Here is an 80,978-nt window from a genome sequence, read left to right on the forward strand (position 1 = left end):
CCGCAGAAGCCGCAGTTCGGCACCGAGAAGGGTGTCATGGGCAAAATCAAGGACGTCGTCGACCCGGACCCGTCCGGCTAGACCGACAGCATGTGCAGTGCACGCTGCCCGGCGGTGGACCCGATGTCGGGGACGCCTCCGGGCACGCGTGCGCCCACCCGACAACCGGAGTTCTCATGAGCGCACTACCCGACCTCATCACGACCCCGTTCCGCTGGCTGGCCGCCCTCAGACACGCCCGGGTGTTCCACCCCGACGGTCTGCTGTGTGGTGGCACGGCCGCGCTGTCGGCCGACCACCCACTGCCCTTTCACAGCGGCCCGGTGTCGGTGCGGGTCTCCAAGGGCATCGGCACACCCGGCGGCCTACCGGACATCGTCGGCCTGGCCATCCGCTTCCCGTCGACCGACCCCGGCACCGTCGGCGGCGGCGGGGTGTCGCCGTCGACCAACGCCACCGGCGCTTGGGATCTCCTGCTCGCCGGCCCGGCGCCGCTCGACGGCCGACTACCCGTCCCGCTGCCGACGACGCACTGGGCCACCGCGGTGTCGAGCCTGACGCCGTACCGGTACGACGGTGACCTGTACTGGATTCGGGCGCGCATCCTCGAACCGGCGGACTCGTCGGGCCTGTCGATCGAGGACCTGGCCGCCCGTCTCCGCCGCAACCAACCGATCGTCATCGTCCTGGAGGCCGGCGCCGGACGGTTCGTGCCGGTCGTCCGGATCGAACTCGACCACGTCCTCACCGGACTCGACGTGGATTTCGACCCCATCCTGCACCGGCCCGAGGGCGTCGAGTTCGCCCCGTCGTGGCTCGGGGATCTACGACGCCGCGCCTACCGCGACAGCCGGGCGGGGCGTCACTCCGTCGTGTCCTGATCCGCCGAGGACGGTTCCGTCGTCGACGTCCCCCGAGGCGGCAGCCCCAGCCGGACGGCCTCGTGCGCCTGCGTGAGCTCGCTGCGCAACCGCTCGACGTCGCGGGCCCACGCCTGGGCGATCCGCCCGGAGGTCAGCTGCACACCGATTCCCTTGCGCCGGCGCGGTACACCGTGCAGCTCGCCCAACGCGGATGCACTCTCCCAGTCCTCGGGGGTGTGGCTGTGATTGGGCGGGAAGATCTTCGCGATGTCGGCCAGCGGCGTCGTGACGGCTCCCTGGCGGAGCGTGGTCTCGGTGAGCTCGACGCTGACATGCCGACGGGCTGCGGACACCTGCACGAGCGAGAACCCCAGCAGCAGCACGAAGAAGATCGCCAGCACCGGCCAGTGCACCTGACCGGGCCCGGCGATCTCCATCGCGAGGACCGCGCCCACCAGGACCGGACCGATCAGCACCACCCACCAGCTGCCGCCGGACTCGGCGAACAGCACCTCACCCGCCGGCTCGACGGGGTCGGAGTCGTGACCTTCCGGATCGTCGTCGGTCATGTGCCCTACTTGCGCGACCGCGGCGTCTTGGGTTCCGGCTCCTTGCCGGTGTACCAGGTCTCGGCGGGCGGACGGTAGGCCAGCAGGGACCCGAACAGACCGACGAGTCCCGCGAGCAACGGGAACGCGAAGAAGTTCATCCCCAGGCTCAGGAACAGCAGCATGGCCACGACGACCAGGGTCAGCGCCGCCAGCGACGACCGCCACCGCGCATCGCCGGTGTAGGCCTTGCTGCCCAGCAGGATGTACCCGACACCCACGACGGCGACCATGGCGCCGAGCACCCCGGACGTGACGGTCCCGGTGTCGCTGGCCGCCGACACGACAATGACCAGTGCACCGAGCGCGATCAGCAGTGCGCCGGAGGTCAGCCAGCACCGGTGGGCCCAGACGACGAGTTTCGGACGCAGAGCCGGATCAGGACTTGTCACTGGTTCTTCGGTCCTTCGTTCTGGTTGTCGGTGCCCCGGTTCTCCGGATGCGGCTTGTCGAGGTGAACGGGCTCGGATCGGGCGTCGTCGGAGTACGGGCCGGGCGCGCCGCGATGATCGCTGTCACCATACGGCCTGTTCTGGCCGTACGGGTTCTGGCCGTACGGGTTCTGGCCGTACGGGTTCTGGCCGTACGGGTTCCGGCCGTACGGGCTCTGGCGGTATGGGTACGGGGGTGACGGCGGGTGGACCGGCTGCGGCTTCCGCGCCGCGGCCATCTCCCGGCAGTACCGTTCGGAGTCGCCGCGCATGAGGAGCACGGTCGCACCGAGCGCCGCGACGCCGCTGATCACCTGCGGGACCATCGCCCACGCCGGCGACGTGTCGCCACCGAACAGCGAGAAGAGCAGGCTGACCACGACGTAGACACCCATCGCCGACAGCACGATCCGCGCCCAGTTGTAGCCCTTACGGGTGAACCAGACGACCAAGGCCGTGATCGCGGTGAGGAACAGCGACGTCACGACCAGCACACCGACCACGAACCCCGACGAGGTCATGAAGTCGATCTGCTCGGGCGGGACCCCTTCCTGCGGAGCAGAACTCACCTGATCGCGGATCATGTCGACGAAGGTGCCGGTCTGCGCGAACATCGCCACGATCTGCCCGACGATCACCACCACCCACAGCTCGACGGCGATGGAGACGGAGTCGGGGACCTTCGGTCGCGACGGCGCGCCGGGGTCGGACGCGGGGTCGTACGGTGCGGACATGGGACCAGCCTAGTGAACGGGCAGCACGACGAGCCCTACACGCTCAGGTCAGGACAGGCGCTGCGCCACCTCGGCCGCCCAGTAGGTCAGGACGATCGACGCACCGGCCCGTCGGATGGCGGTCAGCGACTCGAGGATCGCGGCATCGCGGTCGATCCAGCCGCGTTCGGCGGCGGCGGAGATCATCGAGTACTCACCGCTGATCTGGTAGGCCGCGACCGGCACGTCACTCATGTCGGCGACGTCGCGCACGATGTCGAGGTAACTCATCGCCGGCTTCACCATCACGATGTCGGCGCCCTCCTCGAGGTCGAGCCGGACCTCGCGCAGCGCCTCGACCCGGTTGGCCGCGTCCTGCTGGTACGTGCGCCGGTCGCCCTGCAGCGACGAGCCGACCGCCTCGCGGAACGGGCCGTAGAACGCCGAGGCGTACTTCGCGGCGTAGGCCAGGATCCCGGTGTCGGTGAAGCCCTCGGCGTCGAGGGCGGCCCGGATCGAGGCGACCTGGCCGTCCATCATCCCGCTCGGCCCGAGGAGATGCGCACCCGCCCGCGCCTGCGCCAGGGACATCGACACGTAGCGCTCGAGGGTCTCGTCGTTGTCGACGCGACCCCGACCGTCGACGACGCCACAGTGCCCGTGATCGGTGAACTCGTCGAGGCACGTGTCGGCCATCAGGACCGTGGCATCCCCGAGATCGTCACCGAGGGTGCGCAGAGCCCGGTTGAGGATTCCGTCGTCGGCATCCGCGCCCGACCCGGTGGCGTCCTTGTCCTCGGCGCGCGGCACCCCGAACAGCATGAGTCCGCCGACACCGGCGTCGACGGCCTCGGCCGCGGCGGTCCGCAGCGAATCCATCGTGTGCTGCACGACGCCCGGCATCGACGAGATCGGTACCGGGTCGTCGATGCCGTCGGCGACGAACATCGGCAGCACCAGATGTCGCGGCTCCAGCGAGGTCTCGGCGACCAGCCGGCGCATGGCCGGGGTGGTGCGCAGGCGCCGGGGCCGGATCACGGGTGGCATGGGTCTCCTTCGTCTCACGGGCCCTTCGAGGCTCGTCGACCTCGACGCGCTCCTTCGTCGCTTGCTCGGCCCGGCGGCTATCGCTCCTCGCACCCTTCGAGGCTCGTCGCTATCGCTCCTCGCACCTCAGGGCGGCGCCTCAGGGAGCAGGAGCAGCTCAGGAACGCGAGCGGCGAGACTTCTTGCGCGGGGGCGGAAGTGCGCCCTCGGCCCGAAGTCGGGCGGCGTGCTCGGCGAGCGCGTCGACGAGTTCGAGCACCGATGCGTTCTCCGGCTGCACATCCACCCGGAGGCCGAATTCCGTTGCGGTCTCGGCGGTCTTGGGCCCGATGCACGCGACGATGGTGCGCGCGTGCGGCTTTCCGGCGATGCCCACGAGATTGCGCACGGTCGAGCTGGAGGTGAAGCAGACCGCGTCGAAACCACCGGTCTTGATCATCTCGCGGGTCTCGGCGGGCGGCGGTGCGGCGCGCACGGTGCGGTAAGCGGTGACGTCGTCGATCTCCCAGCCGCGGTCGCGCAGTCCCTCGGACAGTGTCTCGGTCGCGATGTCGGCGCGCGGCAACAGGACTCGGTTCACCGGGTCGAAGACGTCGTCGTAGGGCGGGAAGTCCTCGAGGAGACCGAGCGAGCTCTGCTCACCCGACGGCACGAGTTCGGGGTTGATGCCGAAGGAGCGCACCTTCTCGGCGGTGGCCTCACCGACGCAGGCGATCTTGACGCCGGAGAACGCCCGGGCGTCCAGCCCGAACTCGGCGAACTTCTCCCACACCGCGCGCACCGCGTTGGTGGAGGTGAACACCACCCACTGGTACCGCCCGTCGACGAGACCCTTGACGGCGCGCTCCATCTGCGCGGGACTCCGCGGCGGCTCGACCGCGATGGTCGGCACCTCCTTGGGCATCGCACCGTGGCTGACGAGCCGTTCGCTCATGTCGCCGGCCTGGTCCTTCGTCCGCGGCACCAGGACGGTCCAGCCGTACAGGGCGCGCGACTCCCACCACGACAGCTTGCCGCGCGCGCCCACGACCTTGCCGACCGTGACGATCAGCGGACCGGTGAGCGCGTTGCCCTGCTCGTTGAGCGTCGCGAGCGTGGCCTCGATGGTGCGCTGCGCACAGGTGGTGCCGTTGATGGTGATGGCGGCCGGGGTCTGGGGGGCCATGCCGTGCTCGGTGAGCGCGCTGGCGGTCTCGGCCAGGTGGCCCGATGTCGCGTGCAGCACCAGCGGGCCGGGGGCGGCGGCCAGCGCGGCCCAGTCGACCTCGCCGCGCACGTCGGCCTCGGTGTGGGTGGAACCGAGCGGCATGCCGGCGTAGCTCGGGACCACGGATGCGGCGGGCAGGCCCGGCAGCACCTCGAAGGTGACCGTCGTACGGGCGACGGCGTTGACCTCGGCGAGGACCGAATCGGTGGTCAGCGGGTCGCCGGCGACGACGCGCACGACGTCGTCGCCGTTGCGGGCCGCGGCCACGAGGGTCTTGGCGACCTCGGCCGGATCGCCGAGCGCCGGCCGGACCACCGATTCCTCGTCGGTCTGCCCGGCATCGGTCGCGCCGGCCTCGTCACCGGCGGCCTGCGAATCGTCGGCCGGTGCGGCGGGCGTCGACGCGGCGTCGTCAGCGGGCTTCTCGGCCTTCTTGGTGGATCGGCGAGTGTCGGCGGCGGGTTCGTCGCGATGCGCACTGCCGATCAGCGACACCACCGGCGCGGGTACATCGGGATCGATGTAGGCGGTGGTCGCGTTGGTGATCACGGTGCGTGCCCGCACGGTGAGCAGGTCTGGGTCCCCTGGACCCGACCCCACGAACAGGATCCGTCCGGGATTTGCCTTCTTCGTACGGCTCATGGGTTCGCACTCTCCTGCCCTCTCGGCGAGGGCTGCAGTTCGTTCTCTGCTAGGGAGAGTTGACGAGGTCGCCCGCTCCCAGCTCCAGCAGTTCGGCGGCGAGGTCCTTGCCCAGCTGAACGGCACGATCGACCGGACCCACCACCGAAGCGCGGATCACGTCCGACCCGTCCTCGGCCGCCACCGCCGCACGCAACGACAGTTCGGCGAAGATGCGCCCGTCCTCGTCGATCGACTCGACCACCTCGGCGATCGCACCGACCGGTGCGGTACATCCGGCTTCGAGAGCCGCGAGTACCGCCCGTTCGGCCTCGATGGCCGCGCGGGTGGACTGGTCGTCCAACTCGGCGAGAATTCTCACCAGTTCGGCATCGTCTGAGCGGCACTCCACAGCGAGTGCACCCTGCGCCGGCGCCGGCAGCATGACCACCGGTTCGAGCGCCTCGGAGACCACGTCGGTCCGTCCGATCCGCACGAGTCCGGCGCGGGCGACCACGACTGCGTCGAGTTCGCCGCTGGCGACTTTGCCCAACCGAGAGTCTAGGTTGCCTCGTAGGGGGCGGATTTCCAAACCGAGACCCAGTGCTCTAAGCTGCGCGGCCCGCCGGGGGGCCGAGGTACCGATCACCGAGCCGGGCGGCAGTTCGCCGAGCACCATTCCGTCGCGTGCGACCAGCGCATCCCGGGGATCGACCCGCGGCGGGACGGCCGCGATCGTGAGGTCACTTTCGGGGGCGGTCGGGAGGTCCTTGTACGAGTGCACCGCGACGTCGACCTCGTTGTTCCGCAGCGCGACGCGGATCGCCGTGGTGAACACCCCGACGCCGATCTCGGCGACGGGGGCCGCCGAGGCGTCACCGGCGGTCTTGATGATGACCAGTTCGGCGGGATGTCCGGCGGCGGTCAGGGCGTCGGCGATGGTCTGCGACTGGGTCCGGGCCAGCAGCGAGCCCCGCGTACCGATCCGGATCGGCGCGGTGGAGGGTTCGCTCATCGGTCACCCAGATCGCCGGCCGCGTCGCCCGAAGGCAGGCCACCGAGATGGTCGGGAGCCGAAACCGCCTCGGCAGCACCGGGTTTGAGTTCGAACAGCTCGCGCAGCGCCTCGGCGTAGTGATCCCCGTTGGGGGTCGAGGCGAGCTGCTTGACGCGCACGGTCGGTGCGTGCAGCAGCTTGTCGACGACGCGGCGGACGGTCTTGGCGACCTCGTCGCGCTGCGCGCCCTCGAGGTCGGGCAGGCGGGTCTCGAGGCGCAGGATCTCGGCCTCGACGACGTCGGCCGCGCGCTGGCGCAGGGCCGCGACGGTCGGGGTGACCTCCGCCTGACGCTGGTGCGTGAGGTAGTCGGCGAGCTCGGCGGCGACGATCGATCTGGCGGCGAGGGTGTCGTTCTCGGCGGCCTGGGTCTCGGAGTCGCCGCGCAGTCCCTCGATGTCGACGATGTGCACGCCGGGCAGGCGGGCCGCGGCGGGGTCGACGTTACGCGGGAGCCCGAGGTCGCAGATGACGAGCGGAGCTGCGTCCCCGGTACGGGCCGCGAGTGCCGAGTGCACCGACCCGACGCCGACGACCGCGCCGATCGCGCCCGTGCACGTGACGACGACGTCGGCGGTGGCCATCGCGGCCGGCAGGTCGTCGAGCCCGACGCCGCGGACGCTGATGCCGTGGTTGGCGGCGATGTTGCCCGCGAGGTGGTCGGCCTTGTCGACGGTCCGGTTGACGACGACCATCTCGGTCACGCCCTCACGGGCCAGCTGAGCGGTCGCCAGACCGCCCATGGCGCCGGCACCGACGACCACCGCGCGGCGCAGGCGGTGCGCGCCCGTCGCGGGATCGGTGAGCAGCGACTTGGCACGGTGCAGCGCGACGGAGACCACGGAGGCACCCGCGCGGTCGATCCCGGTCTCGGTGTGCACGCGCTTGCCGACCCGCAGCGCCTGCTGCGCCAGCTCGTGCAGCACTCGTCCGGCGGAGTCGTTGGCGTCGGCGCTGAGGTAGGCGTTGCGGATCTGACCGAGGATCTGCTGCTCGCCGACGACGAGCGAGTCGAGGCCCGCCGCGACGGTGAACAGATGCTCGACGGCGGCCTCGGAGTAACGAACGTAGGCGTGGCGGGTCATCTCGTTGACGGTCATGCCGGAGTGGTCGCCGAGGACCGAGCCGACGGCCTCGAGTGCCGGGTGGAAGGCGTCGACGACGGCATAGATCTCCACGCGGTTGCACGTGGACACGAGCATGGCTTCGGAGATCGCCCGCGAGGAGAGCAGTTCGTCGATCAGTTTGGGGCGGTCGTGGTCGGAGACCGCCAACCGCTCGAGCACCTCGACGGGAGCACTGCGGTGCGATACCCCGAACAACAGAACACTCACGCTGTCACCGTTTCTTCACCCATCACATTTCCCTGGTGTCCGGCACTTCCCCGGTGCCCCCGCGTCGGCTTCGCCTCGCGCGCCTCCTTGACGTCGTCGCGCGGCCCGCGAGAGGCCTGGAAAGCCAACACCTGTAGTTCCAAGGCTAGATCAACTTGTCTGACGACAACATCCGACTCCGCCGGAAGCGACACGGGCGTGACGTTGAGCACCTGCCGGACACCCGCGGCCACGAATGCATCGAAGACGCGTCGGGCGTCGTCGTCGGCGGTGGCGATCACCGCGATCTCGACGGCCGGGACCACCTGTGCGCAGACGGCGGCGATGTCGGTCAGCGGGGCGACCCGCGGGCCGCCCGGCTCGAGAACCGCGCCGGTCAGGGCCGGATCGGCGTCGAACATCGCGGCGACCCGGAAGCCGCGTCCGAAGCCGGCGTGCGACAGCAGCGCACGGCCGAGCGAGCCGGCGCCCGCGAGCGCGACGGTGTGGATGCTGTCGGTGTGCAGCGTCATCGAGATCCGGGCGGTCAGCCTGCCGACGTCGTATCCGACGCCGCGCACGCCGTTGGCGCCGACGTAGGAGAGGTCCTTGCGCAGGATGGCCGGGTTGACCCCGGCTGCCGTCGCGAGCTCGCCGCTCGACGCCAGCAGGATGCCCCGACGACTGAACGAGCGCAGTACGTGCAGGTAGGTGGCCAACCGGGCGACCGTGGGACCGGGGATGTCGGTGGCGGGGTCGTCGACCGGAGGGACGGCGGACGCAGGAGGGTCGGCGTCGGCCGACTTCGCACTCTCCGCGCCCACTCGCACTCCCACACATCTGCCGGCGTCACCAGACACCGGGACCCGACTCTTCCCGACCAAGGGAGGATATAGCTTCCCTGTGAATCTGTTCACACGGCCCCTCGGGATCGGCCGTGCTGTGTTAGGCGTCTCGTCGAACGTGGGCGCCGATCACCGCCGCGCCGCGAGATCCGCCCGCAGACGCGGTTCGTCGACCTCCCAGTAGCTGTGCTCGTCACCGTCGAGGAGGACCACCGGGAGCCGGTCGCCGAACTCGGCGCGCACGTCCGGCCGACCCCCTTCGGCCGCCTCGTCGACGTCGACCTCGGTGAACCCCACGCCCATGTCGGCGCAGATACGGGTCAGTTCGGAGCGGGCCGCCGCGCACGCCGCGCACCCCGCACGGGTCAACAGTTCCACCGTCATGCCGACCATCCTCCCAGCGCAGCGCCCGCGGGATCAGCCGGGTGACCCTCCCCCGCCGACGGTGTGCGGTCCGTCACCGGGCGGGGGATCGAACGCCGGAGACCAGTCGCCCGGTTCCCAGGCGCACCACTAGGCTGTACCCGGCAAGCAGTGCTGGCGCTACGCGTGGGAGGTGGGCAGTGGGCGAGACCCCGGGCCCGGAAGACCGGCAGGACGACGAGACGCCCGACGACGCCGCACTTCTCCCGCCGAATCCGATGCAGGGCGACGGCCCGACGGGCGACGACTGGGAGGCCCACGCCGCGAGCGTGGAGTTCACCGACGACTTCGACGAGGACGCCGAACTCCACGAACTCGTCGACGACGAGTCCAACCGGGTCACCACCTGGATCTCCCAGCGGGCGACCGCCGCGACCGGCCGCTTCCGGCAGACGGCTCACGAACTCCGCCAGACCCTGGCCGGTGAGGCGAGCGCGAAGGCCGCCGTCGACTCGCTGCGTTCGCGCCCGACGGCCGAGATCCCGGGCGAACCGCGGCGCGATCTCACCGCGGCCGCCTTCTTCGACGTCGACAACACCCTGGTCCAGGGCGCGTCGATCGTGCACTTCGCTCGCGGTCTCGCCGCGCGGAAGTACTTCACCTACGGCGACATCATGGATTTCGCGTGGACGCAGGCGAAGTTCCGGATCACCGGCAAGGAGAATGCGCGCGACGTCGCGGAGGGCCGGGAGAAGGCGTTGTCGTTCATCGCGGGCAAGCCGACCTCCGAACTCGTCGAGCTCGGCGAGGAGATCTTCGACGACTACATCGCGGACAAGATCTGGCCGGGTACGCGGGCGTTGGCACAGCGTCACCTCGATGCCGGACAGCAGGTCTGGCTGGTGACCGCGACACCCGTCGAACTCGCGCAGACCATCGCCGACCGGCTGGGCCTCACCGGTGCGCTGGGCACCGTCGCCGAGAGCGTCGACGGGGTCTTCACCGGGCGGCTCGTCGGCGACATCCTGCACGGCCCCGGTAAGGCCCATGCGGTGCGCGCGCTCGCGATCCGCGAGGGGCTCAACCTCAAACGCTGTACGGCGTACTCGGATTCGCACAACGACGTACCGATGCTGTCGCTTGTCGGTCGCGCGGTCGCCATCAACCCCGACACCGACCTGCGGGACGTCGCGAAGGTCCGCGGGTGGGAGATGTACGACTTCCGGACCGCCCGGAAGGCCGCCAAGTACGGGGCCGGGACCGCGATCGTGCTCGGGGCCGCGGGGGGCGGGGCCGCAGCCGCCGCCCGGTTCCTGCGGCAGCGCTGATCGTTCGACGCCGACGGCCCTGGCTCCCCGGATCAGAAGGGTTCTCACCCGGTGTCGTCCCGCCTCGGGCGGGGTCGGCATGGCCGTACTCGGTGACGTGGTCCAGATCGCTCGCGAATGTTGAACGGGTGCAGCCTGGTTCGAGTGGTATCCGTCCCGTACATAACGAATAGGCGCACGACGCGGTGGGCCGGTTCCCGTTGCCGGGGTGGTTGCGGGATGGACCACCGCTACCGATGAGTCATACCGCAGACGACATCGTCGTAGACGAAAGAGACTCTGGGAGTTGCGGTATGGCGCCGGCCGGGTTCGCGATGGCTGAGATCGTCGGGTCACCAGGTGGTTTCGACACGGCGCCTCGCTCCGCTCGGGGCCGGCTCAACCAGCGGAGGGGCCGCACAGTCGACGGGATCCGGCGCACGATCGACGAACCCTCCCCCTACAGCGAGTCCACCTCACTCATCGGGTCGATGAGGACCTTGGCGTGGTGTTCGGCGCCGCCGAGGGCATCGAATGCCGCTCCCACGCCGTCGAGACCGACCGTCGCGGTGATCAGCGGTGCGACGTCGACCTTGCCGTCGGCCATCATGTGCAGCGTGTCGTGGAACTCGGCGGGGTCGTAGGCGAACACGAACCGCAACTCGTGTTCCTTGTTGAGTGCCATCGCCGGGCGGAAGGTGTCGGGTTCCATGCACACCCCGACCACGACGATCCGCGACCGGAACGGCGCCTCGGACACGACGTGCTCGATCATCCCGGGCGTCCCCACACATTCGAAGACGACAGGGCCCTTCGGCGTGGCACCCAGCCGGTCGGCCATGCGGAAGACCGAGGACCATGGCGCCAGCGGAATCCGCCGCAGGGTCCGCATGGCATCGAACGCCGCGCCCAGCAGATCCTGGGCGCGAGTGATGTACTTGCCGACCTCGGCACATCGCTCGAACGGCGACGACACCGTCGGGTCGACGACGATGTCGGCCCCCACGCGATGAGCCAGCACCCGGCGGCCGGGTGACGGGTCGCTCGCGATGACCGTGCGAACTCCGTCGGCCTTCAGCATCGTGATGACGGCCAGCCCGATCGGGCCGCAACCCACGACGACCGCGACATCCCGGCGTCCCACCTCCCCGCGTCGGACCGCGTGATGGGCGACGGCCATCGGCTCGGTCAGCGCAGCATGCTCGGCGGGCAGGTTCTCCGGGATCTCGAAGGTCATGTCCTCCGACACCAGGACGAACTGGGCGTACCCGCCCGGCGCGGACTCCGACAGTCCGGTCAGGTGGGCGTCGGCGCCGTGCCGGATCATCGGGACCGACACCACCGGGGTCCCGGGAGACCAGCGTTTACGGCAACCGGGCCCGTAGGAGACCACCTCGCCGGCGAACTCGTGTCCCATGACCACCGACTGCCCGGATCGCATGAATGCGTCGTAGCCGACCTCGGCGGACACCTGCGCCGTGGCATCGGCATGGACCCGGGCGTGCAGGTCCGAACCACAGATGCCCGCGCGGAGAACGCGGAGCAGTACCTGACCCTTGCCGGGCTCCGGGGTGGGGATCTCCTCGACCGTCAGCTCGCCCTGCCGGCACACGACTGCACGCATGCTCCATGAGTATCAGCTGACGGACCGGAACGGGCGTCGAACGCGCGCCACGCCCCCGCGCGACACCGAGCTCAGCCGAAGTAGACGCTTCCGCGCCGGCTCAGCATCCGGAAGAGGGTCTGCTGGATCTCTTCGCGCACGTGGTCGGTGAGATCGAAGACCACCATCGGGTCGTCGGCGGACGCCTCGTCGTAGGAGCCGGTCTCGATGGGCCGGCCGAAGTGGATGTGCCACTTCGACGGCAACGGCACCATGCCCAGCGGCCCGAGCCACGGGAACAGCGGGGTCACCGGGAAGTACGGCAGGCCGAGGATCTTGGCGAGCGGCTTGAGGTCGGCGAGCATCGGGTAGATCTCCTCGGAGCCGACGATCGACACCGGGATGATCGGCGCGGCGTTGCGCAGCGCGGTCGTCACGAACCCGCCGCGGCCGAACCGCTGGAGCTTGTAGCGGTCCTTGTACAGCTTGCCGATGCCCTTGTACCCCTCGGGCCAGACCGCGGTCAGCTCACCCGCGCGCAGCAGACGGTCGGCGTCGGAGTTGCACGCCAGCGTCGCACCGATCCGCCGCGCGACCTCACTGACGCCCGGCGTGTCGAAGGCCATGTCGGCGGCCAGGACCCGCAGGTACCGGCCCTCCGGGTGGTTGTCGCGCACGGCCAGCGAGGTGATCACGGCGTCGACCGGGATCGTGCCCGCGTGGTTGGCGACCAGGAGCGCCCCACCCTCGCGCGGCAGGTTCTCCACACCGGTGACCTCGACGCGGAACCACTTCTCGTAGACCTGCCGGATCGCCGGGAACCACACCGATTCGGTGAAGTGGGGATCGAATCCGAACTCGTCGACCTCGTACTCCCCCGCCATCCGTTCCCGGATGAACCCGGCGGTCGAGGTGAGGGTGTCGGCGACCGCGCCGCGCAGACCGCCCAGGCTGAACAGCGGACTCGATTTCGACGGACCGCGATGTTCGACGCCCAGCGCCTCGTCGGGAAGGGTGATCTCGTCGCTGATCGGGGTCACCTGCGCGGGCGCGCGGCCGAACCCATCGGTGTTGGGGTGTCCGAGCGTCGACGATCCCCGTTGCGCCGCTGCGCTTTTCGATCGTTCACGACCGACCTGCTGACTCGGATGGCGTCGGCGACCCGATTCCCGGACACCCCGGGCATCGGGACCCGTCGGCGATGTGTAGAGCTGAATGACTTTCGCGGTACGTGCATCTGTCGCTCCGCCACCTGCCAAAGTGCTCACCCCTAGCTGAGTCCTGGGTTCGAAATCCGGGCCGGGTCTGGGCTCGGGTTGCTGCCGGCACTCGGACCGCCGGGGCGAACGAGTCGCGGCGTAGGAGCGCTGGGCGCGATGTGGGTCTGGCGTCCAAGTCTAGAGGTTGCACCCACGTTGCGCATGCTCACGGCGACTTCGCCGCCATCATGACCCTGAATTTCACTGCAACTGGTGGGCGGCCGACACGACCCGTCGCTCGAACGATCTCCACGAATCGGACCCGATCACCGGCGTCACCCCGCTGCGTTCGATGAAGTCGTCCAACGTCTCCAGCGTCGTGTACCGCGGGACGAAGCCGAGTTCGGTCCGCATGCGGGTCGTGTCGAGCACCCGGCCGTAGGTGAGGAACTCCGTCTGCGACGACCGCAGCTTCGCCGACCGCAGGTCCTGGAACACCCCCGCGATCGGCGCCAGCAGACTGCTCGGAACAGGCAGTTCGATGTGCCCGACGCGTCGGATCGCCTGCGTGAGCGTCACCACGCCCTCGCCCGAGATGTTGTAGGTGCCGACCTTCCCGGCGAGGGTGACGTGCTCCATCGCCGCAAGCGCATCCTCCTCGTGCAGGAACTGCAGGCGCGGCTGGAATCCGATCACCGTCGGCACGACCGGCAGGGAGAGGTACGAACTCATCCGGGTGGTGATGCGCGGACCCAACATGGCCTGCGGGCGGACGATGGTGATGTCGATGTCCTGACGCCGCCGACCGAGGCCGCGGACGTAACCCTCGACGTCGAGTAGATCTCGACCGTATCCCCGCTTCGGCTCCCGGGGAGCGCGCGTCTCCTCGGCGAAGTGCGACGGGTCGCGGCTGCCCGCGCCGTACACCATGGCGGTGGAACGCAGCACGAGACGCTTCACCGATGGTGTGCGCTGGCAGGCCGCGCACACCTGCATCGCCCCGACGAGGTTGAACTCCTTGATCGCAGGGGAGTGCGGGGCGGTGTCGGCGATCGACGTCGCGGCGTGGACGACCGTGTCCACGTCATAGGCGGCGAGCGCCTTCGCGATCGTGGGACGCCGGATGTCCACCCGGAGGAACTCCGCTCGCCCCATCCGGCGGAGGAGATCCTTGCGCGGCACCCGCGAGTCCACGGCGAGCACCTTCTCGATGTCCGGATTGGCCGCGAGACGGGCCACCAGGTAGCCGCCGAGGAAGGTCGACGCCCCGGTGACCAGGACCACCCTGGGGGGTGCGGAGGTGGATTCGGCCATGCCCCGAGGCTATCGCCAGTCGGGCGTTCCGGCGCACCGAGGAGGCCCGGGACGACAAAAGGACCCGCCGTAGCGGGTCCTGATGCCGAAGAAAAGCCTATTTACCGAGTTTGCGACGCTGCACCCGGGTCCGACGCAGCAACTTGCGGTGCTTCTTCTTCGACATGCGCTTGCGGCGCTTCTTGATCACTGAACCCATCGGGGCGCTTCCTCACGATTGACACTGATGTACTTGTTCGGCCCTGGTCTGCACTTCAGCCGGGTACGGCGCCGGGAGCGAAGCGACGAGCGGCGGTGTGTCACGTAGGGCTCACCGGCGCATCCAGGTACGCGACCACCGAGCCTACCGGGCGGCACGCCGGATCGGGAAATCGCGATGGCCAACGAGCGGCGGCCGGGGACGCCCACACGCAAAAGGCCCCGTGACCGGCGTGGGCCGGTCACGGAGACCTTTCGAAGAAACTGCTGTTCAGGCGTGGTGCGAAAGCCGGATCAGCCGGCGTCGAAGTACGACGTCTCCAGGTAGTCGTGGACCGCTTTCGCGTGCACACGGAACGAGCGTCCGACCCGAACCGCGGGCAGTTCGCCGTTGTGGACGAGACGGTAGACGGTCATCTTCGAAACGCGCATCAACGATGCAACCTCGGCGACGGTGAGAAACTGCGACGCCGAAGCCGCGTTGCTCACTGCGCCTGTCCTGTCACCAGGAGTGTCTGCAGGTGCCATGAATCACTCATACCTCCGGTGCACGCGTCGCGGCCGCAGGCTTCCCCTCCTGCGGACATCAGACACGCACGTGCTTAAAGAAGCTTAGCGTGGCAGATGTGAAAAAAGCGACGTGAGAGACCGGTATTTCTGAGATTCCTGTGACTCGACCCCAACATGCTGGGGTTTGTCGGCCGTTCGACCACAATTCATGGGGTGTCGGTGACGGCGTGTCCCTGCGCCAAACCCTCGACTTCCACTCGACGTCCGCCGCGGGCGCTGGCGGCCGCGCAGGCACGAGTCGCCTGGTACACCGCGTGCCGCAGACCGTTGGCCTCGAACTCCCGGATCGCCTCGGCGGTGGTTCCGCCGGGCGAGGTGACGGCCGCACGCAGGTCGACCGCGGACAGCCCCGAGTCGCTCAGCAGGATGCCCGCGCCGCGAATGGTCTGCACCGCCATCTCCGAGGCCTGGGCACGGGTGAGCCCCAAGCCGACGCCGGCGTCGATCATCGCCTCGGCGAGCAGGAAAACGTAGGCCGGACCGGAACCGGACACCGCGGTGACCGCGTCCATCTGCTTCTCCGGCACAACCGTCACCCGGCCGACCGTCTGCAGAATCTTGACCACCGCCTGCAGCTGTTCGTCGCCGACGTACCGGCCGGCCGAGACCGCCGACATCGCCTCGTTGACGAGCATCGGGGTGTTGGGCATGACCCGGATGACGGGCGACCCGGCCTGCAGCGCGCTCTCGTAGCGCGACAGGGGCAGGCCGGCCACCAGGGTCACGGTCACTCGCTCGGATTCCGCGTTGTCCTCCGCCGAGGCGAGGATGCGCAGGATCGAGTCGACGTCGTCGGGCTTGATCGCCAGGAACACATACTGCGCCGACTCGGCCGCGCTCTTGACGTCGGTGACCAGCACGCCGTACTCCTCGGCGATCTCGGCGGCGCGGCTCTCCACCCGCTCGGCGACGACGAGGTCCTTGGTGGGGGTGCCTGCACCGATCAGACCGGCGAGCAGTGCCTCACCGATCTTGCCTCCGCCGATGATGGCGATGCGTTCGGACACGGATGTCTACCTTCCTGCGGGGATGAGGGCGAGCTGACGGGACTGTGCGACGACGGTCCCGGTCGAGTCCACCACGAGGTGGTCCTCCTCGAACATTCCGGGGCCGACCTCGGAACTCGTCGCGGCGAAACGCAGCCAGCCGGGCGCGGGATGGCGCCGGACGTAGGTGGTCAGCTGCACCGTGGGCGCCCATCCGAACAGCGCCAGGTTCATGACGACCGGGGGCGAGATGTCACCGACCAGGACCGTGAAGTACTCGTCGGGTTCGACGCCCTTCGGCCGGATCCACCCGCGGACGAGCGGCTCGCCGGTCTCGCCGCGGACGACGGGGAACGTCTCCGAGTCGAGGACCAGGTCGATGGCGGCGCCGAGGTGGTTGACCTCGGCGATGGGCGAACCGTCGAGCGGGATGCCGGTCGACGACGGTTCCACGGGCACGGAGTCGAGGACCGTGGGGCCGGAGTGGTGCGGCCGGCCGCTGTCGGGACGGGCCATCGTCACCGACGAGGACACCACGGTCCGACCGAGTTGCACGGCGTCGACCGACAGGACCGTGACGGTGCGCCCGCGCTTGCGCACACTGATCACCAGGTCGACGTCCGCGGCATCGGGAGCGGTGAGGTAGTCGCTGGAGATCGCCACCGGGATCATCGCGGCCGCCGACTCGGCGAGCCGGTCGCCGTCCGGCGTGAGCGCGGTCAGCGCGGTCCGGGCCGCCTTCGCGACCACCATCTGCAGCGTGCCGCCGTGCACCTTGGGGCCGATCGTGAACGTCTCGTCGATGTGCGCCCGCAGGGTGATCGAGTCCGGACCGCCACGGTCGACCTCGGTCAGCTCCTGCACCTGGGTGATCTTGCTGGTCATCGTCCCGCCTTCGTCGAGGAGACCCGTCCCCCGACGAATCAGCTGCTCAACTGGCCGGTGGGCTCGGGGTGCAGCTCCCGTTTGAGATGCCGCCGCGCAAAATCTAGCGAACGGGCCAGCAGCGCGCTGCGCTCGGGTTTGGTGCGCGCGCTCCCCGTGGTGACCTCGAGCACAACCGCCCCGGCGAAGTCGCTCGCCGCGATGCGCCGGCACACCTCGGCGCAGGGCTGCGCCCCGTCACCGGGGATCAGGTGCTCGTCGGTGGCGGCACCGTTGCCGTCGGCGAGATGCAGGTGGTTGAGGCGCGAGCCCATCCGGTCGAGAAGAGCGAGGGCGTCGACGCCGGCGGTCGCGGTGTGCGAGAGATCGAGCGTGTAGTGCGCGTAGCCGTCATCGGTCGGATCGATCGACTTGCCGAACGCCGATGCCGCCAGACCGGGACCACCGCCGCGCTTGCTGAGTCGCCGGACCGAGGGCTCCCCTGCGCCGAACAGCCGGTCGGCGCGCATGGGGAACATGTTCTCCACGGCGACCGCGACCCCGCTGTCCGCCTCGAGTTCGTCGACGAGATCGTCGAAGGCGGCGACGTAGCCACGCTGCCACCGGAACGGCGGATGCACGACGACGGTCGACGCACCGAGATCCTCGGCCGCCTCCACCGCACGGGCCAGCTTCACGACCGGGTCGCGTCCCCACACCCGCTGGGTGATGAGCAGACACGGGGCGTGGATCGACAGCACCGGAACCTGGTAGTGGTCCGACAGGTACTCGACCCGCCGGATGTCCTGGCTCAGAGCGTCACCCCACACCATCAACTCGACGCCGTCGAAGCCCAGTTCGGCGGCGTAGGCGAAGGCCGCCTCGGTGTTCTGGGGATAGACCGACGCCGTCGACAGACCGATCGGGATCTCGGCGGACGGACGCAGGAGGTCGGGTCTCATCCGGTCCGCCCGCTTCGCTCCGCTCCCGACGGGTTCATCGGTTCACACCGGCTCACGCGGCCAACAACACCAGCGGCCCGATGGTGACCAGCAGACCCACGCCGAGCGCGAGCAGCGTCGTCGGCAGGTCTTTGGTGCGCCGGACCACATGCGACAGCGTCACGATGCCGAAGATCACCAGGACCGCGAGCACCAGCGCGAAGTACGGATTCCATCGCCACAGTTCGGTGAAACCCCAGAACAGGCCGACGCCGACCGCGAGGCCGACGATCGCCTGTCCGAACAACACCAGCCAGGCCTTCACCGGCGACTCCTCGGCGTCGTCGGTCGCCCGACCGTCCGGTGCCGGTGCCGGCGTCTCGACGGTGCCGGTCCGCTCGGCGGACTCCGCGTCCGCGGCCGAAGGCACGACGTCCTGTCCGGCGTGTTCCGCCGTGGCGGCTGCCGAGTCGGGATCGGCGTCGTCATCGGAGGTCTCGTCGATGTCCGTGGTGTCGTGCAGAGCATCGAACTCCGCCGGGCCCTCGGGCTCGGCGGGACCCTCCGGCTCGCGCTCCTTCACCAGGTCGACCCGGCCCTCGTCGTCCTCGGACGCGGACTCGATCGGTTCGATGGCCTCGGTCGGGTGGTCGTCGGTGGGGCGGTCGGCGGTCTGGAGACTCTCGGTCTCGTCCGAGCCGGTCCACCGACCGTCGGCCTCATGGGTCTCGGGGTGCGCCGCGGCGATCGCCGCCGTCGTGCCACCCGCAGTCGCGGCGGCGGCCGCGGTGGCTGCCCAGTCGTGCGTCGACTCGTTGCCGTCGGTGTGTGCGTCCGGGTGGTCGTCGGTGTGGCGATCGGGATCGTTCCGGTCCCGGTTCTTGCCGCCGAAGAGCTTGCGCGCGAACCCGACGACACCCGACGGACCGGTCTTCTTCGACGCCCCGATCTTGCGGGCCGGGCCCCCGGACCGGCCCTTGCCCCCCGGCCCGTCGTTCCCGCTCTCCACATCTGCGAAGTTGCGATAGGCGTCGAAGTCCATGACCTCGGAGAACCCGCCGTCGCCGCGCTCGCGGGGGCCGTCGGTGCCCGCATCGACCTCGGTCAGGTCGTAGGTGACCACGTCGTCGGAGTCGACGACCGACAGATCCGACCCGTTCTCACCCACCACCGGGATGATGCCGGTGACGGCGTTCGCCGACTCCTGGTCGACGGGAGCGGAATCTCGCGGCGGCGTCTGCCCGAGGCGACGTGCCACCGCCTCGGAGCTGAAGTCACGCGTCGACATCGGCGGGACGGCTTCCTGGCCGTAACCGGGCATCCCGCTGGCGGTGCGGTTACCCGGCCGTGCCTGGTGTTGCTGGTCGGCGCGCGGCCGGTCGACGACGGGCTGATCGTCGGCCGGGCGGCGCGGGACCGGGTTCGTCGAACGCGGGAACGGCGCGGCGGCCGCGGCCGGACGGTTCCGCGGGGTCGTGTCCCGCTCCGGGGCACCGTTCTCCGGAGCCGTCTTCTCTGGAGCAGTCTTCTCCGGAGCTGCCTTCTCCGGGGCCGCCGTCTCCGCAGGCGCGGTGCTCGCTGGTGGGGCAGCCGGCTCGGGCCGGGTTGCGGGTTCGGGCCGGGTTGCCGGCTCGGGCCGGGTTGCCGGCTCGGGCCGGGCCGCGGGCGCCGCGGAACCCTCTCCCGCGTCGGCGACCTTCGGGATCTCGCCGGTCAGCTCGGACACCGAGAACGATCCGTCCCGGCCGGCGCGTCGGCGGCCGCGGCCGTCACGGGTACGTGCCGGCGAGTCCCCCTGGGACCCCTGCGAGCGGGCGAGAAGTTCCGACACCGAGATGGGTCGGGATTCGGGCTCCGAATCCTTCGGCATGTAGTGGCTCTCCGTCCTCGTTCTCGAACGTTTGGGTCCGGGTCTACCAGGGTGTCAGCCGACGCCCTCGCGAACGCCCTGCACCGGTGTCGGCTCCAGCGCGTCGGCCTGCTCCGCGTCGAGTCGGCGCAGGATCACACCTTCCCGGAGTGCCCACGGACAGATTTCCAGTGTATCGACTTGCAACGCGCGCATCGCCGCCTCGGCGACCAGCGCCCCGGCGACCAGCTGGCCCGCCCGATCCGAGCTGACGCCCTCGAGTTCGGCGCGATCGGCCTTGGTCATGCGGGAGATGAAGGAGATGAGCTGACGAAGCCCGCTCGTCGTCAGTTCGCGGCGCACCCGCGGTCCGGCACTCGACGGCGCCGCGCCGGTCAGCCGGGCCAGGCTCCGGAAGGTCTTCGACGTGCCGACGCACAGATCCGGCGCACCGGGTGCGAGCAGTTGGGCCGCCGGTGCGCGGAGTTCGGCGTCGAGCCAGTCGCGCAGCACGCCGACCCGCCGCCGGTCCGGCGGATCGTCGGGCAGCCACTCGCGGGTGAGTCGTCCGGCCCCCAGCGGCAGTGACAGTGCGACGTCGGGTTCCTCGTCGACGCCGTTCGACATCTCCAGGGAGCCGCCGCCGATGTCGAGAGCGAGGATGCGGCCGGCGCTCCAGCCACGCCAGCGGCGCACCGCCAACGACGTCAACCGGGCCTCGTCGCGCCCCGACAGGACGAGCACGCGCACCCCGGTCCGCTGCTCGATCTCGTCGAGCAGGTCGTCGGAGTTCGTCGCATCGCGCACGGCCGACGTCGCGAACGCCATCATCTGCTCGCAACCGGACGTCCGGGCGATGTGGGTGAACTCGTCGATCGACTCGATGAGCTTGGCGACGGCGCGATCGCTCATCCGGCCGTCGGCGTCTATCTGTTCGGCCAGGCGCAGGACCGCCTTGGTCGAACTCATCGGGGTGGGGTGACCGCCACGATGGGCGTCGACCACCAGGAGGTGGACTGTGTTGCTGCCCACGTCGAGGACTCCTAAGCGCACGGGTCAACGGTAGTGCAGCCGCATGCACCGCCCGATCCCGGCTACCGTGTAAAGGTGACCGCCATTTCGCCGTCCGCGCCTCGCATCGATCCCGCGCCGGAGGTCGAACTCGACTTTCCGCGCGAATGGTACGAATTCGCCGATCCCGCCGACCCCGAGCACGTCATCCGGGCCGATCTCACCTGGCTGCTCTCGCACTGGACATGCGTGTTCGGCACACCCGCATGTCAGGGCATCCTCCCGGGCCGGGAGACCGACGGCTGCTGCAGTCACGGCGCATACCTGTCCGACAAGGACGATCGCAAAACCCTCGCCCGCGGCGTCGCGATGCTGACGCCCGAGGACTGGCAGTTCTACAAAAAGGGCTCCGGCAAGGACCCGGTCGGCCCGAAGGGGTACCTCGAGGAGAGCGACCTCGACGACGAGCCCGCCCTGAAGACGCGACTCCACAAGGGCGCGTGCATCTTTCTGAACCGACCCGGGTTCGCCGGCGGCGTCGGCTGCGCGTTGCACTCGATGGCCCTGCGCAAGGGACTCGAACCGCTCACGGTCAAACCCGACGTGTGCTGGCAGCTGCCCATCCGTCGTGAGCAGGACTGGATCGAACGCCCCGACGGCACCCAGGTGCTCCAGACGACGATCACCGAATTCGACCGGCGCGGCTGGGGCGAGGGCGGCCACGATCTGAAGTGGTACTGCTCGGGTTCCCCCGACGTCCACATCGGGGCCAAGCAGGTGTGGGAGTCGTACGCACCCGAGCTCACCGCGCTGCTCGGCGAGGCCGCCTATGCGGCGCTGGCAGCCGCCTGCCGACGCCGGAACGGGCTGGGGCTCATCGCGATCCACCCGGCGACGCAGGCCGCGACCCAGCGCCGCGAGACCGACGTCAAATACGAGCTGCAGCCCCCGGAGTAGTCCCCGGGCGCCGCGGCCCGGCCGGCTCACGCCTCGAGCTTGTACCCGAGGCCGCGGACGGTGATGAGGTGCTTCGGATTCGCCGGGTCGGGCTCGATCTTCGAGCGCAGGCGCTTGACGTGCACGTCGAGTGTCTTGGTGTCGCCGACGTAGTCGACGCCCCACACCCGGTCGATGAGCTGACCCCGGGTAAGGACGCGGCCGGAGTTGCGCAGCAGATACTCGAGGAGGTCGAACTCCTTGAGCGGCAGAGTGATCGACGTTCCGTTGACCGACACGGTGTGTCGCTCGACGTCCATCCGGACCGGCCCGGCCTCCAGGATCCCGATCTCCAGACCGTCGTCGGGCACCTCCCCGCCGCGCCGCAGCACCGCGCGGATGCGGGCGATCAGCTCACGCGCCGAATACGGCTTGGTCACATAGTCATCCGCGCCGAGTTCGAGGCCGACGACCTTGTCGATCTCACTGTCGCGCGCGGTCACCATGATCACCGGGACATTCGACCGGGTGCGCAAGGCCTTGCAGATCTCGGTTCCGGACATCCCGGGCAGCATGAGATCGAGGAGCACGATGTCGGGACTGACCCGATCGAAGGTCGGCAACGCCTGCGCGCCATCGGTGATGACGCTGGCCTCGAAGCCCTCTTTGCGCAGTAGGAAGGCCAGCGGATCCGCCAGCGATTCCTCGTCCTCGACGATCAGAACGTGGGTCAACTCTTGTTTCCTTCGGTGGGTCGGGCAGATGGGTCGTCACCCTCCGCGGAGGGAAGTGCGCGAGGCGGCGCATCGGGATCCGACAGTGCCTGCTGGGCTGCCGGCGGCCAGCCGGCGTCGGACAGGTCCTCCGGAATGCACAGCGTGAAGGTCGAGCCGGTGCCGGGCTTGCTCCACAAATTGATGGTCCCGCCGTGGTTGGCGGCCACGTGCTTGACGATGGCCAGCCCGAGCCCGGTTCCGCCGGTCATCCGGGACCGGGCCTTGTCGACCCGGAAGAACCGCTCGAAGACCCGCTGCTGATCCTCCGGCTCGATCCCGATCCCCCGGTCGGTCACCGCGATGGCGACCATCGGCCGCCCGTCGATCTTGATCACGCGGCGGCTGATCGAGACCACGGTGTCCGACGCCGAGTACGAGATGGCGTTCGAGATGAGGTTGTTCAGTGCGGTGAGCAGCAGCGGACGGTCGCCGCGGATGATGACGCCGATCGGACCGTCGGCGCGCAGTTCGATGGCCGCCGCCTCGGCGGCGAGCGTCGCCGCGGCCAGCGCGTCGTCGATGAGCGAGTCGACGTCGATGCAGGTGAACTCCGGTGTGACGCCGTCCTGGAGTCGGGACAACGCCAGCAGCTCGCTCACCATGTTGCCCATGCGCTTGGTCTCGCCGACGACGCGGCGACCGAAGTGCTGCACCGAATCGGTGTCGTCGGCCGACTCGAGCAACGCCTCGGCGAGCAGCCCGATCGCGCCGACGGGGGTCTTGAGCTCGTGCGAGACGTTGGCGACGAAGTCTCGCCGGGTGGCCTCCACGCGTTTGTGTTCGGTGTCGTCGAGTCCGTACGCGACGACATAGCGTTCCTCGCCCTGCGCGACGATCCGCGCGTGACAGCGCACGTGCTCGACACTGGGCCGGGGCGTCCGTCCGGTCGAGACGAAGCCGAGACTCGACATCGGCGGGCTGAACTCGAAGCGCCGTTCGACGCCGGTGTCGAGCACTTCCTTCACGGCCTCCCACACCGGGTCGGCCAGCAGCATCTCGCGTACGAGCCCGAGTTCGACGGCCCGCTGGTTGTACAGCACGACGTCGCGGAACTCGTCGACCACGGCGATGGCGGTCTCGGTGTTGCGCACGACCATGCTCAACAGACCGGCCTTGGTCATCCGGCCGTCGTCGGTGGTCGCCTGCACGTCGGAGTCACGGACCTCGGCCGAGGCCGGCACCTCACGGGGACCGAGGGTCGCCTCGGGAACGAATTCGGCGGCGGTGGATGCGGAACGACGCGGGATGCGATCGAGGAACGCGAACCCTCGAGACCGGTCCCGGTCCCGGGTGCGTCGACCGATCACGACACCGAGGCAGAGCGCGAGTACGAACGCGATCGTCGCGGCGAAGATTGCGGCGGTCACAGGGGCAGCTTACGGCTCGACCAACACCGAACGCACATCTGACGAAGGTGTTCGACAGTTGTTCACGCGGAGTTGGCCGGAGTCCCTGCCGACGCGGCGGCGCGCTTCCCCGGTACCGGGGCGGCCGTGTCCGGACCGGTCATTGCGGAACCGGAACCGCCATGTCCGCGAACTCGGGGTGACGTTCGATGAAGCGCTGCACGTAGGAGCAGACCGGCACGACCTGCTTGCCGCCGCGCCGGATGTCCTCGAGGACCGCCTGGACCAATTGGCCCGCGTACCCGTGACCACTGAACTGCTCGCGGATCACGGTGTGCGTGATGACCACCTGGTAGGGCTCGGAGACGTAGTCGAGATAACCGACGATCTCGTCGTCGCCCTGGGAATCGGCGACGAGGATCGCCTCGTACCGCTCCTGGGCAGGTGAGTGCTCGATTCGCAGGGTGCCCATGTCCGCCATGCCGTCTAATGTAGCGCGCGCCACACCGTCGACGCCATGGCGAAACGTGTCACGTCTGGATGTCCGAACGGACCCCGTCGGCTACTTCTGCCCCTGGGCGGCCACCGCGGCGGCACCCGCGGCTGCCGCCTCGGGGTCCAGGTAGGTACCACCCGGGTTGAGCGGTTTCAGGTCGTCGTCGAGGTCGTAACGAAGCGGGTTGCCGGTGGGGATGTTGAGTCCGGCGATGTCGTCGTCGGAGATGCCGTCGAGGTGCTTGACGAGCGCGCGCAGCGAGTTGCCGTGCGCCGCGAGCAGCACGTTCTTCCCCGCCCGGACGTCGGCGACGATCGTCTCGAGGTAGTACGGGATGAACCGCTCGACGACGTCCTTGAGGCACTCGGTCAGCGGCACCTCGGGGAGATCGGCGTACCGCGCGTCGCCCACCTGGCTGTATTCGGCATCGGGTTCGATCGCCGGCGGCGGGGTGTCGTAACTGCGACGCCACAGCATGAACTGCTCGTCGCCGAACTTCTCCTTGGTCTCGGCCTTGTTCAGGCCCTGCAGCGCGCCGTAGTGGCGCTCGTTGAGGCGCCAGTCGCGGATCACCGGGATCCAGAGCCGGTCGGCCCGGTCGAGGGCGATGTGCGCGGTCGTGATCGCGCGGCGCAGCAGCGACGTGTAGACGACGTCGGGCAGCAGGTCGTGCTCGACGAGGAGCTCGCCCCCGCGTTCGGCCTCGGCCCTGCCCTTGTCGGTGAGCGCCACATCGACCCAGCCGGTGAACTGGTTGGACGCATTCCATTCGCTCTCGCCGTGCCGCATCAGGATCAGGGTGCCGTTGCTCATGGCCGATAGTTTTCCACAGTCGGTGCGCACCCTCTCCTCACCGGCGCCGGAACCCCCGGCCGGACCCCGGCGCGCACCTGGCGACGACGAAATGGTAATGAACCGGTCGATTCGCCGCGCGAACGGCCATGGGCGGGTCTAGCGTTAGCGCATGACAGCCAGTACAGACGCCGGTTCGGCCGGCCAGAATGCGGAGAAGCAGCCCGAGCTCAAACGCGTCTTGGGCTGGAAGCTGTTGTTGCTGTTCATCATCGGCGACATCCTGGGCACCGGCGTCTATGCCCTCACCGGACAGGTCGCCGGCGAGGTCGGCGGCGCGGCGTGGCTTCCGTTCCTGATCGCCTTCGCGGTCGCGACGCTGACGGCGTTCTCCTATCTGGAACTGGTGACGAAGTATCCCCAGGCCGCCGGCGCTGCGCTGTACGTACACAAGGCTTTCGGGGTCCACTTCATCACGTTCATCGTGCTGTTCACCGTCATGTGCTCGGGTATCACCTCGGCGACCACCGCGTCGCGCGCGTTCGCGGTGAACATGCTGACCGGCATCAACGGCGGCGAGTCCCCGGATGCGACGCGCCCCGCTCTGCTGTTCATCGCGATCGGCTTCCTGCTGCTGGTCATGTTCATCAACTTCCGCGGCGTCGCCGAAGGTGTGGGCACCAACGTGGTCCTGACCCTTGTCGAGCTGACGGGTCTCCTGCTGGTCATCTTCATCGCCTTGTTCTTCGTGTTCGGTGGCAACGCCGATCACTGGGATGCGGTGGTGGTTTTCGAATCGCCGGAGGAGAGGAACATCCTCATCGCGGTGTCGGCGGCGACGGCGCTGGCGTTCTTCGCACTGGTCGGATTCGAGGATTCGGTCAACATGGCCGAGGAGTGCAAAGAACCGACCAGGATCTTCCCCAAGGTCATGCTCAGTGGTCTGGGGATCACCGCGGTGGTGTACGTGCTCATCGCGATCCTCGCGGTCGCGATCGTGCCCGTGGGGGTGCTCGCCGAGAGCGAGACGCCGCTCGTCGACGTCGTGCAGACCGCCGCCCCGGACTTCCCGATGACCGAGCTGTTGCCGTGGATCTCGATGTTCGCGGTGGCCAACACGGCCCTGATCAACATGATGATGGCCAGCCGGCTGCTGTACGGCATGGCCAAGCAGGGGGTCCTGCCCAAGTTCCTGGCCTACGTCCATCCCGGACGCCGTACCCCGTTCGCCGCGATCGTGTTCACCACCGTCATCGCGCTGTGCCTACTGGTCTACGTCAGCGCCGACCCGAAGGGTTCCATCGTCGGACTGCTCGGCGGCACCACCGCACTGCTGCTGCTCGCGGTGTTCACCGTCGTCAACGTCTCGGTCCTGGTGCTGCGCAAGGACAAGGTGGGACACAAGCACTTCCGCACCTACACGCCGATCGCGGTCCTGGGTGCGGTCACGTGCGGGTACCTGACGTTGCCGATCACCGGGCGCGATCCCGAGCAGTACGTCATCGCCGGCTGGCTGCTCCTCCTCGGCGTCGTCCTATGGGCCCTCACCTACTGGTGGCACAAGCGCACGGGAGCGCACGCAGCGCACTACGACGACATCCCGCCCCACGAAATCCCCTGACGCACAAGAAATCCGTATGACGTTGTGCCCGGTTGCCGGGCACAACGTCATACGGATGTCAGACGCAGAGACTACTTGCGGAGGTCCTTGCGCAGGATCTTGCCCGAGGCCGACTTGGGGATCGTCTCGATGAACTCGACGGCCCGGACCTTCTTGTGCGGGGCAACCTTCGACGCGACGAACTCGATGACCTCGTCGGCGGTGATCTCCGCATCGGGCTGGCGGACCACGAACGCCTTCGGGATCTCCTCGCCCGATTCCGCCTCGATCACGCCGATGACCGCGGCGTCGGCGATCTTGTCGTTGGTGAGCAGCAGCGCCTCGAGCTCGGCGGGCGGCACCTGGTAGCCCTTGTACTTGATGAGCTCCTTGAGCCGGTCGACGATGTAGACGCAGCCGGTCGGATCGACCTGCGCCATGTCGCCGGTGTGCAGGTAGCCGTCGGCGTCGATGGTGTCGGCGGTCGCCTGATCGTTGTTGAGGTAGCCCAGCATCACGTTCGGCCCCTTGACCCACAGCTCGCCCGGCTCGGACAGTCCCTCGCTCGGCAGCTCGATCTCCGCCCCCGATGCGGGGTCGACGATCTTGTTCTCGGAGTTCGGCACCGCCCACCCGGTCGAGGACAGCGGGGGGTCCTGCTGACCCAGCAGGCCGGGTGTGTCGGCCGGGATGATGTGACTCACCGGCGACAGCTCACTCATGCCGTAGCCCTGCAGCATGTGCAGGTCGAGACGTTTGGCGACGGCCTGGCCCAGCTCGTCGTCCAGCGGCGCCGCGCCCGACATCATCGTGTGCAGCGAGGACAGGTCGTAGTTGTCGATGATCGGGTGCTTGGCGAGTGCCACGGCCACCGGCGGTGCGATGTAGGCCATGGTGACCTTGTGGTTCTGGATGTTCTCGAGGAACTCGACGAGGTCGAACCGCGGCATCACGACCAGCGACGCCCGGTTGTACAGCGCCGCGTTCAGCAGCACCGTCATGCCGTAGATGTGGAAGAACGGCAGCACCGCGATCACCACATCGTCGGCGCCCATGCCCTGCAACGGTCGGATCTGCGCGACATTGGCGACCAGATTGCGATGCGAGAGCGCGACGCCCTTCGGATTCCCGGTCGTGCCCGATGAATACGGCAGGACCGCGACGTGCGTGGCCGGATCGAACGACACCTCCGGTGCGGCCAGTCCGGCGCCCAGGAGGTCCGCCGCGTTCGGGTGTCCGGAGGCGTCCTGGCCCTCGCCGTCGAGGACGATCAGGTCGGCATCCGCCAGCCCGACCTCGTCGGCGGCGGCCTTGGCCTGCTCCAGCATCGGCGAGATGGTCACCAGCATCTTGGCGCCGGAATCCCGCAGCTGCTTGGCGATCTCGGGTCCGGTGAAGAGTGCGTTGATCGTCGTCGCGGTGCCGCCGGCCCGCAGAATCCCGTGGAACACCGTCGCGAACGCCGGGATGTTGGGCGACAGGATGCCCACCACGTCGCCGACGCCGACACCCCGCGACGCCAACGCGCCCGCCGCCGCCTCGACCTGCGAGATCAGCTGCGCATAGGTGGTCGTCGCCCCCGACTTCGGGTCCACCAGCGCGGTACGGGCGAGGTCCTCCTCGGCCACCGCGCCGAACAGGAACTCGAACACACTCACGTCCGGGATCTCGACGTCGGGGAACGGACTCGTGAAGCTCATGACACCTCCATTGGGGAATTTCTCGACCGCATCGTATCAACGCACGTTGACACGGTGTGACGTGGACCTCTCTCGAGAGAGTCTACGATTCGTCCGATTCGGCGGTCGACGGATCCTCGGTGACGCTCTGCGCACCGTCGACGACCGACTCACCCGGTACGTAGCGACCTTCGAGCGGCTTCCCCGCCTCCGGCAGGGACTCCTTGTCGATGAGGTGCTCGAAGGCGAGCAGGTTGCGCAGCGATTCGCCGCGCGACACCCGCCACGCCCACTCCCGCTGGATCGAGGTCAGGAACCCGAGTTCGAGCAGGGTGTTGAAATCCCCGTCCGCGGCCTCGAGGACCTGCCCCAGGATCCGGTCGACCTCGCCGGAACTCAACCCGTCGGCGGAGATCCGGCCCACGAGGTAGATGTCACCGGTGTTGTCGATGGTGTAGGCGACGCCATACAGCCGGCGGTTGCGCTTCAACAGGTACTTGTACACGCCGGCGTGGTTCTCATCGGGCCGGCGGCACACGAAGGCCTCCACCCGGACGCCGTGCTCGCTCGCCGTCAGCAGCACGGTGGTCTTGAGTTTGCGTTCGCCGGGCAGCTCGACGACCACGTGATCGACGTCGGCCCCGCCGCCGCTCTTGCGCGCGAAGGCGATCTCGTTCTCGCCCAGCGTCTTCTCCAGCAGGTCGACGACCTCGTTGCGACTCACGGCATCCTCTCGTCGGTGGTATCGGGAACCCCTTGCGCAGCGGGCGATTTCGGCGCAGCGTCAGACGGTGACCCGGTTGCGCCGACGACCCCAGCGGCGTCGGAGGCGCGCCGAGGCCGCGGCCGTAGCGGACACCTCGGGCGATGCCGGGCGCTGGTGCGCGGCGAACGACCGCATCGCCCGGCCGTAACTCTCGAGAAGCTGATCGACCGTGTGTTCCCAGGAGAACTGCTCGGCGTGGGCGCGGGCGTGCTGTCCGAGCTCGACGAGTCGATCGGGTTGCGCGAGAAGCTTTTCCAGCGCATTCGTCCAGTCCCCGACCCGATGCCCGTTGACCAGCACTCCCGTCCGGCCGTCGTCGACCGCCACCCCGAGGCCACCCACATTCGCGGCGATGACGGGCGTCCCGCAGGCCTGCGCCTCGATCGCGACCAGTCCGAAACTCTCCGAATGACTGGGCACGGCAACCACATCCGACGCCCGGTAGACCTGCACCAGACGGTTCGCCGGCTGGGGCGGCAGGAAGGTGACCGAATCGGCGATCCCGAGTTCGGCGACCTGATCCATCAGCGCGGTGGGCCGTTGCAGCCCCGACCCCGACGGCCCGCCGACGATGAGCACCCGCAGCCTCCGCCCGGTCGCGGCGGACTCACCGATGAGCGGCGCGACCGCGGCGACGAGGAGGTCGGGGGCCTTCAGCGGTTGGATGCGCCCGACGAACGTCACGATCATCTCGTCGGGGTCGAGGCCGAGCTCCGCGCGGGCGGCCGCGGCGGAACCCGGTGTGTAACAGTCGAGATCGGCACCAGGGGTCACCACGTCGATACGGTCGGCGGCGGCACCGTACATCGCGAGCAATTCGGTCGCCTCGGTCTGGGTGTTCGCGACCAGGCGATCGGCCTCCCCGACCACCTGCTGCTCCCCGATGACCCGCAGCTGCGGCTCGGCGGTGTCGCCCTCGGCCAGCGATGCGTTCTTGACCGCGGCCAGGGTGTGCGCGGTGTGCACCAGCGGTACACCCCACCGGTCGCGGGCGAGCCACCCCACCTGGCCGGAGAGCCAGTAGTGCGAGTGGATGACGTCGTAGTGACCGGGCGCCTGCGCGGCCTCGGCACGCAGGACCCCGGCCGTGAACGCACACAGCTGGGCGGGCAGGTCGCGCTTGTCGAGGCCCTCGAACGGGCCGGCGACGACGTTGCGCACCGTCACCCCCGGCGCTGCGGCGACCGACGCCGGGTCGGCCGACGACGTCGCGCGGGTGAAGATCTCGACCTCGACTCCCCGACGGGCCAGCCGCGTCGCGGTCTGCCAGACGTAGACGTTCATCCCGCCGGCGTCGCCGGTGCCCGGTTGCGCCAGCGGCGAGGTGTGCACGGAGATCAGCGCGACACGCCGCGGGGACGGGCTCGAGGTCATGGTCTCCACCATAGAGAAACGCCGTGTCGGGCGAGGAGTCCCCCGGCCTGCGGACACCCTGCATGCCCGTCGCCGCGATCACCTAGACTGCTTTCGGTAACGATTGTCATTTGCGTGAAGGTTGTCGATGAAGAAATCCCTGCTGGCCACGGCCGGTGTGCTGTCCGCCGCCGCCCTGGTGTTGTCCGCCTGCTCCAGCGACTCCGGCGGGACCGACGGCCCCCCGACCGTGGTCGCGTCCACGAACGTCTGGGGCTCGGTGGCGGCCGCGGTCGCCGGCGACAACGCCGAGGTGACCGCGCTGTACACCAACGCCGACGGTGATCCGCACGAGTTCGAGCCCTCGGCAGCGGACACCGCGACGATCGCTGATGCCGACATCCTTGTCTTCAACGGCGGCCACTACGACTCCTACATGGAGGAGGCGGCGGCCAACTCGGACGCGACGGCGGTCGACGCCTACGCCCTGCTCGGCAGCGACAAGCATGCCGACGAGGCCGGTGGCGAGCACGCCGACCACGGCGACGAGCACGCGTCCGGCGATCACTCCGACGGGGCCCACGACCACGCGCACGGCGACCAGAACGAGCACGTCTTCTACGACCTCCCCGTCGTCGCCCAGGTGGCCGACAGGGTCGCCGACGCGCTGGCCGAGAAGGACCCGGGCAACGCGGAGACCTACCGCGCCAACGCCGAGACCTTCACCACCGGCATCGACGGTCTGCGCGCGAAGCTCACCACCATCCGGGAACAGCACGCCGACACCGAGGTCGCCCAGACCGAGCCGCTCGCGGGCTACATGCTGACCGAGGCCGGGCTCGTCGACATCGCGCCGGCCGGTTTCACCCAGGCCGTCGAGGAGGGCCAGTCACCCGCGGCCGCCGACCGTGCGGCACTGCAGGACATCCTGGCCGACCGTCGGGCGAAGGTGCTGATCTACAACACCCAGGCCGTGGACCCGGTGACACAGGCCATGCTCGACGTCGCGCGCTCCGCGGGCGTCCCGGTCGTGGAGTTCACCGAGACCCTGCCCGACGGCGTCACCGACTACGTCGTGTGGCAGGGCGCCCAGATCGACGACCTGACCGCGGCGCTGGGTTCCGGCCCCAATTGACCGGGGCAGGCGACTCGACCGGGACAGGCAGGGGCAGGCCGGTCGTGGAGTTCACCGGCGCCCGGCTCGCGTTCGGCGACCGGGTTCTCTGGGACGACCTCGACCTGACGATCGAACCCGGTGAGTTCGTCGCGGTCCTCGGGCCCAACGGCTCCGGCAAGACGTCGTTCCTGCGGGTCCTGTTGCACCAGTACGCGCTCGACCGCGGCACCGTGACCACCACCGATGCGGTGGGCTACATCCCCCAGCAGCACGCCGAGGACGACGCCGACCCGATGGCCATCCGCGGCCGGGACCTCGTCGGGTTCGGTGTCGACGGCGGCCGCTGGGGTGTCGGACTCCGGGGCCGGGCACGACGCCGCGCACTCGTCGACACCGCGCTCGGTTCGGTGGATGCCCTGCCGTACGCCGACGCCCCGCTGGGCGTCCTGTCCGGCGGCGAGCAGCAACGGCTACGCGTTGCCCAGGCGGTGGTGAGCGATCCCGCGCTGCTGCTCTGCGACGAGCCGCTCGCCAGTCTCGATCCGACCAACCAGCAGGTGGTCGTGGACCTCATCGATCGCCGGCGCCGGGACGCCGGGACGGCCGTCGTGTTCGTGACCCACGAGATCAACCCGATCCTGCCCTTTGTCGACCGGGTCCTGTACCTCGTCGACGGCCGGTTCCGCATCGGCGAGCCGCATGAGGTGATGACGACGGAGACGCTGAGCGAGCTGTACGGCAGCGATGTCGAGGTGCTGCGCGTCAACGGCCGTCTTGTCGTGATCGGCGGCGAGGACGCCCACCACTGCGCCGCCGACAGCGAACCGGGTGTCGCGAGGCGAGGCGGTCCGGCGTGAGCGTCACCCACCTCTCCGTCGACCGCTCGCTGAGCGACCTCTGGGATTTCTCCACCACCATCGACCTGCTGGGTTACGACTTCATGCAGCAGGCACTGCTCGCGATGGTGCTGCTCGGCCTCCTGGGCGGCCTGCTGGGCCCGCTCATCGTCGCCCGGCAGATGTCCTTCGCGGTGCACGGCGCCAGCGAACTGTCGGTGACCGGTGCCGCGGCGGCCCTGCTGATCGGGTTCAGCGTGAACCTCGGCGGCGTCATCGGCGCGGTCATCGCCGCGGCGGTCTTCGGCTTCCTCGGGAACAAGGCGCGGGAGCGCGACTCGGTGATCGGCGTCGTGATGGCGTTCGGCCTCGGCATCGGCGTCCTGTTCCTGGCCTTGTACGGCCGGATCGGGACCGGCTTCGCGTTGCTGACCGGTCAGGTCGTGAGCGTCGGCATCAACGGCCTGGTCGCGATCGCCATCACCACGGGCATCGTCGTCGTCGTGCTGGCCGTCATCTACCGGCCACTGCTGTTCGCCTCCACCGATCCCCGGGTCGCGCAGGCGCGGGGGGTACCCATCCGCACCCTGTCGGTGGTGTTCGCGATCATCATGGGCCTGGCGGCCGCGCAGGGCGTGCAGATCATCGGCGCGCTGCTGGTGATGTCGCTGATGATCACCCCGGGCGCCGCCGCCGCCCGCGTCACGTCGAATCCGACGCGCACGCTGGTGTTGTCGGTCGTGTTCGCCGAGGTCGCGGCGGTCGGCGGGCTGCTGATGTCGCTCGCTCCCAAGCTGCCCGTGTCGGTCTTCGTCACGATCATCTCGTTCGCGATCTACGTCGTGTGCCGGATCATCGGCAACCGCCGCGTGCATCGCACGCGCTGATCCGACAGAACACAACCACTGCCGGGCCGCCTCGCTCGCACCGCAGTACCTTTCATTCCTCGGCGAAGCCGGGGTTGCAGCCGGCGCCGACCATGTCCTCCTCGGCGACGACCGGCCGGCCGGGTTCAAGGTTCCAGCTGGGCTTCTCGGGTTCGACGATGCGGGCGAACCGCCAGTGGCAATCGAACTGGGCCTGCATTCCGGGGGTGTCGGCGGTGGGGTCGAGAGCGACGACCTCCGCCCACGCGGCGGCCATCGCGCCGGGGTCGGTGGTGTAGCGCCCGGAATTCGTGGGGAACACCGAGAGGCTCGGACCGACCGCGGTGTCGGTCCACTCGGTCCGCTCGATGTACGGCGGGCGGTAGGCGATCGTCGGCGCGCTCTCGGTGGGCGAGTACGGGCCCGATGAATACGGGGTGGGCGACGGGCTCGTCGTGCTCGAGGCGGTCGTGCTCGGACCCGGTGCTCCGGGGTCGACCGCGTCTGTCCCGCACGCGGACAGGACCGCGGCGACGGCCAGCGCACCGGCCGCGGCGCGCCACCGCCGCCGCCCTCCGTCGGCCACTCCCGCACCCGCCCTGCGCAACCCCGTCGACATACCGACACCCTAGGTGACGGGTAGCCTGCACCTTGTGGTCCGCCGGCGCACGCACAAGCGGGCGGTCGGGTTGTTCGTCACCGCGATCGCCGTCGTCGTGCTGTGCCTCGCGGGGTGTGCGCGCACCCCCGATCCGGGACCTCCCCAGATCACCCAGTCGCATCGGGCCTCGACCACTCCCACCGGCCTGGTACTCGACGGAAAACCCTGGTGGCCCGCGGGTTTCAATGCGTATCAGCTCAGCACCGACTGGTCGGTCAACCGCGGCTGCGGCGCCCAGGTCGACGCCGACGGGTACTTCGACAGACTCCCGCCCCGCGCGCTGACCCGATTCAACCTGTACTCGGTCTTCGCCGTCGACAAGCGCAGCGGGCTCATCGATTTCGGGCCGATCGACCGGGTCTTCCAGGCCGCGGCCCGGCATCACCAGATGGTCCTGCCGGTCCTCACCGGAGGCTCGGGCGACTGTGAGGACGAGCGGTTCAAGGAACGCGACTTCTATGTCGACGGTTGGCAGAGCCAGGAGATCGTCGGCGGGCTGACGTACGCGGAGTGGGTCGAGATCGCGGTGACCCGCTGGCACGACGAGCCGTCGATCGCCGGCTGGGAACTCGTCGGGGAGCCCGAGGCGAGCGAATGCGGTCCGGCCTCGTGCAACTGGGAGGCGCGAACGTGTCCCGACGATGCCACGGCCGTGTTGCGCGCGTTCTTCGACCGCGCCGGCGCCCACCTCCGGGCCTACGACGCCGACCGTCCGATCTTCTCGGGAGTGGTCGGCGGCGACCAGTGCGGCCTCGCGGGCGCGGGTTATGCCGAGGTCCTGGGCTCGGCCGGCGTGGACGTGCTCGACTTCCACGACTACCGCTCCGATGTCGATCCCGAATCGGGGCCCGCGGGCAGCAATCTGCGCGCACGACTGGCGCAGGCTCGCGAGCTCGGAAAACCGCTCGTGGTCAACGAGATCGGGATACACGCCGGCTCATGTGTCTCGATCGCGAACCGGGCCGAACAGTTCGAGACCATCATCGCGCGCCACCGCGACGCCGGGGTCGCCGGCGCGCTGCTGTGGTCCTTCGTGCCGGACCCGCGCGGCGCGCAGTGCTCGTACGACATCGGGTTGCATGACCCGGCCTGGAATGTGGTGCGCGAGAACGCCTCCTGATCGCGTGCGACGGCCCGCTCGGGCTCACACCAGCTGATACAGCCGCCAGTCCGGCAGATCCGCGCCCTGGTTGCGCGCCTCGAGGACGAGAACCCCGATCTGGGCGCCGTTCTCGTAGATGGTCGGATACCGCTGGTTGACCGCGTCGGAGAGTCCCCGACCTTCCGGTGGGACGGTGAGGAAGTAGCGCACACCGCCGCCGACCGGGTCGTTGAGCAGCTGCGCGAAGTCGCGATCCGACGGGATGACGAACTGGCGCGGCCGCTCGGACTGGACCACCACCGCGAAGCCGTACACGGTGTCGCACAACACCGCGCCGTCGGGCAGGTCCAGACCGTCGAGATACTGCGCCAGCGCCCGCTCGGTGGAGAACGACCGCACGATGCGCTGCTCGCCGAGGTACTTCTGGTCCACCGAGTCCGGGCGCGGATCGACCACCGATCCGAGCGCGAACTCCTGGGGCGCGTACTTGGGTGACGTCATCCCGGCGGCGGTGACCGGGATCGCGGTGGCGACCACGACGATCACGATCGTCGCGGCGATCTTGTTACTCCAACGCGAGGCATAGGGGCGGGGCGGCAGAATGTCCGAATGCCTGCCCTCGCGACGCATCGGAACCTGCTGCCGTAGGGGCACAGACAACAGGGCGATGACCGCGGCGAGCAGGACCACGGTCATGTAGAACCGAAGAAAGCCGAACGTGGAACCGCGTGAGTAACCGAAGACCTGAAACGCCAGCACGGCCACGATCAGCAGTGCGGGCAACATCGCCGCAAGCCGATGACGTCGGGCACGGACCCCGATGACTCCGAGAATGAGTATCGGAAGCAGTGGCGCGAGGATGAAGATCTCGGTGAGGGAGAACCCGATCGCATCCCCGGTCGTCGACGACCCGCTACCGCCGGACTGCGCGATGATCGCGGCGTTGCCGTACTCAGAGGTGAACTGCGCGAACGCGTCACCCGTGATGAGCCAGCCCGCCGCCGCCCAGGCGAGGAAGGCCAGTGCGCTGGGCGCCACCACCAGGGTGACGTCGAGGAGCGTGCGCGACACCCGTTTTCGGCGGTCGCGACGTGTGTAGGTCACCCAGCCGACCACGAAGGCCGCGGCCAATGCGGCGGCACCGCCGTCGTAGCGGGTGAGATAGGACAGGCCGAGCGCGATCCCGGCCACCACGAGCTCGTGGACGTCGTCTGAGGAGACCCACCGGATCAGACGACGGGTGGCCCAGGCCAAGAAGAAGAGGTACGGCGCCTCGCTCATCCCGTTCGCGGCATAGAGGACGATCATCGGATTGATCGCGTAGAAGATCGTGAAAGTGCCTGCCACGAGCGGACGCAGGCCCTGGTCGCGCGCGATCCCCGACGCCTGCACCACCGATCCGGCCATGAACGCCGACGACATGATCACCGCCGAGAGCGCCTGCGTCGTCATCTCCGGGATCCACGGGGTGAGCGCGGTCAGCGGCAGCTGGACGATGGCGGTCAGCGGGGTGAAGATGAATCCGATCGCCGCGAGATGCGGTGTCCGACTGAACAGCACGCTCTGTGCCGACTGCACCCTCGACAGCGCGTCGCCGAAGAACAGCTGCACCTCGCTGACGAGGTAGACCCCGATGACGAGGTACGGGATCCACGTCGCGAGGAAGATCAGCACCGAGGCCGGGACACGGCGGGTCACGTCGGCTCCTGCCCGTCGGGATCGGTGTCCGGCGAACTGCTCGTCGACAGACCGTGAAAGGTCTTCTCCCAGTACGACGGATTGACCAGGATCTGCCACATGCCCTTGATGGCGGCGACACTCATCATCAGCCAGTACAGCGGGATGAGAAGGGCCAAACCGAGCAGTTCGCTGCGATCGTCCTCGCGGATCGCGACGAGGTTCATGTACAGCGCTGCCCCGTTGCCCAGCAGCAGCGAGATCAGCGACAGGTAGTAGATGGGTCCGGGGAACAGCTCGGCGACGACCGGTGGCTGCCCGCCGATCCACAGCGCCAGGATCAGCCAGAACACCATGTTCAGGCAGGCGATCACCGGGGTCCCGGCGATCAGCAGCGTGAAGCGCACGAACGCGACGGGCCCGAGGATGTGCCAGAGCTTGACCGGGTGCCGCATGTGGACGAGCCACGTTTGCATATAGCCCTTGTACCAACGGGAACGCTGGCGGACCCAGTTGATGGCATCGACATTGGCCTCTTCCATCGTGACCGAGTCGAGCACCAGGGTGCGGTATCCGTGGTCGGCGATGCGGACCCCGAGGTCGGCGTCCTCGGTCACGTTGTAGGGGTCCCAAGCGCCGATCGTGTCGAGGACATCGCGCCGGAAGTGATTCGACGTGCCGCCCAACGGGATCGGCGCGCGACTGACCATCATGCCCGGCAGCAGGAAGCCGAACCAGATGCCGTAGTCGGCCGTGAACCACTCGGTCAGCATGTTGTCGCGCACGTTGTGGAAGCTGAGCTTGCCCTGCACGCAGACCACCGAGTCGTCGCCGGAGTTGTTCAGCACGTACACCGCCCGACGCAGCTGCAACGGGTCGGGTTTGTCCTCGGCGTCGAAGATGGTGACGATGTCGCCGGTGGCGAAGTGCATGCCGTAGTTGCAGGCCTTCGGTTTGGTCCGCGGCTGCGCCGGGGGTGTCAGGACGACCGTGACGATCCCGTTCTCCTCCACCCCGCGCGCCGCCTCGATCGTCGGCTCGTCGTCCTCTTCCAGCAGCAGCAGGACCTGGAGCTTGTCCCGTGGGTACTCGATCGTCTCCATCGCGGCCACCAGTTGACCCACCACCTCCGGCTCGCCGTAGGCCGGGACGAACACGGTGTAGGCGGGCAACTCGTCGTCGGGGATGGACCGGGCGTCCTCATCGGAGACGCGGATGGCACCGTTGACCAGTCCCCGCCGGAAGATCACCAGGCGGTCGGCGAGGGTCACCACGTATCCGATCGTGGCGATCGAGACCAGGGTGGCGCAGGTCCCGACCGGTTCGATCACCATCGCGACGGCGATGATGCCGAGCAGCGTGAACCCGATGATCTTCTGAATCCGGCTGAAGGCCACCGAGGCCGACATGTCCTCGTCGGCGTTGCGGAGACGGTTGACGGCGTCTTCGAGGGCCTGCGCCCGGTAGTCCGGGTCGGCGAGCAGTTCGGCCACCGGACGCGTCGGTCTCGTGCTGCGCGCGACCCCCGGCTTGTCGGCGGCTGCGGCGTGCCCGGGGCCGGCCTCGTCGATGCTCATGCACCGGCCCCCCGAGCGGCCCCGAGCTGGGCCCGGATGAGCTCCCCGGCCAAGCCGATGAGCAGGGCCTCGTCCTTGAGTTGCGGGTCGGTGTCCAGCAGGACCGAGTTGCCCCGCAGGAGGATCGTCATCAGCGAGTTCATGTTCGCGAGGATCGTGATGCGCGGCTCCGGGAAGTAGGCCTCGGGCTCGTGGTTGTCGACCGCCCACAGCATGACCTGCTGGGTGCGGTTGCCGTTGTTCCACCGCCAGGACAGCACCGTGTAGGTCAGGTAGCGCTCGTCGTCGACGACACTCCACACCCGACCCCGGACCCCGTTCGACAGGTCCACCTCGATCGGAAGGCTCGTGCGTTCGCTGGACAGGTCGTAGCGGAAGATGTCCGGGTAGACGTCGAGGACGAGTGGCCGCCTGCTGTCGACGCTGTCGACGACCACCCGCCGGGGACGCGCGAACTTGTCGTAGGCGCGGTTGCCGCGGGTCTGCACCAGGACCTGGCGGATCAGCACGGACCCCGGCCCGTAGAGGCGTGACACCCACCCGTAGACACCCAGGGACTCCTGCCGCCAGCCGACCGGGACCACGAGCGGCTCACCGATACCGAGCTGCGGATAGCGATTGCTCTGGTAGTTGCTACCCACCGGCGGGGTGGGGCACAGCGCCAGCAGGACCGCCACGAGCAGCACCACCAGACCCGGCCGGCCCACGAACGGGACTTTCGGCGGACTGATCCGGCCGGCCTCGGGCGGCGACCACTGCCGGCCGCCGCGCCGCCGATAGTCGACCAGCATGTAGGCCGACGTCGCGAGGGCCGCGATCAGGCCCGGATAGGGCACGACGATGTTCCGGGGCGCGCCGAGCGCGTCGAGCACGAACAGCGCGACCAGGCCCACCGCACCGGCCAGCAGCGCCGCGACCAATTTTCGGCGCCAGGTCCGACCCACCGCGATCGCGGTCGCGGCGACGGCCATCAGCACCACCACGAAACCGGCGGCGAGCGACGTCCCACCCATGATCAGCACGACGGCGCGGACCGGCGGCGGGAAGATGAGCACCAACAGCAGCCACACCCACCGGTAGCGGGCGACCGGACGCAGCCCGAAGAGCAGAACCGCGGCGCCGAAGACGAACAACCACAGGGCGAGCAGATCCATGTGGGTGGTGAGGTACGCGCGCGCATAGCGCGGGTTGACCAGATACTTCATCGCCAGCGCGAGGATCAGCACCACGATGCCGACGATGACGTCGGTCTGCCGGTCGTAGATCGGCAGTTCGTCGACGGTGCGCCACGACACCCCGATGACGGCGATCAGCGCGAGGACGACCAGCACCGGGACGTAGAGGATGAGCGTCTGCGCCATCAACTCGTCGACGATCGCGACGATCGTGTTCCAGAACCCCAGGGCCGTGCACCCGATCAGGAACAGCCACCGGGCCGCCACCAGCCACTCCGGGTGATCGACAAAAGCGGGGTGCGGCGTCTCGGGCTTGCGGCGCGTGACGACGCCGACGAGCGTGGCGACCGCACTCGTCGCACCGGCCGACCCCGGATCCGGGGTCGACGGTTCCGGGTTCTGGGCCGTGGTCGTCGCGGGAGCCTCGGGCACGCCGGTCAGCTCTCGGCGGTCCGTTGCCGTCGACGGCGCAGGATGAGGGTCGCCGCGACGGCCGCCACCACGACGATGCCGACCCCGACGACCGCGAACGCCACCCAGGAGGTGTCGCCGGTCGACGACTCCGGCTGCTGCGCGTCGTCATCGACCACGAGGACGGGCTCCTGGCCGGACACCTGCAACAAGGCGTCGCCGTTCAGCGACGGCCAGCGATCGGGATCGGCGGCCAGCCAGTCGAGCAGGGCGTCGAGATCGGCGGCGTCGTTCGTCGAGGTCGCGACAAGCACCGACCGGCCGGCATCACGGGCCACCTGCAGCGAACCGAAGCGCACGGTCGGCGACAGCAGCACCTCGGCGCGCCGGCCGTCGGGATTGAGCACCGAGACCGTGCCGCCGTCGGCGGTCACCGGCAGCGACAGCTCGGGCAATCCCTGGCCGTCCGCGGCGATGACGACCGCGGGGGCCGAGGCCGACATGGCGTCGTCGAGCGGTACGACGTCGACTCCGAGACGCACCGCCGACAGTCGCTGCAGGCCCGACATCAGCGCCACCGCGCGGGCGACGTCGGCGACGTCACCGCGGGTCCAGGCCAACGAGTTCCGCGGCATCAACGCCTGCGGCAACGATGCGAACCCGGATGGTGTCGGCGGGTCGGCGACCTCGGATCGCACCTCCCCGGACGAGTCCAGGCTCAGCGAACTGCGCACTCCCGCGCCACACTGCTCGCCGACGTCGCCGTGGTTGTAGGTGACGGTGACCTCGGTGAAACGCGTCAGCAGATCGGCGGGGATGTCGACCCAGGAGTTGTAGCTGCCGGAGGAGTCGGCGGGCCAGGAGGCGATGACCCGGTCCCCGACGGACACCGCGATCTGGCCGCCCATCGGGGTGTAGGTGCCCTTCAGCTGCATTCGCACGTTCTGAGACGGCCGTCCCAGGCGCGTCTGGTCGACCCCGAACGAGATGGTCGGCCAGCCGGTCGCCGAGACGCGCTGATCCCCCACGCCCAGTTCGGCGAGCGTGGTGACCTCCGGCGCGAGTTGCGGTGCGGCAAAAGGCGGTCCGGCCACGGCCGCGGAGCTGACGGCGATCGACGAGAGATCAGAGGTGAGGAACTCGACCTGGGTCTCCAGGTCGTCCTCGCTGCCGCCTATCCGCAACACCGGCCAGCCTGCACCCGGCCCCAGGCTGAGTCCGTCGGGCAGAGCCGAGTTGATGACGATCTGCCGTTCGAGCGATTCGATCTCCTCGTCGGGTGCGGCATCGCCGCGCGGCAGCGAGTCCGTCTCGATCTCCACTGTCGCCGCACCGTAATTCGCGATCACGGCGGTCGCGAGCGACACGGCCGCAGCGCCCTCGGCGGGCCGCACGTCGTCGGGGACGAAGATGGTCAGCTTGCGCAGGACCGGCGGCAGGAACTCGGCGACGCTGTTCGGCGCGGCTTCCCGGCCACCGTATGTGACGGTCGCATTCTGGATGCGCAACCCCGAATCGGGGTCGAACAGACACGATCCGGCCGTGCGCAGATAGGTCCGCAGGACGATGTCGGCGGCGTTGCGTTCGACCCGCACGCCGCGTAGCGACAGCGAGATCGGCGAATTCACAGCCGGATTGATCGGCGTCCGCGAGATCAGCCGGCCTTCCTGCAGGACGTCGATGTTGCCGCCGGTGACGAAAGCGGGATACTGCGTGACGCCGCGCAATTCGGTGGGGGCGAGATCCGGCGGTACCGCGAGGGACAGACTCACCTCGCCCTGCTGTCCCGGGAACGCGATGGTCGGCGACGAACCGAGATCGCGAAGGTTCAGCGGCGCAGGCGGATCCCCCGGCGCCGCCTGCGCGGCCGGTGTCGACGGCGCCCCGATCGAGGCGATGCCGGCCAACAGCAGGCCCACCAGCAACAACGCCGGCCCACGGCTACGTCGACAACGCGACTCGCCGCGGGTTTTCCAGGACACGTGCATTCGTCACCCTTCGAGTGACCCCCGTCCCGACCCTCAAACGCCCCGAAGGAAACCTATCCCACGACACGGCTCGGCACATATTTTCACGCGATCGGACCGGTGGGCCGCCCGGTGCGAGTCATCCGTGCCATCTCGATTCGCCAACGATGCCCCGAACCGGCACCCGACTCTGCGACCATGTCCTGCAGGTCGACACGTCCGGCGAGATTCGAGGGAGCGCGATGCGACAGGTTCACGCCGGCGAACGCGTCGACGGCGGCGTCTACGTGGACATCGCCGACGCGACGATCTGGCACTTCACCGCCGGCGAGTCATACGGCCCGCCGATGGTCCTGCTCCACGGGCTGTTCGCGTCGGCGTCGACGTGGGGAACGCAGATCCCCGCCTTCCTCGACGCCGGTCAGCAGGTGTTCGTACCCGAACGGCCCGGTCACGGTCACAGTCCCGACCTCCCCGGCGAGTTCCACCTCGACCGGATCGTGGCACGCACGATCGTCTATCTCGAGACCGTCGTGCGCCGGCCTGCCAATCTGGTGGGATGGGCCGACGGCGGCACCGTCGCCCTGCTCGTCGCCCGGGACCGCCCGGACCTCGTCCATCGGCTGGTGTTCGTCGGCGGATACCTGAACCGTGCCGGCCGGATGGCCGACGAGTTCATCTCCCGGGTGTCTCGCCGCGACCCGGTGACGATGGACTACCTGCGCATCTACTACGACACCACGTCACCGGACGGGCCCGAGCATTTCGAGACGGTCTTCGACAAGGCGGTCCGGATGCTCGCCGCCGAACCGGAGTGCGAGGTCAGCGAATTCACCGGCGTCGAGGTACCGACGCTGGTGGTGGTCGGCGATCGCGGGCTCGTCCGCCTCGAGCACGCGCTCGAGCTGTCGCGGACGCTGCCGGCGGCCCGGCTGGCCGTGATCCCGGGCACCCACATCCTGCCCGTCGAATCGCCCGAGCTGTTCAACCCGCTCGTCCTGTCGTTCCTGGCCGCCGACCCCCCGTCGGTCTGGGAGTTCGGCTGACCCGCTCCGAAAGAACAACAAACCGCGGCGGGTCTGTGGGGTGCTCCCTCTGCTCCCTGAGGTGCGAGGAGCGTTAGCGACTGCCCCTTTGCTCCCTGAGGTGTGAGGAGCGTCAGCGATTGCCCCTTTGATCCCTGAGGTGTGAGGAGCGTCAGCGATTGCCCCTTTGATCCCTGAGGTGTGAGGAGCGTTAGCGACGAGCCACGAAGGGCCTGGTGAGACGCGTCTCGGAGCCCTTCGTGGCTCGCTGCGCTCGCACCTCAGGGAGCATAGATGTGGACGCTCACTGTTCTTTCGTGGTCCACGACGGCCGCCAGGCCGCAGTTACTGAGGTGCGAGGAGCGTCAGCGACTGCCCCTTTGCTCCCTGAGGTGTGAGGAGCGTAAGCGACGAGCCACGAAGGGCCTGGTGAGACACGTTGCGAAGCCCTTCGTGGCTCGCTTCGCTCGCACCTCAGGGAGCAGAGATGTGGATGCTGAGGGGTGTTCTCTCGTTGTGCACGACGGCCGCCTAGGCCGGCGAATGCACCCGGTACCACGCCTGGCGCCGCAGGGTGTCCGGGTCGGCCTCGACGTGGTCGGGGTCGTCGAGGACGAGGACCTTGCGGTCGGCGGTGGTGTAGGCGGGCCAGCCGAAACCGGGGTCGCCGGTGCGGGCGAACCCGCCCCAGCGGGTCTGGACGTTCTTGGTGACCCGGCCGGTGGCGGGCCAGTCGGCGAGGGCGAGACCGGCACCCATCGGGGCCCGGTAGGCACCGAACACGCTGAACAGCTCGGTGGCGTGCGTGGCCCCGAAGCCCGTGGCCTCGAGCACCTTCGTCTGGTAGTCGTAGCGGTACACGTAGGTCGGGGCGACGGCGCTGTGCCCGTCGGCGAAGGCGCTCATCGGTGCCCAGAAGATCGAGTCGCCGGCCAGCCGGATGCGATCCCGGTCCCCGTCCTCGTAGTGCGAGGCGATCTCGCGCCGGACCTCTTCGTCCTCGACGCGCATCAGGGCGCGTTCGGCGTCGGCCAGGACGTTCCAGAGTTTGGCGAACAGCTTGCCCTCGTCGCGGTTGCTGCCGATCACGAGCGGCACCGGCTGCGTGAGCCCACCCGCGGCGGCGGCGAGCGGTGACCGCGGCAGCAGATCGCCGTCGACGACGGGCGCGAACGGGATCGCACCACCGGCGGTCTTGGTGGCGAATCGCATCAGCCGGTTCCCCGCCGCCAGCAGCAACGCCGGGTTGGGCGAGGTGAGCAGACGCTGGGCGTGGACCGTGTCGACGGGCGGCTCGTCCCGTTCGAAGGAGGTCGCCCGACGCTGCGGGTCGCGCAACAGCCGGACGAACTCGTCCGCGTAGATCTTCGCCGCGTCCTGCTCGACGATCAGCAGTTCCGGGGCGGGACTCTGCGCGATGGCCTGGTGATAGAGACCGGTCGTCGACGGGGCGGACAGCAGCGAGAGCACCGACGACCCGCCGGCGCTCTCGCCGAAGATCGTGACGTTCTCCGCGTCCCCGCCGAACGCCTCGATGTTGTCCTGGACCCACTGCAGGGCCGCGATCTGGTCACGCAGGCCGACGTTGGAGTCGAACGGACGGTCCTCGGTGGCGAACTGACCGAGGTCGAGGAAGCCGAACGGACCGAACCGGTACTGGATGGTGACGACGACGACGTCCTGGGCACGCGCGAGGAAGGCGCCGTCGTAGAGCGGGGTGGCGGCCGTGCCGAGGATGAACGCACCGCCGTGGATGAACACCATCACCGGTCGCGGAGTCGACGACGCGACGTCGGGCGAGTAGACGTTCAGCGTGAGGCAGTCCTCGGCCATCGGCGCGAACTTGCCCGGGGCGATGGCCGTGAACCGCTTCTCCTGGATGGCCGCTTTGGCCACCTTGGTGCAGTCGCGGACGCCGGGCCAGTCGTGGGCGGGCTCCGGTGCACGGAACCGGCGATGGGCCACCGGCGGTGCCGCGAACGGGATGCCTCGCCAGCTGATGGTCCCCTTGCGCAGCCGCTTCCCCCGGGCGCCCTCGACCACGCCGTTACGGGTGGTCACTTTACTGTCGAGTAATGCCATACCCACCACCGTAGACGAAAACGACGACTTCGTCTACCCGCCGCCGCGCACACACCGATCGGGCGGTCCCCGCTGGTCGGCCACCACTACGATGCGCTCATGGGTTCCGGCGCGGCACGCATCGACCTCAACGCCGACCTCGGTGAGGGCATCGGTGACGACGCGGCGATGCTGGGGATCGTCACCAGCGCCAACGTGGCGTGCGGCTTTCACGCCGGCACCCCCGCGCAGTTGCTCGCCACCTGCCGGGCCGCGGTCGACGCCGGGGTCCGGATCGGCGCCCAGGTGTCCTACCCCGATCGCAGCGGCTTCGGGCGCCGGTTCATGGAGATGACGACTCCGGACCTCGTCGCCGACCTGGTGTACCAGATCGGCGCGCTCGACGCCCTCGCCCGATCGGTCGGCGGGGCCGTCACCTACGTCAAACCGCATGGCGCGCTGTACAACACCATCGTCCATCACGAGCAGCAGGCCGAGGCCGTGGTCACCGCGGTCCGCGATGTCGACGCCGGATTGGCGGTCATGGGGCTACCGGGATCGGAGGTGCTGTCACGCGCCCGACGGGCGGGACTCGACACCATCTCCGAGGCGTTCGCCGACCGCGCCTACACCCCGGAGGGCACCCTCGTGCCGCGCGGAACCGACGGCGCGGTGTTGTCGGACAGCGCCGAGATCGCGCGACGGGTGGTCGAACTCGTCACGACGGGCCGGATCGGCGCGATCGACGGAACCCTGATCGACGTCGACGCCGGATCGGTCTGCCTCCATGGCGACACCCCGGGCGCGGTCGGACACGCGCAGGCCGTGCGCGACGCACTCACCGCCGCCGGAATCGTCATCGGCGCGCCACCGGCCTGACCGGCAGGGATGCTGCTAGCGGCGTCGCTGGCGGGCGAACTCGGCGAGGACCACACCGGCGGCGACCGAGGCGTTGAGGCTCTCGACGTCGCCGGCCATCGGGATGGACAGGATCGAGTCGCAGCTCTCGCGGACGAGGCGAGAGAGCCCCTTGCCCTCCGAACCGACCACGATCACGGTGGGGCCGCTGCCGTCGTAGTCGTCGAGGGTGACGTCACCGTCTGCGTCGAGACCGACCAGTTGCGCCCCGGCGTCGGCCCAATCCTTCAGTGTGCGCGTCAGATTGGTGGCGCGGGCGACCGGTAGGCGCGCCGCGGCACCGGCACTGGTCCGCCAGGCGACGGCCGTCACGCTCGCGCTGCGTCGTGCGGGGATGACCACGCCGTGCCCGCCGAAGGCCGCGACCGAGCGGATCACCGCGCCCAGGTTGCGCGGATCGGTGATGTTGTCGAGGGCGACGAGCAGCGGCGGGGTGCCGCTGGCCTTGGCCTCCGCCATCAGGTCGTCCGGGTGGGTGTACTCGAACTCCGGCACCTGCAGCGCGATGCCCTGGTGCATTCCGTTGGTGGACAGGCGATCGAGTTCGGGTTTGCCGACCTCGAGGATGGAGATCGCCGAGTCACCGGCGATCTTCACCGCCTCGGCGACCCGCTCGTCGGGCTCGGAGTTGGTGGCGATGTACAGCGCGGTGGCCGGCACGCCGGCGCGCAGGCATTCCACGACCGGATTGCGGCCGAGGACATACTCGGGGCCTTCGTCCCGGGCCCGCGCCCCGCCGCGGCCGGCCGCCGACTTCGACGCCGCCTTGGCTCGCTTGTGGGCCGGATGATACGGCCGGTCAACCGCTTTCGGTGTCGCGCCACGGGCCTCGAGGCCGCGGCGACGCTGACCACCCGAGCCGACGGTCTGCCCCTTCTTGGTGCCGTCCTTGCGAATCGCGCCTCTGCGCTTGGAGTTCCCTGCCATCACGCCTCACCCTTCAATGCCCATTGCGCACCGTCGGGGGTGTCGGTGACCTCGATACCGGCCTGCGCCAGCCGATCCCGCACCGCGTCCGCGGTCGCCCAGTCCTTGGCGACGCGCGCGTCGGCGCGTCGCTGCAATTCCGCCTGTACCAGCACGTCGAGTGCGGAGGTGGTGGCCGACTCGTCGGCGGCACCCGCCCACCGGTCGTCCAGCGGGTCGACGCCCAGAATCCCCATCATCGCGCGGACCGTGGATGCCGCCGCCAGCGCGGCGGCTCCGTCACCGGACTCCAACGCGGTGTTGCCCTGCCGAACCACGTTGTGCACGACCGCGAGTGCGGCCGGGACGCCGAGGTCGTCGTCGAGCGCGGCGGCGAACTCGGGGTCGACATCCCCGACGACCACCTCGCCCACGCGCGCGCCGACCCGGGCCACGAACGACTCGACGCGCCGATAGCCGGCGGCGGCCTCGGTGAGCGCGCCAGACGAGTACTCCAGCATCGACCGGTAGTGCGCGCTGCCGAGGTAGTAGCGGAGCTCGACCGCCCGGACCCGTTGCAGCATCGCGGGGATCGACACCACGTTGCCCAGCGACTTGCTCATCTTCTCGCCACCCATGGTGACCCAGCCGTTGTGTAACCAGTAGCGCGCGAACGCATCTCCCGCACCGTGTGCCTGCGCGATCTCGTTCTCGTGGTGCGGGAAGATGAGATCCATTCCGCCGCAGTGGATGTCGAACTCAGCGCCGAGCAGCGAGGTGGCCATCGCCGAGCACTCGAGGTGCCAGCCGGGACGGCCGGGGCCCCAGGGCGTCGGCCAGGACGGCTCGTCGGGCTTGGCCGCCTTCCACAGGGTGAAGTCGCGGGGATCGCGTTTGCCGGTCCCCGCGCTCTCGCCCTGATGCACGTCGTCGAGCCGGTGTCCGGACAGCGACCCGTACTCCGGCAGGCTCAGGACGTCGAAGTACACGTTGCCGTCGGCGACGTAGGCGTGCCCGCGGTCGATCAGTCGCTCCATGTATTCGATCATCTGGGTGACGAACCCCGTGGCCCGCGGCTCGGCCGACGGCGGCAGGACCCCCAGCGCGCGGTAGGCGTCGTCGAACGCACGCTCGTGGGTGGCCGCCCATTCCCACCACGGCCGTCCCGCGTCCGCGGCCTTCCGCAGGATCTTGTCGTCGATGTCGGTCACGTTGCGCACGAACAGCACGTCGAGGCCCTGGTGGGTCAGCCAGCGCCGCAGGATGTCGAAGGCGATACCGCTGCGGACGTGCCCGATGTGCGGAACTCCCTGGACCGTCGCCCCGCACAGGTACACCGACGCCTGGCCTGGGTGCAGCGGCACGAAGTCGCGCACCTCTCGGGAGTCGGTGTCATACAGGCGCAGGGTCACGACCGGCAATCCTACCGGACCCTGACCTGGCCACCGACGGCCCGAGCCGCAGGTGCGCGCACCTCACGCACCCTCACCGGGGACGCCGACCGGGCCGGCCGGCTCCGCGGCGACGGCGGCGGCGGTCGCCCTCATCTCCGCGATGGTCGCGGACAGGACTGCGACTGCCCGCTCGGTGGCGGGATGCCGCACGCGGACGTGGATCCCGTCCGCATCGCGCCAGAACCACCATTGCGCGGTGTCGGTCGGTTTGGCACTGGAGACCTGTTCGGCCCGTACCCCCCGATGCGGACCCGGCAGTCGCGTGTAGTCGACGTAGGACATCATGAAGACGTCCGACCGGCGCTGACGGAGCCGGTTGCCGAAGGCGAGGTAGACCGGGGTCAGCCCGATCTCGGCCAGCGGCAGGGCGGCGGCGAGCCGGACCGTGTTGATCTCCGCCGCCCCGAACAGATCGTCGCCGCCGGTGATCCGCAGGGGCGCGTTGCCCACCGACCAGCCCACACAGCCGGGGCCCGCGCCGGTGCCGGTGGGCACCACGGTGGCGAGCTCGTCGGGCCCGCCGAGCGACTTGACGGCCATTGCCGCGCAGGTGAGCACCGCGGGGTACGTCCGCCCGCCGTGTCGGTGGACCGCCGAACTGAATGCCCGCGCCTTATCGCCCGGCAGGAGGGTCTCGACGATCGTGCGCATCTCCACGGATTCGCCCGCCGGGACACCGAGGTCGACGGGGAACTCCGGGACCTGCCAGTCGGTCGCGGCCAGGAATCGTCCCCACTCGCCCAGTCGGGGGTCGTCGGGGGGCACCGCCGCCTCGTCGCCCGCGACCCGACGCAGCGCGTCCAGCCCGGACTCCGCGGGAGCGAGGGCCGCGCCGGCGAGCAGATCGCAGATCTCGGAGGACAGCAGCGCCATCGAGCGCGCGTCGACGTAGCAGTGGTCGAACCCGCAGACGAGGGTCGTGCTCGACGCTCTGCGGACGGCGGCCAGGAAGTGCGGCACCGGCTCGAACGGGTTGCACGTGGCGGTGATCCGTCCGGCCAGTTCGGCCGCGAACTCCGCGGGCCCGAGCCCGGCGTCGGGTTCGTGCGAGTCCTCCTTGACGTCGACGCCGCCGTGCAGCACTCGCTGGTATCCGGTGTCGGTCGCCACGTAGTGGCTGCGCAGGACGTCGTGCCGCGCGATGACGGTGGACACCACCTCGCCAAGGCGCGCGAGCTCGAGCCGCTCGGGGAAGTCGAGCGTGAGCGCGATCCAGCCGGGTTGCCCCTGCGCGATCGAGTCCAGGTGGAATCGCTCGTTCTCCGACACCGGCGCGCTCGACGACGCCGCGCAGCCGCCGGGTAGCGGAAGCCATCGGATCAGTTCCCCCGGCTCGACCTCCCAGGTCTCCGAACTCGAGAGCTTCACCGCTGCGGCCTCCCGCTCGCATAGTCGTCGAGGATGCCGCCGACACGTGCGAGGTGGTCGGCGACCGATGTGCGTGCCACGTCGTTGTCGGGGAGATGACACCGGACGACGAGGCCCGCGGGGGTCCGCGTGAACCACAGGTTGGCGTTGCGCGTGGGGCCGACGCCACTCGAGGTCTGCATCGTCGTCAGGGCCGGGTCGTCGCCGATCGGTAGTCGCGCCAGATCGGTGTAGGACACCATGTACGGGCTGCCGTCCAGGCCCCGGAAGACGCCTTCGGCGGCCAGCAACGCCAGGACCCCGTGTGCGGGCGCCGAACTCGCGCGGCGCGCGGCGCGCACGCTACGTCCGGCCGCGCGCACCACGTCGTCGAAGGGCGTCGGCTCGGCGGGGAGCTCCACTGCGATCGGGGCGAAGTTGCACAGCCAGCCCTGGGTCCACGCGGTCCCGGCGTCGCGGGTGGCGAGCACCGTGGAGACGAAGAACCGCGACTCCCCGGTGATCTCGCGGTGACGCACCGCCAGGGTGGCGTACAGGAGACCGGCGAATCCCTCGCCGGTCCGGTCCAGTCGGGCGTCGCAGCGCGCGAGCGCATCCGGATCGAGCAACCACTGCTCCACCGCGACCGCCGGGGCCGGGGCGTCGTCGGTGAGGCCCAGGTCGAGCGGGCACCGCGGTGCGCGACCGTCGTTGGCCAGCAACACCTCTCGCCACATCGCCACCCGCTCGTCGTCGGGCGGGAGCGCGGCCGCCGCGGACCGTTCGGCGAGCACGGCTTCGCCGAACGCGCCCGGCGCCGGCGGTGTGGGTGTCCTCCCCGCGCAGTGTGCACGGTAGAGCGCGGTGATCTCGGTCAGTGCGAGCACCGACGAATATCCGTCGCCGTGCGCGTGATCCGTGGCCACGAAGAAGGTGAAACCGCCGTCGTCGACGGTCGCCGCCCACCAGGACCCCGGAACCAGTTCCGCGCGAGCCTTTTCCGACGCCCGACGCCCGACCCAGGTGCCGAGATCGGCCCCGGCCACGATGACGGATTCGGTGTCGGCGACCTCGATCACGTACTCCTCGGGCGGCGCCACCCACCGCTGGGGACCGTCCGGTCCGGGGCGGTAGTGCGCGCGCAGTTCTTCGTGCCGACGCACGAAGTCGGTGAGCGCCGCGGCCATCGCGCCCTCGTCGAGGACGGTGTCGAAACGCATGGCGGCGAGCAGGAATCCGGTGTGCACCTCGCCGCGACGCCGCTTGTCGCCCATCGTCGCCAGGTGGTCGGACTGCAGGAACGAGACCCCGCTCCCCCACTGCTGCGCGGCACGGCCCACTCGATCGGCGTCGCGCAGTTCCCACTCGACGGTCCGACCGCCGATCAGGTGGTCGCGCAGCGGGACCACCACCGAGCCCGGCGCACCGAACCGGGGCGTGGCGAAGACGGTCCGCACGGCGCCGGTCATCAGCTGCCGAGTGCGGCCGTCGACCCTCCGGTGTGCGCTCCGGCCGGCACGGATTCGACCGCACGGTAGGTGTACTCGCAGTCACCGTCGGCGACGATCGTCGTCAGGATCTCGCGGAACGTGGAGAGGAAGACCTCGACGGCGGCGGCGTTCTCGTCGGCGGGGAATCGCGCGGACACGTTGAGCCCGGTCGGAATCCGGTTGATCCAGAAGTAGACCTCGTCGGCGTCGCGCGTCGCGCTGCGCAGCACGCGCGCCTGGCGAGGTGTCCAGTCGGCCGCACCCTCGGCATGACGGAGGTCGATGTAGGACACCACGAAGCCGGGCGGCGTCACGTCGCCGCCGATGAGTTCGGCCACCGGCGCGAACGGGGCCGCACCCACGCTCTTGTACTGCGCGGAGGTCGCCGCCACGGCCGTCAGCGCGTCGGTGAACTTCGCCGGCCGGCCGGGCCGGATCGCGACGGGGATGATGCCGACGAACCAGCCGACGGCTTCGCCCCACTCGATGGCGTTACGGGTGTGCACCGGGCCGATGAATCGCAGATCCGCACTGCCCGACAGCGCGGCCGAGGTCATGGACAGCGCGGTGTAGATCCCCGCCGCCATCGACGATCCGGCACCCTTGCACACCGCGTCGAAGCGCTTGGTGTCCGCGGCGTCGAGCAGCCAGTGCGACAAGGTCGCCTGGAACCCGTTGTCCGGCAAGCGTTCCGACACGATGGTGCGCGGCGAACCGGCCGGCACCTCGAACCGCGGGAAACGTGGGACGGGTTCGGGCTGCACGGCGGTCGGGGTGTCGTCGAAGAAGTCCCGCCACTGACTGACCGCGACGTTGTTCGCGTCGATCTGCTCACCGAGTCGACGCTCGGCGTCGCTGAAGTCGAGGTAGCTGCCGAACTGGTTCAGCGCGTGGGGTTCACCGGTCACCTCGGCGGCGTAGAGCGCGGTGAGCTCGCGGATGGCGAACACCTGGGTGTAGGCGTCCATCACGGTGTGGTCGGCCGCGAACACGAGCAGGAATCCGGTGTCGTCACCGGTCGGCTCCACGGTCACGGCGATGCAGTGCGGCCAGCTCAACGGCGTGACCGTGCGATTGAAGTAGTCGGTGACCAGGCCGGAGACCTCGTCGGCAGCCAGGTCCGACCCGAAGTCGCGCTGGCGGACGGTGATCGAATCGGCCGAGATGGTGATCCGGGTCAGGTCGCCCTGCGGATGCTCCGGTTCGTGGACGCGTACCGAGGTCCGAAAGGCCTCGTGCCGGCGATACCACGCGATGATGGTGCGGGAGAGAGCTTCCCGGTCGAGCGGATGCTCGATCCGGAAGGCGGTGCCGATCCACTGGCTGTACCACTCCGACCCCTCGCGGACCGCCCGGCGGGCGTGTTCGAGGTGCATGTAGGACAGCTGTCGGGAGTCCGTCTGCCACTCGGTGGCGTCGACCTGCGGCTCCCAGGCGGTGACGGTGCCGCCGGGCATCGAATAGTCGGTCAGCTCGGTGTATTCCACAACTTCCTCCGTGTTCGCCACGCGTTCGAGCACCTCGGTGGACGTCCTCAACGACACCACCGCAGACCCAGACACCACAGCCGATCGCACCAACGTGGTTAGGACGCCCTTATCAACGGTCAAGACAGTAACCCGGATCCGCCTTGATTGATAGTTTGGCGAGCAAAATGAATGCGAGGCTATGCGGTGGCAAGAGTCGGCCGACAACCTGACTCGAACGTCCGTAGGTCCGACTAACGTGCTCGTATGGCTCTGACCCTTAGTTTTGAGGTCTCCGGAGCGCTTTTCTGCCGTAGCAATGACCGCTGGGCGCGCGGGAGTCGCCCGTTGGTCCCTGACTCGGTGTGAAAGATCTCATCGTCAGAACCCCTACCGAACCGCGGTTTCCCTCTCGTGTCTCCCGGAGAGGCGTCCGGTAGTGTGCGCGTCCTGCGGTGAAGAGTGCGGAGTCCGTACCGGCAATCACCTGACCCGATCAACCAACGGCAAGGCAAGCATGAATTTTGCATCCCTGGTCCGCCCCGACCGCACGTCGGCACCGGAGGTCGTCGACCGCCTGACCGCAGACGACGACCTGTTCGTCCGGATGGACGTCGTCCTCGGCCTCCCCGTCGTGAACCAGACACTCTGGCGGTTCCCGGGCACGGTCGACGTCGACACCATCACCGCACTCGGCCAGAAGTTGCGTTATGGGCGCCTGAGCAGGCTCGTCACCCGACACCGTGGACCCGGCCGCGCGTACTGGCGGTACACCCCGGAGGCGGGCGCGGTCTCGGTGCAGACCGAACCGGTACCGGCCGGCGACGAGGAGGCCTGGGGCCGGGCACAGGCGGACGCCCCGCTCGACTTCGAGAACGGGCCGGCGTGGCGGCTCGTCGTCGCCCGCGCGGCCGCCGACGACTCGGTGCTGGTCTCGCTGATCATCTCCCATGTCATCGCCGACGGCGGCACCGGAGCGGTCGCGGTCATCGAGGCCATCCACGGCCTCGACTACGTGCCCGGCGCCGAACCCGGCCTCGTCTCCGACGTCCGCGATGCGGCGGACCTGCTGTGGACCGCGGGCACGACCGCGGCGCGGATCTGGCGGGCGAGCCGGTCCACCCCGCCGCCCTCCCCCGTGCGGGTGACCGGCCGGCCCACACCCGACACCGACGTCTCGAGCGCCGAGACCGCGCCGAATGTCACGGTCCTGATCCCGCAGGCGGACTACACCGGGGCGGCGAAGTCCCGCGGGGGCACCGACAACAGTCTCTTCGCCGCCCTGATGGTCGGCATCCTCGAGCGCAGCGGCCGCGTGTCGGAAGGGGACGTCGTCCCGGTCTCGCTGCCGGTCTCCTCCCGCACGCTCGACGACCGGCGGGCCAACGCCAGCTCGGGCGCAACGGCTTTCGTGGAGGTCGTCCCCGGGCGCTACGACGACCTCACCGCGGTGCGCACCGCATGCAAGGACGCCTACGGCAGACTCGCCGCGAACTCGGGCGCCGTCGCGCAACGAGCCGTCGTGTTGCAGGCGCTGAGCCCGTCGATCACGCGGCGCCTGGCGTCCAAGGTGACCACACCGCTGTGCCTGGCGTCGAACGTCGGCCAGGCCCCCGACGAGTTCGCGACGCTCGGCACCGGAACCGCTGGTGCACTGTCGATCCGGGCCATCACCGCGACCGGCGACCCGGTGCGGTTGCGCGACCGCAAAGGCGGCGTCAGCGGCTGGCTCGCGATCAACGACGGCCACGTGATGTTCAGCGTCAGTTCCCTCGACCCGGTCCGCATCCCCGACGCCGCGTCCCTGCGGTCCCTCGTCGAAGACGAGCTCGCCGCCTGGGGGATCTCGGGAAAGCCCTGGGGCGCATGAGGTTCGCATTCGCGGTCCACGGCAGCCGGGGTGACATCCAGCCGGCGATCGCGCTCGGCGCCGAGCTCACCCGGCGCGGACACGGGGTACGTCTGGCCGTACCGGCGGATCTGGTCGACATGACCGCCGCGACGGGTCTGCCGACCGAGGTGCTGGCACCGTCGACCGCCGAGCTCCTCACGAGCCCTCTGGTGAAAGAACGCCTCAAATCGAAGAACCCGCGCGTACGTCTGCGTGCACTCGGCGAGGTCGCCGAACACGGGCGCGCGACCTCCGAGCGCGTGATGCGCGAGCTCGCCGACTCCTCGGATCTGCTCGTGACCGGTCCGCTCGCGCAGGACCGCGGCGAGGCGATCGCACAGAGCCGTGGAATCCCGTTCGTGCCGTTGCACTTCTGTCCGCTGCGGCCCAACGCGAGCCTCGACGTCCGCTACCGCCGCTACCCCCGGCCCGTCTCGCGAGCGATGTGGCTGCTCGCCGACCGCACCTATTGGCTGACGGTGCGCGGGGCGGACCGTCGACTCCGCCACGAACTCGACCTACCGGCCGCGAAAGGCCCACTCGGGAGCCGACTCCGGGCGCGGGGCGTGCCGGAGATCCAGGCCTACGACGCCGCGCTCTTCCCCGGTCTCGACGAGGAGTGGGGCGCGCAGCGTCCGCTGGTCGGATTCCTGTTGCCCGACAAAGCGTCCCGGAGTGCGATGGCGACCGGGAACGACGCGACGGCCGCCGCGCTGGACTGGATCGGCGGGGGCGAACCACCCGTCTATGTCGGTTTCGGCAGCATGAAGATCAGCAGCGAGCAGATCACCGCCATCGTGTCCACTCTGCTCGCCCGCGGCCTGCGCGTCATCGGGCACACCGAACACCCGCTGCCACACCACGACCGGCTGCTGCACATCGATGGGCCCGTCGACCACGAGCTCCTGTTGCCGCAGTGCGGCGGTGCCGTTCACCACGGTGGCGCCGGCACCACGGCGGCCGTGGCGCGCGCCGGGATCCCGTCGGTGGTCGCGTGGTTGAGCGCCGATCAGCCGATGTGGGCGGCCGCCCTGCGCAGAGCCGGCGCCGGAGCGGGCAACCGTCTCGCCCGGTTCGGCCCGGACGATCTGGCCCCCCTCACCGATCCCGCGGTGGCGGCGGGCGCGGCCGGTCTCGCCGCGCGTCTCACCCCGCCGGCCGAGGCCACCGGCCGGGCCTGCGACATCCTGCTGAGCTCGGGGAATTAGTCCGCGGCGTCCAGCAGCGCGGTGGCCACCGCGGCGATCCCCTCGCCGCGGCCGGTCATGCCCAGGCCGTCGGTCGTTGTCGCCGACACCGACACCGGGCCGCCCAGCACGTCGGACAGCACCTGCTGCGCCTCCGCACGGCGCGGTCCGATCTTGGGCCGATTGCCCACCACCTGTACGGCCGCGTTCACCACGCGGAGCCCGTCGGCCTCGATGAGAGTCCGTACGTGCGAGAGCATCTGGACTCCCGAGACACCCTCCCACTCCGGGCGACCGGTGCCGAACACGGAACCCACGTCACCCAGACCCGCCGCCGACAGCACCGCATCGCACAGCGCGTGGGCGCCGACGTCGCCGTCGGAGTGGCCTTCACACCCCGGTTCGTCGGGAAAATACAGACCGACCATCCAGCACTCGGCGGACGCGTCGACGCGATGGGCATCGGTACCGATGCCGACCCTCATCGCCCACCGACCATGTCGCGCACGATACGCAGGTCCCAGGGCGTGGTGATCTTCATGGCAAGCGGGTCTCCAGGGACGAGGTGGACATCGATTCCGCATCTCTCGACGAGGCCGGCGTCGTCGGTCGCGATACCGGCGTCATCGGCGTGCGCGCGGATGAGGGCGTCACGGGCGAAACCCTGAGGGGTCTGCACGGCGCGCAACTTCTCGCGGTCGACGGTCCGCGTCACGCGTTCGAGACCGGCCGGGCCGGGCTCGACCTGTTTGAGGGTGTCGACGACGGGAACGGCGGGGACGACCGCCTGATGCCCGGCGCGGATCGCGGCGACGACGTCGGTGAACACCCGCGCGGGGGTGAGTGGTCGCGCGGCGTCGTGCACGAGCAGGATGCCGGCGCCACCGGCGGCGGCGATGCCGGCGCGCACCGAATCCGATCGGTGAGCGCCACCGGCGACGACGCGCACGCCGGTCAGCAACGCCGATGCCCGCTCGACGAGGTCGGCGGGCACCACGACGACCACGGTCGCCCCCAGCGAGGCGGGGATGTTGTCGACGCATCGCTCGATGATCGTCCGTCCACCCACGTCCACGAAGGCCTTGGGCACCGGCTCACCGAGCCGGGTTCCCGACCCGGCGGCCGGGATGATGACACAGACTTCTGCGCCGGAAAGCTCCGGCGTAGGGGTCACGAAGAGTCCTGATCCAGGTGCGACCGGCGGTCAGGAAGCGGCGGCGAGGACCTCGTCCAGCATGCTGGTGGCCTTCTCGTCGTCGGTGTTCTGGGCGAGTGACAACTCGTCGACCAGAACGCGACGGGCTCGGGTCAGCATCCGCTTCTCACCGGCCGACAACCCACGATCCTGTTCGCGACGCCAGAGGTCGCGGACGATCTCGGCGACCTTGATGATGTCGCCCGAGATCAGCTTCTCCTGGTTCGCCTTGAACCGGCGCGCCCAGTTGGTCGGCTCCTCGGTGTGCGGGGCCCGCAGAACCTGGAAGACCTGATCGAGACCTTCCTGCCCGACGACGTCGCGAACGCCCACGTACTCGAGCTTCGTCGAGGGAATCTGAACGGTCATGTCACCGTCGGCAACCTTGAGAACAAGGTATTCGATCTGCTCACCCTTGATGGTCCGGGTCACGATGTCTTCGACCCGGGCAGCACCGTGATGGGGGTAAACGACGGTGTCGCCAACTTTGAAATTCAATGTTCCTTGCCCCTTTCGAGTGAAGCCAGTCTAGCACGGGCGTTCCGAGGCACCCACCCAACGGTGCAGGTCAACGCGGTGAACAGGTTTCATGACAGGCTCTTGCGAGGTCGCGAGGGGTGCGCGGTGAGGGTGGGCTACCCCACCGGAGCTCCCCGTCGGCCTGGCGCGGGGTACGCCCCACCACGGTGTCGACCGGGCTCCCCGGCACCGCCCGCCGACCCCTGGGACGACGTGGGCTCGACCACCCGGCGACCGCTGCGGGGCCGTGGCGCCGGCGACGGCGACAGACCAATCGGGTACCCGGCCGGACTTTTCCGCACCGCGCCCACTACGCTGCGTAGTGCAGGGTTTCGCGCGCTGCATGTCGGCTTCGTTTGACCTGGGAGGATCGGGTGTCAGTGCTATCACTTTCCGCGCGGCGGTCGGCGGTTCGGCCATCTCGCATGGTGACCGCGGTTGCCGCGATCGGCATCGCCGTCGCCCTCGGCACCACCGGCTGCGGTGCGGGTCAGATCTCGCAGACCGCCAATCAGCTGCCCGCGATCAACGGCGCGAACGTCAACTACGACGAACTCGAGCTCCGCGACGTGCAGATCCTCTACCCCGAGAACGACGCATCGACGGTCTTCGGCGACGGCGGACCGTTCGAGCTGGCGTTCGTCATCGCCAACTCCGATCCGCTGGTCTACTACCGCCTCAAGGGGATCAACCCCGAGGAGGGGCAGGTCACCTTCATCGAGGGCGCTGAGGCCGATGACCGCGTCATCCCGCCCAACGGGGCGCTGCGCGGCGGCACCCCGGTCGGCGCCAACCCCGAGTTCGAGAAGCGCCTCAGCGTCGAGCTCGACAACACCGGTGACACGGTCGCGGCGGGTCTGACGACCGAGCTGACGTTCGTGTTCGAGAAGCGCGAGGCCGACGGCCGCTGGGTCGATGCCGGCCAGACCACCGTCGACGCCCCGGTCGACGGCGGCGCCGAGCTCGAGCGCCAGGACGTGGCACGTAACGCCGAGCCGACGTTCTACAACTAGCATCACGGCGACGAGGGCCACGGCGAAGAGGGCTCCGGGGCCGGCACCGGCGAACACGGCGCCGACGGCGAGGGTCACGGCGAAGGCGGCCACTGACCACCGGTCGAACCACTTCCACGAGCGAGGCCCGGCACACGCCGGGCCTCGCTCGTTCTGTCGGCCCCGCCCCCTAGGCTGACCGGGTGGCCAGAACCAAGACGTCCTTCCGCTGCACCGCGTGTGGCCATCAGGTGCCCAAGTGGGTGGGCCGCTGCCCCGAGTGCGGCGAATGGGGCACCATCGGCGAGGTGGCCGGGCCGGCACCGTCGGCGCGCTCGACCGCGGCGGTCGCACCGTCGAGCCCCGCTCTGCGCATCACCGAGGTCGACGCCGAATCGTCCGCCGCGATCCCCACGGGCATCGGCGAGCTCGACCGGGTGCTGGGCCGCGGCGTCGTCCCGGGCTCGGTCATCCTGCTGGCCGGTGAGCCCGGCGTCGGCAAGTCGACGCTGCTGCTCGAAGCCGTCAAACACTGGGCGGCACAGGACCGCACGGCGCTCTACATCACCGGCGAGGAATCTGCCGGGCAGGTCCGCATGCGGGCCGAGCGCACCGGCGCGGTGCACCCGAACGTCTACCTGGCCGCCGAGACCGACCTCGCGACGATCCTCGGCCACGTCGACTCCGTCGCGCCGTCACTCATGATCGTCGACTCGGTCCAGACCCTCGTCGCCTCCGGGGCCGACGGCGTCACCGGCGGCGTGACCCAGATCCGGGCGGTCACGACCGCACTGGTCTCGCTCGCCAAGAACCGCGGGGTCGCGGTCATCCTCGTCGGCCACGTCACCAAGGAGGGCGCGGTCGCCGGGCCGCGGTCGCTGGAGCACCTCGTCGACGTCGTACTCGCGTTCGAGGGTGACCGGCACTCGACGCTACGCATGGTCCGCGGTGTCAAGAACCGGTTCGGGGCGGCCGACGAGGTGGGGTGTTTCGAACAGCGCGACGACGGCATCCATCAGGTCCCGGATCCCTCCGGAATCTTTCTGCATCAACGTGATTCGGATGTGAGCGGCAGCGCGACCCTGGTGACCATGGACGGCAAACGCGCACTGGTGGGCGAGGTCCAGGCGCTGGCGAACGGCACCGAGATGAACATTCCGCGCCGGGCGGTCTCCGGCCTGGACATGAACCGCGTCTCGATGGTGCTCGCGGTACTGCAGGCACGCGGGGGTCTGAAACAGATCGCGAAGAGCGAGGTGTATCTCTCCACGGTGGGCGGCATGCGCGTGACCGAGCCGGCCGCCGATCTCGCGATCGCGCTCGCCGTGTACTCCACGGTGAAGAACCAGCCGATCCCGCAGTCGACGGTGGTCGTCGGCGAGGTCGGGCTCGGCGGTGAGGTCCGTCGTGTCTCGGCCGTCGCGCGCCGACTCGCAGAGGCGAAGCGACTCGGCTTCCGGGAGGCGATCATCCCCGCGGCCACCGACGAGGAACTGCCGACGGGCATCCGGATCCTGCGTGTGGCGAACCTCGGCGACGCCGTCGGTCTCCGCGACGCCGATCCGGTGGACGCGCCCTTCTGACCCGTCCCCCTGGCCGCTGCGCCTAGGGGTACATCCGGCGTTTGTACTCCTCCGCCCGGGCGCTCTTCTCGACATGGGCGGCGAAGTGCTTCCGCACATCGATCGTCACGAAGATCGCGTGTGCGCTGGCCACCGGCTCGTCCGGATTACCGATGTGGGCGACCGCCTCGGTGAAGATCTTGCGGCGCTGTCGGCCCAGCAAGGTGCCGGTGAACTGCAGCGTCGAGCCCACCGGGATGGGCCGGATGTAATCAACCTCGAGATGCACCGTCACCCCGGAGGGCCCGATCAGGAGCGGGATCGTGCCCATCACCTCGTCGAACGCGGTGCTCAGGATGCCGCCGTGGATGACGCCGGGGCCGCCCTCCATCCGGGTCTCGACCTCCATCGACGCGTCGACGGTGAACCCCTCACCCGCATGCACCACCAGATGCAGGCCCTGCGGGGAGTCCGGTCCACAGCCATAGCAGGTCGGGTTGTGCATGCGGACGGGTTCGCCCGGCTTGGCCGCCTTCGGGTGGCGTTCCACCTCGTCCAGGTCGTCGGGCACCACGAAACTGCTGCTCTTCACACCCCGGTACCCTAGTCACCATCAGAACGGCCGATGTCGCTGGCATCCGGCCTTGCGCGGGTGGGCGCCGTCCCCGCGGGGACGGACGGGTCACTGGAGGGAAGTCATGGTTGCCGAGGTGGTCAGATCCGAGCTGACGCGCGACACGGTGGCGCGCGTCGCGCCCGGCACGCCGCTTCGTGACGGCCTCGAACGCATCCTGCGAGGCGGCACCGGCGCCCTCATCGTGCTGGGGCACGACTCCGACGTCGAGAAGATCTGCGACGGCGGTTTCCACCTCGACGTGGAGTTCGCGCCGACGCGACTGCGCGAGCTCGCCAAGATGGACGGCGCAGTCGTGCTCTCCACCGACGGCAAGCGCATCGTGCGGGCCAACGTCCAGCTGGTCCCCGATCCCTCCATCCCGACCGAGGAGTCGGGCACCCGTCACCGCGCGGCGGAGCGGACCGCCATCCAGACCGGGCATCCGGTGATCTCGGTGAGCGCGTCGATGTCGATCGTGAGCGTCTACGTCGACGGCGCCCGCCGGGTCGTCGAGAGCCCGGACCCGATCCTGTCCCGCGCCAACGTCGCGCTGGCCACCCTCGAGCGGTACAAGGCCCGGCTCGACGAGGTGATCTCGGCGCTGTCGCGCGCGGAGATCGAGGACTACGTGCTGCTGCGCGACGCGATGTCGACCGCCCAGCGCATGGAGATGGTCCGTCGTGTGTCGGCCGAGATCGAGGAGTACGTCCTCGAACTCGGTGTGAACGGCCGGCAGGTCAGCCTGCAGCTCGAGGAGCTGATCAGCGACAACGACACCATGCGCGAACTGCTCGTCCGCGACTACTACGCCAGCCCCGAGCCGGCGACCGCCGAGGATGTCCGCCAGGCGCTCGAGGTCGTCGAGAACCTCAGCGACGCAGACCTTCTCGACCTCACCCTGCTCGCCGGGGCCTTCGGGTACCCGACGACGATCGAGGCCCAGGACACGGCGATGAGTCCCCGCGGTTACCGTCTGCTCGCCCGGATCTCGCGGCTGCAGTTCGCCCACGTGGACCGGCTCGTGCGCAGCTTTGGGACCCTACAGGCGCTGCTCGCGAGCTCGTCGGCCGATCTGCAGGCGGTCGAGGGTATCGGCAGCATCTGGGCCCGCCACATCCGTGAGGGACTGTCCCGCCTGGCCGAGACCAGCATCGAGCGCTACGACTGATCGCGCGTATTCGGGCGACTGGTACCTCGATCACGGCAACGGCCGCGAGGCCGCTAGTTGGACAGCAGTGCTCGTTCGATCATCTGCGCGTCATCGTTCGCGTCCGCCGACCACGCATACCAGTTGTGTCCGCCGTTCCGATAGTTGAACGAGATCGGCAGTCCGAGACGTGTCGATACGGCCTGGAGGGCCACCGTCGAGAACATAGCGCCAGACTCCAGCGCAACTCCCAGAGCTAGCGCGGTTGCCGCCTGCTGCACGAGCTTCGGACCCGATCCGGGATCAGCAGCCAATCGTTCCTGAAGGACCTGGTTGGCTTCGCGGAGTTCATTGCTGGTCGGAATTCCGTTCCCGGAGGAAACAATCACGGTCTGGCGAGTTCGCGCGACTTCGCCGATACGGGACAGGACGTCGTTCTGTGCCCAGCGGTTACCCGGCGCCTCAGGGTCTCCCCACATCGCGGTGCGTCCGTTCTCGATGTCGGCACGCTCACGCTGGATGGCAGGTATTCCCAACCACCCGAGCGGGTTGTCAGTCGGATAGTAGCCGGAGTAGGAACGGGCCACTTTGAACACCGTTGGATGGTCCAGCGCAAGGACGATCGCCGGACCCGCGGACATCGATACCCCGACGATGCCGTTGCCCGATCTCGGCACATCGAAGTTCCGCTGCAGATACTTCGGCAGTTCGACCCCGATGAACGAGCTCCATTGCGGCGGAATCGACTGACCGGTGGGCGCTTTCTCCCAGTCTGTCATCCACTCACCTGCACCACCGGCCGGAAAGACGAGAGTGTTGACGGAATCGTAGGCAGCGACGGTTTCAGGCTCCGCTGTCCACGTACTGAACTCCGGATTCGACCCCAATCCGTCCAGGAAGTAGATTCCGCGCCCTGCCTGGCGCTCTCGTGTGTCTGCGGCTCGGATCTGGACCGTGGCCTCTCGCCCGAGCGCAGTCGAGTCGAAGGTACATGTCTGTAGGTTCTGAGCGCGCTCGGCCGGCGTTCTCCAGACGCAACCCGCGTCAGCCCTGAGCATCTCCGGGTCGGATGCCACTGCGGGCCCGCTGCCCCACACCAGCGTTGATGATGCGCACGTCACCGCAACGCCCGCGGCAACCACACAGCGACGCATGAACGCCTTGAATCCGACTCGGATGAGAGACCTCCCCGCCAGACGAGACCGAGGTAGGAGATCTCATCATTGATACTCAACGAGTCGGTACTTTACCTAGCGAACGAATAGTTCGCGGTACCCGCCTGGCCGAGACCAGCATCGAGCGCTACGACTAGTCGCCTGGCCCGGCGAACGTGACCGTCGCTCAGGGCTGTTGGGCCGGGGCGACCATGTTGAACGTGATCGGGAACGATTCGCGTTCGCCGATCTTGCCGATGGCGGAGTAGGAGCCGGCGGGCACCTGGGTCCGCGGGCGCTCGCAACCGGGGCTGCTGGTGGTGCCCGACCAGGTGATCGTGTCCTTGACCTGCTGCGCAGGCTTGAGCACCACGTTGTTGACGGTGTTCAGCGGCGAGCAGTCGCGCGCCGACCACAGCGTCCGGGTGCCGTCCAGGGTGCGGACGATGACGTTCTGCACGGCCTTGCCGACGTCGCGGGTGCACTCGGACAGTCCCGCGTTGGTGGTCACGATGGTGAACACCGGGTTCTGTCCGATCGTGTAGGTGGGCTTGTCGGTGTAGAGGACCACCGAGATCGCCTGATCCGGGCACAGGGCCGGCCCGCCGGCCGCTCCGGGAACGCCTGCTGGACTTGCCGATTCGACCGGGGTCGCGGACCCCGCGGGCGGCCCCGCCGGAGCACCCGCCCCGCCGCCGGCGCCGCCCCCCGCATCCGGTTCACCGGAGGCGCCACCCGCCTGCGGTTCCGACGCGGGCGGCGCGGATGTCGTCGACGACGCCGATGAGCTCGACGACACGCTCGCGGTGGCTGCGGTGTTCTGCGGATCCCCGCTTCCCGACGTCATCCACACGATCAGTGCTACGACCAGACCGACCACGACCAGCGCACCACCCGCGGCGACGACGCGGCGTCGCCAGTAGATCTCGGGTGGCAGCGGGCCCTGGGGTTCGATCACGACCACAACGCTAACGGCCGGGTCTTGACTTCTGGTTCATCACGTGCGGCGTGTCGCAGCGGGAAAGCGGTCCCGAGCAGGCAAAGTCTAGAGTTCGCCTTCAGGTCCACCGCATGCGGAGACGAATACGACGTCAGGCAGACTCGGCCACCGCGGTGGGCGCCGGGCGTTCACCGATGTCCCCGTACACGCCCTGGACGTTCACCTGACCCTCGCTGAGCTGGTAGGTCAGGCCGACGATCGCCAGGCGGCCGGTACTGATCCGGTCGGCGATGATCCGGCTGCGCTGCATGAGCAGCTGCCCGGTCTCCACCACATGGCGGGCCTCGAACTCGTCGACTCGTGTCAGGCCCTCGCTACGGCCGGCGAGGATGCTGGGGGTGACCCGTTCCACGACGTCGCGGATGTAACCGCCGGGGATCTGGTTGTCGTCGAGCGCGTCGAGGGTGGCCTTCACCGCCCCGCAGCTGTCGTGTCCGAGGATCACGATGAGCGGCACCTGCAACACCTCGACGGCGTACTCGAGCGAACCGAGGACCGCCGAGTCGATGACCTGACCGGCCGTGCGGACGACGAACATGTCGCCGAGACCCTGGTCGAAGATGATCTCGGCCGCCAGCCGCGAGTCGGCGCAACCGAAGAGCGCGACGTGCGGGTGCTGGCCCCCGGCGAGTCGCGCCCGGTCCTCGATACCCTGGCTGGGATGCTGAGATTCACCTGTCACAAATCGGTTGTTGCCGTCGCGCAGGATGCGCCAGGCCTGCCGTGGTGTCGTTGCGGTCATGCCCAATAGTGTGCCATCGGGCCATCTGCTCGGTTGGTTCGATATGCATGAACGGGATCTTCCGTGGCGTGACCCGTCGTGTAGCGGCTGGCAGATCCTCATCAGCGAGATCATGTTGCAGCAGACGCCGGTGTCCCGGGTGGTCGAACCCTGGCGGGAGTGGGTCCGGCGATGGCCGGTCCCCTCGGCGATGGCGGTCGAACCGGCCGGGGAGGTCCTGCGGGCGTGGGGCAAGCTCGGCTACCCCCGACGCGCGCTCCGCCTTCACGAGTGCGCCAAGGTGCTGGCCGCCGACCACGGCGATCGGGTTCCCGAGGATGTCGAGACCATGCTGGGACTGCCCGGTATCGGGGACTACACCGCACGGGCGGTCGCCTGCTTCGCCTATGGACAGGCCGTGCCGGTGGTCGACACCAACGTCCGGCGGGTCATCGTCCGCGCGGTTCACGGGCGCGAACAACCGGCGAATCCGTCGCGGCGGGATCTCGCCGACGCGCAGGCGCTGCTCCCCCGGTCCGACGACGGCACCTACGCCGCGTCGGCGCCACGCTTCTCGGCGGCGCTGATGGAACTCGGCGCGCTCGTCTGCACGGCCCGAAACCCCAAGTGCGACAAGTGCCCTCTCGTCGACAATTGCACCTGGGTCGGTCTCGGCCGGCCGGCGCACTCCGGACCGCCGCGCCGGGTGCAGAAGTTCGCCGGCACCGACCGCCAGGTGCGCGGTCTGCTCCTCGATGTCCTGCGCAACACCGACGACGCCGTCGACCGAGCCGCACTCGACGTCGTGTGGACCTCCGACACCGCCCAGCGCGACCGGGCCCTGGATTCGCTGCTCGTCGACGGGCTCGTGGAGATCACCGCGAGCGGACGCTACTGCCTCGCCGGCGAGGCATAGCTCCGCCGGGACTCCGCCGAACGGCACCGAGACGGCTGTACCGGAACTCCGCTCGAGCCGGCGATGACAGACCTCATAATCCGTGCCGGGTTCATTGACCAGTCGTTTGATCGTTCGGAGATAGTCTCCCACCACGCCCGGATCGTTGCTAATGTCCCGATCCATGAGTCAGCCGCCGTATCCCCCTGTCCCGCCGCCGGACCCGCAGCAACCGGGCGGCTTCCCCGGGCAGCAGCCGCCCCAATACGGGCAGCAGCCGCCGCAGTACGGGCAGCAACCGCCGTACGGCCAGCAGCCGCCGCCGCAGCCGCAGTACGGCCAGGCCCCGCCTCCGCCGCCTCCGGGCGGGCCGCAGTACGGTGACGCCGGGGCCTATCCCGGAGCCCCGGATCCCTACGGCGCGCCGGGAGATTCGGGCAAGATCGACGTGGGCACCGCGTTCTCGTGGGCCTTCGGCAAGTTCAAGAACAACGTCGGCGCGATGATCCTGCCGGGCCTCGCGGTGTTCCTGTTGGGCGCAGCACTCATCGCGGTGGGGTTCTCCGCGGTGTCGATCTTCGGCACCACCGAGACCGTCGACTACGGCAATGGCTTCTACTACGAGGAGACGTCGCTCGGCCTCGGCGGCGGCATCCTCCTCGGCCTGGTGTACCTCGTTTTCATCCTGGGCCTCCTCTACATCCAGGCGAGCATCATCTCGGGCGCGGTCCGGGTGGCCAACGGCGAACCGGTGACGGCGAAGTCGTTCCTGACCCCGATCCGCTTCGGGCCGGTCATCGGAACCGCGATCCTCGTCGGCCTCATCACGGGTATCGGCTACGCGCTGTGCATCATCCCGGGCATCATCGCGATGTTCTTCCTGATGTTCTCGGTGGTCGCGACCATCGACAAGAGTCTGTCGCCGATCAACGCGATGAAGGCGTCCTTCGAGTTGACCAAGTCGAAGGTCGGCGACTCGATCCTGACCCTGCTGGTCACCTACGCCATCAACCTCGTCGGCGTGCTCCTCTGCTACGTGGGACTCATCGTCGCGGCTCCGGTGGCCCAGTTGTTCCTGGTGCACTGCTGGCGTCGGCTCAACGGCGCGCCCATCGCGCCGGCCGACCCCGCCTGACGCCACCCGTTCCTCCTCGGGGCGTACACGATTCGTCGTGTACGCCCCGAATTACGTTGCGCGGCGGTCTCAGCGGTCGAGGCCGGACAGGAATGCCTCCACCGCACCGCGATACACATGTGGCGCGTCGTCGTGGATCAGATGTCCGGCATCCGGCACGCGGAGATGCCGGGCGTGGTCGTTGACCGCGCACATCGTCCGCATCTGCCCCGGCGGGGTGACCCCGTGCTCGGCCTCGATCAGCAGCGCCGGCACGCCGACCGAACGCCATTGCGTCCAGAAATCGCGTCGGCCCCATTCCTCGGCGATCGCGGCCCACAACGGAATCCGACCGTGTAACCGGCCGTCGTCGAAGGCCTCGAAGAAGTAGCGGCCGGCCACCGGCCCGAACATCTCGACGGCTTCGGCCTCGGAGGCGAATCGGTCCGGCCAGGACTCGAACCACGGGGTCCAGCTCGTGGTGGTCCGGCCGCGGAAGTCGGGGGCCATGTCCTCGACGACCAGCGCTGCGACGAGTTCGGGGTACTCCGCCGCCGCGCACCAGGCGTGTAGGGCTCCCATCGAATGCCCGATGAGGACCGCAGGCCCGCGGTCGATCCAGGTGAGGACCTCGGCGAGGTCGGCGACGAACCGCTCCGTCGCGAGTTCGCCGTCGTCGCAGGGTTGTTCGGCGTAGGCGCCGGTGTGGAACGCGGCGTCGTAGGTGAACACCCGGCCGTACCGGCGCAGCCACGGGACCTGGCGGCGCCATGTCCGTCCGCGGCCCATCAGGCCGTGCAGCAACACGATGGGCGGCGCCGCGCGCTCGACTGTGGCCGACGATCCGTTCGCTTCGTCCGCGACTTCGGGACCACCGTGGTCGCGAAGTCCGGTCTCCTGCGGAACCTCACCGTCGAACATGCCAGAACTGTAGTCGCAGAACCGCAGTGCCACCGACGACCGGCACGGGGCCCGACCACCGTGTCGTCGTTCCCCAGACGACCGCCCCCGCACAGCGCCTATGGTGGACGCATGTCTGTTGTGAAGATCAATGCCATCTCCGTCCCCGAGGGCGCGGGCCCCGAACTGGAGAAGCGGTTCGCCAATCGCGCCCACTCGGTCGACGGGTCCAAGGGGTTCCTCGGATTCCAGCTGCTGCGTCCGGTCAAGGGCGACGACCGCTACTTCGTCGTCACCGAGTGGGAGTCCGAAGAGGACTTCCAGGCCTGGTCGGCGGGTCCGGCCCGCGAGGCGCACTCCGGTGAGCGCGCCAAGCCGGTCGCCTCGGGTGCCGATCTGCTCGAGTTCGAGGTCGTGCTCGACGCGCGGCCCAAGTCCTGAGACGAGCACGCCCTGACCCCTGAACCGGCGGCGGGCGCGTCGCTCGTCGCGCCCATGTTCCCGCTCGGCACCGCCCTGGTGCCGAGCGCGGAACTGCCGCTGCGCATCTTCGAACCGCGCTATCGGCAGATGCTCGACGACCACGTCGACACCTCGACCGATCCACCCACGGTCCGATTCGGCGTGGTGCTGATCGAGCGCGGTTCGGAGGTCGGCGGCGGCGAGTCACGCTGCCGCGTCGGCACGCTGGCGCACGCCGAGATCACCGCCCGGCTACCGGACGGCCGCGCGACGCTGACCGCGATCGGCCGACACCGGTTCCGGGTCGAGGAGTGGCTGCCCGACGATCCGTATCCGCGCGCCCGCATCACGGTGTTGCCCGAGCGGACCCCGAGCCGCTCCGATCTGGCCCGTCTGCGCGACCTCGCCGAACGACACCGCGAGCTGATCCGGCGGAAGTTCCGCGCCGCCGGCGAGGATCCCGAGCCGATCATCGCCGCCTTCGCCCTCATCGACTCCGATCCCCGGGCCGCGGACCTCTCGCCCATCCACCGGTGGGCGGCGCAGACGGCGGGACAACCGCATGACCAGCAACGACTCCTCGAGGCCGAGGACCCGACCGATCAGATCGAGATCCTCCACGACGTGATGCAGGGGATGGAGGCCCGGGTGGCCTTCGGGAGTTCCTGACGACCACCCCTGGCATCAGAGTTAGAACGTGTTCTAGTATTGCGTGTGCCGTAGTTCACACCTGTCCGTCGGCGGCTGTCGACCGCCCACGCCCGGACAGGGCCCCGTCCTCTGAGGAGCACACGCGTAATGACCGAGACCGTGGAGTCCCAACCCGCCACCCTCACCGGCGGGGGCGATCAACCCCAGTTGCTCATCGGCGGCCGATGGGCCGATCCCCATTCCACCGAGACCCTCGAGGTCCACTCCCCCGCCACCGGTGAGCGCGTCGGTTCGGTACCGCTCGCCGACGCCACCGACGTCGACGCCGCGGTCCGCGCGGCGCGCGCGGCCTTCGACTCCGGGGTCTGGAGTTCGACGCCGCCCGCGCAGCGCGCCGACATCATCGCGAAGGTCGCCGATCTGATCGACGAGCGGGGCGACGAGATCACCGCGCTCGTGTCGGCCGAGATGGGCGCGCCGCCGAGCGCGATCAGCACCCTCCAACAGCTCCCCGGCACCGGTGTCCTGCGCGCCTACGCCAACGCGGCCCGTGACTATCAGTGGGAGGAATACCGCACCGGCCTGTTCGGCACCACCCGCATCACCCGCGAACCGGTGGGCGTCGTCGGCGCGATCTGTGCCTGGAACGTCCCGCTGTTCATCACCTGCAACAAGATGGGTGCCGCACTGGCCGCGGGCTGCTCGGTGGTGCTCAAACCCGCACCCGAGACCCCCATGACCGGCAACTACGTCGCGCAGCTGTTCATCGAGGCAGGCGTGCCCGCCGAGGCGATCTCGGTGGTCACCGGCGGCGCCGAGACCGGGCAGGCGCTCGTCGCGCATCCCGACGTCGACAAGATCACCTTCACCGGTTCGACCGCGGCCGGCAAGGCGATCGGCGCCGCCTGCGCCCAGACCCTCAAGCGGTGTTCGCTCGAGCTGGGCGGCAAGTCGGCCGCCATCGTCCTCGACGACGTCGACCTCGCCGCGAACGCTTTCATGCTGACGTTCCTCGGCCTGTTCAACACGGGCCAGGCATGCGTCGCGCAGACGCGAATTCTGGTGCCGCGCAGCCGACAGGACGAGATCGTGGCCGCGATGGTCGAGGCCGCGAAGGCGATGAAGGTCGGGCTGCCCTCCGATCCGGAGGCCCAGCTCGGACCGCTGATCACCGAGAACCAGCGGAACAAGGTCGAGGAGTACGTCGAACTCGGCAAGAAGGCCGGTGCCACCGCGGTTCTCGAAAGCGAGCGTCCCGAGGGACTCGACTCCGGCTACTTCCTCACCCCCACGATCTTCACCGGCGTCACCAACGACATGGCCATCGCGCAGGAGGAGATCTTCGGTCCCGTGCTGTCGGTCATCGCCTACGACGACGTCGACGAGGCCATCGCCATCGCCAACGACTCGAGCTACGGACTCGCCGGCACGGTGTGGACGAACGACGTCGAGCGCGGCATCGAGATCTCCACCAAGATCCGCACCGGCACCTTCGGGATCAATTGGTACGCCATCGATCCCGAGTCACCGTTCGGCGGTTACAAGAACTCGGGCATCGGCCGTGAGAACGGCCGAGAAGGTCTCGAGTCCTTCCTCGAGCACAAGTCGACGATGCTGCCGATGGGATACGAGGTGTCCACGGGTTAGCCCTCCCGCCTCTCACAGGGGGGAACCGGGGCCGGACGACGTGTACGTCCGGCCCCGGTTCTTGTTTCGTGCCCGCCCACAGGCAGAGAGCCGCTGACTATTGCTCCCTGAGGTGCGAGGAGCGATAGCGACGAGCCACGAAGGGCCTGGTGAGGCACGCTGCGGAGCCCTTCGTGGCTCGCTTCGCTCGCACCTCAGGGAGCAGAAAGGGGCCGGCCCGCCAATTCGAGGACCTCCACCGCACCGGTATCGGCCGGTGGCTGGTGCGTCACCACGACGACGATGCGGTCGGGCCCGAACAGGTCCCGCTCGATCCCCAGGAGGCGCCGCAACAGCTCGTCGGAGTCCGCCTCGTCGAGATGCTCGGTCGGTTCGTCGAGCAGGACGACCGGCGCGGGATGCAGCAGTGCGCGGGCGAGCAGCAGTCGCCGCCGCTGCCCGCCGCTCATCGCATCGGCCCCACCGGTGAGGACGGTGTCCAGACCGTCGGGAAGTGCTGCGGCCCAGCGCTGCAGCCCGGCGGCCGCCAGCGCGGTGTCGATCTCCTCGTCGGTGATGTCACCGCGGGCGACGCGCAGGTTCTCGCGGACCGACGTCGAGAAGATGTGCGCCTCCTCGGCGAAATAGCATCCCGCCGAACGTAACCCGACGATCGAACCGTCGCCGACGTCGACCGCCTCGACGTCCCCGGCCATCGGCGGCAACAACCCGGCGAGGGTGAGGAGCAGCGTCGACTTCCCCGCCCCGCTCGGGCCGGTGACCACCAGACGCGAACCAGGTCGCAGGTCGAGATCCACGCCCGCCGCGGGACCGAGGACCTCCCGATCCCGGTGTCCCCAGCGCAAGCCCGTGGTCCTCAGGCGCACCGGAGACCGATACACCTCGGCGTCGGTTACATCGACTGTTCCGTCGGCGTGCGCCCCGTCCACCAGCGCCATGAGCCGGGCCGCACTCTGTCGGCTCCGCTCGATCTGCAGCCCGGCCTCGGTGAGCGGCGCGGTGGATTCGAAGGCCGACAGCGGCAGCAGGACGAGCACACCGAGGATCATCGGCGTCAGTCCAGCCCCCGAACTCACCCCGGCGAGCGAACCCGAGGTCGCCGAGGCCAATTCGACGGCGATGACGCATGCCGCGATCAGCGACGCACCCAATGCCAGCGGAGTCGCCGCCGCGGCGGATGCCTGCCACCGGATACCCCGGTCCGTGGCGTCGAGATGGCGGCGATCCGCCGCTGCGGCCGCTGCCAGCGCGTGATGGCGTCTGCGTGCGACGACGAGTTCAGGCGCGTGCCACAGCGCCGTCGTGGCGGCCTCCGTGGCCTCGGACGCGGCCTGCGCGCCGTCGCGGATCGACCGGGCACCACCGCGTGCGGCCAGCCACGGCGCCACACCGCCGCTGACGGCCAGCGCGAGTGCGAGCACCACGGCCGCGGGCACCGAGACCAGCGCCATCACCACCACTGCCGCAAGCGATGTCGTGGCACCGATGCCGATCGGGATGAGGCCGCGGATGAGGGCGTTCCCGATCTCGTCGACGTCGTCACTGGTCCGGTTCAGCAGTTCACTCCGCCGCAGCGTGACCGAATAACCCGGTGCGCCCGACGCCAACGCCGTGTACACCCGTTGCCGCGCGGTGGCCATGGCCTGCAGAGCGAGATCGTGGGTCGCCAGCCGTTCCAGATAGCGGAACACACCGCGCGAGATACCCAGCGCCCGGACCGCGGTGATCGCGACCGACAGGTACAGCACCGGCGGCATCTGCCACGCACGGGTGATGAGCCAGGCCGACAGCGCCGCCAGGAAGAGGGCCGAGAGCGAGCCGCCGACACCGAGCGCGAGCGCGGTGAGCGCGGGACGCCGGCGCAGGCCGAGGAAGCCCAGGGCCCGGATCAACGGATCACCGCGCATGGTCCACCTCCTCGGCCGTGCCCGCGGCTGCTGTGCCGGTGGCCGCCGGGAAGTCCACCACCCGGTCCGCGTACTCGCGGGCGACTCCCCGGTGCGCCACCACGACGACGGTGTCCCCGGCCCGAGCGCGATCGCGGAGTGCGGCGAACACGTCGCGCTCGGACGCCTCGTCGAGGTGGGCGGTCGGTTCGTCGAGCAGCAGCAGCGGCGCCGGCGAGGCGAGGACTCGGGTCAGGGCGAGGCGTTGCCGTTGTCCCGCGGAGAGCCCGACCCCGCCGGTTCCCAGCACCGTGCCGAACCGGACCGGCAACTCGCCCAGGACCGCGGCGAAGCCTGTTGCCGTGGACACCGATTCGAAGGCGTCGCGGTCCAGCGCGCCGAGCAGCTCCAGGTTCTCGGCGACCGTGCCCGGCACGATCACCGGTTGCTGGGGCAGCCAGGCGATCTGTTCGTGCAGCGCCGCCGGATCGGCCTGGGCGACGGGGATGGACCCGATCAGCACCGATCCCGCGTCCGGAGCGAGCAGGCCCATCATCGCCGCCAGCATCGTCGACTTGCCCGACCCGTTCGGTCCGGCGAACACGGTCAGCGCCCCGGGTTCGATCGTCGTGCGGAGGCACTCCGGCGCCCATCCGTCGCGCCCGTGGATGCCGACGTCGAGCACGGTGATCGGTTCGCCTGCGACGCTGACCCCACGATTCCCGGTGGCGGACAGCGTGGCCGCCTCAGACTGCGGTGTGATGAGCTCGAAGACCTGCTCGGCTGCGGTGAGGCCGTCGGTGGAATTGTGGAACTGCATGCCGACCCGACGCAGCGGCAGGTATGCCTCCGGCGCCAGGATCAACGCGAAAACTCCTGCGTACAACGACATCTCGCCATAGACCAGACGGAGACCAATCCCCACGGCGACCAGTGCGACGCAGAGCGTGGCCAGTAACTCGAGGACGGCGCCCGACAGGAACGCGACCCGCAGCGAACTCATCGTGCTGCGGCGGTGGGCTTCACCGAGTTCACCGACCCGAACCGCCGGGGCGCCGGCCCGGTTCAGTGCGCGCAACGTCGGCAATCCGGCGATGAGGTCGAGGAGCTGGGCACTCAGCCGGCTCATCGTCGCCAGCTTGCGTGTGGTGCGATCGCGCGTCATCAGTCCGACGAGCACCATGAACAGCGGGATGAGGGGCAGGGTGACGAGGATGATGAGCGCCGACGGCCAGTCGGCGAACGCGATGACCACCGTGACCGTCGGCGTCAGAACCGCCGCGGCCACCAGGGCCGGTAGGTAGCCCGACAGATACGGCCCAAGGGCGTCCAGCCCGCGCAGGAGGACAGTGCTCGCGTGTTCGCGGATCGCCGTCAGCGATCGCGGCGACGTGCGGGCCGGATCGGTGAGGACATCGAGGGCCTCGGCACGCATCTCCGCGATCGCACGCTCGGCGGCGCGGTGCGCGTATCGGTCGTGTCCGTATGCCATCGCGGCCCGGGCCGCCAGTGCTGCGGCCAACACGGTCAGGTGAACGCCCTGCGCGGCGAACGACCGCGCCCCGGGCGACACGATCAGTTCGGAGACGATCGACGCCACCATCGCGGCCACCACGATGATCGCGACCACCTCGGCCACCGCGAACGCCGCGGTGACCCCGACATACCGCCGCGTCGTCGGCGAATACCGCAGCAGCCGGGGGTCGAGCGGAGGCCGGGCGGTGCGTCTCACTTGCTCGGGATTCGCAACGACGGAAGTCCGGCCGGGTCCGGGATGTGCGCGACCGACAGTCGCTTTCGGAACACCCAATAGGTCCAGGCCTGGTAGCCCATCACCACCGGGGTGATGAGCACGGCCGCCCACGTCATGATCGTGAGGGTGTAATCGCTCGACGACGTGTTCTCGATGGTGAGGTTCCACTGCGGATTCAGGGTCGACGGAATCGTGTTCGGGAAGAGCACGGCGAACAGCGTGGCGACCGTGCCGGCGATCGCGATGCAGGTGAACATGAATGCGTAACCCTCGCGGCGGATCTGGGTGGCGGCCACCATGCCCACCGCGGCGACGGCGGCGATGAGCACCGGAATCCAGGTCCACGAGCTGCCGTAGGCGAACTGGGTCCACAGCAGGAACACGGCGGCCACGATCAGTGTCGGCCAGGCCAGCCGGGCAGCGTAGCGAGCCGAATCCTCCTGCAGCACACCGGAGGTCTTCAGCGAGATGAACACCGCCCCGTGGGTGAGGAACGCGAGCAGGGTCGTGGCGCCGCCGAGCAGGGCATACGGGTTGAGGAGGTTGAAGAACCCACCCGTGTACTGGGCGTCAGCGTCGATCGGGAGCCCGCGCACGATGTTGGCGAACGCCACACCCCACAGGATCGCCGGAATCCACGAACCCAGCCCGATTCCGACGTCGCACCACACGCGCCAGCGGGGGTTGTTGATCTTGCCCCGCCACTCGATCGCGCAGACCCGCACGATGAGCCCGATGAGGATGAGGAACAGCGGTAGGTAGAACGCACTGAACATGGTTGCGTACCAACCGCCGAAGGCCGCGAACAACGCCGCACCCGCGGTGATGAGCCAGACCTCGTTGCCGTCCCAGACCGGGCCGATGGTGTTGAGGAGCGCGCGGCGCCGTTTGTCGGGGTCGGCTTCGGGATCGTCGGCGGCGACCTTGTCGTCGCCGCCGGTGTGACTCGAACCGAGGATCGGCATCAGCATGCCGACACCGAAATCGAAGCCCTCCAGTACGAAATACCCGACGAACAGGAACGCGATGACCAGGAACCAGATTTCTTCGAGACTCATGAGCACGCTCCTCTAGTACGCGAACGAGAGCTGTTTGGGTTCATCGGAATCGGACTCGTCGTCGTCGGTGTGGCCCGGCGGTCGCGCATCGTGTGCGGCCGGGCCCTCGATGACATAGCGCCGCTGCAGCATGAACCACACGATGCCGAGGGCACCGTAGAGCAGCGTGAAACCGATCAGCGTGACGAGCACGGTGCTTGCCGAATGGTTGGACACACCGTTCTGCACCAGCATGCTGATCCGGAGCGGGTCGAGGTCGTCCTCCCAGTTGGGCGCCACGACCCACGGCTGGCGTCCCATCTCGGTGAAGATCCAGCCGGAACTGTTGGCCAGGAACGGCGTCGGGATCATCAACAGGGCGATGAAGCCGAAGCGTCTGGATTCGACCACCCGCTTACGGCGCGTGAACCACAGTCCGCCCAAGGCCACGACCACCGAGCCGAGCGCCCAGGTGATCATCGCCCGGAAGCCCCAGTAGGTCACGAAGAGGTTGGGTGCGAAGTTCTGGTTCGCCGGCACGTTCGGCTGTCCGGCGAAGGCCCGGGTGTACTGCTCCTGTAGTTCCTCGACGCCCTGCAGAGTCGAATCGAAGTCGTGATTCGCGAGGAACGACAGCATCTTCGGGATCTCGATGACGTGTTCGATGTTCTCGCAGTTGTTCTGGCGGCCGATCGACAGAACCGAGAAACCCGGACCCGTCTCGGTCTCGCACAGCGACTCCGCGGACGCCATCTTCATCGGCTGCTGTTTGAACATGATCTGCGCCTGGAGGTCCCCGGTGATGAACAGCGCGACACCGGAGACGATGGTGATCCACAACGCGAGTCTCGTGACCGGCCGCCAGAGGTCGCGGGCGTCCTTCTCGAGGTCCTCGGGTGTGGCGTCGACGTGGCTCGGCGAGGTGCTGTCCGGGATCTCGGACAGGTCACCGGTGTCCGCGGCCTCGCGGATCTTCTTGGCCCGCCATGAGTTCCGCGCCATCCACCAGATGCCGATGGCCGCGACGAAGGTACCGGCGGTGAGGAAGGCGCCGGCGATGACGTGCGGGAAGGCCGCCAGGGTCGTGTTGTTGGTGAGCACCGCGACGAAGTCGTTCATGGCAGGCCGGCCGCGTTCGTCATCCCATGTGACGCCGACGGGGTGCTGCATCCACGAGTTCGCGGCGATGATGAAATACGCCGACGCGTTCACACCGATGGCGGCCAACCAGATACAGGCCAGGTGCACGCGGCGCGGCAGGCGGTCCCAGCCGAAGATCCAGAGCCCGATGAACGTCGATTCGAGGAAGAAGGCGACGAGACCCTCCAGGGCCAGTGGCGCGCCGAAGACATCGGCGACGAACCGGCTGTACTCGCTCCAGTTCATGCCGAACTGGAACTCCTGGACGATGCCGGTCGCGACACCGAGCGCGAAGTTGATCAGGAAGAGCTTGCCGAAGAACTTCGTGGCGCGCAGCCACTGCTCGTTGCCGGTGACATGCCACACCGTCTGCATCACCGCGATCATCGGCGCGAGGCCGATCGTCAACGGCACCAGGATGAAGTGGTAGACGGTCGTGATCCCGAATTGCCATCTGGAGACGTCCAGAGCGTCCATATCGCCTCGAATCGAGTTGCCGGCCCCCGGGCTGCGGGGGCAAGGTCGAAACCTGCCGGGTACCTACTACTAGCGGTAGTAGTAGGTCGTAGGCGCGACGTTACGCCTGGTCACCGGGCCCTTACAAGCGCCAAAGGTCCCGCCGACCAGTTCGAAGCGGTGTCTTCCCTCTCACCCACGCGGGTGTGTGCCCCAGGCGGACGAGATCAGGTGGGGGTGACCGGGATCAATTGTCGTCCACCGAGATGGCCCGGTCGACCAGATCGGTGAACTTCGCGGCGTCCGCGGCGAGCGGCATCACGTACCGGTTGAGATGGGTGACCCGCGCCGCGAGGGTCACGCTGCTCACCAGCCAGACCGAGTCGGCCGCCACCAGATCCTCGGGCCGTAGGACGTCGGTCTTGGTCGTCCAACCCTCCTGTTCCGCGACATCGAAAACCGCACGCACGGTGGTCGACTCGAGAATCCCGATCTCGGTCGGCGGTGTGACCAGGGTGTCGGAGTACACGGCGACGACCGTGGCTCGGGGCCCTTCGAGGACGGCGCCCTCGCTGCTGACGAAGATCACGTCGTCGAAGCCCTCGGCCGACGCGTGGCGCAGGGCCGCCATGTTCGTGGCGTAGCTGAGGGTCTTCGCGCCGAGGAGCTGCCAGGGCGCCGTGGCGGCGAGGTCGATCGAGAAGCCGCGAGCGAGGGTGACCACCCGGACACCGTCCGCACGCGCCGCCGACACCCGGTCGGGCACCGCGTCGACGGTGACGTACGCGGTCGGCGCCGAACCGTGCTCGCGTCCGCGGGAGTAGACGAGCCGCAGCAGTGCCTCACCCGACGACCCGTGCTTCTCCGTCCACGCCTGCGTCGCGGTCTCGATCACCGCCCGCCACTCGTCGAGATCGGGCTTGTCGAGTTCCATCGCGGCCGCACTCCGGGCCAGTCGCTCGAGATGCAGTCGGACGCATCGCGCCCGGCCGCCGCGCACGAGAAGCGTCTCGAAGATGCCGTCACCGCGCACCGCGGCCAGGTCGTCGGCGTGGAGGAAGGGAGCGTCGGCATCGTGTCGGGTGCCGTCGAGGGAGACAAGGATCGAATCCGCCATGGATAGAAGGTTGTCATGCGTCGCAGCCCCGCGCCGAATCGACCCGTAGAATCGACGCGTGAGCCGCTCACCCATCCTGACCAGGCATTCCGAGGGCGGGGCGGTGCCCGGCCCCGGCGACCTCCTCTCCGCCGACACCGCGTGGCACTACGGCGACCCCCTCGGCGAACAACGAGCCGCACAACGTGGCGTGATCATCGCCGACAGGTCCGACCGCGCCGTTCTCGAGATCGCCGGCGCCGAACGCCTGACCTGGCTGCACACCATCAGCAGCCAGCACATCGCCACCCTCGCCGACCGGTCGAGCGCCGAAGACCTCTCTCTCGACCTCAACGGTCGTGTCGAAGAGCATTTCGTCCTCACCGACATCGACGGCGTGACGTGGATCGACACCGAGGGTTCGCGCGGCGGACCGCTGCTCGACTTCCTGACCAAGATGGTGTTCTGGGCCAAGGCCGAACCCGCCGCGCGTGCGGACATGAAGGTCCTGACGCTGATCGGGCCCGGGGCCCTCGACGGTCCGGTCGCTGATCTCCTGGAGATCGGCGCGGACGCCGTCGTGTACCAGGCGGGCGGGTTGCCCGAGTCGCACCACGAGGACGAACCGCTCGGCTTCTGGCGGCGCATGCCCCCGCTCGGCGAGGACCGGGACCTGCCGGTCGTCGACCTCGTGGTGCCCGAGTACGTGCTGACCCGCTGGTGGGACACGCTGTCCGAGGCCGGCGCGCGAATGGCCGGCAGCTGGGCTTTCGAAGCCCTGCGCGTGGCCGCCCGCCGACCCCGGCTCGGCGCCGACACCGACGAACGCACGATCCCGCACGAGGTCGACTGGATCGGCGGTCCGGACGAGTTCGGCGCGGTCCACCTGGACAAGGGTTGCTACCGCGGCCAGGAGACCGTCGCCCGCGTACACAACCTCGGCAAGTCGCCTCGACGGCTGGTCCTGCTGCATCTGGACGGGAGCGTCGACGAGCGACCCGTCCCCGGCGACCCGGTCACCGTCGGCGGACGAACCGTCGGCCGGGTGGGCACGGTCGTCGACCACCATGAGTGGGGTCCCATCGCGCTGGCACTCGTCAAGCGCAACGTCGGCGCCGACGTGGAGTTGTCGGTCGGGGCCGAGTCCGCCGTCAGCGCGCGGATCGATCCGGATTCGATTCGCGACGACGATCGGGTCCAGGCGGGACGCGCGGCCGTGGAACGACTCCGCAGCGGTTCGGCGGCGCCGGGACGCAACGGTTGAGCACGGGTGTGGTGCTGGCCGTGTGCGCGGCCGGCGACGACGTGATCCTAGAGGGCATCGGCCCCTCCGCCATCGACAAGCGGCCCCGCAGAGGGCGCCTCGACGTCGACGAACTCGGTCTCGTCGACGACCACGTGGGTAACAAGCGACACCACGGCGGCGTCGATCAGGCGGTGTACGCCTACGCCGATCCCGAGGCGCGCCGATGGGCCGACGAGCTCGGACGTGAGCTTCCTTACGGATGGTTCGGGGAGAACCTGCGCATCGACGGGATGGCGGTCACCGATGCGGTCGTCGGGGAGCGATGGGAAGTCGGCACCGACGGGCCGGTCCTCGAGGTGACCATCCCTCGCGTCCCCTGCAAGACCTTCGCGGTGTGGGCGGGTGAGCCACGCTGGATGAAGCGGTTCCTGGCGCAGGCAGATTTCGGCACCTACCTGCGCGTTGTCCGCAACGGCACGGTGGCGCAGGGCGATCGGATCACCGTCGTTTACCGCCCCGGTCACGGTGTGCGATCACGTGATCTGCTCGCCGGCGGTGACGTCGAGGCGATCCGGTCGTTGCTCGCGCAGGACGATCTACCCGCGAAGGTCCGCCGCGAGGCGACCAAGATGGTGAACAAGTCGGAAAGACGCGTCGGCGCGGCAACACAGGGTGGACAACACAAATCCTAGAGGCGCGCTAGACTGGTCCCCACGACAGAATTACTTCAAGAGAACGGGGCCGCCAATTGTTTGGCCGCCCCGTCATTGTGCGAGGGGGTCCCATATGGGCCGCGGCCGGGCAAAGGCAAAGCAGACGAAGGTTGCACGTCAGCTGAAGTACTCCACTCCGAACACCGACCTGGAAAGCTTGCAGCGTGAGCTCTCCGGACAGGGCGATCCGGTTGTAGAACGACCGGATCCGGTGGACGACTGGTTGGACGAAGAGGAGTGGCGACGCGCTTGACGCGCACACTCTTCGGGCGTTGATCTCTCGACGCCCGGGATCACCCCACATTCTCTCCGCATGAGCGGACCCGCGGCGACGCGGGACCATGATTTCGTACGCACCACCCGTTTCTGATGGGTGGTGCGTGCTCATACGCACGTTCCGGGGTGATCCCGCCATGAAAGACACCGACGCCCGCCGAGGGAATCCGGCTCATCCCAATCGGGGGTGTAGGAGTTGGGGTCTGAAGCCGCCGGTCTCGAGCAGGCTTCGGGCGATGTAGTTGGTCAGGTTGCGGAACCCGAGTGCGGAGCCGCGCAGGTGTTCGAGCCGTCCGTTGAGCGCCTCGGTCGGCCCGTTGCTGGTGCCGGGTCGTTCGAAGTAGGCGAGCACGTCAGCGGCTCGCTTCTTCAGGGTCCGGCCCAGGGTGGTGAGCTCGGTGAGCACCTTGGGGACGCCGGCGCTGAGGTCGGTGATCAGCTTCTCCATGAGCTCGCGGCCACGTTGCCGGTCCTCGTGGCGATAGGCGGCGATCATGCGCTGGTAGACACCCCAGGTCGCCTCGACCTCGACGTGAGCGTCATCAACGAACAGCGCGCGTAGCCTGTCGCTCTGCTTGTCGGTGAGCAGGTCCGCGCCGGTGTGCAGCGTGCGCCGCGACTTGTAGAGCGGGTCGTCCCTGAACCCACGGTGCCCGTGGATCGCGAGTTGGACCCGGCGCCGGCACCTGTCGAGGGCGTCACCGGCCAGGCGCACGACGTGGAAGGGATCCATCACCGTGACCGCGTCCGGGATCTCCTCTGCAGCGGCGGTCTTGAACCCGGTGAAGCCGTCCATCGCGACCACCTCGACCACGTCACGGAAGGCGTCGTCGCGGTCGGCGAGCCAGGTCTTGAACGCCGCCTTCGACCGGCCCTCGACCATGTCCAGCAGCCTTGCTGGCCGGCGCCATCGCGGACCGGGGTGAGGTCGATGATCACGGTGACGCACTTGTCGCCACGCCTGGTGTGGCGCCAGACGTGCTCATCGACGCCAATGACCTTCACGCCCTCA

The 80,978-nt window shown here is 69.2% G+C and carries 73 protein-coding genes and 3 pseudogenes (1 of these 76 only partly in view); 24 read left to right on the forward strand and 52 right to left on the reverse strand.

Annotated features, from left to right (window positions below; translation table 11 throughout):
• Together FFS52_RS11060 and FFS52_RS11065 are read left to right on the forward strand one after the other, a co-directional pair.
• Positions 1-81, forward strand: partial view of a manganese catalase family protein gene (locus FFS52_RS11060; RefSeq protein ID WP_137809724.1) — the 3' end only. Its footprint begins 834 nt before the window's first position; the window shows 81 of its 915 coding nt (coding positions 835-915); its start codon lies off the left edge, out of view; the stop codon is at positions 79-81.
• Between the two features lie 95 nt (positions 82-176).
• Positions 177-881, forward strand: coding sequence for a hypothetical protein (locus FFS52_RS11065; protein ID WP_137809725.1), 705 nt, complete (start codon positions 177-179; stop codon positions 879-881).
• On the opposite strand, the gene FFS52_RS11070 is transcribed toward FFS52_RS11065, so the two are convergent.
• The 9 genes from FFS52_RS11070 to FFS52_RS11110 form a co-directional block, all read right to left on the reverse strand.
• Positions 863-1,432, reverse strand: a complete 570-nt coding sequence (locus FFS52_RS11070) for a DUF3093 domain-containing protein (RefSeq protein ID WP_137809726.1) — start codon at positions 1,430-1,432, stop codon at positions 863-865. The two genes, FFS52_RS11065 and FFS52_RS11070, sit on opposite strands and share 19 nt — an antisense overlap.
• Positions 1,433-1,437: 5 nt before the next feature.
• The gene (locus tag FFS52_RS11075; RefSeq protein ID WP_137809727.1) at positions 1,438-1,863 is read right to left on the reverse strand and encodes a hypothetical protein; all 426 of its coding nucleotides are present in this window, start codon (positions 1,861-1,863) and stop codon (positions 1,438-1,440) included.
• Positions 1,860-2,636, reverse strand: a complete 777-nt coding sequence (locus tag FFS52_RS11080) for a hypothetical protein (protein ID WP_137809728.1) — start codon at positions 2,634-2,636, stop codon at positions 1,860-1,862. The genes FFS52_RS11075 and FFS52_RS11080 overlap by 4 nt, the downstream gene beginning before the upstream one ends.
• 48 nt (positions 2,637-2,684) lie before the next feature.
• Positions 2,685-3,662 carry a porphobilinogen synthase gene (gene hemB / locus FFS52_RS11085; protein WP_055475194.1) on the reverse strand — a complete coding sequence of 326 codons (978 nt, stop codon included), beginning with the start codon at positions 3,660-3,662 and terminating at the stop codon, positions 2,685-2,687.
• A 157-nt stretch (positions 3,663-3,819) separates the two neighbouring features.
• Complete coding sequence (locus FFS52_RS11090; protein WP_055475195.1) at positions 3,820-5,511, reverse strand: bifunctional uroporphyrinogen-III C-methyltransferase/uroporphyrinogen-III synthase; 1,692 nt, start codon at positions 5,509-5,511, stop codon at positions 3,820-3,822.
• A 49-nt stretch (positions 5,512-5,560) separates the two neighbouring features.
• Entirely contained in the window at positions 5,561-6,505 is a 945-nt protein-coding gene (gene hemC / locus FFS52_RS11095) for a hydroxymethylbilane synthase (RefSeq protein ID WP_055475196.1), read from the reverse strand.
• Entirely contained in the window at positions 6,502-7,881 is a 1,380-nt protein-coding gene (locus FFS52_RS11100) for a glutamyl-tRNA reductase (protein WP_055475197.1), read from the reverse strand. Before FFS52_RS11100 ends, hemC begins: the two co-directional genes overlap by 4 nt.
• On the reverse strand, positions 7,878-8,684 hold the full coding sequence (locus FFS52_RS11105) for a redox-sensing transcriptional repressor Rex (RefSeq protein WP_137809729.1): 807 nt from the start codon (positions 8,682-8,684) through the stop codon (positions 7,878-7,880). The genes FFS52_RS11100 and FFS52_RS11105 overlap by 4 nt, the downstream gene beginning before the upstream one ends.
• A 150-nt stretch (positions 8,685-8,834) precedes the next feature.
• Positions 8,835-9,089 (reverse strand): glutaredoxin family protein, encoded by a 255-nt coding sequence (locus FFS52_RS11110; protein WP_137809730.1) that lies wholly within the window; start codon positions 9,087-9,089, stop codon positions 8,835-8,837.
• Positions 9,090-9,268: 179 nt separating this feature from the next.
• Here FFS52_RS11110 and FFS52_RS11115 point away from each other — a divergent pair, with 179 nt between their 5' ends.
• Positions 9,269-10,396, forward strand: a complete 1,128-nt coding sequence (locus tag FFS52_RS11115; protein WP_058252643.1) for an HAD-IB family hydrolase — start codon at positions 9,269-9,271, stop codon at positions 10,394-10,396.
• Between the two features lie 40 nt (positions 10,397-10,436).
• Here the strand turns inward: FFS52_RS11115 and FFS52_RS23890 are convergent.
• From FFS52_RS23890 to FFS52_RS11170, 11 genes and pseudogenes are all read right to left on the reverse strand, one after another.
• Positions 10,437-10,538 (reverse strand): annotated as a pseudogene (locus tag FFS52_RS23890) (HNH endonuclease); the annotation flags it as partial.
• Between the two features lie 297 nt (positions 10,539-10,835).
• Positions 10,836-11,999, reverse strand: coding sequence for a zinc-binding dehydrogenase (locus tag FFS52_RS11125; protein ID WP_137809731.1), 1,164 nt, complete (start codon positions 11,997-11,999; stop codon positions 10,836-10,838).
• Positions 12,000-12,070: 71 nt separating this feature from the next.
• The gene (locus FFS52_RS11130; protein ID WP_171011610.1) at positions 12,071-13,246 is read right to left on the reverse strand and encodes a lysophospholipid acyltransferase family protein; all 1,176 of its coding nucleotides are present in this window, start codon (positions 13,244-13,246) and stop codon (positions 12,071-12,073) included.
• A gap of 192 nt (positions 13,247-13,438) precedes the next feature.
• Entirely contained in the window at positions 13,439-14,491 is a 1,053-nt protein-coding gene (locus tag FFS52_RS11135) for an NAD-dependent epimerase/dehydratase family protein (RefSeq protein WP_058252640.1), read from the reverse strand.
• Positions 14,492-14,588: 97 nt separating this feature from the next.
• Positions 14,589-14,690, reverse strand: coding sequence for an AURKAIP1/COX24 domain-containing protein (locus tag FFS52_RS11140; protein WP_003402602.1), 102 nt, complete (start codon positions 14,688-14,690; stop codon positions 14,589-14,591).
• Between the two features lie 293 nt (positions 14,691-14,983).
• The gene (locus FFS52_RS11145) at positions 14,984-15,217 is read right to left on the reverse strand and encodes a helix-turn-helix domain-containing protein (RefSeq protein ID WP_004019963.1); all 234 of its coding nucleotides are present in this window, start codon (positions 15,215-15,217) and stop codon (positions 14,984-14,986) included.
• Positions 15,218-15,405: 188 nt separating this feature from the next.
• Positions 15,406-16,266: a pyrroline-5-carboxylate reductase gene (gene proC / locus FFS52_RS11150; RefSeq protein WP_065629198.1), complete on the reverse strand. Its 861-nt coding sequence runs from the start codon at positions 16,264-16,266 to the stop codon at positions 15,406-15,408.
• Positions 16,267-16,272: 6 nt separating this feature from the next.
• Entirely contained in the window at positions 16,273-17,130 is an 858-nt protein-coding gene (locus FFS52_RS11155) for a thioesterase family protein (RefSeq protein ID WP_058252638.1), read from the reverse strand.
• A gap of 38 nt (positions 17,131-17,168) precedes the next feature.
• Entirely contained in the window at positions 17,169-18,071 is a 903-nt protein-coding gene (locus FFS52_RS11160) for a sugar phosphate isomerase/epimerase (protein WP_078113004.1), read from the reverse strand.
• A 52-nt stretch (positions 18,072-18,123) separates the two neighbouring features.
• The gene (locus FFS52_RS11165) at positions 18,124-19,920 is read right to left on the reverse strand and encodes a hypothetical protein (RefSeq protein WP_137809732.1); all 1,797 of its coding nucleotides are present in this window, start codon (positions 19,918-19,920) and stop codon (positions 18,124-18,126) included.
• A gap of 54 nt (positions 19,921-19,974) precedes the next feature.
• Entirely contained in the window at positions 19,975-20,952 is a 978-nt protein-coding gene (locus tag FFS52_RS11170; RefSeq protein WP_171011611.1) for a Ppx/GppA phosphatase family protein, read from the reverse strand.
• A 54-nt stretch (positions 20,953-21,006) separates the two neighbouring features.
• Between FFS52_RS11170 and FFS52_RS11175 the strand changes: the two genes are divergently transcribed.
• Positions 21,007-21,867 carry a hypothetical protein gene (locus FFS52_RS11175; protein WP_068970362.1) on the forward strand — a complete coding sequence of 287 codons (861 nt, stop codon included), beginning with the start codon at positions 21,007-21,009 and terminating at the stop codon, positions 21,865-21,867.
• Between the two features lie 26 nt (positions 21,868-21,893).
• Here FFS52_RS11175 and FFS52_RS11180 read toward each other — a convergent pair whose 3' ends face one another.
• The 4 genes from FFS52_RS11180 to FFS52_RS11195 all read right to left on the reverse strand — a co-directional run bounded on the left by FFS52_RS11180 (position 21,894) and on the right by FFS52_RS11195 (position 25,277).
• Positions 21,894-22,580, reverse strand: a complete 687-nt coding sequence (locus FFS52_RS11180) for a response regulator transcription factor (RefSeq protein ID WP_058252633.1) — start codon at positions 22,578-22,580, stop codon at positions 21,894-21,896.
• A complete protein-coding gene (locus FFS52_RS11185) occupies positions 22,577-23,989 on the reverse strand; it encodes an ATP-binding protein (RefSeq protein WP_058252632.1) in 1,413 nt (470 codons plus the stop codon). Before FFS52_RS11185 ends, FFS52_RS11180 begins: the two co-directional genes overlap by 4 nt.
• A gap of 139 nt (positions 23,990-24,128) precedes the next feature.
• Positions 24,129-24,449: a GNAT family N-acetyltransferase gene (locus FFS52_RS11190; protein ID WP_058252631.1), complete on the reverse strand. Its 321-nt coding sequence runs from the start codon at positions 24,447-24,449 to the stop codon at positions 24,129-24,131.
• 81 nt (positions 24,450-24,530) lie between these two features.
• Complete coding sequence (locus FFS52_RS11195) at positions 24,531-25,277, reverse strand: phosphoglyceromutase (RefSeq protein WP_058252630.1); 747 nt, start codon at positions 25,275-25,277, stop codon at positions 24,531-24,533.
• A 151-nt stretch (positions 25,278-25,428) separates the two neighbouring features.
• On the opposite strand from FFS52_RS11195, the gene FFS52_RS11200 reads away from it, so the two are divergent.
• Positions 25,429-26,877 carry an APC family permease gene (locus FFS52_RS11200; protein ID WP_068970361.1) on the forward strand — a complete coding sequence of 483 codons (1,449 nt, stop codon included), beginning with the start codon at positions 25,429-25,431 and terminating at the stop codon, positions 26,875-26,877.
• Between the two features lie 71 nt (positions 26,878-26,948).
• On the opposite strand, the gene FFS52_RS11205 is transcribed toward FFS52_RS11200, so the two are convergent.
• The 3 genes from FFS52_RS11205 to mshA form a co-directional block, all read right to left on the reverse strand.
• Complete coding sequence (locus FFS52_RS11205) at positions 26,949-28,556, reverse strand: AMP-binding protein (protein ID WP_137809733.1); 1,608 nt, start codon at positions 28,554-28,556, stop codon at positions 26,949-26,951.
• Between the two features lie 82 nt (positions 28,557-28,638).
• Entirely contained in the window at positions 28,639-29,259 is a 621-nt protein-coding gene (locus FFS52_RS11210) for a YbjN domain-containing protein (protein WP_065629192.1), read from the reverse strand.
• 60 nt (positions 29,260-29,319) lie between these two features.
• The gene (mshA, locus tag FFS52_RS11215; protein WP_137809734.1) at positions 29,320-30,675 is read right to left on the reverse strand and encodes a D-inositol-3-phosphate glycosyltransferase; all 1,356 of its coding nucleotides are present in this window, start codon (positions 30,673-30,675) and stop codon (positions 29,320-29,322) included.
• A 127-nt stretch (positions 30,676-30,802) separates the two neighbouring features.
• On the opposite strand from mshA, the gene FFS52_RS11220 reads away from it, so the two are divergent.
• Genes FFS52_RS11220 through FFS52_RS11230 form a run of 3 tightly spaced genes read left to right on the forward strand, consistent with a single transcriptional unit; the run spans position 30,803 to position 33,494 of the window.
• On the forward strand, positions 30,803-31,789 hold the full coding sequence (locus FFS52_RS11220; RefSeq protein ID WP_137809735.1) for a zinc ABC transporter substrate-binding protein: 987 nt from the start codon (positions 30,803-30,805) through the stop codon (positions 31,787-31,789).
• Between the two features lie 44 nt (positions 31,790-31,833).
• Positions 31,834-32,628 (forward strand): metal ABC transporter ATP-binding protein, encoded by a 795-nt coding sequence (locus FFS52_RS11225; RefSeq protein WP_223259038.1) that lies wholly within the window; start codon positions 31,834-31,836, stop codon positions 32,626-32,628.
• Positions 32,625-33,494, forward strand: a complete 870-nt coding sequence (locus FFS52_RS11230) for a metal ABC transporter permease (RefSeq protein ID WP_058252624.1) — start codon at positions 32,625-32,627, stop codon at positions 33,492-33,494. Before FFS52_RS11225 ends, FFS52_RS11230 begins: the two co-directional genes overlap by 4 nt.
• A 52-nt stretch (positions 33,495-33,546) precedes the next feature.
• Here FFS52_RS11230 and FFS52_RS11235 read toward each other — a convergent pair whose 3' ends face one another.
• Positions 33,547-34,092, reverse strand: a complete 546-nt coding sequence (locus FFS52_RS11235; RefSeq protein ID WP_137809737.1) for a DUF2599 domain-containing protein — start codon at positions 34,090-34,092, stop codon at positions 33,547-33,549.
• 13 nt (positions 34,093-34,105) lie between these two features.
• Between FFS52_RS11235 and FFS52_RS11240 the strand changes: the two genes are divergently transcribed.
• Positions 34,106-35,254, forward strand: a complete 1,149-nt coding sequence (locus tag FFS52_RS11240) for a beta-mannosidase (protein ID WP_137809738.1) — start codon at positions 34,106-34,108, stop codon at positions 35,252-35,254.
• A 24-nt stretch (positions 35,255-35,278) separates the two neighbouring features.
• Here the strand turns inward: FFS52_RS11240 and FFS52_RS11245 are convergent, their stop codons facing one another.
• From FFS52_RS11245 to FFS52_RS11260, 4 genes are read right to left on the reverse strand one after another with little or no spacing between them, the layout of a single operon-like run.
• The gene (locus FFS52_RS11245; protein ID WP_137809739.1) at positions 35,279-36,934 is read right to left on the reverse strand and encodes a glycosyltransferase family 39 protein; all 1,656 of its coding nucleotides are present in this window, start codon (positions 36,932-36,934) and stop codon (positions 35,279-35,281) included.
• A complete protein-coding gene (locus tag FFS52_RS11250) occupies positions 36,931-38,490 on the reverse strand; it encodes a glycosyltransferase (RefSeq protein WP_137809740.1) in 1,560 nt (519 codons plus the stop codon). The genes FFS52_RS11245 and FFS52_RS11250 overlap by 4 nt, the downstream gene beginning before the upstream one ends.
• Positions 38,487-40,097, reverse strand: coding sequence for a hypothetical protein (locus FFS52_RS11255; RefSeq protein ID WP_137809741.1), 1,611 nt, complete (start codon positions 40,095-40,097; stop codon positions 38,487-38,489). The genes FFS52_RS11250 and FFS52_RS11255 overlap by 4 nt, the downstream gene beginning before the upstream one ends.
• A 5-nt stretch (positions 40,098-40,102) precedes the next feature.
• Entirely contained in the window at positions 40,103-42,064 is a 1,962-nt protein-coding gene (locus tag FFS52_RS11260) for an LPXTG cell wall anchor domain-containing protein (protein WP_137809742.1), read from the reverse strand.
• 221 nt (positions 42,065-42,285) lie between these two features.
• On the opposite strand from FFS52_RS11260, the gene FFS52_RS11265 reads away from it, so the two are divergent.
• A complete protein-coding gene (locus FFS52_RS11265; protein WP_068972228.1) occupies positions 42,286-43,089 on the forward strand; it encodes an alpha/beta hydrolase in 804 nt (267 codons plus the stop codon).
• Between the two features lie 510 nt (positions 43,090-43,599).
• On the opposite strand, the gene FFS52_RS11270 is transcribed toward FFS52_RS11265, so the two are convergent.
• Positions 43,600-45,150 carry a carboxylesterase/lipase family protein gene (locus FFS52_RS11270; RefSeq protein ID WP_068972200.1) on the reverse strand — a complete coding sequence of 517 codons (1,551 nt, stop codon included), beginning with the start codon at positions 45,148-45,150 and terminating at the stop codon, positions 43,600-43,602.
• A 99-nt stretch (positions 45,151-45,249) separates the two neighbouring features.
• Here FFS52_RS11270 and FFS52_RS11275 point away from each other — a divergent pair, with 99 nt between their 5' ends.
• Positions 45,250-46,008 carry a 5-oxoprolinase subunit PxpA gene (locus FFS52_RS11275; protein WP_055475217.1) on the forward strand — a complete coding sequence of 253 codons (759 nt, stop codon included), beginning with the start codon at positions 45,250-45,252 and terminating at the stop codon, positions 46,006-46,008.
• Positions 46,009-46,023: 15 nt separating this feature from the next.
• On the opposite strand, the gene rlmB is transcribed toward FFS52_RS11275, so the two are convergent.
• From rlmB to FFS52_RS11300, 5 genes are all read right to left on the reverse strand, one after another.
• Entirely contained in the window at positions 46,024-46,974 is a 951-nt protein-coding gene (rlmB, locus tag FFS52_RS11280) for a 23S rRNA (guanosine(2251)-2'-O)-methyltransferase RlmB (RefSeq protein WP_068972201.1), read from the reverse strand.
• Entirely contained in the window at positions 46,974-48,365 is a 1,392-nt protein-coding gene (gene cysS, locus FFS52_RS11285; protein ID WP_065629179.1) for a cysteine--tRNA ligase, read from the reverse strand. Before cysS ends, rlmB begins: the two co-directional genes overlap by 1 nt.
• Positions 48,366-48,428: 63 nt before the next feature.
• Positions 48,429-49,775 (reverse strand): condensation protein, encoded by a 1,347-nt coding sequence (locus FFS52_RS11290; RefSeq protein ID WP_068972202.1) that lies wholly within the window; start codon positions 49,773-49,775, stop codon positions 48,429-48,431.
• Positions 49,772-51,223, reverse strand: coding sequence for an acyltransferase (locus FFS52_RS11295; protein WP_068972203.1), 1,452 nt, complete (start codon positions 51,221-51,223; stop codon positions 49,772-49,774). Before FFS52_RS11295 ends, FFS52_RS11290 begins: the two co-directional genes overlap by 4 nt.
• On the reverse strand, positions 51,223-52,731 hold the full coding sequence (locus FFS52_RS11300; RefSeq protein WP_068972229.1) for a condensation domain-containing protein: 1,509 nt from the start codon (positions 52,729-52,731) through the stop codon (positions 51,223-51,225). Before FFS52_RS11300 ends, FFS52_RS11295 begins: the two co-directional genes overlap by 1 nt.
• Before the next feature lie 496 nt (positions 52,732-53,227).
• Between FFS52_RS11300 and FFS52_RS11305 the strand changes: the two genes are divergently transcribed.
• Positions 53,228-54,580: a hypothetical protein gene (locus FFS52_RS11305; protein WP_068972204.1), complete on the forward strand. Its 1,353-nt coding sequence runs from the start codon at positions 53,228-53,230 to the stop codon at positions 54,578-54,580.
• Positions 54,577-55,809, forward strand: a complete 1,233-nt coding sequence (locus tag FFS52_RS11310) for a nucleotide disphospho-sugar-binding domain-containing protein (protein WP_068972205.1) — start codon at positions 54,577-54,579, stop codon at positions 55,807-55,809. The genes FFS52_RS11305 and FFS52_RS11310 overlap by 4 nt, the downstream gene beginning before the upstream one ends.
• Here the strand turns inward: FFS52_RS11310 and ispF are convergent.
• From ispF to FFS52_RS11325, 3 genes are read right to left on the reverse strand one after another with little or no spacing between them, the layout of a single operon-like run.
• On the reverse strand, positions 55,806-56,273 hold the full coding sequence (gene ispF / locus FFS52_RS11315; protein ID WP_068972206.1) for a 2-C-methyl-D-erythritol 2,4-cyclodiphosphate synthase: 468 nt from the start codon (positions 56,271-56,273) through the stop codon (positions 55,806-55,808). The genes FFS52_RS11310 and ispF overlap by 4 nt on opposite strands.
• Positions 56,270-56,962, reverse strand: a complete 693-nt coding sequence (ispD, locus tag FFS52_RS11320) for a 2-C-methyl-D-erythritol 4-phosphate cytidylyltransferase (protein WP_068972207.1) — start codon at positions 56,960-56,962, stop codon at positions 56,270-56,272. The genes ispF and ispD overlap by 4 nt, the downstream gene beginning before the upstream one ends.
• A gap of 30 nt (positions 56,963-56,992) precedes the next feature.
• Positions 56,993-57,481, reverse strand: coding sequence for a CarD family transcriptional regulator (locus FFS52_RS11325; protein WP_004020903.1), 489 nt, complete (start codon positions 57,479-57,481; stop codon positions 56,993-56,995).
• A gap of 401 nt (positions 57,482-57,882) precedes the next feature.
• Between FFS52_RS11325 and FFS52_RS11330 the strand changes: the two are divergent.
• Together FFS52_RS11330 and radA are read left to right on the forward strand one after the other, a co-directional pair.
• Positions 57,883-58,512, forward strand: a pseudogene (locus tag FFS52_RS11330) (hypothetical protein); the annotation flags it as partial.
• 185 nt (positions 58,513-58,697) lie between these two features.
• Positions 58,698-60,077, forward strand: a complete 1,380-nt coding sequence (gene radA / locus FFS52_RS11335) for a DNA repair protein RadA (protein WP_055475228.1) — start codon at positions 58,698-58,700, stop codon at positions 60,075-60,077.
• A gap of 22 nt (positions 60,078-60,099) precedes the next feature.
• Here radA and FFS52_RS11340 read toward each other — a convergent pair whose 3' ends face one another.
• Entirely contained in the window at positions 60,100-60,627 is a 528-nt protein-coding gene (locus FFS52_RS11340; RefSeq protein ID WP_171011614.1) for a PaaI family thioesterase, read from the reverse strand.
• A 127-nt stretch (positions 60,628-60,754) separates the two neighbouring features.
• Between FFS52_RS11340 and disA the strand changes: the two genes are divergently transcribed.
• A complete protein-coding gene (gene disA / locus FFS52_RS11345) occupies positions 60,755-61,840 on the forward strand; it encodes a DNA integrity scanning diadenylate cyclase DisA (RefSeq protein WP_055475230.1) in 1,086 nt (361 codons plus the stop codon).
• Positions 61,841-61,893: 53 nt separating this feature from the next.
• Here the strand turns inward: disA and FFS52_RS11350 are convergent, their stop codons facing one another.
• The 3 genes from FFS52_RS11350 to FFS52_RS11360 all read right to left on the reverse strand — a co-directional run bounded on the left by FFS52_RS11350 (position 61,894) and on the right by FFS52_RS11360 (position 64,715).
• The gene (locus tag FFS52_RS11350) at positions 61,894-62,973 is read right to left on the reverse strand and encodes an alpha/beta hydrolase-fold protein (protein WP_307814768.1); all 1,080 of its coding nucleotides are present in this window, start codon (positions 62,971-62,973) and stop codon (positions 61,894-61,896) included.
• A gap of 187 nt (positions 62,974-63,160) precedes the next feature.
• A complete protein-coding gene (locus FFS52_RS11355) occupies positions 63,161-63,931 on the reverse strand; it encodes a hypothetical protein (protein WP_058252679.1) in 771 nt (256 codons plus the stop codon).
• Positions 63,932-64,064: 133 nt separating this feature from the next.
• Complete coding sequence (locus FFS52_RS11360) at positions 64,065-64,715, reverse strand: carbonic anhydrase (RefSeq protein WP_055475232.1); 651 nt, start codon at positions 64,713-64,715, stop codon at positions 64,065-64,067.
• On the opposite strand from FFS52_RS11360, the gene FFS52_RS11365 reads away from it, so the two are divergent.
• Positions 64,714-65,610, forward strand: coding sequence for an A/G-specific adenine glycosylase (locus FFS52_RS11365; RefSeq protein WP_068972209.1), 897 nt, complete (start codon positions 64,714-64,716; stop codon positions 65,608-65,610). The genes FFS52_RS11360 and FFS52_RS11365 overlap by 2 nt on opposite strands.
• A gap of 163 nt (positions 65,611-65,773) precedes the next feature.
• Entirely contained in the window at positions 65,774-66,724 is a 951-nt protein-coding gene (locus FFS52_RS11370; protein ID WP_068972210.1) for a hypothetical protein, read from the forward strand.
• Positions 66,725-66,793: 69 nt separating this feature from the next.
• Here the strand turns inward: FFS52_RS11370 and FFS52_RS11375 are convergent, their stop codons facing one another.
• Positions 66,794-67,624, reverse strand: a complete 831-nt coding sequence (locus FFS52_RS11375; protein ID WP_068972230.1) for an alpha/beta hydrolase — start codon at positions 67,622-67,624, stop codon at positions 66,794-66,796.
• A gap of 111 nt (positions 67,625-67,735) precedes the next feature.
• Between FFS52_RS11375 and FFS52_RS11380 the strand changes: the two genes are divergently transcribed.
• The 3 genes from FFS52_RS11380 (at position 67,736) to FFS52_RS11390 (ending at position 70,363) form a co-directional block, all read left to right on the forward strand.
• On the forward strand, positions 67,736-68,044 hold the full coding sequence (locus FFS52_RS11380) for an antibiotic biosynthesis monooxygenase (RefSeq protein WP_035717146.1): 309 nt from the start codon (positions 67,736-67,738) through the stop codon (positions 68,042-68,044).
• Between the two features lie 54 nt (positions 68,045-68,098).
• On the forward strand, positions 68,099-68,734 hold the full coding sequence (locus FFS52_RS11385; protein WP_068972211.1) for an LON peptidase substrate-binding domain-containing protein: 636 nt from the start codon (positions 68,099-68,101) through the stop codon (positions 68,732-68,734).
• A 129-nt stretch (positions 68,735-68,863) separates the two neighbouring features.
• Entirely contained in the window at positions 68,864-70,363 is a 1,500-nt protein-coding gene (locus FFS52_RS11390) for an aldehyde dehydrogenase (RefSeq protein ID WP_068972212.1), read from the forward strand.
• 194 nt (positions 70,364-70,557) lie between these two features.
• Here the strand turns inward: FFS52_RS11390 and cydC are convergent, their stop codons facing one another.
• The 5 genes from cydC to FFS52_RS11415 form a co-directional block, all read right to left on the reverse strand.
• Positions 70,558-72,270 (reverse strand): thiol reductant ABC exporter subunit CydC, encoded by a 1,713-nt coding sequence (gene cydC, locus FFS52_RS11395; RefSeq protein ID WP_068972213.1) that lies wholly within the window; start codon positions 72,268-72,270, stop codon positions 70,558-70,560.
• Positions 72,260-73,981: a thiol reductant ABC exporter subunit CydD gene (cydD, locus tag FFS52_RS11400; protein ID WP_068972214.1), complete on the reverse strand. Its 1,722-nt coding sequence runs from the start codon at positions 73,979-73,981 to the stop codon at positions 72,260-72,262. The genes cydC and cydD overlap by 11 nt, the downstream gene beginning before the upstream one ends.
• Positions 73,978-75,060, reverse strand: coding sequence for a cytochrome d ubiquinol oxidase subunit II (gene cydB, locus FFS52_RS11405; RefSeq protein WP_065629163.1), 1,083 nt, complete (start codon positions 75,058-75,060; stop codon positions 73,978-73,980). Before cydB ends, cydD begins: the two co-directional genes overlap by 4 nt.
• 12 nt (positions 75,061-75,072) lie before the next feature.
• A complete protein-coding gene (locus FFS52_RS11410) occupies positions 75,073-76,656 on the reverse strand; it encodes a cytochrome ubiquinol oxidase subunit I (protein WP_065629162.1) in 1,584 nt (527 codons plus the stop codon).
• A gap of 226 nt (positions 76,657-76,882) precedes the next feature.
• A complete protein-coding gene (locus tag FFS52_RS11415) occupies positions 76,883-77,752 on the reverse strand; it encodes an aminodeoxychorismate lyase (protein WP_065629161.1) in 870 nt (289 codons plus the stop codon).
• A 58-nt stretch (positions 77,753-77,810) separates the two neighbouring features.
• On the opposite strand from FFS52_RS11415, the gene FFS52_RS11420 reads away from it, so the two are divergent.
• The 3 genes from FFS52_RS11420 (at position 77,811) to FFS52_RS11430 (ending at position 79,943) form a co-directional block, all read left to right on the forward strand.
• Positions 77,811-78,995 (forward strand): folate-binding protein YgfZ, encoded by a 1,185-nt coding sequence (locus FFS52_RS11420; RefSeq protein ID WP_137809743.1) that lies wholly within the window; start codon positions 77,811-77,813, stop codon positions 78,993-78,995.
• Positions 78,992-79,669 (forward strand): MOSC domain-containing protein, encoded by a 678-nt coding sequence (locus FFS52_RS11425; RefSeq protein ID WP_240198929.1) that lies wholly within the window; start codon positions 78,992-78,994, stop codon positions 79,667-79,669. Before FFS52_RS11420 ends, FFS52_RS11425 begins: the two co-directional genes overlap by 4 nt.
• A 94-nt stretch (positions 79,670-79,763) precedes the next feature.
• The gene (locus tag FFS52_RS11430) at positions 79,764-79,943 is read left to right on the forward strand and encodes a DUF3073 domain-containing protein (RefSeq protein ID WP_083229484.1); all 180 of its coding nucleotides are present in this window, start codon (positions 79,764-79,766) and stop codon (positions 79,941-79,943) included.
• Between the two features lie 195 nt (positions 79,944-80,138).
• Here the strand turns inward: FFS52_RS11430 and FFS52_RS11435 are convergent.
• Positions 80,139-80,978: pseudogene (locus tag FFS52_RS11435) on the reverse strand (ISL3-like element ISPfr2 family transposase); the annotation flags it as partial.

It is taken from the genome of Gordonia sp. ALPHA1B1 (assembly GCF_005502615.1).
Classification (GTDB): domain Bacteria; phylum Actinomycetota; class Actinomycetes; order Mycobacteriales; family Mycobacteriaceae; genus Gordonia; species Gordonia hongkongensis.

Bases quoted from the DNA above. Each gene is read 5' to 3' on its own strand.
- FFS52_RS11155 (WP_058252638.1), bottom strand. From the start codon at position 17,130: ATGACCAGCAAGATCACCCAGGTGCAGGAGCTGACCGAGGTCGACCGT.
- FFS52_RS11390 (WP_068972212.1), top strand. From the start codon at position 68,864: ATGACCGAGACCGTGGAGTCCCAACCCGCCACCCTCACCGGCGGGGGC.
- FFS52_RS11350 (WP_307814768.1), bottom strand. From the start codon at position 62,973: ATGCGTCGCTGTGTGGTTGCCGCGGGCGTTGCGGTGACGTGCGCATCA.
- cydB (WP_065629163.1), bottom strand. From the start codon at position 75,060: ATGAGTCTCGAAGAAATCTGGTTCCTGGTCATCGCGTTCCTGTTCGTC.
- FFS52_RS11165 (WP_137809732.1), bottom strand. From the start codon at position 19,920: ATGCCGAAGGATTCGGAGCCCGAATCCCGACCCATCTCGGTGTCGGAA.
- hemC (WP_055475196.1), bottom strand. From the start codon at position 6,505: ATGAGCGAACCCTCCACCGCGCCGATCCGGATCGGTACGCGGGGCTCG.
- FFS52_RS11275 (WP_055475217.1), top strand. From the start codon at position 45,250: ATGGGTTCCGGCGCGGCACGCATCGACCTCAACGCCGACCTCGGTGAG.
- FFS52_RS11235 (WP_137809737.1), bottom strand. From the start codon at position 34,092: ATGTCGACGGGGTTGCGCAGGGCGGGTGCGGGAGTGGCCGACGGAGGG.
- FFS52_RS11295 (WP_068972203.1), bottom strand. From the start codon at position 51,223: ATGACCGGCGCCGTGCGGACCGTCTTCGCCACGCCCCGGTTCGGTGCG.
- ispF (WP_068972206.1), bottom strand. From the start codon at position 56,273: ATGAGGGTCGGCATCGGTACCGATGCCCATCGCGTCGACGCGTCCGCC.
- FFS52_RS11080 (WP_137809728.1), bottom strand. From the start codon at position 2,636: ATGTCCGCACCGTACGACCCCGCGTCCGACCCCGGCGCGCCGTCGCGA.
- FFS52_RS11270 (WP_068972200.1), bottom strand. From the start codon at position 45,150: ATGGCATTACTCGACAGTAAAGTGACCACCCGTAACGGCGTGGTCGAG.
- FFS52_RS11265 (WP_068972228.1), top strand. From the start codon at position 42,286: ATGCGACAGGTTCACGCCGGCGAACGCGTCGACGGCGGCGTCTACGTG.
- FFS52_RS11065 (WP_137809725.1), top strand. From the start codon at position 177: ATGAGCGCACTACCCGACCTCATCACGACCCCGTTCCGCTGGCTGGCC.
- FFS52_RS11190 (WP_058252631.1), bottom strand. From the start codon at position 24,449: ATGGCGGACATGGGCACCCTGCGAATCGAGCACTCACCTGCCCAGGAG.
- FFS52_RS11370 (WP_068972210.1), top strand. From the start codon at position 65,774: ATGAGTCAGCCGCCGTATCCCCCTGTCCCGCCGCCGGACCCGCAGCAA.
- FFS52_RS11140 (WP_003402602.1), bottom strand. From the start codon at position 14,690: ATGGGTTCAGTGATCAAGAAGCGCCGCAAGCGCATGTCGAAGAAGAAG.
- FFS52_RS11410 (WP_065629162.1), bottom strand. From the start codon at position 76,656: ATGGACGCTCTGGACGTCTCCAGATGGCAATTCGGGATCACGACCGTC.
- mshA (WP_137809734.1), bottom strand. From the start codon at position 30,675: ATGACCTCGAGCCCGTCCCCGCGGCGTGTCGCGCTGATCTCCGTGCAC.
- FFS52_RS11375 (WP_068972230.1), bottom strand. From the start codon at position 67,624: ATGTTCGACGGTGAGGTTCCGCAGGAGACCGGACTTCGCGACCACGGT.
- FFS52_RS11430 (WP_083229484.1), top strand. From the start codon at position 79,764: ATGGGCCGCGGCCGGGCAAAGGCAAAGCAGACGAAGGTTGCACGTCAG.
- FFS52_RS11260 (WP_137809742.1), bottom strand. From the start codon at position 42,064: ATGCACGTGTCCTGGAAAACCCGCGGCGAGTCGCGTTGTCGACGTAGC.
- FFS52_RS11200 (WP_068970361.1), top strand. From the start codon at position 25,429: ATGACAGCCAGTACAGACGCCGGTTCGGCCGGCCAGAATGCGGAGAAG.
- disA (WP_055475230.1), top strand. From the start codon at position 60,755: ATGGTTGCCGAGGTGGTCAGATCCGAGCTGACGCGCGACACGGTGGCG.
- rlmB (WP_068972201.1), bottom strand. From the start codon at position 46,974: ATGGCAGGGAACTCCAAGCGCAGAGGCGCGATTCGCAAGGACGGCACC.
- FFS52_RS11195 (WP_058252630.1), bottom strand. From the start codon at position 25,277: ATGAGCAACGGCACCCTGATCCTGATGCGGCACGGCGAGAGCGAATGG.
- cydC (WP_068972213.1), bottom strand. From the start codon at position 72,270: ATGCGCGGTGATCCGTTGATCCGGGCCCTGGGCTTCCTCGGCCTGCGC.
- FFS52_RS11160 (WP_078113004.1), bottom strand. From the start codon at position 18,071: ATGAGACCCGACCTCCTGCGTCCGTCCGCCGAGATCCCGATCGGTCTG.
- FFS52_RS11090 (WP_055475195.1), bottom strand. From the start codon at position 5,511: ATGAGCCGTACGAAGAAGGCAAATCCCGGACGGATCCTGTTCGTGGGG.
- FFS52_RS11305 (WP_068972204.1), top strand. From the start codon at position 53,228: ATGAATTTTGCATCCCTGGTCCGCCCCGACCGCACGTCGGCACCGGAG.
- FFS52_RS11125 (WP_137809731.1), bottom strand. From the start codon at position 11,999: ATGCGTGCAGTCGTGTGCCGGCAGGGCGAGCTGACGGTCGAGGAGATC.
- FFS52_RS11250 (WP_137809740.1), bottom strand. From the start codon at position 38,490: ATGAGCATCGACGAGGCCGGCCCCGGGCACGCCGCAGCCGCCGACAAG.
- FFS52_RS11110 (WP_137809730.1), bottom strand. From the start codon at position 9,089: ATGACGGTGGAACTGTTGACCCGTGCGGGGTGCGCGGCGTGCGCGGCG.
- FFS52_RS11205 (WP_137809733.1), bottom strand. From the start codon at position 28,556: ATGAGCTTCACGAGTCCGTTCCCCGACGTCGAGATCCCGGACGTGAGT.
- FFS52_RS11365 (WP_068972209.1), top strand. From the start codon at position 64,714: ATGCCCAATAGTGTGCCATCGGGCCATCTGCTCGGTTGGTTCGATATG.
- FFS52_RS11385 (WP_068972211.1), top strand. From the start codon at position 68,099: ATGTTCCCGCTCGGCACCGCCCTGGTGCCGAGCGCGGAACTGCCGCTG.
- FFS52_RS11145 (WP_004019963.1), bottom strand. From the start codon at position 15,217: ATGGCACCTGCAGACACTCCTGGTGACAGGACAGGCGCAGTGAGCAAC.
- FFS52_RS11360 (WP_055475232.1), bottom strand. From the start codon at position 64,715: ATGACCGCAACGACACCACGGCAGGCCTGGCGCATCCTGCGCGACGGC.
- FFS52_RS11415 (WP_065629161.1), bottom strand. From the start codon at position 77,752: ATGGCGGATTCGATCCTTGTCTCCCTCGACGGCACCCGACACGATGCC.
- hemB (WP_055475194.1), bottom strand. From the start codon at position 3,662: ATGCCACCCGTGATCCGGCCCCGGCGCCTGCGCACCACCCCGGCCATG.
- FFS52_RS11220 (WP_137809735.1), top strand. From the start codon at position 30,803: ATGAAGAAATCCCTGCTGGCCACGGCCGGTGTGCTGTCCGCCGCCGCC.
- FFS52_RS11380 (WP_035717146.1), top strand. From the start codon at position 67,736: ATGTCTGTTGTGAAGATCAATGCCATCTCCGTCCCCGAGGGCGCGGGC.
- FFS52_RS11135 (WP_058252640.1), bottom strand. From the start codon at position 14,491: ATGGCCGAATCCACCTCCGCACCCCCCAGGGTGGTCCTGGTCACCGGG.
- FFS52_RS11070 (WP_137809726.1), bottom strand. From the start codon at position 1,432: ATGACCGACGACGATCCGGAAGGTCACGACTCCGACCCCGTCGAGCCG.
- FFS52_RS11310 (WP_068972205.1), top strand. From the start codon at position 54,577: ATGAGGTTCGCATTCGCGGTCCACGGCAGCCGGGGTGACATCCAGCCG.